73 protein-coding genes (2 of these 73 running past the window's edge) are annotated in these 115,343 nt (G+C 33.7%); 40 read left to right on the top strand and 33 right to left on the bottom strand.

Annotated features, from left to right (window positions below; translation table 11 throughout):
• From IPK88_07350 to IPK88_07340, 3 genes are all read right to left on the bottom strand, one after another.
• A protein-coding gene (locus IPK88_07350) for a T9SS type A sorting domain-containing protein (protein ID MBK8243224.1) crosses the window boundary here: on the bottom strand, nucleotides 1-2,868 show its 5' portion. Its footprint begins 549 nt before the window's first position; only the first 2,868 of its 3,417 coding nucleotides appear in the window; the start codon lies at nucleotides 2,866-2,868; its stop codon lies beyond the left edge, outside the window.
• A gap of 261 nt (nucleotides 2,869-3,129) precedes the next feature.
• Nucleotides 3,130-9,771, bottom strand: coding sequence for a T9SS type A sorting domain-containing protein (locus tag IPK88_07345; protein ID MBK8243223.1), 6,642 nt, complete (start codon nucleotides 9,769-9,771; stop codon nucleotides 3,130-3,132).
• 29 nt (nucleotides 9,772-9,800) lie between these two features.
• Complete coding sequence (locus IPK88_07340) at nucleotides 9,801-10,268, bottom strand: hypothetical protein (protein MBK8243222.1); 468 nt, start codon at nucleotides 10,266-10,268, stop codon at nucleotides 9,801-9,803.
• A 563-nt stretch (nucleotides 10,269-10,831) separates the two neighbouring features.
• On the opposite strand from IPK88_07340, the gene IPK88_07335 reads away from it, so the two are divergent.
• Nucleotides 10,832-11,731, top strand: coding sequence for an FKBP-type peptidyl-prolyl cis-trans isomerase (locus tag IPK88_07335; protein MBK8243221.1), 900 nt, complete (start codon nucleotides 10,832-10,834; stop codon nucleotides 11,729-11,731).
• Between the two features lie 20 nt (nucleotides 11,732-11,751).
• Here IPK88_07335 and IPK88_07330 read toward each other — a convergent pair whose 3' ends face one another.
• The 4 genes from IPK88_07330 to IPK88_07315 form a co-directional block, all read right to left on the bottom strand.
• Nucleotides 11,752-15,075 carry a VCBS repeat-containing protein gene (locus tag IPK88_07330; GenBank protein ID MBK8243220.1) on the bottom strand — a complete coding sequence of 1,108 codons (3,324 nt, stop codon included), beginning with the start codon at nucleotides 15,073-15,075 and terminating at the stop codon, nucleotides 11,752-11,754.
• A 155-nt stretch (nucleotides 15,076-15,230) separates the two neighbouring features.
• A complete protein-coding gene (locus IPK88_07325; GenBank protein ID MBK8243219.1) occupies nucleotides 15,231-23,519 on the bottom strand; it encodes a M36 family metallopeptidase in 8,289 nt (2,762 codons plus the stop codon).
• Nucleotides 23,520-23,913: 394 nt separating this feature from the next.
• Nucleotides 23,914-25,980: a T9SS type A sorting domain-containing protein gene (locus IPK88_07320; GenBank protein ID MBK8243218.1), complete on the bottom strand. Its 2,067-nt coding sequence runs from the start codon at nucleotides 25,978-25,980 to the stop codon at nucleotides 23,914-23,916.
• A gap of 10 nt (nucleotides 25,981-25,990) precedes the next feature.
• Nucleotides 25,991-28,069, bottom strand: coding sequence for a T9SS type A sorting domain-containing protein (locus IPK88_07315; GenBank protein MBK8243217.1), 2,079 nt, complete (start codon nucleotides 28,067-28,069; stop codon nucleotides 25,991-25,993).
• A gap of 469 nt (nucleotides 28,070-28,538) precedes the next feature.
• On the opposite strand from IPK88_07315, the gene IPK88_07310 reads away from it, so the two are divergent.
• From IPK88_07310 to IPK88_07270, 9 genes are all read left to right on the top strand, one after another.
• A complete protein-coding gene (locus tag IPK88_07310) occupies nucleotides 28,539-29,885 on the top strand; it encodes a sigma-54-dependent Fis family transcriptional regulator (GenBank protein MBK8243216.1) in 1,347 nt (448 codons plus the stop codon).
• Nucleotides 29,886-30,055: 170 nt separating this feature from the next.
• Entirely contained in the window at nucleotides 30,056-30,340 is a 285-nt protein-coding gene (locus tag IPK88_07305) for a hypothetical protein (GenBank protein MBK8243215.1), read from the top strand.
• A 166-nt stretch (nucleotides 30,341-30,506) separates the two neighbouring features.
• Nucleotides 30,507-30,584, top strand: a complete 78-nt coding sequence (gene kdpF / locus IPK88_07300; protein ID MBK8243214.1) for a K(+)-transporting ATPase subunit F — start codon at nucleotides 30,507-30,509, stop codon at nucleotides 30,582-30,584.
• Nucleotides 30,585-30,707: 123 nt separating this feature from the next.
• Nucleotides 30,708-32,411 carry a potassium-transporting ATPase subunit KdpA gene (gene kdpA / locus IPK88_07295; GenBank protein MBK8243213.1) on the top strand — a complete coding sequence of 568 codons (1,704 nt, stop codon included), beginning with the start codon at nucleotides 30,708-30,710 and terminating at the stop codon, nucleotides 32,409-32,411.
• Nucleotides 32,412-32,419: 8 nt separating this feature from the next.
• Nucleotides 32,420-34,456 carry a potassium-transporting ATPase subunit KdpB gene (gene kdpB, locus IPK88_07290; protein ID MBK8243212.1) on the top strand — a complete coding sequence of 679 codons (2,037 nt, stop codon included), beginning with the start codon at nucleotides 32,420-32,422 and terminating at the stop codon, nucleotides 34,454-34,456.
• An 11-nt stretch (nucleotides 34,457-34,467) separates the two neighbouring features.
• The gene (locus IPK88_07285) at nucleotides 34,468-35,028 is read left to right on the top strand and encodes a K(+)-transporting ATPase subunit C (protein MBK8243211.1); all 561 of its coding nucleotides are present in this window, start codon (nucleotides 34,468-34,470) and stop codon (nucleotides 35,026-35,028) included.
• A 20-nt stretch (nucleotides 35,029-35,048) separates the two neighbouring features.
• Nucleotides 35,049-36,125 (top strand): porin, encoded by a 1,077-nt coding sequence (locus tag IPK88_07280; protein MBK8243210.1) that lies wholly within the window; start codon nucleotides 35,049-35,051, stop codon nucleotides 36,123-36,125.
• Nucleotides 36,126-36,187: 62 nt separating this feature from the next.
• Nucleotides 36,188-37,312: a universal stress protein gene (locus IPK88_07275; protein MBK8243209.1), complete on the top strand. Its 1,125-nt coding sequence runs from the start codon at nucleotides 36,188-36,190 to the stop codon at nucleotides 37,310-37,312.
• On the top strand, nucleotides 37,313-39,034 hold the full coding sequence (locus IPK88_07270; protein MBK8243208.1) for a HAMP domain-containing protein: 1,722 nt from the start codon (nucleotides 37,313-37,315) through the stop codon (nucleotides 39,032-39,034).
• Between the two features lie 130 nt (nucleotides 39,035-39,164).
• Here IPK88_07270 and IPK88_07265 read toward each other — a convergent pair whose 3' ends face one another.
• The 4 genes from IPK88_07265 to IPK88_07250 all read right to left on the bottom strand — a co-directional run bounded on the left by IPK88_07265 (nucleotide 39,165) and on the right by IPK88_07250 (nucleotide 44,022).
• Entirely contained in the window at nucleotides 39,165-39,410 is a 246-nt protein-coding gene (locus IPK88_07265) for a 4a-hydroxytetrahydrobiopterin dehydratase (protein ID MBK8243207.1), read from the bottom strand.
• Between the two features lies 1 nt (nucleotide 39,411).
• A complete protein-coding gene (locus IPK88_07260; protein MBK8243206.1) occupies nucleotides 39,412-40,458 on the bottom strand; it encodes a M42 family metallopeptidase in 1,047 nt (348 codons plus the stop codon).
• A gap of 52 nt (nucleotides 40,459-40,510) precedes the next feature.
• Nucleotides 40,511-42,439 carry an AAA family ATPase gene (locus IPK88_07255; protein MBK8243205.1) on the bottom strand — a complete coding sequence of 643 codons (1,929 nt, stop codon included), beginning with the start codon at nucleotides 42,437-42,439 and terminating at the stop codon, nucleotides 40,511-40,513.
• Nucleotides 42,440-42,591: 152 nt separating this feature from the next.
• A complete protein-coding gene (locus IPK88_07250) occupies nucleotides 42,592-44,022 on the bottom strand; it encodes a M28 family peptidase (GenBank protein ID MBK8243204.1) in 1,431 nt (476 codons plus the stop codon).
• Between the two features lie 278 nt (nucleotides 44,023-44,300).
• On the opposite strand from IPK88_07250, the gene IPK88_07245 reads away from it, so the two are divergent.
• From IPK88_07245 to IPK88_07235, 3 genes are all read left to right on the top strand, one after another.
• The gene (locus IPK88_07245; protein MBK8243203.1) at nucleotides 44,301-45,365 is read left to right on the top strand and encodes a DUF3078 domain-containing protein; all 1,065 of its coding nucleotides are present in this window, start codon (nucleotides 44,301-44,303) and stop codon (nucleotides 45,363-45,365) included.
• Between the two features lie 110 nt (nucleotides 45,366-45,475).
• The gene (polA, locus tag IPK88_07240; protein ID MBK8243202.1) at nucleotides 45,476-48,250 is read left to right on the top strand and encodes a DNA polymerase I; all 2,775 of its coding nucleotides are present in this window, start codon (nucleotides 45,476-45,478) and stop codon (nucleotides 48,248-48,250) included.
• 17 nt (nucleotides 48,251-48,267) lie between these two features.
• A complete protein-coding gene (locus IPK88_07235; GenBank protein ID MBK8243201.1) occupies nucleotides 48,268-49,203 on the top strand; it encodes a UDP-3-O-(3-hydroxymyristoyl)glucosamine N-acyltransferase in 936 nt (311 codons plus the stop codon).
• A 21-nt stretch (nucleotides 49,204-49,224) separates the two neighbouring features.
• On the opposite strand, the gene IPK88_07230 is transcribed toward IPK88_07235, so the two are convergent.
• Complete coding sequence (locus IPK88_07230) at nucleotides 49,225-50,892, bottom strand: MFS transporter (GenBank protein MBK8243200.1); 1,668 nt, start codon at nucleotides 50,890-50,892, stop codon at nucleotides 49,225-49,227.
• A 257-nt stretch (nucleotides 50,893-51,149) separates the two neighbouring features.
• Between IPK88_07230 and IPK88_07225 the strand changes: the two genes are divergently transcribed.
• From IPK88_07225 to IPK88_07210, 4 genes are all read left to right on the top strand, one after another.
• Nucleotides 51,150-52,076 carry an isoaspartyl peptidase/L-asparaginase gene (locus tag IPK88_07225; protein MBK8243199.1) on the top strand — a complete coding sequence of 309 codons (927 nt, stop codon included), beginning with the start codon at nucleotides 51,150-51,152 and terminating at the stop codon, nucleotides 52,074-52,076.
• An 87-nt stretch (nucleotides 52,077-52,163) separates the two neighbouring features.
• Nucleotides 52,164-54,419: a UvrD-helicase domain-containing protein gene (locus IPK88_07220; protein ID MBK8243198.1), complete on the top strand. Its 2,256-nt coding sequence runs from the start codon at nucleotides 52,164-52,166 to the stop codon at nucleotides 54,417-54,419.
• Nucleotides 54,419-55,297, top strand: coding sequence for a hypothetical protein (locus IPK88_07215; GenBank protein MBK8243197.1), 879 nt, complete (start codon nucleotides 54,419-54,421; stop codon nucleotides 55,295-55,297). The genes IPK88_07220 and IPK88_07215 overlap by 1 nt, the downstream gene beginning before the upstream one ends.
• Nucleotides 55,298-55,362: 65 nt before the next feature.
• The gene (locus tag IPK88_07210; protein MBK8243196.1) at nucleotides 55,363-56,502 is read left to right on the top strand and encodes a HAMP domain-containing histidine kinase; all 1,140 of its coding nucleotides are present in this window, start codon (nucleotides 55,363-55,365) and stop codon (nucleotides 56,500-56,502) included.
• Nucleotides 56,503-56,628: 126 nt separating this feature from the next.
• On the opposite strand, the gene IPK88_07205 is transcribed toward IPK88_07210, so the two are convergent.
• On the bottom strand, nucleotides 56,629-57,159 hold the full coding sequence (locus tag IPK88_07205) for a hypothetical protein (GenBank protein ID MBK8243195.1): 531 nt from the start codon (nucleotides 57,157-57,159) through the stop codon (nucleotides 56,629-56,631).
• Nucleotides 57,160-57,242: 83 nt separating this feature from the next.
• Nucleotides 57,243-59,006, bottom strand: a complete 1,764-nt coding sequence (aspS, locus tag IPK88_07200; GenBank protein MBK8243194.1) for an aspartate--tRNA ligase — start codon at nucleotides 59,004-59,006, stop codon at nucleotides 57,243-57,245.
• Between the two features lie 343 nt (nucleotides 59,007-59,349).
• Between aspS and IPK88_07195 the strand changes: the two genes are divergently transcribed.
• From IPK88_07195 to IPK88_07170, 6 genes are all read left to right on the top strand, one after another.
• Entirely contained in the window at nucleotides 59,350-60,153 is an 804-nt protein-coding gene (locus tag IPK88_07195; protein MBK8243193.1) for a glycogen/starch synthase, read from the top strand.
• A gap of 34 nt (nucleotides 60,154-60,187) precedes the next feature.
• Nucleotides 60,188-61,534 carry a DUF4270 family protein gene (locus IPK88_07190; GenBank protein MBK8243192.1) on the top strand — a complete coding sequence of 449 codons (1,347 nt, stop codon included), beginning with the start codon at nucleotides 60,188-60,190 and terminating at the stop codon, nucleotides 61,532-61,534.
• 28 nt (nucleotides 61,535-61,562) lie between these two features.
• Entirely contained in the window at nucleotides 61,563-63,401 is a 1,839-nt protein-coding gene (gene glmS, locus IPK88_07185; GenBank protein MBK8243191.1) for a glutamine--fructose-6-phosphate transaminase (isomerizing), read from the top strand.
• A gap of 11 nt (nucleotides 63,402-63,412) precedes the next feature.
• Complete coding sequence (locus tag IPK88_07180) at nucleotides 63,413-64,099, top strand: DUF4290 domain-containing protein (GenBank protein ID MBK8243190.1); 687 nt, start codon at nucleotides 63,413-63,415, stop codon at nucleotides 64,097-64,099.
• 35 nt (nucleotides 64,100-64,134) lie between these two features.
• Nucleotides 64,135-64,881 carry a 3-oxoacyl-[acyl-carrier-protein] reductase gene (fabG, locus tag IPK88_07175; protein MBK8243189.1) on the top strand — a complete coding sequence of 249 codons (747 nt, stop codon included), beginning with the start codon at nucleotides 64,135-64,137 and terminating at the stop codon, nucleotides 64,879-64,881.
• Nucleotides 64,882-65,001: 120 nt separating this feature from the next.
• Nucleotides 65,002-65,847 carry a T9SS type A sorting domain-containing protein gene (locus IPK88_07170; protein ID MBK8243188.1) on the top strand — a complete coding sequence of 282 codons (846 nt, stop codon included), beginning with the start codon at nucleotides 65,002-65,004 and terminating at the stop codon, nucleotides 65,845-65,847.
• Nucleotides 65,848-65,901: 54 nt separating this feature from the next.
• Here the strand turns inward: IPK88_07170 and IPK88_07165 are convergent, their stop codons facing one another.
• The 4 genes from IPK88_07165 to IPK88_07150 form a co-directional block, all read right to left on the bottom strand.
• Entirely contained in the window at nucleotides 65,902-66,486 is a 585-nt protein-coding gene (locus IPK88_07165) for a peptidoglycan-binding protein (protein MBK8243187.1), read from the bottom strand.
• Nucleotides 66,487-66,582: 96 nt separating this feature from the next.
• Entirely contained in the window at nucleotides 66,583-69,297 is a 2,715-nt protein-coding gene (fdhF, locus tag IPK88_07160; GenBank protein ID MBK8243186.1) for a formate dehydrogenase subunit alpha, read from the bottom strand.
• Between the two features lie 92 nt (nucleotides 69,298-69,389).
• A complete protein-coding gene (locus IPK88_07155; GenBank protein ID MBK8243185.1) occupies nucleotides 69,390-71,045 on the bottom strand; it encodes an NAD(P)H-dependent oxidoreductase subunit E in 1,656 nt (551 codons plus the stop codon).
• A gap of 492 nt (nucleotides 71,046-71,537) precedes the next feature.
• On the bottom strand, nucleotides 71,538-72,554 hold the full coding sequence (locus tag IPK88_07150; protein MBK8243184.1) for an SPASM domain-containing protein: 1,017 nt from the start codon (nucleotides 72,552-72,554) through the stop codon (nucleotides 71,538-71,540).
• A gap of 105 nt (nucleotides 72,555-72,659) precedes the next feature.
• On the opposite strand from IPK88_07150, the gene IPK88_07145 reads away from it, so the two are divergent.
• From IPK88_07145 to IPK88_07135, 3 genes are all read left to right on the top strand, one after another.
• Nucleotides 72,660-73,232, top strand: coding sequence for an aminoacyl-tRNA hydrolase (locus IPK88_07145; GenBank protein MBK8243183.1), 573 nt, complete (start codon nucleotides 72,660-72,662; stop codon nucleotides 73,230-73,232).
• 347 nt (nucleotides 73,233-73,579) lie between these two features.
• Nucleotides 73,580-73,789, top strand: a complete 210-nt coding sequence (locus IPK88_07140) for a DUF2007 domain-containing protein (protein MBK8243182.1) — start codon at nucleotides 73,580-73,582, stop codon at nucleotides 73,787-73,789.
• 2,097 nt (nucleotides 73,790-75,886) lie between these two features.
• On the top strand, nucleotides 75,887-77,725 hold the full coding sequence (locus IPK88_07135) for a hypothetical protein (protein MBK8243181.1): 1,839 nt from the start codon (nucleotides 75,887-75,889) through the stop codon (nucleotides 77,723-77,725).
• Nucleotides 77,726-78,766: 1,041 nt separating this feature from the next.
• Here the strand turns inward: IPK88_07135 and IPK88_07130 are convergent.
• Together IPK88_07130 and IPK88_07125 are read right to left on the bottom strand one after the other, a co-directional pair.
• Complete coding sequence (locus IPK88_07130) at nucleotides 78,767-79,018, bottom strand: hypothetical protein (GenBank protein MBK8243180.1); 252 nt, start codon at nucleotides 79,016-79,018, stop codon at nucleotides 78,767-78,769.
• A 132-nt stretch (nucleotides 79,019-79,150) separates the two neighbouring features.
• The gene (locus IPK88_07125) at nucleotides 79,151-79,318 is read right to left on the bottom strand and encodes a hypothetical protein (protein MBK8243179.1); all 168 of its coding nucleotides are present in this window, start codon (nucleotides 79,316-79,318) and stop codon (nucleotides 79,151-79,153) included.
• A 140-nt stretch (nucleotides 79,319-79,458) separates the two neighbouring features.
• Between IPK88_07125 and IPK88_07120 the strand changes: the two genes are divergently transcribed.
• The 6 genes from IPK88_07120 (at nucleotide 79,459) to pdxH (ending at nucleotide 83,067) form a co-directional block, all read left to right on the top strand.
• A complete protein-coding gene (locus IPK88_07120; GenBank protein MBK8243178.1) occupies nucleotides 79,459-80,640 on the top strand; it encodes a class I SAM-dependent rRNA methyltransferase in 1,182 nt (393 codons plus the stop codon).
• Nucleotides 80,641-80,651: 11 nt separating this feature from the next.
• Nucleotides 80,652-80,966: a hypothetical protein gene (locus IPK88_07115; GenBank protein ID MBK8243177.1), complete on the top strand. Its 315-nt coding sequence runs from the start codon at nucleotides 80,652-80,654 to the stop codon at nucleotides 80,964-80,966.
• Nucleotides 80,967-81,099: 133 nt separating this feature from the next.
• The gene (gene rpsF, locus IPK88_07110; protein ID MBK8243176.1) at nucleotides 81,100-81,537 is read left to right on the top strand and encodes a 30S ribosomal protein S6; all 438 of its coding nucleotides are present in this window, start codon (nucleotides 81,100-81,102) and stop codon (nucleotides 81,535-81,537) included.
• A 32-nt stretch (nucleotides 81,538-81,569) separates the two neighbouring features.
• Nucleotides 81,570-81,836 (top strand): 30S ribosomal protein S18, encoded by a 267-nt coding sequence (locus IPK88_07105; GenBank protein MBK8243175.1) that lies wholly within the window; start codon nucleotides 81,570-81,572, stop codon nucleotides 81,834-81,836.
• 20 nt (nucleotides 81,837-81,856) lie between these two features.
• On the top strand, nucleotides 81,857-82,303 hold the full coding sequence (locus tag IPK88_07100) for a 50S ribosomal protein L9 (protein MBK8243174.1): 447 nt from the start codon (nucleotides 81,857-81,859) through the stop codon (nucleotides 82,301-82,303).
• Nucleotides 82,304-82,431: 128 nt separating this feature from the next.
• Nucleotides 82,432-83,067 (top strand): pyridoxamine 5'-phosphate oxidase, encoded by a 636-nt coding sequence (gene pdxH, locus IPK88_07095; GenBank protein ID MBK8243173.1) that lies wholly within the window; start codon nucleotides 82,432-82,434, stop codon nucleotides 83,065-83,067.
• Between the two features lie 17 nt (nucleotides 83,068-83,084).
• On the opposite strand, the gene arsM is transcribed toward pdxH, so the two are convergent.
• Together arsM and IPK88_07085 are read right to left on the bottom strand one after the other, a co-directional pair.
• The gene (gene arsM / locus IPK88_07090; GenBank protein MBK8243172.1) at nucleotides 83,085-84,053 is read right to left on the bottom strand and encodes an arsenosugar biosynthesis arsenite methyltransferase ArsM; all 969 of its coding nucleotides are present in this window, start codon (nucleotides 84,051-84,053) and stop codon (nucleotides 83,085-83,087) included.
• A gap of 38 nt (nucleotides 84,054-84,091) precedes the next feature.
• Nucleotides 84,092-85,171, bottom strand: coding sequence for a ferredoxin--NADP reductase (locus IPK88_07085; protein ID MBK8243171.1), 1,080 nt, complete (start codon nucleotides 85,169-85,171; stop codon nucleotides 84,092-84,094).
• A gap of 67 nt (nucleotides 85,172-85,238) precedes the next feature.
• Here IPK88_07085 and IPK88_07080 point away from each other — a divergent pair, with 67 nt between their 5' ends.
• Nucleotides 85,239-85,958 (top strand): glycosyltransferase family 2 protein, encoded by a 720-nt coding sequence (locus tag IPK88_07080; protein ID MBK8243170.1) that lies wholly within the window; start codon nucleotides 85,239-85,241, stop codon nucleotides 85,956-85,958.
• A 2-nt stretch (nucleotides 85,959-85,960) separates the two neighbouring features.
• On the opposite strand, the gene IPK88_07075 is transcribed toward IPK88_07080, so the two are convergent.
• Genes IPK88_07075 through IPK88_07060 form a run of 4 tightly spaced genes read right to left on the bottom strand, consistent with a single transcriptional unit; the run spans nucleotide 85,961 to nucleotide 88,709 of the window.
• Complete coding sequence (locus IPK88_07075; GenBank protein ID MBK8243169.1) at nucleotides 85,961-86,788, bottom strand: outer membrane beta-barrel protein; 828 nt, start codon at nucleotides 86,786-86,788, stop codon at nucleotides 85,961-85,963.
• A gap of 51 nt (nucleotides 86,789-86,839) precedes the next feature.
• Entirely contained in the window at nucleotides 86,840-87,868 is a 1,029-nt protein-coding gene (gene thiL, locus IPK88_07070) for a thiamine-phosphate kinase (GenBank protein MBK8243168.1), read from the bottom strand.
• Nucleotides 87,869-87,882: 14 nt separating this feature from the next.
• On the bottom strand, nucleotides 87,883-88,554 hold the full coding sequence (locus tag IPK88_07065; GenBank protein ID MBK8243167.1) for an RluA family pseudouridine synthase: 672 nt from the start codon (nucleotides 88,552-88,554) through the stop codon (nucleotides 87,883-87,885).
• Nucleotides 88,555-88,571: 17 nt separating this feature from the next.
• On the bottom strand, nucleotides 88,572-88,709 hold the full coding sequence (locus tag IPK88_07060; GenBank protein ID MBK8243166.1) for a hypothetical protein: 138 nt from the start codon (nucleotides 88,707-88,709) through the stop codon (nucleotides 88,572-88,574).
• 197 nt (nucleotides 88,710-88,906) lie between these two features.
• On the opposite strand from IPK88_07060, the gene IPK88_07055 reads away from it, so the two are divergent.
• The 6 genes from IPK88_07055 to IPK88_07030 all read left to right on the top strand — a co-directional run bounded on the left by IPK88_07055 (nucleotide 88,907) and on the right by IPK88_07030 (nucleotide 107,373).
• Nucleotides 88,907-91,954, top strand: coding sequence for a DUF2723 domain-containing protein (locus tag IPK88_07055; protein MBK8243165.1), 3,048 nt, complete (start codon nucleotides 88,907-88,909; stop codon nucleotides 91,952-91,954).
• Nucleotides 91,955-91,957: 3 nt separating this feature from the next.
• A complete protein-coding gene (gene rpiB, locus IPK88_07050; protein MBK8243164.1) occupies nucleotides 91,958-92,413 on the top strand; it encodes a ribose 5-phosphate isomerase B in 456 nt (151 codons plus the stop codon).
• A complete protein-coding gene (locus IPK88_07045) occupies nucleotides 92,413-94,020 on the top strand; it encodes a M28 family peptidase (protein ID MBK8243163.1) in 1,608 nt (535 codons plus the stop codon). Before rpiB ends, IPK88_07045 begins: the two co-directional genes overlap by 1 nt.
• 789 nt (nucleotides 94,021-94,809) lie before the next feature.
• Complete coding sequence (locus IPK88_07040; GenBank protein ID MBK8243162.1) at nucleotides 94,810-105,198, top strand: right-handed parallel beta-helix repeat-containing protein; 10,389 nt, start codon at nucleotides 94,810-94,812, stop codon at nucleotides 105,196-105,198.
• A 274-nt stretch (nucleotides 105,199-105,472) separates the two neighbouring features.
• Nucleotides 105,473-105,877 carry a response regulator gene (locus IPK88_07035; GenBank protein MBK8243161.1) on the top strand — a complete coding sequence of 135 codons (405 nt, stop codon included), beginning with the start codon at nucleotides 105,473-105,475 and terminating at the stop codon, nucleotides 105,875-105,877.
• Between the two features lie 167 nt (nucleotides 105,878-106,044).
• A complete protein-coding gene (locus IPK88_07030) occupies nucleotides 106,045-107,373 on the top strand; it encodes a glycosyltransferase family 39 protein (GenBank protein ID MBK8243160.1) in 1,329 nt (442 codons plus the stop codon).
• A 179-nt stretch (nucleotides 107,374-107,552) separates the two neighbouring features.
• Here the strand turns inward: IPK88_07030 and IPK88_07025 are convergent, their stop codons facing one another.
• Genes IPK88_07025 through IPK88_07000 form a run of 6 tightly spaced genes read right to left on the bottom strand, consistent with a single transcriptional unit; the run spans nucleotide 107,553 to nucleotide 112,050 of the window.
• Nucleotides 107,553-108,311 (bottom strand): hypothetical protein, encoded by a 759-nt coding sequence (locus IPK88_07025; GenBank protein ID MBK8243159.1) that lies wholly within the window; start codon nucleotides 108,309-108,311, stop codon nucleotides 107,553-107,555.
• A gap of 2 nt (nucleotides 108,312-108,313) precedes the next feature.
• A complete protein-coding gene (locus IPK88_07020; GenBank protein MBK8243158.1) occupies nucleotides 108,314-109,105 on the bottom strand; it encodes a Nif3-like dinuclear metal center hexameric protein in 792 nt (263 codons plus the stop codon).
• Nucleotides 109,102-110,175 (bottom strand): flippase-like domain-containing protein, encoded by a 1,074-nt coding sequence (locus IPK88_07015; GenBank protein MBK8243157.1) that lies wholly within the window; start codon nucleotides 110,173-110,175, stop codon nucleotides 109,102-109,104. The genes IPK88_07020 and IPK88_07015 overlap by 4 nt, the downstream gene beginning before the upstream one ends.
• On the bottom strand, nucleotides 110,147-110,500 hold the full coding sequence (locus IPK88_07010; protein ID MBK8243156.1) for an aspartate 1-decarboxylase: 354 nt from the start codon (nucleotides 110,498-110,500) through the stop codon (nucleotides 110,147-110,149). Before IPK88_07010 ends, IPK88_07015 begins: the two co-directional genes overlap by 29 nt.
• Nucleotides 110,501-110,555: 55 nt before the next feature.
• Nucleotides 110,556-111,419: a pantoate--beta-alanine ligase gene (locus IPK88_07005; GenBank protein ID MBK8243155.1), complete on the bottom strand. Its 864-nt coding sequence runs from the start codon at nucleotides 111,417-111,419 to the stop codon at nucleotides 110,556-110,558.
• Between the two features lie 25 nt (nucleotides 111,420-111,444).
• Entirely contained in the window at nucleotides 111,445-112,050 is a 606-nt protein-coding gene (locus tag IPK88_07000) for a hypothetical protein (GenBank protein MBK8243154.1), read from the bottom strand.
• Between the two features lie 212 nt (nucleotides 112,051-112,262).
• On the opposite strand from IPK88_07000, the gene IPK88_06995 reads away from it, so the two are divergent.
• Entirely contained in the window at nucleotides 112,263-114,500 is a 2,238-nt protein-coding gene (locus tag IPK88_06995) for a beta-N-acetylhexosaminidase (protein ID MBK8243153.1), read from the top strand.
• Between the two features lie 185 nt (nucleotides 114,501-114,685).
• Here IPK88_06995 and IPK88_06990 read toward each other — a convergent pair whose 3' ends face one another.
• Nucleotides 114,686-115,343: the final stretch of a tail fiber domain-containing protein gene (locus IPK88_06990; GenBank protein ID MBK8243152.1), read on the bottom strand. 1,601 nt of this gene lie beyond the right edge of the window; only the last 658 of its 2,259 coding nucleotides appear in the window; its start codon lies off the right edge, out of view; its stop codon occupies nucleotides 114,686-114,688.

Below are 115,343 nucleotides of genomic sequence, written 5' to 3'. Positions count from 1 at the left end.
GGAATAATAATTATCCGAACCAATATTATTTGTTTTTAATCGCAATTGTAATGGATCAGAAACAATATATTCCTTGGCAGGTGTAAAACTACTCGTTGCTAAATTATTTTCCAAATTATCATCTGCACTATTATTTACAGAAATTATTTGTACCTGAAATACTTTTTCAACATTGGAAGTCAACCAAAAACTACTTGACGCTAATGGGAAAACTATATCTATGGTCTCCATAGGTTTAATTGTTCCGGTCCAATTGTAATTTAGTGCATTACCTCCCAACACTTGATATTTAAACTCAAGACTTGTAATAGTGGTTGCACCAGTATTCCTAAGTACAATAGTAGGTGTATTGCAAGCAGGATTCAATCTTGCATATTCTACTGATTTATTATTAGGTCTCTTGATTACTTCAATAGAAGCATCCAAATTAAAACTCATTTTATCATAAGTGATTAATTGATTTGAAACTAAATAATTTGCATCAGATAAATACTCTCCATTTAAACCATAATCAATTTCTATTTCTTGTCCAGGAGTAACAAATGGTATCATTTCAAATTCATGAACATCACTGGCCATTCCAGGACACCAACCAGCTCTATCAAAAACCCATGTACCTCCTTGTGGATATATTGGATTTTTACCACAATATTTCCACACATCATATTTGAATTCTTGATTCCCACCATTGATATTAATAAAATGTTCCCGGGGAACAAACTCTCCATTTTGACCATGACCAGTTATAGCAGAACGCAATTTGTATGAAGATGCATTAGCGTTGAGGGTAAACTTACGTGGTTCAAAAACTGCATCAGATTGAATATCTCCAAACCAACCTCGATTCGGAGCCCATACATTTTGAATGTCCAAAACCTTTCTAGATGGTGTACCTTTAATAAATAAAAACTTTATATCTAATTCCTCTTGATTTTCACCACCATATTCAACAGACAAAAATTTTCTTCCTTTTAAAATTGGAGCAAAATCCGTTACATCAAAAGTAAAAAGCTTGCCATCGACTCCTAAATTCAATCCATTCCCATAAGGAGTTACTAAAGACAATAATTCGAATTTTGCAGGTTGTTTTTTATAATAGTTTAATTGCTTAATTGAAAAAGTGCCTTCAGGCATAACTTGACTAGAATCAATCTTATCCCCATTCTCATTATAGATATAATTAAAATCTGCTTTAAAAACATATTGCGTATCAATAATTACAAGATCTGTTCCAATAACTTTATAATTTATAACTTGATTTTGTGAATTAATAACAGAATCATATACTACATTCCATTTGTCATTAACCAAATAATTGCCAGTAGTAAAAACAATGTTAGGTCTAAGTCTATTTAATTGAAAATTTTTAAATAAATCAACACCTCGCAGTGATCTCCATGTTGGAATTAAAATATTATTTATTGCACCATTTGGTGCATTCGAAGCAGTAACTTTTCCCACTCCCTCATTGAAATTATAATTCGCAACTAATGAGTTATAATTAGGATGATTTTGCAATTCACTATGGTACATCCAATCCCTTATAGTTTGTTGGTCTAATGCCTTGTTCCAAATTTGAAAATCATCAATATTTCCGTAATAATTTAATGATGGTAACCCAGATGCAGCGATTACAAAAGAATTGATATCAATTGTCCGTTTCATTCCAGTCCCTGAATGCCATAAATTGCCATTCAAAAATATTTTCATCTCTCCTGTAATGGCATTTTTAGTAAACGCCCAATGATTCCATTTTCCAGAGTACTCATTGATATTAGCTGCCTTTGAAATTCGATCATAATTCCCTGAAGCATCAGCCCCACAATCAAAATAAACATTTCCGTCACTCCATGGAAGATGTACATTTATTTGTCGCCTCAATTTAGCATCTAAACCTTCAAACAAGACCGTATTAGCAGGTAAATTAGGAGCACCATAACACCATAGAGCAACAGTTACTTCATTAGAAACCGATGAAAACTGAATTCCATTAGTACTAACACTTCCTATGCCTTGAAAGTATAAATGGTTATCAGGTAGGTTAATAAAAAGACTTGCATCAAAGTCTGCTTCATGAGCTTTCAATGTTAACGGTAAAATTGGATTGCTTGTAAAGCTAAATTCAACAAGTATATTTGAAATTCCATCCCACCTAAATGGTTGATAAAAATGAAAATCATTTATCCCTGCATTAAATTTCGTATCTTTATAATAAACCTCTGTGAAACCTTCTAATTCAGGTGACTTCTCTTCTAGAAGATTGGAACTTACCTGCTTCATTCGAATTCTAAAAAAAGTCAATTCAGAATCAGTATTATCAATATCTAATTTAATATTAAAAATGTTGCCAGAGTTTAAGCCCGCTGCAAGCAGTTCATTTGACTTGTACAAGTATTGTGTTTTACTTATGCTAGGTTTTAGACCGCCTAATTCAATAATCTTATTATCTTTTCCAATGGATCCATTTGATAACATATTTCCAGATAAAGTGGCATTATGTTGGATCGTTTTAAATATTTGATATGTAGGATGGTTTGTATAATTGAAATCAGTGCCATTAAAATTGGAAATTACATAATCAGGATGAGCCGCTTTTGATGAATCTATTCTGCTTGGATCAGTAATAAAAGTATTACAACTGTAATCCCATTCATAACAACCTACATTCCCATTACCAACTGCTGCATTATGACATCTCATATTATAAAGCATTAGAATTTTGCGATATGAAGTATTATCATTCGGAAAATCAAAAGAATCCCGCCGTATAGTAGATTTCCAATCAAAAGTCTGAACTTTAATGGTGTCTTGTGAGTAACTAAAGAATCCTAACAAAAGGAACGTCAGTGTAACAAAAATGGCTTTCATATAAGGCTGTTTAAAAATTAAAATTTGGAATTCAAATAAAAATATTGTTAAATCTTATGTTATACTTTTCAATTAATTTCCACACAATTAAAATATTAGTGCAAATTCTAGATTAATCAATTGAGGTAACTTTAAAAATATTTTAATACAATTTCAAAGATAAATTAATTAGAGTTTATGTGGTATATAATTAAACTAAAAATGCCCTTCAACTTTCGTTGAAGGGCATTATAATAAAACTAAATGTCTAAGATCAATCGATTACTCGATTACGACCATTCTCTTTGTTGCTGTATGATCAGCTGCATCTAATTGATAGTACAATACGCCTGATACGCTTAACTCACTCTTCGTGATCTTATAGCTATTCAAGCCTTTTTGTCCTTTCAATTCGTATACTCTTACTACTTTTCCGGTTACATCGTATACAGTTAATTTAACTGCTGATGCTTCTGGTAAGCGGTAGCTGATTACGCTTTCTTTGCTGAACGGATTTGGTTCGTTTTGATACAATTCGAACACACCTGTTTCTACAATTCCTTTATCGGTGCGTACGCCTAATTTAACTTCTTTAACTTGATCTAAGTTGTCATAAGCTTCTGCTCTTGTTACATCACTTGTGATGCTGATCATCTTACTGATATTGCCGCTTCTTGTTGCTTTAAACACGATGCTGTACAATACTTCGTTTGATTTATAGCTTTCTCCCACGTTTGAGTTCCAGCTTGTTGTGATCACTCCACTTCTGATCGTTCCGATATTGCTTTCATTTACATTCAACACGCCTCTTTCTACTCCTTCGTATACCAAACTTTCGTTGTCATACTTCATTGTAAATTGATAACCTGCGATGCTTGCAAAGTCACTTGATTTAACATTCATCTTATACGTCTGTCCAGCTACTACTGTACCTTCTTCGATTTCTAAGTTCAATGTTCCTGTCGTACGGATTGATGTTCCTACTAAGCCTGCTTTCGCATTACCGTTCACATCTCCCATCTTGATTGCCATGAAGTTCTCTTTGTACTCCACTTTGTCATTTACACTTACTGTACTTGATCTTGGTGCATTCCATGGTTTGCTTGGATCTGCAAATACATATGAATTCGGTACAAATGTCCATGATGCTACTTTCGTAAATGTTGGTTGTACGCCTAAGATTAATTTTCTCATTTCTGAGATATCTGATGCTGTTATACTTCCACTTGCGTTTACGTCTGCTGCTATCAACTTGTATGGGCTCGTTATTGGTATTTGACCCAATATGTGTTTTTGGATCTTAACGATATCCGCTGTACTTACTCCGTTCAAGTGATCATCGTTGCGACTTGGTTTAACTGTATATACTATTGGGAATTTCAAATCTCCAAATGTATAAGGGCTTCCTGTCACTTCTTTCATCGCTGAATTCGCTGTCTCTAACTGCATTGTTACTGGTTTAGCTTCTTCACTTCCTTCTGTTTTAAGACTTCCCGTGATCTTACCAAATGATCCTGTATTTAAGCAGCTATCTAAGTTATCTTGTACAATTACTATTGTCTTGCAATAGTCTCTGTTTCCTTCTTCGTCTTGTACCCACATTTCAACTTCGATTCTTAACTCATCGTTTTGTCCAGCTGCTACGAAATCATCGCAACATACTCGGATACTTGGTTTGTTTTCATCTCCGTCAAAATAGAATTTCAAGCTGTCTTTTGGTGTACAGTTGTCATAACTTCCATGATCTAAATCCTTAGCCCATATATCCACACACTTAGATGATGGCATTGGTACTGTGATCACTCCTGTTAAGCAATATGGTGTTGGTGCTTTACAATCTTTGATTTCAAATAATGTTTCGCATACTCCTATATTTCCGCAACCATCCTCTACATTCCATCTGATTTTGTGGATACCGATTGGGTATGTTCCACTTGCATTGAATGGATTGTGATTGTCATCAGCGAATGGATTGTGGCTATACTCTACTGTATCGCCTGCATTATATTGACGTTGGGTCAATGTTCCTACTCGGAAGTCATAGCCTCCGTGTACTCCCTTGCCATCATTGTATGCATCAATCTTGTATTCCCAGAACAACCAATCTACTGGTGTACAGTTATCTGTTGCTGTTGCTGTTAAGCTGATATGACCTACACATACTTTTAATGTCGGATCTATCACTGCTGGCTCACATGGTCCAACTTCACATGTAACTACTGGTTTGTCTTGATCTCTTACTTTGATCACTTGTAATGCTTCCCATCTTCCGAAATCTGGATCGATGAATGGATCATATTGACACCAGTCAATCACTACCCATTTACGTAATACTTTGAAGCATGCATCTGGTTCTATTGTGAAGATCTCATCAAATTTTTCAATAGAGATTAATGCACAATTGTCATCTGCGTTATTCACCACTACTGGTTTACCCAATTGTGGATTCTCTGGGCTGATGTCTGCTCCACAACCATCGATTACGATTGGATTTTGGTTACATACACCATTTGGCCATTGGATATCTGAATATCTTGGATCATTACAGTTTAGTGGATCAATATAGAATGGATCACAATCTACTACCCAAATGGTTTGGATTGCATTCACTCGGCTATTGTTTGGTCCTGTTGCTGTGATGATACGTTGGATTTGTCCTTGTCCGCACTCTCTTAAGTCATTTACTACAATCGTTGGGTTCGTTCCGCATGCACTTAATGCATAACCGTCAAAGCCCCATACTAATTCATACTTGCGATCCCAGTGTGCTGTATCAAACAATTGGTTGTAATAGATACATGCTTGATTTGGTGCAGGTACCGGTACTTGATTTGTTTGTACATAGCCTGGATAGCCTGTGTATTGATTTCTTTCGCAGAATTTGTGACATACGATATCAGATGTTTTTACTTTTTCTCTATCTGATAAGCTCGTTACCACTCTACCGAATTGACGGTCGCTTGGATCATTTGCTTTTGTGATATCGAACCAGTACCAGCAGCTTACTACCATATTTGGTGGTGCTACTACTGTAGGTACACTCTTATCTTGTACTTCTACTTCTACCATACAATCGCTGAATCTTCCGAATAATGCACTGTTTGGATTGGTCATGTTGATTGGTGCTATCGGGCCTGCGCCTGGATTCACATCAAATACTCTAAACACTACCATGATCTTTTGTCCTACATCTGCACAACAGAATCTTGTAACATCATCAAAATATACTTGATTTCCTGCCAATACTGTGTTGTCATCTCCATTTAAGCCTGCACATGCTACTACGTTATTTGAATTACTTCCACTGTTGGTTCCCAACAATTCAGCCATTCTGATAACTTTGAACCAGATGTGTGGTTGGCAGTTGTCAAATGATCCTTCGTCAAATGATTCTGCAAATATTGAAGCATAATTTGTTCCAGGATTTTGATTTCCATTCAAGCTCACTACTGTAGCTGTTCTACATACTGCTTGTGGTGGCGTTCTGTCGATTACATTTAATTTAACTACTTTCTTAGTTATATTTCCACAACAGTCTGTTGCAATGATATAACCATTTTGTAATCCTTCTGGCATATTTACTACTACATATCCTGATACTTCATTTCCTAATACAGTTCCGTTTTCAACTTCTACTGTATAGTGTAATTCATTTGAACAGTTGTCCACGATCCAGGCTGGTGGTACGTCCCATCTTCCTGTACATGTCCATGTTTCCATGTTAACTCTTGTACTATCTGGATATAAAATATTCGGTCCTTCAGCGTCTACTACCTTGATAATTTGGTTGTGACCTCCTACTAAACTTGTACACCAATCTAATACTGTCCATTGACGTAATACTTTATAACATCCTATCGGACCTGCATCACAACCAGGTGTTGCTAAATCAAATATGATATCTTTGTATGTTACTGCTAAATTGATACAATCTGTTCCTCCTGGTTTTCCAGTTCCATGCCACATAATTCTTGTGTCAGGACCCCAACATAATGGATTGGTTTGTGACCACTGTCTGTGTGCTGGATAGTATACCGGATCAGGATTTGGATGTCCAAAATTTGGACTGTTTGGATTGTCGATACAGTTCCATCCCAATACTCTTGGTATTCTTCTGTTTGGATAGATGTTTGGTTGGTTAGGGTTTGCATACCAATAGGCTGAATCTAACAAGTATCCATCTACGCATTCAGGGAAGTCTGCCATGTGTGGACCTACATTCTTATTGCGATCTATTTTCTCATCACATAATAACATTGGTTCTTCGATATTGTCAAAGTTCAATGGAACGCTTACAATATTTAAATCTCCTAACGCTACTGTTATTGTTTGTGTACATACTGATCTGTTTCCACTAGCATCTACTGCTGTAAATGTACGTAAGATCAATTTTGAATATCTAGCTGCACAACCTCCTTGTGTTGCATTATCTCTATATGTTACACTTGCTCCTCCGCAATTCTCAAGTACTGTTGGTTGACCTGTGAATGATGGGGTCAATGGTGATTGACATGGAACGCATGTATCTCTTGGACATGTCATTACCGGTGGTAATTTATCCTCTACTGTAGCATGTCCCCAACATGAATTTCCTGTTTGTGGGTCACGTACTGTGATTCTCAATTCTCTTCCGATTTCATTTCCGTTAATCTGTACTCCCGGTTTTGTTAAGTTACGATCGATCAATCCTCCGTTTCCAGTTGTTGTCCATAATCTTACTTCAACGATATAGTCATCATAACATCCGTAAGGTCCTCCTTCTAATACCATATCAGCATTGATGGTAGCCTCACAGTTTTGATCCAATGAAATTTGTACTTCATCATTACATACTAATGCTAATGTTTGGTTTGCCCATTCGTTAACACATACCTGGAAGTTACATACTGTAACGTTTCCTGCAGCGTCTGTTGCTCTATAGCATAAATTAGTACATCCTATTGGGAAGTAACATCCAGGACCAAATGGTCTTCCGCATGTTTGACTTACAGGTACCATTCCTGCCATTCCACCATCTACAAATGCATAGAAGACATCTCCAGGGAAACCAAATGGTACGCATATCGTTCCAAAGTTCGCTCCTGCAGCGTTTACTGAGATACCTCCTATTCCACCTGCTGGTGTATTGTGTATTGGATTGATCACTAACTGACCGTCTCCATAATTTCCTGTAGCACATGTTCCAAATCCAGGTAAGTTCATACTGTATCCAGTATTTTGTGCTCCTAAGATCGCAATACCTCGGATTTCTCCAGGGCCTAAGGTTATTGGGCTGCTGTTTAATCCTCTTCTGAATGTTTGTGTTCCATCGCATGCTGTCGCTGTATCAAATACATTCGCCGGCTTACCGATCCATAATGTATCTTTTGTTAATCCAGCTGTTCCTGCTGTCCATGCTGATGTTCTTACTGAGTCTGCTGCTCCTGTAGTCTTAACTAAAGTCCAGTTCGCTCTTGGATTGGTATTTGGGCAAGATTGAGCGGTAGGTATAGTTCCTGCTCCAACTCTCCAACTCACAGGGGTATTTTTCATATATACTTCAAATACACCTGCTTGTGTTCCTGCTCCATTATCTGTAAATGTTGACACGAAACCACTGATGATCATTGGTTTTGTTGTATTGTTCTTTAAGTCGAAGAAATATCCACCTGAATCACCGCATGCGTTAATACCGCAGAAGCTTTGTGAATATTGGTTACATCCTCCTGAAAATCCCAATGCTCCAAATATTAATGTAGAAGGACAGTTATCTATTGCCATAAATGCTGGAGCATCCCAGAATGCACCGCATTCTCCAGGACCAGCATTAAGATTTACTCTGTTTCCTTTAGGGCATGCCGGTACAAATGTTGGTGGTTCCAAATCTGCTATATTAATAGCTTGGTATGAAGTATCAAATGATCCACATCCTGTAGATGATCTCCATAAGATATGTTTTAATCCTGATGATGTAAATTGTATTCCTGCTGGTGGACATGGTAAAAATCCTGCTTGGTTTATACAACTTAAAGTCGCAGCAGTTGGTGGGCCTGTTAATATTGCATAACTAACTTGTACTGCTGGTACATTTGTTGTTACATTATATCCTGCATAAAACGGTGCTGCTGTTGATGGCGCAACACTTCCAGGTGCAGTACATGAAGCAAATGCTCCAGCCGCAACACATGGTATTGGTGCTGCTGCACATGAACCTGGCGCTAATGGCAATGTAGTTACTCCTGTAAAATTAGGTAACGTAGCTTGTGGTTCGAACGTCAATGCCCAGCTGGTCATTTGACCAGTCTCGCCACTCCATCCGTTTTGGAATACTAAGGACCATTGTCCTCCTATTCCCGTTCCTGCTGGAACCACATCGTTCAAACTGCAATAGCTGTTGATTGGTGGAGTAGCATTACATGATTGTCCACATGCTGATGTTCCTCCAGTTCCTACTGCAGGTGATAGTTGTTTATAGATACCTGGTGTTGGTGTAGCCGGATACACTACATTCGATGTATCACAGATATTGATACCGTTGAAAGTACCGCCTGCTGATGATAAACCTACCGTTTGCATCAAGGTTACATAATTGTTTAGTGGATTACGCATGTGTAATCCAAAATCACAACCCCAAGAGTTAATGACAAAATTTAAATTAACATTCGTTAATTTATAAGTCGTATTACATAATGCAGGTAAAAGCATAGAAAACTGCGTTGCTTGGCCAGTTGCTATGGTTAAACCATTACATGTAACTATACCTCCAGCTGGTGGCAATATACAACCTCCACTGGATTGGTTTATATTCGGAGCTATATTGTCTCCGCATATATTCTGCGATGATGCAGAGTTAAAAGTGATTGCTTGTGCATACACTCCAGTCGTATATACGACTGCAAGCATCACTGCGAACACCATTTTTAATTTGTTTACTGTTTTTTTCATGAGATATTGAGTTTGAGATTTAGCTATTCCTATTGTTTAATTACGTCGATGATATTAAAAAATTCAACATTCCATGCACTCAAACTAACACCCTGGGGTACTATTTCATTTAATGCATTTGGATTTGAACTCACTCGACCAAAATTTGCTGCTGCATAAGCCAAGTATGCTACATCGTTCATCGTATTGCCTCGCTCCATATTCACTGCCATATACATATATATATTATGTGCTGACAACAAATTAGAAATTCTTGGATCACTCTTATTTGTTCCTCCAACTTGTGCAATTTGATCTGCTAGTATTTGTACCTGTTGATCAATGATTGCTCTAACTTCTTGTTTAGATTTCAACAATGGAATGGAAGATGGCCCTAATTGGGCTGATAGGTTTTGGAATTGACTTAACGAAAAGAACATGACTAATGCTATTGTCATGAACCTGGTCCGGCCATCTCCTAGAAAAAGTAAAAAACGCTTAAAATTCGTCCTTTTCATAAGATTTGAGTTTTGGTTAATTTAAGTTAAAATAAAATATGTTCATTTCTCTTTATTCCACCCTTCCGATTCATAGCTTTTAGTTATTATTCTTTAGCTATACTCTCTTCTGAGTTTCCTATTACACAGCGAATATTATTTCGATGTGCTTGCATTTATAATATATTAAAACAAACTAACGTCTTGTCATGAACATGACAGACACAAAACATTGATACTTTTCTGGTTTTCTAAAACAGAAAAGCACTCACAGATCCGTTGAACTTAGTTCAATGATCTGGTTTTCAATAAATTGAGGCTCTTTTCTTTTGGATTGCTTCGTCCAGTGGAGTTAAGCCTTGAGTTTGGTTTAATTCAATTATACCACCCCTAACAGGTGACGTTATTGAACCTTCAAAGGTAAAATTTTAATCCTTGACAGTATTACTTAATTTTTGGTATTTATTATATATAAATAATATTTAATGTATATAATAACAACATTAAATTTATTTAACATATAATATAAACAGATATGATTTGAATACTCAGATAAATATTAATTTTGGCAAAATTTTAACGTCATGTATCGATTTATAATCCTAATTTTTATTTTCATAACCTTTTGTAAAAATAAAAATTCAGTACATAGAATTTCGTCGAATGGACATCCTTTTGAATTCTTAGTTGATAAACCAGGTCAGGTCATAAAACTTGGGCAAATAGCGCATTGTGCAATGCAAATGTGGGTTGGAGATAGTCTTGTATTAAGTTCAGCATTCAATGGCAATTTGGCCCCAATAAGATGCATACCCAAAGAAAACATTGCAATAGATGATTTACAACATGATATAATTGTTGAATTATCATTAGGAGATAGTATTACCTGTAAGCAGCCAATGGACAGCATGTCCTTATTAAAATATAAATATACAGGAGTGACTGAGTTCACCGTTGTAATGAAAGTTGAAAAGATAGTTAATGAGGAAGATAATGAAGCTTATATGCAAGATGTAAGAAAAACCAAAAGCGACTCATTAGTAGCAGGAAGAGATTATACCGAAAAACTCAAATCAGTAATTCAAAAAATTAATTTAAATAAAATTAATAATCAGTTAGACAATTTAATTAACAAACCATCAGGGCTCAGTTATCATATTTTAGAAAACGGGAATGGAGAGCCTTTAAAGCCAGGTTATAGGATTCATTTTCATTTATTTTCAATGTTATCTGATGGTTCCTATCTCAATAGTTCGTGGATCTCGGAAACCCAGAATTATGTCATATTAGGAAGTCACGGTACCATTGACGGTCTTGAAGAAGCACTTAAATATTTGAAGGTTGGAGATAAAGCCGTGTTGTTTATTCCATATCCTTTAGCCTATGGTGAAGATGGATCAGGTTATGTTCCTCCCAAAAGTGATATGGTAGTGTATGTAGAAATTCAAAAAATGATTCCTATAAAATTAGGTGATTTGAAATAAGATCTTGATTATTTAAAGTTTTATTTTATCATATTCAATTGTATAGGACTATTATTGTTAGCTGATAAAATACAATCATTATTTGCAACTTTAATTAATTTCATTTTTCTTAGGTCACGGTTTAGCTTAAGTCCTGTCAAACTTGAATGAACGGGTACAAAATTTAATTTTCCATCCCCAAGAAGAATCCCCCCAATTCCCGCATCACTTCGCGTTGTTTCCACTTCCCGATTAAAATAATTTCCTCCATAAGCTAAATCCATCTTACCGTCTTTATTAAAATCATAAACGACAAAGTCATAAATTGGTGCTATTTGAGCTTCCATAGGAAAAGGTTTAAATATAAATCCATTAATACCTTCATTAATAAAAAATCCATTTTTAAATTCAGTTACTTTTTTAACTACCGTATTTTCCATTTTTCCTTCAAGTATATTGTCTAAGGTTGCTTTTGCAAAACTTTCATAATTGGCAAATTTTTCTTTTATAAATGGCATTTGTTCTGAACTGCATTGTCGTCCACGAACAGGATAAATCTTACCATCAGCATCATACGCCCCTAAATAAGAATCCCATGTACCATTATGATCAAAATCATTTAAATAAATACTGAATGGCTTTACTAAAGACGCTTTGAATTTAGAATTTAAACCTAAATTACCAGCTAGCAAATCCAAATCACCATCGGCATCAATATCAGTAGCAACAATAGAATTCCACCAACCAAATGTGCTATCCGTTTTCCACTTGACACTTTGATCAGAAAAATTACCATGTCCATTATTTTCTAAAACTTTAATGTTCATCCATTCTCCACCTAGCACCAAGTCCTGATCTGCATCACCATCAATATCCAACCAACTTCCACAACTCACATTACCAAAATCACTACACATTAAAGGACATAATTCTTTGGTTTTATCTATAAAGGTTCCATCGTCATTTATCAAAATATAACTTTGAACTGATAATCCATATTTACCGGGTATTTGTCTACCGCCAAAAAACAAATCTAAATCCTTATCTCCATCCACGTCAAAAGCTTTTACCAAACCTTTACTTGTAGAAAGCTTAGGCAATTTCTTTGAGCCATCTGTAAATTGACCCTGTCCATTATTAATATATAATCGATCTTGGTATAAGGGTGAATTTACAGGAAATACATTACTTCCTGAACATACTATCAAATCTAAATCTCCATCTTGATCTGCATCAAAAAATAATGCATCACCATCTTCATTTGCTTTATAAGTACTCCATGGCCCTGAAGTTTGCAAAATAAAACTACCATCTGTATTTTGCAAATAAAGTTGTCCAGCAAAACCTGCTGCCCCTCCTAGATAAAAATCTTCCAATCCATCACTATTTATATCAGCAATTGCTAAACTTGGTCCTAAAGTAGACATTTTATGAGGTATTAATATTTCACGTTTGAAATCATCATAATTATTCTGGATATAGCTTATTTTATTCAGGTTTTCACTATTCAATTCTTGAGTATATTGTAATGTACTTGTTTCTAAAAACTGACTTCTTGATTCTATAGCATCAGCTTCATTAAGTTCTAATAATTGATTTGATTTAACTTTCAATTTTTTAATTAATTTGCCTGAAGGCCATCTTACAATTACAGAATCAATAATTTGAGAATTTCCTACACCAAAATGTAAATAAGGCTCTGATGTTGACATATACCCTCTTACATTAGTTAATTCCTGAACTTGTATGCTTCCATTAATATATATTACAGCCCGTGCTCCAAAACTTCTTGTATTCAATTTTTCTCCTTTCAATTTTAATCTAATATAATGACCATCTGTATTTGTATTTCGATAAATAAAAGCAGGATCATTCATATTATTTACAACAAGATCAATATTTCCATCATTATCTAAATCACCAAAAGCAGCACCATGAGAAAAAGAAGGATCATTTAATTTCCAGGCTGAAGTTTTATTTTCAAAATTCAAAGACCCTTTGTTTTGAAACATGTAATTGCTAATTTTTACAGACGGTGCTTTATTTAAAAGTTCAACTGCAGAATTAAAACGTTCACCTTGATAACTAGGATTATTTTTATTCATCAAAAATTCACTTCGTAAATGATCAAAATCCTTGTTTCTTACATCCCGCATTAACCCATTTGTAATATATAAATCCTTCCATCCATCATTATCAAAATCACTAAAAAATGCAGACCAACTCCAATCTGTTTTGGACATCCCTAACATCTGTGCTATCTCACTAAAATGGCCGTTACCTTGATTTAATTGCATGGTATTAAACATATATTGATACTGAAATCCCAAATTAACAAATTTCCAAAACTGTGCAGGGTTCATACCACTCATGTTCACTTTATTCCTATATCGATTTTCAGATACCATATCTGCAACAAAAATATCTAACCAACCGTCATTATTCATATCAGACATATCACATCCCATACTAAAATTACTCATGTGGTTTAATGCATTAGCTGTGATATTTTGAAATGTTCCATTTCGCAAATTTAAATAAACTGCATCTGGAACATTATAATCATTTGCTACATAAATATCAGGATATCCATCATTAGAAAAGTCACCAACTGAGGTACTTAAACAATACCCAACCTGAAATAATCCACTTTCATTTGTAACATCGGTAAACGTATTATTACCATTGTTTTTATAAAAATGGTTGCTATATATATATTCTGGTTTAAGAATTTCTTGTCTAGTTTTATTATTATTTGGTGGTTGATTCGCAACCAATAAATCAAGGTCTCCATCCAAATCATAATCAAAAAAATTAGCATGTATAGAATACCCCTTATCATCTATACCAAATTTTGAAGCTTGCTCTGTAAAAGTATTATTTTTATTATTTATATAAAGTTTGTTGCCTCTTTTTTCTTCGTTTTCCAATAAATGACAACAAACATAAATATCATCATACCCATCCCCATTAACATCAGCAACACAAACACCAGCAGTCCATTCATCAGCTCCTTGTATACCGGCGGATTCTGAAATGTCATCAAATTTAAAATCACCCTTATTTAAATAAAGTTTTTCCTTATCCTGATTAGATACAAAAAATAAATCTTGTAAACCATCATTGTTGACGTCTAATAAAGCAACACCAGCTCCATTATAAATGGCCTCATAATTTAAATAATTATATTGATTATCCTCAGTTAATGTATTAGAAAAATGAATATTAGTATGACTTGAATTCATCAATTCAAAACCAGAAGTTTTTTTTTCATTTGAAACTGTTTGTTCTTGTTTAGCTTGATTACAGGAAAAGTAAAAAATACAAGACCAAACATAAAAAAAAACATATGAAGACTTCAACATACAAAATAAATTTATGCAAAGGTAAACAATTAAATAACGCAATATTGAATCACCTAAATCCTTATTAAGTTAAATAAAAAACCTCTCCCCATTGTAATGAAGAGAGGTCATTCATATTCTATTTAAAACTTAAATAAAGTCTTATGCTTAACAAATTAATCTATTACGACCATCCGCTTGGTAGCTGTATGATCTGCAGCATCTAATTGGTAATACAAGACACCAGAAGTGTTTAATTCACTCTTCGTAATCTTATATGTATTCAAGCCTTTTTGTCCTGCCAATTCGTATACTCTTACTACTTTTCCTGTTACATCATACACCGTTAATTTAACTGATGATGCTTCCGGTAAGCGGTAGCTGATTACGCATTCTTTGCTGAACGGATTTGGCTCGTTTTGATACAATTCGAACACTCCTGTTTCTACAATTCCTTTATCTGTGCGTACGCCTAATTTAACCTCTTTAACTTGATCCAGGTTGTCATATGCTTCTGCTCTTGTTACATCGCTCGTGATGCTGATCATCTTACTGATATTGCCACTTCTTGTTGCTTTAAACACGATGCTGTACAATACTTCATTTGATTTATAGCTTTCTCCCACGTTTGAGTTCCAGCTTGTTGTGATTACTCCACTTCTGATGGTTCCAATATTGCTTTCATTGATGTTTAAGCTACCTCGTTCTACTCCTTCGTATACCAAACTTTCGTTGTCATACTTCATCGTAAATTGGTAGCCTGCGATGTTTGCAAAGTCACTTGATTTAACATTCATTCTGTACGTCTGACCTTCAACAACACTTCCTTCTTCGATTACAAAATTCAAGGTTCCTGTCGTACGGATTGCCGTTCCTACTAAGCCCGCCTTCGCATTGCCATTCACATCTCCCATCTTGATTGCCATGAAGTTCTCTTTGTACTCTATTGGTGATGTTGGTATAACTATGGATGAACGCGGTGCTGTCCATGGTTTTGTTGGATCAAAGAATGTATAACTACTTGGTACAAATGTCCATGATTGCACTTTTGCAAATGATGGGCTTACGCCTAAGATTAACTTTCTGATTTCAGATATATCTGATGCTGTTATACTTCCGCTCGCATTTACGTCCGCTGCTATCAATTTGTATGGGCTCGTTATAACGGTCTGACCCAAGATGTGTTTTTGGATCTTAACGATATCCGCTGTACTTACTCCATTCAAATGATCATCATTCCGTGTTGGTTTAATTGTGTACTCGTCATTTACCACTAAATTACCGAATGAATATGGACTTCCGGTCATCTCACGCATCATCCTTGCATTGCGGTCTAATTGTACATTGACCGGTCTCGCTTCTTCATTTCCTTCGGTCATTATATTTCCGGTAATCTTAGCAAACGATCCTACGTTCAAGCATATACTATCATTGTCTTGCACCACAATTATGGTCTTACAATAATCCTTATTGCCTTCTTCATCTTCCACCCACATTTCCACATTGATGATTAACTCATCATTCACCTTAGCATTCACAAAATCATCGCAACAGATGGTCAAACTTGGTTTGTTCGCATCACCATCAAAATAGATCTTCAATTTATCTTTTGGTGTACAGTTATCGTAACTTCCATGATCTAAATCTTTAGCCCATATATCCACACATCCTGATGATGGCATAGGGACAGTGATCACCCCTGTTAAGCAATATGGTGTTGGTGCTTTACAATCTTTGATTTCAAATAATGTCTCGCATACTCCCGTATTTCCGCAACCATCCTCTACATTCCATCGAATCTTATGTATTCCTATTGGATAAGTACCACTTGCATTGAATGGATTGTGTCTGTCATCTGCAAATGGATTATGGCTGTACTCTACTGTATCTCCTGCATTGTATTGACGTTGGGTCAACGTTCCTACTCTGTAGTCCCAACCTCCATGGATTCCTTTTCCATCATTGTATGCATCGATCTTATATTCCCAGAACAACCAATCAACTGGTGTACAATTATCAGTTGCTGTTGCTGTTAAGCTGATATGACCTACGCACACTTTTAATGTTGGATCTAATACTGCTGGTTCGCATGGTCCTACACTGCATGTTACTACTGGTTTATCTTGATCTCTTACTTTAATCACTTGTAATGCTTCCCATCTTCCGAAGTTTGGATCAATAAACGGATCATATTGACACCAGTCAATCACTACCCATTTACGTAATACTTTGAAGCATGCATCTGGTTCTATTGTGAAGATCTCATCAAATTTTTCAATCGAGATTAATGCACAATTGTCATCTGCATTATTCACCACTACTGGTTTACCCAATTGTGGATTCTCTGGGCTGATGTCTGCACCGCAACCATCGATTACGATTGGATTTTGGTTACATACACCATTTGGCCATTGGATATCGGAATATCTTGGATCATTACAATTCAATGGATCTATAAAGAATGGATCGCAATCCACCACCCAAATGGTTTGGATGGCATTCACACGGCTATTGTTCGGTCCTGTTGCTGTAATGATACGTTGGATTTGTCCTTGACCGCACTCTCTTAAGTCATTAACTACAATCGTTGCTGAGGTTCCACAGGCATTGATAGCATAACCATCAAATCCCCACACTAACTCATACTTACGATCCCAATGTGCGGTATCGAACAATTGGTTGTAATAGTTGCACGCCAAATTCGGTGCCGGTATTGGCAATTGATTTGTTTGTACATAGCCTGGATATCCTGTATATTGATTTCTTTCGCAGAACTTATGACATACGATATCTGATGTTTTCACTTTTGCTCTATTCGATAAGCTGGTTACTACTCGACCAAAGGTTGGATCATTTGGATCTGTTGCTTTGTTGATATCAAACCAATACCAACAGCTTACAACCATATTTGGTGGTGCTACTACTGTTGGTACACTCTTATCCTGTACTTCTACTTCAACCATACAATCACTGAACCTTCCAAACAATACACTATTTGGATTCGTCATCGATACCGGTGTCAGTGGACCTGCTCCTGGATCTACATCAAATACACGCAATACAACCATGATTTTCTGTCCTACATCTGCACAACAGAATTGGGTATAATCATCAAAGTATACTTGGTTTCCAGCTAATACTAAGTTATCATCGCCATTTAAACCTGCGCATGCTACCGTATTATTTGAATTACTTCCACTGTTGGTTCCCAACAATTCAGCCATTCTGATCGTCTTAAACCACACATGTGGTTGGCAGTTGTCGAATGACCCCTCATTAAGATCTTTTGCATATAATCTGGCGTAGTTGGTACCCGGTTCTTGATTTCCATTAAGACTCACCACAGTTCTGGTTCTACATACTGCTTGTGGTGGTGTTCTGTCCAATACGTTTAATACAACGCGTTTCTTCGTTATATTTCCACAGCAATCCACTGCGATAATGTAACCATATTGTATGCCTTCCGGTAAATCTATCACTACAAATCCTGCTATTTCATCGCCCAATACCGTTCCATTTTCTACCTCAACGCTATAGTGTAATTCTTCTGAGCAATTATCTAATAACCATGGTTTTGGTACTTCCCATCTTCCCGTACATGTCCATGTTTCCATATTCACACGGGTGCTATCCGGATACAATACCTGTGGACCTTCTTGATCCATTACCTTGATGATTTGGTTGTGTCCGCCTACTTGTGAAGTACACCAATCCAATACCGTCCATTGACGCAATACTTTATAGCAACCTATTGGGCCTGCATTACAGTTTGGTGTTGCTAAATCAAATATGATATCCTGGAAGGTTATAGCTAAGTTTGCACAGTTCGATCCACTTGGGCGACCTGTTCCATGCCACATCACTCTTGTATCAGGACCCCAACACAATGGATTGGTTTGTGACCACTGTCTGTGTGCAGGATAATACACCACATCAGGACTTGGATGTCCGTAATTTGGACTATTTGGGTTATCTATACAGTTCCAGCCCAATACTCTTGGGATTCTTCTGTTTGGATAGATGTTCGGTTGATTTGGATTAGCGCGCCAGTAGGCTGAGTCTAATAAATATCCGTCTACACATTCAGGGAAGTCTGACATATGTGGACCAACATTCTTATTCGGATCGATTTTTTCGTTACAATTCAATGCCGGTTCTTCGATATTATCATAATTTCTTGGTACCGATACCGTTGCTAAGGTTCCTAGGCTTACTGTGATTTTTTGAACACAGGTCGATTTATTCCCTGATGCATCCTCTGCTGTCCAGGTTCTAACAATAATCAATTCATAACCTGCAGCACAGCCTCCTTGGGTTTCATTATCTCTATAACTCACACTAGCTCCTCCACAATTCTCGATCACTGTTGGCACTCCTGTTATTGATGGTGTGGTTGCTGATGAACATGGCAAGCACGTATCTCTTGGACAAGTCAACAATGGCGCTAATTTATCTTCCACTGTAGCATGACCCCAACAGCTATTGCCTGTCTCAGGATCTATTATCGTTATTTTTAATTCCCTTCCTATTTCGTTTCCATTGATTTGAATTCCCGGCTTTGTCAGATTACGATCGATTAATCCACCGTTTCCAGTAGTTGTCCAGTATCTTACTTGAACTATATAATCATCATAACAGCCGTATGGACCTCCTTCCAAAACCATATCAGCACCAATGGTAGCTTCACAGTTTTGGTCCAATGAAATCTGTACTTCGTCATTACATACTAATTCTCGAATTGGGTTGGCGTATTCTAAGACCGTGATACAATATTGACAAGTTACCGAATTTCCTCCGGCATCTGTAGCTCTAAAGGTCAGACATGATACCCCTCTTGGAAAATCACTTCCACTCACCAATCCTCCTGTTTGAACTACTGTAGGTGGAGGTGTACAATTATCTGTTGCGTCAGGTAATGCGAAGTTTATGATTCTACTACATTCTCCTGGATCCAAATGTACCGTATAATCCTTAGAACAATTGATAACTGGTAATATGTTGTCTTGAACGGTAACCAAAGCAATACATGTAGACATTAATCCACATGCATCTGTAGCTCTAACTGTAATGGATTTAACACCTAAATCTGCACAGGTAAACGAAGTTTGGCTTGCACTAAGTGTAACTCCAGCTGCCCCACCACAATTATCACTAGCACTGACGATCATATCTGTTGGAGCCAATATTAATGTGCCACCGAGTGGAATACTGACGGTTATATTTTTACATGCGATAACTGGGGCTATTTGATCATTCACAGTTATTGTTTGAGCACAAGTACCAGAATTACCGCAAACATCTGTTGCTCTATAGGTTCTAGTGATGGTATATCGATTAGCGCATGTTTGGTTTGTAATCACATCACTAACGAATTCTTTAATAATACCAACATTACCGCATAAATCTGCAGCAATAACCAAATTAACATCTGGTGCCGGAACTAAAGAAGCGCAAGCCACAGAAGCTGCGGCTGGGCATATTATGGAAGGATGAGTTATATCATTTACAGTAATAATTTGAGTACATTCTGCAGTAGCTTGACAAGCATCAGTAACTCTATAAGTTCTGGTAACTGTATATCGGTTAGCACAAGTTTGATTTGTGATTACATCACCTCTGTGAGTAACAACTAATGGAGGGCAACCTCCAGATTTAGTTGGTGCGTTAATATCTGGTGCTGGTACACTTGTTGCACAACCTACTGTTACCGGAGCCGGGCAAGTTATAGTTAAAGGTGCGGCTGCAAACGAAATACAAATATTTCCATTACCAGTTCTTAGTCCTGGAGTTGTACTTCCAGATGTAACACCACCTATATAGGAAGAACCTCCACCAGCTGAACCATCTGTGGCACCTCCACCGCCACCATAATAACCACCACCGCCACCAGCAGCATGTTGTGTACCGGCTCCTTGCGGTGCGTTTCCTCCTAAGCCTAAAGATCCATTTCCACCAGATAATGCCGGGAATCCACAATTACCAAAAACACCTCCATTCCCACCAGCAGCTTGTGTTCCACCTTTTCCATCGCTTCCTGAAGGATTACAATCCCCGCCTAAAGCATCAGCTCCGGTTAAACCACCCCCAGCTCCACCACCTTGTCCGCCACAAGAGAATTCAGCACCTCCTCCTCCTCCTGCAACTATCCTTCTATTTGCTAAAGCACTTCCGCCTTGTCTAACGTCTGAAGCGCCTCCTCCACCTGAGCAGGTGTTGGGATCAGCACATGGAGCTCCACCACCATTAAAAGCACCAGCACCACTATTTTGTCCTGCTCCTCCGACAAAAATATTCAATGTCTCTCCAGGGGTTACCGTTAAAGTTCCTTTAGCATAACCTCCCAATCCACCTCTATCTGGACTTCCACCGCACACGTTTACACTATTTAGAGCAGTTGCTCCAGCAGCACCATAAGCATCTATAGTAATAGAAGTAATACCAGCAGGTACCACCCAAGTCTGCATTCCTCCTGTATAATCAAAACAAACCATCGTTGGTGGGGCCGCCTGACAAGCCACCGGAACATCAAATGCTTCAGTACCGTCAGTTACGCTATTAGTACTACCTTGAGTAGCACTTAATCCTAATCCACGTTTAGCAAATGCCCTCCAAATAGCGCATTGATTCGCTCCATTATATATATTTCTGTCTGCTAATAATATAGCATCCCTTCCGTCTACAAAACCTGGTGAACAAGGTTGTAATTTCATAGCTTCTGTAATTAATCGAAGCGCTCTATTATTACCTCCATTTCCAGTATAAAAATTGGCATCATAGCCATATGTATTGATCAGTTCCCAGGTAACTTCCCATAACATGGCACACCATACCGATCCAACACCATGAGGGATGGCAGATGTCTTAATGGTATTATAAGTTCTAGGATCTATAGCTAAACTTGTAGAGTAAGGGAATGCTCTAATTCCAGCACCCGTTGGTGGCTGTCCAAATAACCAGGTACCAATAGGTCTTCTATCTGGTCCCATATCACCTGGTTCAATAGTCATTACAATGGCATACCAGTCACTCCAACCTTCTCCCATTTGTTCAGCGTTATTCAAACAATTGACATTAGATGGGCCGCCCGTTAAACGATTAGATATTCCGTGGCCATATTCATGAAGTATAACCCCATTATCAATATCACCATCTCTCGTACCACAGATATACATTTGCATGGTTGGTCTACTTCCATCCGGAGGTGTTCCAAAATTAGCATTACAGGTACCTGAACCATCTTGTGCTTCAGCTCTGCAATCATCATTTCCTAGACCGCCTCTTCCGTAATTATTAACTTGAAAATTACCGGCTGCTTCAGTAAAACCATATTGGTAGGTTACATCATGTATAATATTTGTCCAATAAAATAAATTGGTAATAATAGCTGGTTCAGACTCATCAACTCCAACCATATATGTTGTATTTATTGGAAAATCAAAAACCAAAGCTGCCAATCCATCTGGGCTAAATCCAGGGTTGTTTCCATCTTCATAAGCATGGGTATTATTACCTCGAGTAATGGTGAACTCCGGACCTACGGCTCCATTGGTATCATGCCAACCATATGGTGAAGCAAGTGCATTATCTGGGTTATTAATTAAGCTTCTGGCTCCGTGACCCGGACTTTCAATTGGCATTGGATAAACTCTATATCCACCTACCATCATAGAAGAACCTGCCACATTAACATTGAATGCTCGGGAAGTTTCTGAACTTTCTTCATTCAATTGTGGATGATCATGATGTGCATGATTGGCTTCATCAAAACCACAGCTAACAACTAAATTGTTCTTGTATAAAATATTACCACTAAAAGCATCCACAATCAGGTACCAATAGTTGTTTTGATTAGCCTCGTAGATATACATTTCCCATGCAAGGTCTATAACATATGGACTTTTAGTTTCTTTACTATCGGTAGTAAATAAACTATTAGTTCTTGGAAAAAAGATCAATTTTACCGGGATATTTTCTAAGGAAATACCACCATCACTGATAACAGCTTTTTGCTCTTCATTTCCAATATTACTAATAATCTGAAGTGGAGATTTAATAGACAAGGATAAAGCTGATGCAACTTTTTCTATGGCTTCTATACTTGACAATTGGGGTGCTGGAATTTTATTAGTTATGCCATTTTCCAAATTTGGAATAAAAGCATTATTAATGTGAATGAATTCACCTTTGGAGTTATAGTGCTGAGAAGAATAAGTGCCATAAACACTAACCCCTTTGAATTTCTGGGTATAATAAATGTGCTTAATTCCTGAGGCACTACTTACATGGCTGGCAGAAACTTCAATGTCTGAAATATCATCGCCGTTTAAGCCAAATTTTAGGGAATTAGCTTTTAAATATGCTTGAGCATCTTCAAGAGGAGTCTGGGCAAATAAGCTAAAACTTGTAAATATCGAGAAACCGATACAAGTTAGAAAAATTTTAATTTTGGTCATTTTCAAGTTCATGAGAATCATTTTTGGTCTTGTTAACTGAAAACCGATCTAATCTCCTGAACCCATTTAAGCTTGAAAATATCAAAACATCCAAAAATTTACCCTTTGATATTATCAAAAAATAATTTCAGACATTCCAATTAATCCAAATATAATTTGGAATTAATTCTAATTAACACACTAAAATATGACTAATTTAAGGAATTTGCTTCGCCTTTAATTATGTCACGATTCAAGAAATCTTTAAAAAATCAGATTTCCAAATGCAAAGCTATAAAAAAGGCCGGAAATGTACTAATCTGTAGGCAGTATTTTTTAAATTATACATAATTCAAATATGTTTAATAAAAATGTGTAGTTCATTAATATTGAATTAATAATAAGTAAAACGATCGTTTATTTTACTTTAATTTTGTATCATTCGTCGGGTTTGTTCACCGTAGGAATTTACCAATTTATAAAACAAAACTCCAGGTTTAACCTCCTTAGGAATATTGATCATCCATTCGTTCATTCCCTTCTTACCAAAAGAGCTTTGTTGGCTAATGGTTTTGCCCATTAGGTCATAAATAATTAAATGGCAATTTGCGTCATCAGGGAGTTGAAAGCGAATACTCGTGATGCCCTTAAATGGATTGGGTTCATTCTGAAAAAGTATATAATCATACTTTATCTCATTTTGCTCTATTTCTGTAAAGTTCAAATGAATATCTTTGGTTGATTCATCTGATCCGTAAGCTTCAGAACTAATAATATCGTTGGATATATCTAGTAAAGCTTGTAGATTTCCATCCTTCGAAACATTGAAAATGAGATAGAACAATACTTCGTCAGCTTCATGATTCACAGCATAATCTGAATTCCAACTGGAGGTCAAAACACCTGGTTCCAGATCACCAAAATGGCTATCATTTATGGACAAAACACCTGGCTCAACGCCTTGATAAACCAAATTCTGTGCATCATACTTCAGGGTAAATTGGAATCCATCTACATCGTCAAAACGGTCTGCTCTGATGGGAATTTTGTAAGTTTGATTGGCTAAGAGAAATTGATTTTCTATTAATAGATTTATTTTACCTGTTGTTCTGTGATCCATTTTGGTTAAACCTGGTTTCACATTGCCTGTGACATCTCCAAATTTTATTCCAATAAAATCTGAATTATATTCTTTGGGTTCTATTATTTGTAGTAATTTTTTTCTAGGCGCTGAAAAGGGCTTGGTAGGATTTGGAAAGATATAATCGCCCGGAACAAAGGTCCATGAAGCTACTTTGGTAAAAGTAGGTTGTACACCAAGGATTAACTTTCTCAATTCAGAAATATCCGAAGCTGTTATTGACCCTGAATTATTAACATCTGCCGCAATCAAACTATATGGTCCAGAAATTAACGATTGACCTAAAATATGTTTCTGGATTTTTACTATATCAGCGGTACTAACGCCATTCAATGGTTCGTCATTTCGGGATGGTATAATGGTATATTCCTTTGGCCATGTCAGATCCCCAAATTCATATGGGCTTCCTACCGTTTCACGTAGCGTGTTATTCATTGATTCAATTTGAACTTTAACTTTCTTAAGTTCTTCATTATGCTGTGTAACAATTTTACCACTTATTTTAGATGATGCTGGTAAATTTTGGCAATAATCTAAATTATCCATAACATATATCGTCACATTACAATAATTAATATTTCCTACTTCATCTTCAACTGAAATTTCCTGCATAATTCTCAACTCATCAGATTGATTTGCAGCTTCAAAATCATTGCAACAAACAGTAATTTTTGATTTACTTCGGTCTCTTTCAAAATAGAATTTTAATCCCTCAGGAGTCGTGCAGTTGTCATAACTGCCTTGATCAAGATCTTTTGCAATTATATCTACACATTGTGATAATGGAATTGCCAATGAAAAGAAATTAGCCTTACATTTAGCTGTTGGCGCGACACAATCTTTGATTTCAAAAATCTTTTCGCATTCTCCAATATTTCCACTTTGATCTTTAACAATCCATCGGATGCGATCCAGACCTATTGGATAATTACCACTAGCCTTGAATGGGGTAATACTGTCGGAATAAGAATTGAATTGAAATTCGAGTAATTCACCATTTTTGATTTGGTTGGTACTTTTTGCTCCAACATAAATATCGAAACCGCCATAAGCCCCTTGACTATTATTAAATAGATCTATTTTATAGGACCACACCAAATCATCAGATAAAGTCTCGTTATCTGTTGCAGAAGCCGTTAGATCAATATGTGCAAAACACAACTTCTCCGCTGCTTTAAATATGGCTGCTTCACAAGAACCTATTTCACATTTGATTTCGGGGTTTAAAATATCTAAATCATATTCATTAATCAATGATTTATCTAAGAATAAATTAACATGATCATTTGCTTTCAAGTTAACACTTAGGATGAAAGCAATAAGTGTAAAATAGAATGGTAATGTAATATTCATCTCATTGAATTTAAGGGTTTAAAATCATACTTTTAGTGGCAATATATTTAAATGTTTGTAAATGGTAATAATAATGTCCGGCAAAATTTAATTCTTTCTTGGTGACAAGGAAAGTATTCATTCCTTGTGCTGCATTTCCTGAATATTGGTATATCGACCGCCCGGTAATGTCACAAATTTTCAATGTTACATAAGCTTCATTGTCTAAAAAATAACTAATTGTGGAATGGTCACTAAATGGATTGGGAACATTTTGAAATAATATTATTTCATCCTTTTTGGGTTTATCAAAGACATCTGCGAAGTGCAATTGAATAGTTCTTAATGATTCATCTGACGTATATGCTTCTGATGTTATAACATCGTTATTAATATTTAATGATGTACTTAATGCTCCATCTTCAACCACTTTAAAATTCAGATAAAATAAGACTTCATCGTTAGTATGTGTTTCTGCATGGTCTGAATTCCAACTAGACGTTAATTTGCCATTTTCTAAATCCCCAAAATGACTTTCATTAATTAGTATTACTCCAGCTTCGACACCTTGATAAACCAAGTGCTGGGGATCATAATTCAAAGTAAACTGGAATCCCTCAATATCTTGAAAATGTTCTGCTCTGATGGGTATTTTATAGATTTGATTGGCCTTGCAATATTCATTGTTGACAATGAAATTTAATGGCATTTGAGAACGAATTTGGGTGCTTGACACACTATCTAATGGACTCCACACTTTACCCATTTTTATAGCAATGAAATCGGAATTGTATGTATGCCAATGATCAATTTTAAATTCTGCAAATCGAGGTGCATTCCAAGGGTTAGATGGTTTAGGAAAAATATATGATGCTGGAACAAAAGTCCATGAATTTACTTTTCTGAAACTTGGAATAATGCCTAATATTAACTTTCTCATTTCTACAATATCAGCAGCTGTAATAGAATTAGAAGCATTAACATCTGCTGCAATCATTCGATATGGAGTGGAGATAAGTTTTTTACCAAGAACATGGTTTTGAATTCTTAATATATCTCTTGTGGATATTCCATTCAAAGGATCATCATTGCGAATTGGTAGTACTTTATAAGTAGAAGGAGTATATAAACAATTAAAACGAAAATTACTTTTTGTAACCTCTCGTATGGGCTGATTCTTTGTTTCCAATTGAATTGTGGAAATTACTCTGGTCGTTTTATTCTCTTCAGTCACAATTCCTGATATAGTTGCCCCATCCCCATTAATACATGCATCTAAACTATCCAAAACTATTATCAATGCTTTACAATAATCCCTGTTCTCTTCTTCATCTTCAACCCACATTTCTACTTCAAATCTTAGTTGATCGCATTGTCCACTCGCAATAAAATCATCGCAAGTAACCATTATACTTGTTTTGTTTATATCTCCATCAAAGTAGAATTTTAACTTATCTTTAGAGGAACAATTATCAAAACTTCCAAAATCAAGATCATTGGCAAGTATGGTTACTTTGCCGGTTGATGGTATTGCCCAGGTCAACAATCCAGTTTTACATTTTGGAATGGGAGCCAAGCAATCTTTAATTTCAAACAGCGTTTCACAAACACCAACATTCCCACTCGAGTCACAAACATTCCATCGGATTCTGTGAATACCTATAGGATAAGTTCCACTTGCCTTAAAAGGGTTATAATAGTCGTCAGCAAAAGGATTAGGTCCATACTCCACGGTATCCCCCGTATTATGTTGATGTTTTGACAATTTTCCAACTCGGAAGTCATAGCCTCCATGAACACCTCTGCCATCATTGTATAAATCAAACTTGTATTCAAACATTAAATCATCTTCTCGCGTAATATTATCAGTTGCAGAAGCGGTTAGCTGAATATGGCCAACACAAACCTTAATATTTGAATCTATTTTAGCCGGTTCACACGGCCCTACCAGGCAAGAAACCACTGGTTTGTCCAGATCATCGAATACATTTTGTCGCACATTATTATCTGTGAATTTTTGGTTTTCTTGGAGCTGTTGACCGATTATAGCATTTACTAAAAACCAAAATAAAACCACTGTAAATGGTTTCATATAATAAAAAATTCTCATATAGTATGTATTTAGGTAAAGTGAAGATAATATAATTCACTCCATTTATAACATAAAAAAATAAATTTATATAAATAAATCATCAATCAAGACATGTCAGGAATAACAAGAACAATACTTCACCGGTATAAATGTATCATATTCTACCCATCACCAAAAATACCATTTACACTATTTATTCCACAACTTTTGAAAATCATATATGGGATGTATTCGAATTAGCTAATCTATAACTAAATTTGAACCAAAATTAAATACTCTTGAAATTGCAAATTTTTGATATTTGGGCTTATGGACGGATTTTGAATATTCTTTTATTGGTTCATAATAAACTAACTACTTATAAATTATTTAATTCATTAAAATCAATGTTAATGGACTAATAAGCTTTAATAATAGCTTACATAGCGTAGAATATTGATTCATTAAAAGTGTTTTGATTTTTGACAAAACGAAATAAACGAAGAGATTGAAAAAAATATTAATCATAGATGACGAAGAAAAACTGAGAACCTTATTGACAAGGATAATCAGTCTAGAAGGATTTGAAGTGGTGCAAGCAGGTGATTGTAAAACTGCTTTGAAAAAATTAGAACAGAACGAAATCGATCTTGTCCTTTGTGATGTAAAATTACCTGATGGAAATGGTGTTGAGTTGTCAAAATTAATAAAAGAAAAATATTCCCACATAGAAATCATTTTATTAACTGCTTATGGAAATATTCCTGATAGCGTACAAGCTATTAAAAATGGAGCGTTTGACTATATTACTAAAGGTGATGATAACAACAAAATTATTCCATTATTATATCGCGCTCTTGAAAAAGTAAGCTTATCGAAACGTGTATTAGTATTAGAAAAACAACTAGGTGACAAACATTCATTTGACAGCATAATAGGCAAATCAAAACCTATCCAAAAAGCAATTGATTTAGCACAAAAAGTTGCAAGAACTGATACTACCGTTTTATTGACGGGAGAAACTGGAACCGGAAAAGAAGTATTTGCCCAAGCTATACATCAAGAAAGTCTAAGAAGTAAATATAATTTTGTAGCCATAAACTGTTCTGCTTTTAGTAAAGAATTATTAGAAAGTGAAATGTTTGGACATAAAGCCGGGGCATTTACTGGAGCTGTAAAAGATCAGAAAGGACTTTTTGAAGAGGCCAACAACGGCACCATTTTTTTAGATGAAATTGGAGAAATGGCCTTGGACTTACAAGCCAAATTATTACGTGTTTTGGAAACCGGAGAATTTATTCGTGTTGGTGATAATAAGTCTACCAAAGTAAATGTTCGCATTATAGCTGCAACGAATAGAGATCTTCAAAAAGAAATTGAGTCGGGACACTTTAGACAAGATTTATTTTATCGCATTTCTGTTTTCCAAATTCCATTACCACCTTTAAGAGAACGAGTCATTGATATTGAAATATTAGCCATTCACTTTTTAAACATCTATGCACTCAAAAGCAATAAAAAGATAAAATTGATTTCTAAGGAATTTATAGAAGCTTTAAAACAGCATCAATGGAATGGCAACATTCGTGAGCTTAAAAATGTCATTGAACGAAGTGTCATTCTTTGCGATTCAGAGGAATTGGTCATTGAAAACTTACCCATTGAAATGCAACACACAACAAATCTTTCAAAGAATGACAAAACCTTTTCAGCATTCGAGTTGGCCAGTGCTGAAAAAATTCACATCCAAAAAGTGCTGAATTACGCTAATGGAAATAAAACTAAAACTGCTGAATTGCTGAATATTGCATTAACTACCCTTTACAGAAAACTTTCCGAATACGGAATAGAATAAATGGATCCTTTCAAAACGCTAGTATCGACCCTTTCATTTTGAAAGGGTTTTTGATTTATTATTTTGTGTTCATTTTATTTAATAAACTACAGATCAATTAATTAGCATCAATTAATTACAACTGGACTAAAACTTGACTTGATATTGGCATGATCAATATCATATCAACAATGAATGTTAAAGCAATTCCGAGCATATATCAACAAGTCCAGCAATTGGCAAACCTTACAAAAGAACATATTTTGGCTGGTAATATTGCAATGGCAAAGTCCTGTTTGCAAAGAGCCGAAGGTATTTTTAAAATAGGCTCTACTGAAATGAAAAATGCAATTGTAAATGGTTATATATTTTCTGTGACGCTATTTATGGAAATGCATCAATACAATATTAAACAATTTCTACCAAAATCATTGCATTCAGAATATCAAAAACAGATTTATTCGTCAGGGTTATAATACCAATTATTAAACTCAAAGAAAGATATCAATGGAAAGATATGAACAATAAAATACATTCTCTAAATATTTAAATCATGATCACAGGAATTCTAACCATCGTTGGAGCATTAGGCTTCTTATTATTTTTTAAAACCATTAACTTCTTTGAAAAAATTTAAAAATTATGATAGCATTATTTATTATCGCACTAGGGGTCTTCGCATACATGTGTTATGTTTTGCTAAAGCCTGAAAAATTTTAAAACGAAATGGGACCAATTAAAACATTTTACAGTATTTATAATAGCAATGCTTGTTGCAATTTCTTTACTATACATCGTTTATTGGAAAATCAAAATTTTGTTTAATATCAATTAATTAAAGAAATGAACTCAGAAATTCTTGGAGTAATCCTTATGTTTTTACTGGTAGTATTGTTCGCAATACCCTTAGGAAGTTACATCGGTAAAGTTTTTAGTTATGAAAAAACATGGCTGGATAAAGTTTTCAATCCGCTTGACCATTTGTTTTTCAAGTTAAGCGGCATTGACCCTAAAATTGAAATGAATTGGAAGCAACATTTAGTAGCCTTGCTTACTATTAATTTTATTTGGTTTCTCATCTGCATGTTTGTATTGACCAATATGAGTTGGTTACCTCTCAATCCTGATGCCAATCCCTCAATGACTGGCGATCTGGCATTTAATACATCTGTAAGTTTTGTTACCAATACCAATTTGCAACATTATTCGGGAGAAAGTGGCTTATCTTATTTAGGGCAATTAATTTTAATGCTTTGGCAATTTATTAGTGCAGGAACAGGCATTGCAATTTGTGCCGTAGTTTTTAATGCGATGAGAGAACGAACCACGACAACACTAGGAAATTTTTATAGTTTGTTTGTTCGTAGTTGTACTAGAATTTTATTCCCTTTAGCATTTATTGTTGCCATAATTTTAGTATTTAATGGAACTCCAATGACCTTTGAAGGTAAAGACACTATTATAAGCTTACAAGGCGACACTGTACAAGTTAGCCGAGGTCCTGTTGCTGGTTTTGTTGCAATAAAACAATTAGGAACTAATGGTGGCGGTTTTTATGGCCCTAATTCAACTCACCCTCTAGAAAATCCAAATTATCTCACCAACATCGTAGAAACTATTTCCATTGTTCTAATTCCAATTGCAATGGTATTTGCAATGGGTTTTGTTTTGAAAAGAAGAAAGTTAGCCTGGATCATTTTTGCAGTAATGACTTTCGGATTTTTATGCTTCGTCTTTCCTGCAATTTATTATGAAATGCAAGGAAATCCTGCAATTCAGAAGATGGGTATTGCACAAAACATAGGAAGTATGGAAGGCAAAGAAGTACGCTTTGGTTCAGGAGCTTCAGCGTATTGGGCCATAAACACTACGGTTACAAGCAATGGTTCTGTAAATGCAATGCATGATAGTATGACACCTCTCACTGGAATGTTTACTTTACTTGGAATGATGGTCAATTGCTTTTATGGTGGAGTTGGTGTTGGTTTCTTAAACTTCTACATTTTCATCATTCTGGCGGTTTTTATAAGCGGCTTAATGGTGGGAAGAACACCTGAATTTTTAGGTAAAAAAATAGAAGCTAAAGAAATGAAAATTGCAATGATGATAGCATTACTTCATCCTTTTTTGATTTTAGTCAGCACTGCTATTTCCAGTTATTTGTTTGCACAAAATCCAACTGAATATGCTTCTTGGTTAGCTAACCCAGGTTATCATGGGTTTAGTGAAATGCTATATGAATTTACTTCTTCCAGTGCCAATAATGGTAGTGGTTTTGAAGGACTCGGTGACAATACACCATTTTGGAATATAGCCTGTGGTATAGTGATGCTATTGGCTCGATATCTTCCAATAATTGGTCCTGTGGCCATAGCAGGTATTTTAGCAAGTAAAAAGTACATACCTGAAAGTAATGGAACCCTAAAAACAGACACTGCCACTTTTGGCCTTATGGTATTTGCAGTTATAGTGATATTAGCTGCCTTAGCTTTTTTTCCAGCCCTAACACTTGGTCCTATTGCCGAATATTTCTCAATGCTTAAATAATAAACAAAATGACAAAAGATAAATCCTTATTTCAAAAAGACTTAATGTCAGAAGCATTAAAACAGTCTTTTGTGAAACTTAATCCAAAAATCATGTTCCGTAATCCTGTAATGTTTACGGTAGAAGTAGGAACGGCAGTTATGTTTTTTGTTTGCTTGTGGATATTAGCAGGTGAACAATCGCAAGGAAGTTTTATGTACAATTTTATTGTGTTTCTTGTTTTACTTCTCACATTACTCTTTGCCAACTTTGCAGAAGCAATAGCCGAAGCAAGAGGAAAAGCACAAGCCGACAGTCTTAGGAAAACAAGAGAAGAAACACCTGCAAAGAAAATTACTGCAATAGGTAAATTTCATTCTGGTGAAGTACAACTGATTCCTTCTTCCATGTTAAAAAAAGATGACTTGTTCTTTTGTGAAGCAGGAGACATTATTCCAATGGACGGTGAAATCGTAGAAGGGCTAGCAACTATTGACGAAAGTGCCATAACCGGTGAAAGTGCTCCAGTAATTCGTGAAGCAGGTGGTGATAAAAGTTCTGTTACGGGTGGAACCAAAGTGCTCAGTGACAGAATTCAAGTTAGAGTGACGACCGAAGCGGGTGAAAGTTTTTTGGATAAAATGATAGCGTTAGTAGAAGGTGCATCGCGACAAAAAACACCTAATGAAATTGCATTAACTATTTTGCTAGCAGGTTTTACTTTGGTGTTCATCATTGTAACCATAACACTAAAACCTTTTGCAGATTATGCCAATACTCCCATTACAATTTCAGCATTCATATCCTTGTTCGTTTGTTTAATTCCCACAACAATTGGTGGATTACTTTCTGCCATTGGTATAGCAGGTATGGATAGAGCTTTACGAGCTAATGTTATTACTAAAAGTGGTAAAGCGGTAGAAACTGCTGGTGATATTGATGTATTACTTCTAGACAAAACAGGAACGATTACTATTGGAAACAGAAAAGCAACAAACTTTTATCCTGCGAATGGAATTGACGAAAAGCATTTTATAAAGTGTGTGGTTTTAAGTTCAATGAGTGATGATACTCCTGAAGGTAAATCCATTATTGAATTAGCTAAAATAAATCCATCTAGTTTAAAAATGGAAAATCCTAGATTTATAAAATTCACTGCGGAAACACGAAGTAGTGGAATTGATTTTGAACATTTTAGAATTCGAAAAGGCGCATCAGATGCAATTAAAATCCTCTCAGAAGCCGCAGGAAATACGTTTCCTTCAGAAACAACTGAGAGGGTTAAAATAATATCTAGTAACGGTGGAACGCCATTAGTAGTTTCTGAAAATGAACATGTGATTGGAGTGATAGAATTACAAGACATTATCAAACCTGGAATCAAAGAACGTTTTGAAAGGTTACGAAAAATGGGAATAAAAACAGTTATGGTTACTGGTGATAATCCATTAACAGCAAAATTTATAGCTCAAAAAGCTGGTGTAGATGATTTTATTGCAGAAGCTAAACCAGAAGATAAAATGAATTACATCAAAAAAGAACAAGCTGAAGGAAGATTAGTAGCCATGATGGGTGATGGAACGAATGATGCTCCAGCTTTGGCACAGGCAGATGTTGGTGTGGCTATGAATAGCGGAACCCAAGCCGCAAAAGAAGCGGGCAACATGGTTGATTTAGATAATGATCCAACCAAATTAATTGAAATTGTCGAAATTGGAAAGCAATTATTAATGACCAGAGGAACGCTAACTACATTCAGTATTGCCAATGATGTAGCAAAATATTTTGCCATCATTCCGGCCTTATTCATTGTAGCCATTCCATCACTTCAAGGACTAAATATAATGAATTTGTACAGCCCAGAAAGTGCCATATTATCTGCTGTCATATTCAATGCTATTATCATTCCCATGCTCATTCCGTTAGCTCTAAAAGGAGTTGCTTACAAACCCATTGGTGCTAGTGCGTTACTTCGCAGAAACCTATTCATTTATGGTTTAGGCGGTGTGATTATTCCATTTATTGGCATCAAATTAATTGATCTACTTGTTTCAATATTTATATAAAAAAAAATCTAATGAAAACAAATATATTTCCAGCAATAAAACTAACACTAGTATGTCTGGTGTTCTTTATGGGTATCTATACACTTGCAGTTTATGGTATAGCACAATTTACAACAAATAAGGGTAAAGGTCAAATCATAACTCAGAATGGTAAAACCTATTATACCAATATTGGACAGTCTTTTACTGATGTCAAATATTTCTATTCGCGACCATCTGCTGTCGGGTACAATGCAGCAGGAAGTGGCGGAAGTAATAAAGGGCCAAGTAATCCAGATTATTTAGCTGAAGTTCAGGCACGAATTGATACTTTTTTGGTTCATAATCCAGAAGTTAAAAAATCAGAAATTCCTTCCGACTTAGTTACCGCAAGCGGCAGTGGATTAGATCCTAACATTTCTTTGGCTGCTGCCAATGTACAAGTGAAACGCTTAGCTAAAATCAGAAATATTACGGAACAAAACCTTATACAACTTATCGAACAAAATACCGAAAAGCCTATATTTGGTATATTTGGTCCTGAAAAAATAAATGTATTAAAACTGAATCTTGCATTAGATCAATTAAAATAAAATCATAAAAAATAATTAAAATGAAAAAAATACTTTTTGCCACTTTAGCTTTAGGTTTATTTAACATAAAAGCACAAGAATTAACTAAAACCAATCCTCTGACATTTTCAGGCTATGTAGAAACTTATTACAGTTATGATTTTAGCCAGCCCGAAAGTCATGAACGACCATCCTTCTTTTACTCTTTTAACAGACACAACGAAGTCAATTTAAATTTGGGGTTTGTTAAAGCAAATTACACAACAGAAAAAGTTAGAGGGAATTTTGCTCTTATGGGAGGAACCTATGCTCAATATAATTTAGCAGCAGAACAAGGTTTGTTGAAAAACATTTTTGAGGCCAATGTAGGTGTCAAAATTTCGAACAAGAAAAATATCTGGATAGATGCAGGGATAATGCCTTCACACATTGGTTTTGAAAGTGCTATTGGAAAGGATTGTTGGAACCTAACTCGAAGTATATTAGCAGAAAACTCACCTTACTATGAGTCAGGAATTAAACTTAGTTATACTTCAACAAATGAAAAACTATATCTAGCAGCAATGTACTTGAATGGTTGGCAACGAATACAACGTGTTATCGGAAATCAATCACCTGCTTTTGGAACACAGCTAATTTACAAGCCGAATTCAAAAATAACATGCAATTGGAGTACATTTGCTGGTAATGATTTACCTGATAGTTTATCTCAAAAGCGCTTCTTTAATAATTTTTATGGACAAATTCAATTAACCGAAAAATTTGGTATAACTGCGGGTTTTGATATTGGCATGCAACAAGTAACTAAAGATACAAGTGAATATAATACCTGGTATTCACCTGTTTTAATTCTGCAATATAAACCAACTTCAAAAATAAGAATTGCTGCACGGGGAGAGTATTATTCAGATAAAAATGGTGTAATAATAGCAACAAACACTGCCAATGGATTTCAAACATTTGGATATTCCATTAACTTTGATTATTTGCCGACGGATCATGTGATGTTTAGAATTGAAGGCAGAGGATTAAGCAGTAAAGATCAAATTTTCCTCTTGGACAGTAAATCAAACAAAGCCAACTATTTTCTAACATCGTCATTAGGCATTACGTTCTAAAAAAATAATAAAATTAATGAGCATTAACCATCTGGCTTTTTTTTGACTTAAATTAAAATTCTATGGAAGAAACCAGAAAATCAGCACAAGAATTTCTCGATTTAATTAAAAAGTCAAGAAAAGGTAAATTTAAAGTTTACATTGGTATGAGTGCTGGTGTAGGCAAGTCGTATCGGATGTTACAAGAAGCACACACGTTGCTCAAAAACGGTATTGACGTAAAAATTGGATATATCGAGACTCATCATCGAAAAGAAACTCATGATTTATTAACCGGATTGCCAGTTATTCCCAGACGGAAGCTGTTTTACAAAGGTAAGGAATTAGAAGAAATGGATGTTCAAGCAGTAATCAGTTTACGACCTGAAGTAGTTATTGTAGATGAACTAGCTCATACTAATATTGAAGGAAGTAAAAATGAAAAACGTTGGCAAGATGTTATTGAAATTCTAGACGCAGGGATAAATGTAATTTCCGCTGTTAATATTCAGCATATTGAAAGTTTAAACGAAGAAATAAAAAACATTACAGGAATTGATGTTAAAGAACGTATACCAGATAGTGTTTTAGCTTTAGCTGATGAAGTGGTCAATATTGATTTAACGGCAGATGAATTAATCTTGCGTTTAAAAGAAGGTAAAATTTATCAAGCTGAAAAAATCGAAACAGCACTAAACAACTTTTTTAAAAGTGATCATATCTTACAACTCAGAGAATTGGCACTAAAGGAAGTGGCTTCTCAAGTGGAACGCAAAGTAGAAAATGAAGTTACTAAAACAAATTCCATCAAACACGAACGATTTTTAGCTTGCATCAGCAGTAATGATAAAACAGCTAAAAATGTAATTCGTAAAACAGCTCGATTAGCTAATTACTATCATAGTAAATGGTATGTACTGTATGTACAAACGCCAAAAGAAAATTCAGATAAAATTGCATTGGACAAACAAAGACATCTTATTAATAATTTCAAATTAGCAACTGAATTAGGTGCAGAAATAATAAAAGTTGAAAGTACTTCTGTTTCAAAAGCAATAATAGACCAAGCTAGTGAACGAAAAATCACAACGATATGTGTCGGTAAACCTCACTTAAATTTATTCAAAATTATTTTAGCAACAAATGTGTTTAATGAACTTTTGAAAAAATTATCAACAAATAATATTGACCTTGTAATACTATCCTAAATGAAAATTAAAACTAAATTAACACTTGGAGTTGGTCTACTTTTCCTATTAATTATATTACTTAGTGTTGTAGGGGCAACGTATTCAAATAAATTAAAACAAGATACTGAAAATATCCTAGTGGCTAACTACAATACCTTAGAGTATAGTAGACTTATGTTGGTTTCACTAGAAGATAGATCAGAAAAAGCTTATCAAAAATTTGAAATTAACCTTCAATATCAAGAAAATAATATATCAGAAATTGGAGAAAAAGAAACTACAGAAGATTTAAGAAACAATTTTGAAGTCTTTAAACAAAAAAAATCGGACTCCTTGATACTGGGAGAAATTCGCAAAAATATTTTCACACTGATGGATTTAAATATGCAAGCCATCCAACGCAAAAGTGAAGTGGCAAAAGAAACAGCTGATAAAGCTGTTTTTTGGATTGCATTAAGTGGTACAATGTGTTTTTTAATAGCCTTTATTCTACTGGTTAATTTACCTTCTAATATTGCCAATCCTATTAAACAGCTGTCAGAAAGTATCAAGCAAATTGCCTCAAAAAACTATTCTGAAAGAGTACATTTAGAAAGCCATAGTGAATTTGGACAATTAGCAAAATCATTTAACACCATGGCTGAAAAACTTGAAGAATATAATAATAGTAATCTGGCCAAATTAATGATGGAGAAAAAACGAATTGAAACGTTAATAAACAACATGCATGACCCAGTAATTGGATTGGACGAAAACTTGAAAGTAATTTTTGCGAATGAAGAAGCTATTAAAATTATCGGTTTTAGTTTAGCAGAAATGATTGGGCATAATACACATGAATTAGCTCTCACAAATGACTTAGTCAGATCTCTTATCCAAGATTTAAAGATGGTAGATAATGGAAAAGAAACAAAACGTAAACCCATAAAAATTTATACCAATAACAAAGAAGGATATTTTGAAAAAGAGACCTTGCACATATCCATTACACCCACAGGAGAGCAATTATCTCAACTTATTGGTCACGTCATTATTTTGAGAAATATAACTGAATATAAAGAATTAGATTTTGCTAAAACCAATTTTATTGCTACGGTTTCACACGAATTTAAAACACCCATTTCATCCATTAAAATGAGCGCGCAATTATTGGAGAACGAGCAAATTGGTCCACTCAATGAGGAACAAACAAATCTATTAAACAGTATAAAAGAAGATGCAAACCGATTATTAAAAATTACGGGAGAATTGTTAAATATGACCCAAATAGAAAGCGGTAATATTCAACTCTCAATTTTGCCTTCTGACCCAAAAGAAATATTATTATTTGCTATTCATGCCACCCAAACTCAAGCAGATCAAAAACATATTCAATTTGAAATCAACTGCCCTGAAAATAATATTGCAGTTCTCGCTGATACCGAAAAAACCACCTGGGTATTAACCAATCTAATTTCCAATGCAATTCGATACTCTTATGAAAATTCTGTGATTTTTTTATCTGTAAAGCAAAACGATAATAAAGTTGAAATATCTGTTCGCGATACAGGACAAGGCATCGCCCCACAATACAAAAACAAAATATTTGACCGCTATTTTAAAGTTCCGGGAACAAAAATGGAAGGCACAGGATTGGGCTTAGCCATCAGTAAGGAATTCATAGAAGCACAAGGAGGAAATATTATGGTCGAGTCTGAATATGGGTTGGGAAGTACTTTTACAATATCTTTGAATAGCTAACAGAATGTATGTTTTTAGGAAGTTGAACTTACTCCATTGTTTATAAATTCAATTACTATTTGGCAAAATTTTGCAATTAATTAATACATAAATGTTTGAAATACAATTGGTTACTCAAATTGATTTTAAGCTATTGTAAATATTTTTTTACGATTTTATCAATCCCTTTTGCCAATTTATGGTCTTTTTCAGTAATGGTATTTCCAGCATCATGGGTACATAAGACAAAATCAACTTTATTCCATGAATTGGTCCATGTAGGATGGTGATCCATACGCTCTGCTAACAAACTTACTTCAAAAATAAAAGCCATTGCAGTTCCAAAATCCTGAAATTTAAATTGCCCATGAAGCTCATTATTTTTTTCAGTCCACATGTTAAAAGCTCCAATTGAACTGATGAATTGAATGAGCTAAAATTTTAATCAATTTTATGGTTTCCATTACATCTTTTTGGTGTACCATTTCAATTACTTGGTGGATATGTCGTGTAGGAATAGAAAGTGCTCCTGTGATAGCCCCATTTCCGGCTGTCTGAACTGATGCCGTATCCGTTCCACCTGCTGGCAATAATTCTGCTTGCCAGACGATATTAGCTAAAGCAGCTTGTTCTTTTATAAATTTCACCATTCTATAATCACAGATTACACTACTGTCCATAATTTTTATGGCTACGCCCTGGCCTAGTTTGGTTATCACTTCATGGGCTTGTGCTCCTGGTACATCGAAGGCTATCGTTGTATCTACATTGATAGCATAATCCGGGGCTATATAATGAGCGGCTGTTTTAGCACCTCTTAATCCAATTTCCTCTTGAACTGTAAATACTGCATAAACATCTACTTCAGGTCTGTGATCATGTATCAATTTAAAAGCTTCCAGCAAACTATAAACTGAAATTCGATTGTCCAATGATTTAGCATTTATACATTGCCCCATTTGAATTAACTCCCGTTCTCTTGTAATCGAATTACCAATTTCAATATGTTCAATGAGTTCACTTTTTGACAATCCTGTGTCAATAAAATAATCTTTTATGGTCGAATTTTTAGTGCGTTCCTCAGGACTCATTAAATGTATGGGTTTTGAGCCCATAACTCCAATAATATCTTTCTTTCCATGAATAATTACCCTTTGTGCGGTCAAGGTCTTAGGATCAAATCCTCCCAACGGCAAGAATCTTACAAAACCTTCTTCATCAATATGCGACACGATAAAGCTGATTTCATCCATATGTGCTGAGAACATAAGCTTTTTCTGGGATGATTTTCCTTTACAAAAAGCTATTATATTTCCCATAGAATCCAGTTCTATACGATCCGCAAAAGGCTCTAATTCATGTACCAGAAAGCTTCTGATAGCATGTTCAAAACCAGGAGCTCCCGGCGTTTTACAAATAGTGCTTAATAATTCAATATTAATCATATCTTAAAAATACGGACAAAGTTAATAGAAACATTGATTTAGCATCTATCAATTATAATTTTACCATCCATTCCCATGCAGAATGATACACTCCCAATTCCTGACAGTAATCTATAAATTGGCTATAAAATACATCTTGTCCTAAAGTGGCAGAATCTCCAATGACGACTAGCTTTAATTTTGCTCGGGTAATAGCTACATTCATACGTCTGTAATCATTGAGGAAACCTATATCACTCATTGGGTTACTTCGAACCAGTGAAATATAGATAATATCACCTTCTTGTCCTTGGAACCCATCAATAGTACTAACTTTAATGGGCATGACTTTAGATAATAATTCATCCTTAATTAATTCATTTCGAATATATTCAATTTGTTCCTTATACGGTGAAATAATGGATACTGATGGAATTGGATGATCACCAAAAGATTCAATCAATTGATAAATATGTTCCCTTAAAATAAAATACTCACCACTATTAAACCGGCTTGATGTACCATCCAAACTTTCTTCTTCAAATCCACAACCTGCCGTATCTATAAAAACGAGTGGTTCATCACCAAAAAAAGCCAATGTTCTATGAGCTACTTGAGGAGCAGCAATTAATTGATTATTATAAAAATATGCGTTACTAAATCCCATTATCATGGTATTCATCCGATATTGAATATTTAATAATTCAGAAATGGGTGATCTGCTCATATATTTTTCCAAAAGACTTATTCCAAGACCTTGCTGAGCTGCTTCTATACTCTTTACAGTTGGGGGGAGTTGTAAAGGATCACCTGACAAAACAACATGATGAGCCTTTCTTATAGCAATCCAAATGGCTCCTTCAAGTGCTTGTCCTGATTCATCAATAAAGACGTAATCGAAAAACCGATCCTGAATATAACTTGAAGTCGATCCCATCAAAGTACAACAAATGATTTGGGAAGAATCTAATATTTGGTTGACAAGCTTATCTTCCAATTCTTTTGCCCAATTGCCAAGAATTTTAGCTTCCTGTTTCATCATATTTCTTTCGGCTCTTTTAAATTGATCCATAGTTCTATGATGTTTTTGGGCTTCTCGTCTTGCTTGAGCGGCTTCTATTCGTACTTTTTTAATTTGTTTATGATCCGGGTGATTTGATATTTGTCCGTCCAAGGTATGATTCATTAAATCTTCATCAATTCTTGACAAATTACCGATACGCGTGACATGTAAATGATGCCTCGATAATCTTGTAGTAAGTAAATCCGTTGCTGTATTACTTGGCGCACAAACTAATATTTTGAGCAATCGATTTTGATCTAACAAATATTTAATAGCATGCACTAATGTTGTAGTTTTTCCGGTACCTGGAGGTCCATGTATTACTGTGACATCACTTGAACAATTGACTTTTTGGATAGCATTAATTTGAGCTTGATTCAGGCCCTGCAACTGACCAGGATGAAAAATAGTGTTTATATTCGATTGAGCTTCTTTGTACCCCATAAGAACATTTCTCAAATGGGCTAATCTGGATTTTGGATCGGCATTCATAACTTGCTTTGTACTGAATTCCATCTCTCGAAAAGTCCTTTCATCAATTAATAGATCAACTCCAATTCCTCCGTCTGAGATCCATTCAGGAAGGTCTTTGGAATATAAAATGATTTTCATTTTATTTTTATGAATATAATCTATAACCCCTTTGATTGTGTCTTTTTTGGAACCCATTTTCCAAATTCCAACTGAAACGACATTTCCGGCTTTGAATTGGTGTACCTTATCAATGTCCTTAGTACGTTCCACAATAAGATAGGCATAATCACCTATAGAAAATCCCTGATCCTTCACAACAACAGGATGCCAGCAAACCCCAAGATCTCTCTTTTCATTAAGGGATTTAGAAGCAATATTAATTTCAAAAAATTTAATTTCTGCTTCGTGTTCTAAATGTAATAAACGAATATGATCTAGTAATTCAGCTTGTATCTTATCTTCCACAAATGAAATAATTCAATTGTGATAAATTATTGAGCCTAAAAATCATATAGTAAGTGTTTTATTTATTGAAAAAATAGATTCAACTTAGTGTTGAACAATGCAAAGTCAATGTTGAATTAGAAATTCTTTAGAAATTTATTATTCAAAATTAATTAAGGAATCAAATCTAATAAATATACAAGACTTGCCATTGCAGAAGATCCCAATGCAAGTTCACGTGGATGTACAGCATTAATTCGATCAGCAGCAGTATGGTGATAATCAAAATATCTTTGAGAATCCGGTTTTAAACCGAATAAAATACCTTTTTGACTTCTTAATGGTCCAATGTCAGCTCCAGATCCTCCTTTATCAAAATGTATATCGTATGGTGACAATAATTCATCCCATGTTTTAAAAAAGGGCAAGTAATTCTTTAATGCGCTGGAATCACTATCAAAACTAAAACCCTGTGGAGTAAATCCTCCTGCATCACTTTCTATAGCAGCAAAATGGAACTCTTTGTTTTTATTGGAAACTTTAGCGTATTCTGTTCCACCTGCCAGACCATTTTCTTCATTTTGAAAAAGAACACATCGGATTGTTCTTCGTGGTTTATACCCAATTTTTTTTAATAAATAGATCACATCCATGGATTGAACACAACCTGCACCATCATCATGAGCTCCACCGCCTACATCCCAAGAATCCAAATGTCCCCCTACCAAAATGATCTCATTAGGCTTTTCAGTACCTTTTATTTCGCCAATAACACTATAACTTTGTTTTGGGCCTCTGTTTTCACAACTCGTTTTTACATATATTTGAACAGGCCCCTTTTGAGTTAGTTGACTAAGCATCTCTGCATCATTTGTACAAACAGCTATTGCAGGAATTGGTGTGATTCCATCTTCAAATATAGTAACACCGGTATGTGGAAAGTCATCTAATCGTCCAGTCATGGATCTTACAATACATGCTTTAGCGCCAAATTTAGAAGCTACATTTGGTCCAAACACCCTTTGATCAACCGCACCACCATATGCATTAAAAGTGCGAACATGTTTATTATCAAAAGCTCTTGAGAAATAAACAATTTTATCTTTTAATTTAAATCCTAATGCCTTTGCCTCATCTAATGATTTAACCTCAATAATTTCACCACTTATCCCTGTTGTAGGCGTTGCACCAGAACCTCCTAAAGCCAACACTTTGAGCTCCACAGTCCCAATTAATGGATGATTAATGATCCGGGCTACTTCCTCTTTCCCACGATACCAATAATTGACCTGGCATGGTTGATTCCAGACTGTATCAGTACCTATTGTATCTAAAATTTGATGCGTAAATTCAATAGCAGCATAATTCTGTGGCGAACCAGCAATTCGACCTCCTATTTTTTCTGATAAATAATAAAGCCATTTATAGGCCATTTGGTCTGTCAATGCTTTTTCATATATGCTTTTAATTAAATACGAATGTTCTTCAGTGGATTGTGCTTTTAAACCATTTAAATTCATAATAGATAAGGTAAATAAAAAAAAGCCAAATCTTATAAATTGAGAATTAGAAATGTATTTTTGCACTAAGTTTATATTATTCATGTTTTTGTATATTAATTAAATATTGAATTTGTTACTTTATTAAACTATTGTCTCCTTAAATAAACAACAAAGCTAACTATAAATTGACTTCAGCCCATCTATCCATAAAGAGTTTTGTAATAATAAATAGAATTGCCTGTTTAATGAAAATTAATAGTCAATAATCAAAATAATAAAATGGACAAATCTTCATTTTATTTATCTTTTTAATACCATTTACTAATTAACAAATCAAACAATTAAATTCACAATCACAAAATGTTATAAAAATTCAAATTATGAAAAAATTACTTGTATTTCTAGTATTGATATCATGGACCTGCTCACTATTTGGACAAACAGAAGCAGAAAAAAACAGAGCCGCTCAAGAAGCTGAACGCATGAAAAAAATGGAGGCTTCCTTGAAAATGGACATTAAAGATGGTTGGACCCGAAAAGCGGCAATTGGATTAGATTTAGGACAATTGATTAATATTAATCCCTATGTAGGGGCCGGCTCTAATAGAATTGGTTTGGGAGGGGCAATAGGATACACGGCTAATCTTAAAAAAGGTCAATTGGGATGGAAAAATGGATTATTAATTAATTTATCTACCCAACGTATTGGATCTGGCGTTTTAATTGCAGGCAATACTGAAAAACCACCTTTTGAAAAAGCTTTAGATGTATTAACTTTAGGATCTAATATAGCATACCAGTTTAAATCAGGATCTCCTTGGTCTTTTTCATTGGATTTTGTCTTAAATTCACAATTACTTGCTTCACATTTAGACAGTATCTCAAAGAAAACTTATTTAAGAAATACTCAAATAGCGCCTTACAAAACAGGCTTGGTTTCTAAATTTTTATCACCGGCTACTATAACACTAGCACCAGGTATAAAATATGAAAAAAGTAAACATTGGTATGCCTTTTTATCACCCGCAGCAATGAAAATGATCTATATAAATGATAAAAATATTGCTAACCTCGGGGTGCATGGAACTGATTTAAAAGATAAAAATAATGTTTCACTTGGTTATGAACAATCTAAAATTGGTTTAGGTGCTTTAGGTAAATTAGGATATAATAATACTTTTTTAAAGAAACTTAACGTGAATAGTGAATTGACTTTATTTACAGATTATTTGGATAATCCACAAAATATTGATGTGAATTGGTTAAATTCTATAGGCGTAGAAATTTTGAAAGGATTGAATCTTAACTTTAGAATTGATGGTTTTTATGATGATAATAAAAACAATAGTATTACGAATAATGATGCTGTAGGAGGTGTTTTGGGCACAGGAAAGCGCACTAATATCATAGAACAATTATTGATAACATATAATAGAAATTTCTAAATACGCTAGGGTTTGTATAAAATACTATGACCTGATTCTATAATCAGTCTCGTTTTTTTTATTTAAATATCTATACTTAGCTTATATTTCGGCTTTTAGAAGATAAGTCCATGAAAAAATTATTTCTTATAGATGGTCATGCCATATTATACCGTTCTCATTATGCTTTTATAGCAAGACCTTTAATTAATTCCAAAGGACTTAATACTTCTGCTATATCAGGATTTATTAGAACGCTTTGGGATATTATAAATAAAGAGAAACCCACGCATTTGGCAGTAGCATTTGACTTGAGTGGTCCAACCTTTAGACATATTGCTTTTCCAGAATATAAAGCAAACCGTGAAGCTCAGCCGGAAGATATTACTATTGCTTTACCTATAGTCAAAAAAATCATTCAAGCATTTAACATTCCCATTGTAACATTAGAAGGTTTTGAAGCAGATGATATCATTGGTACCTTGGCAAAACAAGCAGCAAAAGAAGGTTTCACAGTGTTTATGGTTACCCCTGACAAAGATTATGGACAATTGGTGGAAGAACATATCTTTATGTACAAGCCATCGAGACAAGGTAATGGAATTGATATTCTAGGACCAAAAGAAATAATTGCTAGTTGGGGAATTAATAGGGTTGACCAAGTTATTGATATGTTAGGCTTACAAGGTGATTCTGTTGATAATATTCCAGGTGTTCCTGGAGTTGGTGAAAAAACAGCAGCCAAATTATTATTAGAATTCGATAATATTGAAAATCTAATTCAAAATGCTGATCAAGTTGCGGGAAAAATCAAAGAAAAAATAATCACCTTCGCTGACCAAGCTATTCTTTCTAAAAAATTGGCAACAATTGATATTGAAGTCCCAGTCCAATTTGATGAAAAAGCATATCGACTCGAAGGATTTGATAAAGTCCAGATTGCAGAAATATTTAAAGATCTTGAATTTAAATCTTTAGCTCAATCCGTTTTAGGTGTTTCAGAAAAACCTAACAGTTTGTTTTCAGAATCAGAATACAATATTCCTCAGGAACAAGCTTCCGCTGAACCCAAACCTTATTCTGTGGCTGACCGAAATATTGATAATACTGAACATCATTATCAATTAGTTCAAACCAATACCGAAATTGAAGAGCTGTTAAACTTACTTAATCAACACGAATCCATTTCATTTGATACTGAAACAACCGGACTCAATGCTACTCAAGTTGAACTTGTAGGAATGTCATTTTGTTTGGCCGAATCAAAAGCCTACTATGTCCCAGTTCCTGATCAACAGATCGAAGCGCAAAATCTGGTAAATCGATTTAAAAATATTTTAGAAGATCCTTCAAAAAAATTCATAGGACAGAATATTAAATATGATATGTTGATGATGCGGCAATATGGTGTGCAAATACCAAAACCTGCATTTGATACTATGATTGCACACTATTTATTAGAACCTGATGCCAGACATAAATTGGATTATCTGGCACAAGCCTATTTGAATTATCGAATGGTGCCTATCGAAGAACTAATCGGGAAAAGAGGCAATGATCAAGGAAACATGAGACAGGTAAGTCTTGACAAAATAAAAGAATATGCTGGTGAAGATGCTGACATGACGCTTCAATTAAAACCAATACTTGAACAAGATTTAATTAAAAATAATTTAGATAAAATCAATGTTGAAATTGAATTACCATTGGTTAAAGTATTATGTGATGTAGAACATGAAGGGGTAAGAATTGATGCTGATTTTTTAAATAATTACAGTGTTGTTCTTGGAGCTCAAATATTGGATGCTGAAAAATTAATTTACCAAAAAGCAGGAACAAGATTTAATATTGCAAGTCCAAAACAAGTTGGTGATGTATTATTTGATAAATTAAAAATTCCCTATAAGTGGAAAAAAACGGCTACTAATCAATATTCTACAGATGAAGATAAATTATCTGAATTAAGTGAAGAACACGAAATTGTTAGAGATATTTTAGAACACAGAAAATTATCAAAATTAAAGTCAACTTATGTTGATACGCTTCCATTATTGATAAATCCAAAAACAGGTCGGGTTCATAGTTCCTTTAATCAAGCAAGGGCTGCAACAGGTAGGTTGTCTTCTGAAAATCCAAATCTTCAAAACATTCCTATAAAGGGAGAAGCCGGGAAAGAAATTAGAAAAGCATTTATTCCTCGTAATTCAGAATATATTTTGTTGTCGGCAGACTACAGTCAGATTGAACTCAGACTCATTGCTGAAATCAGCAAAGAGGAAGCCATGATGGATGCATTTATCAAAGAACAAGATATACATAGAGCAACAGCAGCAAAGGTGTATGGTGTGCCTTATGATGAGGTAACTTCAGACCAACGTAGAAATGCAAAAACTGTAAATTTTTCAATTCTTTATGGCGCTGGGTCAACTAATATTTCAAGACAATTGGGTATTCCAAGAAATGAGGCAAAAGAATTAATTGATCAGTATTTCAAAACTTATAATGGCTTGAAGACTTATATGGGTTCAGTAGTTGAGGCCGCTAGAAAAGATGGTTTTGTTCAGACCATGTTGGGTCGAAAAAGAGTACTTAGAGATATCAATTCCAAAAATGCATTAGCGAGATCAGTAGCTGAACGAGTTGCGATCAACACTCCCATTCAAGGAACAGCAGCTGACCTAATTAAACTAGCTATGATTCATATTCATCAAAAATTTGGTGAATTAAACTGTAAGTCAAAAATGATATTACAAGTACATGATGAATTGGTATTTGATGTACATCGTGATGAACTTATAATGGTAAAAGAAATCGTAGAATATGAAATGAAACATGCAATTCCAAATTTAACCGTACCTATTGAAGTAGGTATGGGTACAGGCGAAAATTGGCTCGAAGCCCATTAATCATTAATCTAGAACATATGAAATTTGACAATCCTAAAAGTGTTATTGAATTAGCTCAAAAATATCAACTGAAAGTAATCGGTAATAAGGAACAATTAGCTTTTGGAATTAATGAAATTCACAAAGTGACCTTGGGTGATATTACCTTTGTTGATGTTGAAAAATATTATAATAAATCGCTTCATTCATTAGCTTCAATTATTATCATTAACAACGAAGTCGATTGCCCACCAGGTAAAACTTTACTCATATGTGAAAAACCCTTTGACGTCTATAATGATATTGTAGCCACTGAACGTCCACTCATTCCATTAACTTCCCAAATTAGTTCTTCTGCATTAATTCACCCGGAAGCAATCATCGAACCCGGCGTTGTGATTGGTCATCATGTTGTAATTGGTGCAGGGTCTCATATTCAGGCTAATGTTTACATTGGCGAATATACTGTTATAGGTAATCAAGTTAATATTCAAGCCGGTACAATCATTGGAACTGATGCTTTTTATTATAAAAAAACAGATGGAGTTTATAATAAATGGAGATCTTGTGGACGTGTCATTATACATAATGATGTAGAGGTAGGGGCGGGTTGTACAATTAATAAAGGGGTTTCTGGAGATACAATAATAGGACAAGGAACTAAAATTGATTGTCAGGTCCATATTGGTCATGGTGTGGTAGTGGGAAAACATTGTTTGTTCGCGGCTCAGGTGGGCATTGCAGGAAAGACCATAATTGGAGATCATGTTACATTATATGGTCAGGTGGGTGTTGCACAAAATTTACATATTGGATCTAATGTTGTAGTATATGCTGCTTCAGGAATTGGAAAAGATTTGGAAACAGGCAAAACTTATTTTGGCAGTCCAGCAGATGAAGCGTTAATAAAATTTAAGGAAATTGCAGCGCTCAAGCAATTACCAGAAATGATTAAGCGAAAATTAGGAAATTAAAATAAAATTACACTTTTTTATTTAATGTGAAGAACCTACTTGTTTATCATAATCAATTCCTTGTCTTTTAAGAATAGATTTAACTATAAATGCAAAAATAGCCAAGTATAAAAAGCAAATTACTGTAATCCAATAGGATTGATGAATTCCAATCGATGGAATATCTGCCAGTTTTCCTTGTATTGGAGGAATAATACCGCCACCCAATATCATCATGACTAAAAAGGCTGAACCTTGTGTTTCATATTTACCAAGTCCGGCCAAAGAAAGAGAAAATATACACGGCCACATGATAGAACAAAATAATCCACCACTTAAAAAAGCATAAATGGAAATTTGTCCAACAGTAAAAAGACCAATCAACATAGCAACAACACTTAACAAACTAAATAACATTAAAGTGAGAACAGGTTTATCTTGTGTCATGAAAAATGCTACAATTAAAACAAAAACACAAAATACATAAAAGTATAATGGACTCATATCTTTTTGCGCTATGATGTTTAATAACAAAACAACACCAAATGCAATTAATGGTATAACAATTAATAATACATTTTTTATTCTCTTGGATGGATTAAATACCGGTATAGCTCCAGTCCATCTTCCAATCATTAAACTACCCCAATACATTGAAATGTATGGTGCAATATCAGAAGCTTGCATGGAACCAAATTCTTGAAGTTTTAACAATTGACCTAAATTACTTTGAATAGAAACTTCAACTCCTACATAAATGAAAATGGCGATCATTCCTAAAATAAGTTGTGGATACTGCAATGCCCCCCAACCTACTGCCGATTTTCGGGATGAGACATAAGCGAAACTCAAGCCACCAATAACAGAAAATAATGCCCCTAAAAGCCATAAAAATCGATAATGTTCCAAATTTAAAAGTGCCTCATTCGATAAATTTGAAATATCATTTTTATAACTATTGAATACTGGGATAAAACACGCAACTAATAAAATAGTAATCGTAATCAATGCCCACATTGCTTTATTTGCTGGTGCTAAAGTTGCATCAAAATAACCTGCAGGAACTTTTTTTGACAATCCAAATAATAATGCAGCCAGAAGAAATAACAAACCTACGCATAAATATAAAACAGTCACTTTATCAAGACTTAGAGATTGTAATAAATCATCACTAAATGAGGTGGTCCCAAACAACACTAACGCAACTACAATGGGACCAATTGTGGTACCAAAAGAATTAACTCCACCTCCTAAGTTAATTCGATGTGATCCTGTAGCTGGGTCACCTAATAACATTGCAAATGGATTTGCAGCTGTTTGTTGTAATGAAAATCCTAAAGCTAAAATAAAAAACGCAAACAAGAAAAAACTAAAACCATGTTCTCTTGATCCTGTTTGAACTGCAATGATCATAGCTATAGAACCGATTAAGGAAAACAACAAACCATAAACTATACTTCGTTTATATCCCCATGATGAAACAAGGTCTTTGGACCGTTTATTACTAATCACAAATAAAATCAAAGCACCAATGTAATAAGCACCATAAAAGGCGAAATCAACCAACTGACTTTGAAATTGGTCTAAATTAAAATAATGTTTGCAAAAAGGGATAAAAACACCATTACCAGCTGCAATAAAACCCCAAAAGAAAAATACAGTTATTAAAATTGATAAAGCACTGTAATTTGTTGTTGTTTTTTGTTCCATGTTCGATTTTATTTGATCGCAAGATAAACAATATTCAAATATGGTCTAATATTAGATTTTATTTAATTTGGTTTAAGGATTTAATTCAATCATTTAACAAATGAAATGCAAGTTTTTAATTAATTTTGAGGTCTAAACAGGATTTCATAAAGTCCTGTTCAATGAACTGTTTCAAAATAATTTTTGATAAAAAATTACAATAATTATTTACAAGGACTTTAAAAATAACTATTGTATTTAATTTAAATAAATCTAATATGAATTATTCTATTGCCATACATGGAGGAGCTGGCACTATATTAAAATCTGAAATGACAAACAAGCAGGAAGCAGATTACCAAGACGCTTTAAATGAAGCATTAACAGCTGGATACGAAATTTTGGATAAAGGTGGGTCAAGTCTTGATGCAGTTGAAATAGCAGTAACTTATCTTGAAAATTGTCCTTTATTTAATGCAGGTAAAGGTTCTGTATTTACAAATCAAGGAACTCACGAAATGGATGCCTCAATTATGAATGGGGCGGATCAAAGTGCTGGAGCTGTCGCTATGCTACATGCTGTCAAAAATCCTATAAACTTAGCCAGATTAGTTATGGAAAAAACTTCACATGTTTTATTAGCTGGTCAAGGGGCAATGGATTTTGCAAACCAAATGAAAGTAGAAATGAAAAATGATGATTATTTTTTTAATGAATATAGATATCAACAATGGCTAAGTGTTAAAGAAAGTCCAGACATGATTTTAGATCACACAAGTTCGAAAAATAAAAAATTAGGAACAGTAGGCGCAGTTGCTCTAGATCAATTTGGAAATATGGCTGCAGCAACTTCCACAGGAGGAATGACGAATAAAAAATTTGGAAGAATTGGTGATACTCCTATAATCGGATCAGGAACATATGCTAACAATAAAACTTGTGCCATTTCATGTACGGGTTCTGGTGAATATTTTATTCGTTGTAATGCAGCATTTCATGTTCATAGTTTAATGAAATATGCAAATTTTAATTTAACTGATGCTTGTGATGAGGTAGTACATAATATCTTAATGGAATTAGGTGGTGATGGCGGCCTCATTGGTATCGATTACCAAGGTAATGTATGTTTATCTTTTAATACCGAAGGAATGTATAGGGCATTCAAAAAATCTAATGGAGAACATTTTGTAGGAATTTACAAATGATTAGATGTTTTAAAGAATTCTACAATAGTTTGATTCTATTAGTTATTGAAAAAGAAATATCTTGCGGACTGAATATTTAATACTATTATGAGCCAGTATCTTGATGAACTTAATGACATTCAACGCCAAGCAGCAAGTCAAATAGAAGGACCTGTAATGGTTATAGCTGGTCCCGGGTCTGGAAAAACAAGAGTTTTGACCTATCGATTAGCTCATATGATTCACTCTGGGATCAAGCCTTGGAATATTTTGTCTCTAACATTTACAAATAAAGCTGCACGTGAGATGACAGAGCGCATTGAACATGTAGTTGGAAATGAAGCAAAAAAAGTATGGTGTGGAACATTTCATGCCATTTTTGCACGAATATTGCGGGTGGAAGCGCCTAAAATAGGCTATCCAGCTAATTTTTCAATCTATGATACGGATAATACTAAAAGTTTAATAACAGAGATCATCAAAGAACTTAATTTAAATCCTAAGGATTATAATGCTAATACCGTTCGCTCTAGAATTTCAAATGCAAAATCTAACTTAATTACTCCAACCTTATACGAAAGAGATGAAGAACTTTTGGCGCAGGACCAAATGAATAAAATGCCTCAAACAGTAACTATTTATAAGAGGTATTTTCAAAAATGCATTCAAGCCGGAGCCATGGATTTTGATGATTTATTGTTACAATTATTCCGATTATTTCAAGAAAATCCGGAAGATGTTCTTACTAAATATAGAAATCAATTTCAATATGTAATGGTAGATGAATTTCAAGATACTAATTACTTACAATATGCAATTCTAAAAAAATTGGTATTCTATCCAGGAAGTAAAAGAAATATTTGTATAGTTGGTGATGATGCACAAAGTATCTATTCATTTAGAGGTGCAACAATAAAAAATATTCTTGATTTTCAAAGTGATTTACCAGATGTAAAAGTTTTAAAATTAGAGCAGAATTACAGAAGTTCGGATCATATCGTTCAGGCAGCAAATGATGTCATTACAAATAATTCAAGACAAATAAAGAAGGAAATCTGGACTTCTAAAAAAGACGGATATAAAATTAAATTAGTTAAAGCAGCTTCTGATAATGAGGAAGGGCGCAAAATTGCAGATCATATTATTGAATTAAAAAATAGATATCATTTAAAAAATACCGAAATAGCCATTTTGTATAGAACGAATTCTCAATCAAGAATATTCGAAGAAAATTTAAGACGAGTAAATATTCCTTATAAAGTTTTTGGAGGAATGTCCTTTTATCAAAGAAAAGAAATAAAAGATTTGATTTCTTATATTCGCTTGGTTATTAATCCTAAGGATAACGAAGCTTTTAAAAGAATTATTAATTATCCTAAAAGAGGTATTGGAGATTCAACCATCGAAAAATTTTCTGCTTATTCTGATGCAAACAATACATCACTCCTTGAAAGCACTCAGCATGTAAATATAGGAGGAAAAGTTGGTCAAACTATACAAATGTTCAATTTGCAAATTAAAGAAATGCAAGACCAAGCTGCAAAAAATAATGCCTACGATGCAGCAATGTATATATATAAAATATCTGGATTATCAACAGAACTCAAACAAGATATTACAAATGAAGGTATCTCCAGATTAGAGAATGTAATGGCACTATTAGATGGGATAAAAGATTTTTCAGAACAAGATGAATATAATGAAGAATTAAGTAACGACCGATCTTTGGCAGCTTATTTGCAAACTATCGCATTGATAACCTCATTAGATGAAGAAAAAGAAGGATCTGATTATGTAACTTTAATGTCCATCCATTCTGCAAAGGGCTTAGAATTTGACGCAGTAATTGTTGGAGGGTTGGAGGAAAATTTATTTCCAAGTTATATGTCCATGTCATCGCCTGAACAATTAGATGAAGAACGACGATTATTTTATGTTGCGATAACCCGGGCGAAACAATTTTTAACCTTAAGTTACGCAAGGACTAGATACTTTTTTGGAAATCTAAAAACAAATGATCCCAGTCGTTTTATTGAAGAAATCAATTCAGATCGTTTTGAGGTTGATACGACAGCCAGAAATACTGTTTTTTCATTTACAGATGATGAGCCAAAATCAAAAAGTGTATTTGTGGAACGTAAACCGACTATGGTTCCTGCTGATTTGTATAAAAATTTTAATGCAAGCAATCCTAATAATATTCAAACAGGAATGATCGTTTTGCATCAAAAATTTGGAAAAGGTAAAGTGCTGAATATCGAAGGAAGTGCTGATAATAAATTAGCTACCATTTTTTTTCAAGAGGTGGAAAATCCATCAAGAAAAATAATGCTAAAATTTGCAAAATTAGAAATAGTACTTTAATGACATTGAAGCATTCAAATTTTTATCATACTTTATTTTTATTCTTATCCTTTTTACAAATTCTAAGTTCCCAAAATATAACTTGCATTCAAACCGAAATACTCCCAGAAGCATTAGATGAAACTTCTGGTATTATTAGTCTAAATCAAGGTCTTAGTTATTGGACTATTAATGACGGTGGTAATGATCCAATTCTATATGAAATAAATACCAAAAGTGAAATACTTCGGAGAGTCGTATTAAAAAATGCTTCTAACATAGATTGGGAGGATTTAACTACAGATTTTAAACAATATGTCTATATTGCCGATTGTGGCAATAATACAAATCGATCTGATAAACATGCTATTTATCAAATTCTTATTTCGGATCTTATTACAAAGGATAGTATTTCTGGTAGACGTATAGAAATTACTTTTGATCCAATAAAAGCCTTAAAAAAATACCATTTAGACATAGAGGCGATGTGTTGGGCAGATCATAAATTATATTTATTTACGAAAAATTGGTCCTCCTGGATCAAAAATAAATCAATTGTGTATTGTTATGATACTCAAATTGAATCGGATCATTTGAACGTACACTCAATAATAAACTTGGGTTGGCACTTTTTTGCAGAACAACAAATTACCGGCGCATGTTATGATAATGAATCAGAACATATATTTTTAATTTCTTCTACTTCAATATATAAACTTCCAAAAATTCAATTAAATAAAGAAAAAATCAAAATAAAGAAAAGATATGGAACGTTTAGCTTTTTAAGCCAAAAAGAAGCCATTTGTTCTATTGGGCAGGACCGTTTTGTGATAACCCAGGAAAAAAATAAACAATTAAGACAAAAAGCGACTATTTTTGAAGTTTTAGTTAATCAATAGTAAGTTACATTATTTATATTAATTAATCAAATGAAAGGCATCAAGTTAAATTCGAAATCTAAATAATGGATGTTTATACACGTACCGGTAGATTGAAATTATATTTGGCCATACTAGGCATTTTTTTTCTGATCATTCCCCTTTTTTATGCCAATTATTTAGCCCAAAATTTAGCCATCAGAGAGAAGACTCATGTTGAAATTTTAGTTAAAACATTGCAATTTATTTCAAATAATTCTAATAATGACGATGACTTAACCTACCAAAGTGAGATTTTGGAGAAATTAAATGATTCACGTGTAGTGACAATAAATCAATCTGACGAAATACAATTACACAATTATAGTGAACCCGCAGATACAGCCGCAATTTTAGCCAGAGTAAAACGATCCAATATTACTCCTTTAACAAGTCCCGATTACAAAGCCATTTATTTCGAATATCCTAAAATTTTAACCCTAATCTCTTACTTTCCGTTACTTCAATTATTACTATTATTATTTTACATTACTATAGCGTATGCAGTCTTTAATTTGTCTCGAAAGGAAGAGCAGAATAGAGTTTGGGTTGGTATGGCAAAAGAAACTGCACATCAATTGGGAACACCTATATCCGGTATCATGGGTTGGTTGGATAATTTACGAGAATCCGGTATCAGTGATGATGAGCAAAGGGAGATCATGAATCATATGGAAATGGATATCACAAAATTGCAACAAGTTTCGGATCGGTTTTCAAAGATTGGTTCAATTCCTGAATTGCAAAAAAAATCATTGCCAGAAGAACTTCAAAGATCGCTTATCTACATGAAAGCGCGCGCATCAAGTAAAATAGATTTTAAACTTATATTCAATGAAGATCAATTTTATTTTGCAATGATCAATTCTAATTTGTTTTCGTGGGTTATAGAAAATGTAATTAGAAATGCCTTGGACGCTATGGATGGTCAAGGGTTCATTACGATTCGCTTGTTTTCAATTCATAATGTTAATCATATTGAAATAGAAGACAATGGAAAAGGAATTCCAAGTTCAAAATTCAATACCATTTTTCGTCCAGGGTATTCTACAAAATCAAGAGGATGGGGACTAGGATTGTCCTTGGCAAAACGAATTATTGAAAATTATCATAATGGAAAAATATATGTTAAATCGTCTGTAGAAGGCGAAGGAACAACCATAACAATTCAATTGCCCACAGTATGATCATTAAATGAATGGTATGATAAATTGATTTCTAGCTATTCCATTGGAAATTTCCTAAAAAAGGAATAAATCTTGTAATTATTACTATTCTCGTCCTATTGCTAATCTTCAATTATTAAAGCTTGATTACATTTTATCTGTTGAAAATACACCTTCAGTAATTTGTAATTTCTTTCCATCCTTATCTTCCAAAACACCATCAAAAGTTCCCGATAGTAAGATCATGGTTGAGTCACCTTTAGTATTAGTAACATTAAAATTTAAAAAATTTTCTCCCTTTTCTCCTTTTGTAAAATAAGTATGTCCATTTACAGTGAAATGTACCGTCCCTTTATCATCACCATCTAGTTTATAGCTTCCCGCACCTGTCATATTTTTAATTTGCATGGAAACGAATAATCCATTTTTATTACTAGCTATAATAATTCCAATTGGGAATTGTGTTGTTGTCCATGATTTAACTTTGTCAGACTCAGCAGTAATCAGTTCTCCATTGGCTTTGAATGAAAAAACACCTGTAAATATAGTTGATCCGGATTTTGATCCAGCTAAACTCTTGGTTCCATTATTTAATGCATCTGATTTTTCATTTTGACTTTTAAATTTACAAGCAGTCAAAAGTGTTAGAATTAAAATTAGAATATTAAAATATTTCATATGAATGTTGTTTATGGACTAAGTTAAAATTAAATATGTAAATGAACTTTTATTTTATAAATATATTAAAGAATAAACTTTGATCATTCAGTCAATTGAACTTTTATTTGAAGTTCAGATAGCTGATCATCTGTTAAAAAAGAAGGTGCATCTATCATGACATCCCTTCCTTGATTGTTCTTTGGAAATGCTATAAAGTCTCTAATTGTCGAAGTCCCTTGCATGATAGAACACACTCGATCCAAACCAAATGCAATTCCCCCATGTGGTGGGGCTCCATATTCAAATGCTCCTAACAAAAACCCAAATTGTTCCTCTGCTTCTTCTGGTGTAAATCCCAACAATCCAAAATTAATGGATTGCAATTGTCGATTATGAATTCTTATTGAACCTCCGCCTAACTCAGCTCCGTTTACTACTAAATCATATGCATCTGCTCGGATACTTGAAAGCACATTTTTATCCTTGGAATGCATTTTTTCAATATCGTTTGGCAGCGGACTTGTGAATGGATGATGCATTGCAAAAAATCTGTTTTTATCTTCGTCCCATTCAAGTAAAGGAAAATCAAGAACCCATAATGGCTTAAAATCATTTGCTTTAATTAAATCCATTCTTCGACCAATCTCTAACCGAAGTTCTCCTAATTGTTTTAATGTTTTTTCGCGATTTCCGGACAATATGAACATTATATCTCCTGAGGCTAGATGAATGTTTTCTGCTATCGCTTTTATTTGGTCCTCTGTATAGAATTTTGCTATTGTTGATTTAATGGTTCCATCTGAATTCATTTTTATATAAGCAAGTCCTTTGGCTCCAATTTGTGGTCGCTTAACCCATTCCGTAAGTTCATTAAGCTCTTTGTTAGAAAATCTACTTTCTAATCCTTTTACAATAAATCCTGTGACCAATTCTGCTTCATCGAATACTGGAAACCCATAACCTTTAAGTAAGTTAAGATCAATAAATTTTAAATCAAAACGCAAATCTGGTTTATCCGAACCATAATATTTTATTGCATCGTCATAACTCATTCTTGGTAAAGCTTCCAATTCAAAATCTAAACACACTTTAAATAAATGTCTCATTAATCCTTCGAACATATTTAATATATCTTCCCGCTCAACAAACGACATTTCACAATCTATTTGAGTGAATTCAGGTTGACGATCTGCTCTCAAATCTTCATCTCTAAAGCAACGGACTATCTGAAAATATTTATCCATACCTGCTACCATCAACAATTGTTTAAATGTTTGGGGTGATTGAGGTAGAGCATAAAATTGACCACCATTCATTCTGCTTGGTACAACAAAATCACGGGCGCCCTCAGGCGTACTCTTTATTAAATACGGCGTTTCAATTTCTATAAATGCATTTTGACTTAGGTATTTTCTAGTTTCTAGTGCAATCTGATGCCGAAACATCAATTTCTCTTTTACAGCACTTCGCCTGATATCAAGATACCTGTACTTCATTCGAATATCATCGCCACCGTCGGTTTGATCTTCAATAGTAAATGGAGGAACTTGAGAGGTATTTAGAATTTTAAATTCGTTTACCTGAATTTCAATTTCACCAGTAGGCCGATTCAGATTCTTATTACTTCGTTCACGCACGATACCAGTGATCTGTATAACATATTCCCTTCCTGCTTTACGGGCTTGTTGGCACAACTCCTCATTCTCCTCCATATTAAAAGCTAATTGAGTAATTCCATAGCGATCCCTTAAATCAATAAAGGTCATCCCACCCAAATTTCGGGCTATCTGAACCCATCCGGCTAGACTTATTTGTTCGCCGATATGGGCAGCTCTTAGTTCTCCACAGTTATGACTTCTATACATATTTTCATTTTATTGGGCAAAATTACATTTTAAATAAGTCTTTTTGATTTGATATTGATTGATATCCGATACAATCTTTCATATTGTTAATTTCTGGAATGATAAAAATTTGCAACCTATTGAGGTCTATAATTCTAAAATCGAATAAAAAGTACCATTTAGATGACAAATAATCAGAATTAAGACTTGTAGTACTGCAAGCTCGAAAGATCTAAGATCCAAATGATTATATTATTGGCTTACAAACATTTATACGCCATGTTTCTTGGTTTTTATCACTTTTTTAATTTATAATCCTTATCTTTGCGTCCCTTTTGAGGAAAAGACCACTTGATTTTAGAATATGACTAAAAATAGAATTTTATACATTACCCAGGAAATAGATCCTTATTTAGATTTAGATGGCATTGGTAAATTAATTCAGAAATTACCGTCTTTTGCCCAAGATAATGGGATGGAAATCAGAATATTAATGCCTAGATTCGGGACCATTAATGAAAGAAGACACAGGTTGCACGAGGTGGTTAGGCTATCAGGTATGAATATCATCATTGATGATGATGATTATGCTTTAATCATCAAGGTAGCTTCTTTACCAGGTTCGAGAATTCAGGTTTATTTTTTAGATAATGATGAGTTTTTTAAACGCAAACAGGTTTTTGAAGACGAAGAAGGTGTAGCTTATCCTGATAATCAGGATCGTATGATTTTCTTTTGCAAAGGCGCTTTAGAGACCGTTAAAAAATTTGGTTGGCCACCAGATGTAGTTCATTGCCATGGCTGGATGACCAGTTTAATACCTTTTTATTTAAAAACGGTCTATAAAAATGATCCAGTTTTTAAAAACTCAAAAGTTATTTTTTCTATATATGATAAGGTTTTAGATAGTAGTTTTAGTGATGATTTTTTCAAAAAAGCAGCTATAAACAGTCTTAAATCCGATCAATTAAGTGCTTTTAAAAATGGTGATGGCATTTCTTTACATAAAGGTGCTATTCAATTTGCAGATGGGTTAATCCAAGGTAGTCCAACTATTGATCAAAATTTGATGTTAGCTATTGAAGCTTTGAAAAAACCATTTATTCAAACTCCGGAAGAAGACTTTCTTCAAACATACATTGATTTTTATAAGACTATTTTAGCTTAACTTGCGTTATCTATCGATGATTAATAGATATAATATGAAATTTCAATCCATAGGAGTGGTTAGCCTAATTTTGGCTGTCTTTTTTCTTAATTCTTGCAATACATTTGAAGATTTTGGCGCTGACCAGCTTTCTAATGAATGGATCAATGCCAAAGGGATAGATACTTTTAATTTTTCGGTTATTCCTTTTCAACAAGACAGTGTGGTTTCAGCCTATAGCGGAATACCCTCCACTTTTTTACTTGGTAATATCTCAGAGCCTATATTAGGTAAAATGGAAGCAGGATTTTGCACACAATTGCGATTTGTTCCAGAAAAGGAAAGACTTTTTCTAAAAAACACCATTGATTCGATTGTTTTGAGTCTAAGGTATGATACCTCAGAATTTTATGGAAACTATAAAACTCCAATGACCGTTGAAGTGTACCCTTTAACTACTCAGCTGTCAATCGGAACCAGATATTATTCCAAAGATAAATTTCAATATGGCACCACCAAATTAGGGTCTTTGGATCAATTTGTTCCAAATCTTGACTCGGTTAAAATTACTACAAATAAAATAGAATATAGCTTTGCCCCTCAAATGAGGATCCCAATAGATACTGGCCTTTTTATGAATATTCTTAGAACAGCGCCTGATACAGTTTTTACAGCAATTGATAGTTTTTTAAATTATTTTCCTGGTTTAGCTATAGTTGCAAAACAAGCCAATTCTATGGTTTCTGTTTTTCCAGCAAGCAGTGATAGCAGATTGACCATTTATTATAAGGGTGATACTTCACAACTGCAATTTACGTTTACCATGTCAAGTTCAGCGGCAAAGGCTCCTTTTATGTCAGTTGATCCTGTGGGTACTCCATGTCAAGATTTTATTTCTAAAACATTATCTGGAGATAGTCTAATATTTATACAAGGTCTTAATGGAACTGACGCAAGGATCACCATGCCCTATGACTCAAATTGGTCTAATCGATTAATTAATTATGCTGTTTTGGAGTTTTATGTAGCGAAATTACCAGGTGACCAATTAGACATTTATGCTCCATGTGATATTTTATTTCCTCAAGATCTAAGTTCTGGAAAACCGGTCAACACCAGAGACTTTGAAATTGCCAGAAATGCTTCACAAGATTTATTAGATTTAAACCGATACACCCAGGTGATTGGTGGTGATCCTGTTTTAGTACAGGTGAACGGCCAAGATGTTTATAGATATAAAATGAATATTACTGCTCATTTTAAACAACTCCAAAAAACAAAAAAATCTTTGGATTTATTACTTAGTCCTTTATTTAAAACAGAGTCAGCTAATCGAGTCGTTTTATATGGAAATAAACATTCTCAATATAGGGCGAAATTAAATGTGATTTACTCAGAATAATTAATAACATATTATATTTACACGTAATATGTGTGGAATAGTTGCTTATATCGGAAATAAAAATGCTTATCCTATCTTAATTGAAGGATTGCAGCGCCTTGAATATAGGGGTTATGATAGTGCAGGAATTGCACTCATGACCAATAAAATAGATGTATTCAAGAAAAAGGGTAAAGTTCAGGAACTGGTTGATTTTACAGAGCAAAAACATTTATCAGCTCATGTAGGAATGGGTCATACCCGTTGGGCAACCCATGGTAAACCAGATGACATTAATGCTCATCCTCACTATTCAGGATCTGAGCGGTTAGCCATTATACATAATGGTATTATTGAAAACTATGCCACCATTGCAGAAGCTCTAATTCGACTGGGACACCAATTTATTAGTGAAACAGACACTGAGATCTTAGTCCATCTGATTGAAGAAGTACAACAACGTGAGCAATTGACATTGGTCGAAGCCGTTCGCAAAGCTTTATCCAGAGTAATTGGAGCCTACGCGATAGTTGTTATGGATAGAGAACAGCCAGATGTAATCGTTGGGGCCCGAAAATCAAGCCCTTTAGTAGTAGGAATTGGTGATGATGAATATTTTATTGCTTCTGATGCCACACCAATTATACAATATACGAATAAAGTGATCTATCTAAATGATGAAGAAATCGTAGAAATATCACTCAAAAATGGCGTTGAAATAACCACAATCAGCAATGAAATTCAGGAGCCCATTATTCATGAATTGGATATGAGCCTTGATCAATTAGAAAAAAGTGGTTTTGCTCATTTCATGATGAAAGAAATCTATCAACAGCCCCAGACCATCTCAGATTGCATGAGAGGTCGCCTCAATGATGTAGAAGGTTGGGTAAGATTGGGAGGATTGGAAGAGCACAGCAACAGAATAGCAAATGCTAAAAGAATCATTATCGCTGCATGTGGAACCAGTTGGCATTCAGCTCTAATTGGTGAATATATTATCGAAGAACTCGCTAGAATTCCGGTAGAAGTTGAGTATGCTTCTGAGTTTAGATATCGAAATCCAATTCTTGGACCTCAAGATGTGGTCTTAGTTATCTCTCAGTCCGGTGAAACAGCAGACACGCGAGCGGCAGCAGAATTGGCTAAAGAACGAGGAGCTTTGGTTTATGGCATAGTCAATGTAGTCGGTTCATCCATAGCTAGATTAACGGATGCAGGATCATATATACATTGTGGTCCAGAAATAGGCGTTGCTTCTACCAAAGCCTTTACTGGTCAGGTTACCTTGTTATCTCTAATGGCTATGGTTCTTGGGCATAAAAATGGTTCATTGAGTAATTCCTATTATCATCAGCTCATTGCAGAATTAGCAAAGATCCCATCAAAAGTAGAACAAGTCCTTGCTACTAATGACCAAATTACTTTTTTAGCTGGAGAAATTAAACACACAAATAATGCCTTGTATTTAGGAAGAGGATATAACTTTCCAGTTGCACTTGAAGGGGCACTTAAACTAAAAGAAATATCCTATATTCATGCAGAAGGTTATCCGGCTGCTGAAATGAAACACGGCCCCATTGCCTTAATTGATGAAAATATGCCGGTCATTGTAATCGCAACTAATAAAAGCGCTTACGAAAAAATTGCTTCAAATGTCCAGGAAGTAAAAGCCCGTAAAGGAATGGTGATTGCCATAGTTGCGGAAGGCGATCAGGAAATTAAAAAAGTAGCGGATTATTGCATTGAGATCCCTAATACCATAGAACCTTTGACTCCTTTATTGTCTGTAATTCCATTACAATTGTTATCTTATCATATTGCAGTTATGCGCAATTGCGATGTAGATCAACCTAGAAATTTAGCCAAATCAGTAACAGTAGAATAAATTATTAAGCCATGCGAGACGTACAATTTGTTTATAATACACAATTGGAAGAACTTATCATTCCTGAATATGGAAGAAATGTTCAGGAATTGGTGCGTCATTGTAAGACTATTGAAGATAATGAATACAGACATGCTTTTGCTGAATCTATTTTAGATCTCATGCAAATCATGACCCCATACAATCGAAATCTTGAAGAACACCGTAAAAAATTATGGCACCATTTTTTTAGAATTGCCAAGTATGATATCAATATTACGCCACCACCTGGAGTAACCCCAAGTCCCGATTTAGATTTTGTTAAACCTGAAAAAATTCCATATCCTGGACGCGCAGAACGCTATCGTCATTATGGCAATTATGTCAATGCTATGATTTTAAAAGCGATCGAACTTGAAGATCCAGCAAAGAGAGAAGCTTTTTCAGTACTTATTGCTAGTTACATGAAAACGGCTTATAAAAACTGGAATAAAGAACATTATGTAAATGATGATATCATTAAAGAAGATTTACATAATATGTCCAAAGGAAAGTTGGTCTTACCTGATGATGTTACACTTGATTCTAATGTTTCGTTTACTAGACATCAACGAAAGCCAAATTTCAAACCTCGAAATCAAAGCAATAATAACAACAATAGAAATTTCAATAAAAATCGATTTAAATCAAATTCTAATAACAACAGAAGACCACAATAGCGAACAATAGCATTTTATAATATTAATTAAATATCATGTCTAATATCTCCGGTAAAATCGCATTGGTAACAGGTGGAAGCCGAGGAATCGGTGCTTCTATAGTGGAACATTTAGTTAAGGAAGGTGCAGATGTTGCATTCACTTATTTGTCCTCTCCTGATCGAGCAACAGCATTAGTAGATCAATTACAAAGCCATGGCGTTCGGGTCAAAGCATACCAATCCAATGCTTCTGATCATACCCAATGTAAAGACCTTATTGCTCAAGTTATTCAAGACTTTGGGAAAATAGATATTCTGGTTAATAATGCAGGAATCACTAGAGATAATTTGCTGGTGAGAATGACTGAAGAACAATGGGATGAAGTGTTAGATAGCAATCTCAAGTCTGCCTTCAATTTATGCAAATATGTCCTGACACCTATGATGCGTCAGCGCTCAGGATCCATCATTAATATAAGTTCAGTAGTCGGTGTATTTGGAAATGCAGGCCAAGCCAATTATGCTGCTTCTAAGGCAGGTATGATTGGATTCACTAAATCTATTGCTAAGGAAGTTGCTTCAAGAAATATCCGATGCAATGCTATTGCTCCGGGATTTATTGAAACAGAAATGACGCATGTATTGGATGAAAAAACCAAAGAAAATTTTCTGAAAAGTATTCCACTTGGTAGACTCGCTCAGGCATCTGAAGTGGCTAATGTAGTCTCTTTTCTCGCATCGGATCAATCGAGTTATGTCACAGGTCAAGTGATTAGTGTGTGTGGTGGGTTGAATATGTAGTAATTTTTAACAGAGTCATAGAGGTTTCATTTATTTTATTCTATATTTGGTGAATAATATCCAAGGTGTATTTGGATTTTCACTGACCCTATTAAATTCACTATGATAAAATTTAGAACTATGAAATATACATTCAATCTATTATTAATTCTAGTATTCAATCATTTACAAGCTCAAAATGAAGACTGCATCTCAGCTTTGCGTCTATGTAATAAAAATCAAATTGTTATCAATTCAATTATTGGTGTTGGCAATGATGACCAAGAAAGTGTTGGTAGTTGTTTGGATGTAGGTTTAGGAATATTTAAAGATGCACCAACCAATTGGTTCTACTGGCTTGCTGAAAATGATGGAACATTAACATTCACTATAACCCCTTATGATACAACTGATGATATTGACTTTGCATTATATGAGTTACCAAATGGGATTCATAACTGTAACGATAAGTTGGTTTTGCGCTGTAATGCAACTTCGCCACCTTGTGCCTGGAAAACAGGTTTGAATCTAATATCTCAAGACTCTATGGAAAATTTTAATTGTGATTTTGGTGAAGATGGATTTTGCAAATTCATAGAAATGCAAAAAGGGCATTTTTATGGCTTAATGATCACTGAATTTTCAAGTATTCAGGGTGGAATGACAATAGATTGGGGAGGAGATGGATTGTTTTCTAATTTTGGGTGTAATTCTTCAAGTGTAGAAAATCCCACATTAGATTTAAATTTTATTATGAATCCTAATCCTGTTGACGATCAATTATTAATTTCATTAATCAATAATTCAAACGATGATGAATTAACATTCTCTATTTCAAATCTGGATGGTAAATTGATCAGTTCGTATAAAGTAAATAATAGAAATGATTTCAAAATTGACGTGAGTCAGCTTAAACCTGGAATTTATATTGGTGAATGTTCTAATAAAAAAAATGCGGTATTAAAGAAATTGTTTATAAAAAATTGATGGTGGACTTTTTTTACATTGAATAACTTTTACAAAATAATATCATTCCAATTTTTAATCGTTAATCCCTAAGACTGCTAAAGTCTTTTTATTTAAAAATCCAATAGGAAGATTTCTTGATTCTTGAAAAGCTTTCAACGCCTTTTTTGTTGAAATATCAAATAACTCATTTCTTTCATCTAAAGGATAGCCTAAATTGATTAAAGCTAGTTTTAATTGTTTAATTATTGTAGAATTTACCTTGTTGTCACATACTACCTCTTCCCATTCAGTAAATCCTAATTTATATGGACAAGTTAACACTTCCATTTTTTCAATCCTAAAACTTTTTATAATATTGGTATCTAATACGATATCAATTTCAAAGGGATAATTAGGGATAAAAATAGCCGAATCCTTAAATCTTTTGTAAAAATTGAATTCTTTATCTGGTGAGATATTTAAGATAAATAAACTTTTATTGGATTTACCGAATAATAATGGAACTGGCATTTCAGAGAGAACACAATTATCCCCATAATCTATTATTTGTCGTTTGCATTTCTCATAGCAACATCCTGCCTTGGCGTCAGGTATGTCAAAACTTTGACTAAATAACATTAAACTCGAGCAAATGAAAAGCAAAAAGATTAATTTCAAAATAAACTATTTGTTGATCTAATAATAAACTAGCATATAAATTTTACCAAAGGTGATCAATTCTATTAATTTGCAACAAATAACTTAACGATAAAATTATATTGTAGATAATATACTTTCTCCCTTCCTAATCCTTACACACACTACTTTAAATTCAGGGCACTTCGCAATAGTATCACTAACATCTGAAGTAACTATATTCACAAACAATTCTGGAAAATGAAAGGTCGTGCTAATGACGCCTTGTTTCACTTCATCCGTTATGTGCGCTTTGATTTCTATTTGACCTCGTGCGGATTCAATGATCACTGGATCGCCTTCTTCGAGATGATAAGTTGCGGCATCTTCTGGATTGATAAGGACCAAATCTTCGGTAATGATTTCAACATTTCCTGTACGTCGTGTCATAGTCCCTGCATTGTAATGTTCAAGGACTCTATTAGTTGTTAATATTATTGGAAAATCTTCACTGTTTTCTAGGATTTCAGGTGATTCTGCAAAGGCGCTGAATTCAAATTTTCCTTTACCTCGTTTGAAGGTATCTATGTGCAAAATTTTAGTATCAGAACCATCCGGTAGTACAGGCCATTGTTTTCCATTTTCTCCAAGTTCATCCCATTTGACTCCGGCAAAAAATGGAACGATTTGAGAAATTTCTTCAAGCATGGTTTTAGCAGAATAATCGGCTTGTTTATAACCCATCCTATTCATGATATCTACCATGATCTGACCATCTATTTTGGAATCACCAATGGGTTTTACCACTTGATTGACTCTTTGAATTCGTCGTTCTCCATTGGTAAATGTCCCTTCTTTTTCCAGAAATGAAGCCCCAGGCAACACAACATGAGCTAGTTTAGCGGTTTCAGTTAGGAAAATTTCCTGGACGATTAACAAATCCAGAGATTTAATGGCTTTAATTACTTTATTCGTATTTGGATCTGATTGAACCAAGTCATCTCCCATGATCCAAAGTGCTTTAAACTGACCAGCTATGGCAGCATTGTACATTTCAGGGATTTTTAAGCCAACTTCAGAAGGCACTTCCACACCGTAAAAAGTACTGAATTTGGCCTTGATTTCCGGTAAAGTAACATCATAATACCCTGCAGCCTGGTAGGGTTGTGCACCCATATCAGCCATACCCTGAACATTATTTTGACCTCTTAATGGATTGACCCCACAACCAGGTTTTCCAATATTTCCGGTAATCATAGCAAGATCCGCAATCAGCATTACGGTATACGTCCCTTGAAAATGTTCTGTTACTCCCAGTCCATGGAAGGACATTGCTAATGGTGCAGAAGCATAAGCTAATGCTGCTGCTTTAGCTTGCTCACGAGGAACACCTGATACCGATTCCAATTCTTCGATATTCAGGCTTAATATATTGGCTTTAAAATCTTCAAATCCTTCCGTTCTATCCTGTATAAAGGATTGATCTAATTTATTCTCTGTGACGATGTAATACAACATCATACTTAATACGGCTACATTGGTACCGGGCCTCAATTGTAAATGGTGGGTTGCTAATTTAGCTATTTCGGTTCGTCGGGGGTCAATAACTATGGTGGTCTTGCCTTTCATAGCATGTTGACGCAATTTCGCACCTGTTACTGGGTGACCTTCAGTAGGATTCGCTCCAATGATTAATACAGCTGACGTTAATTTTAAATCTTCAATTGAATTTGTTGCAGCACCTGTGCCAAATGTTCGTTGCATTCCAAGGGCTGTAGGTGAATGACAGACTCTTGCACATCCATCTATATTGTTAGTTCCAATAACGGCTCTAATAAATTTCTGCATCAAGTAATTCTCCTCATTGGTACAACGCGAAGATGAAATTCCACCGATGGCATTTGGTCCAAATGTTTTTTTAATATCAGTCAATCTTTTCGCAATGTAATCATATACCTCATCCCAGGTAACACGTTCTAATACCCCTTCAGCATTGCGTATCATAGGATATTGTAATCGTTCCGGGTGATTGTAAAATCGAAACGCATATCGACCTTTTAAACAAGTATGTCCTTGGTTTACATCTGCATTATAAGGTGCTTGAATACTTAATATGTTGCCACTTTTAACACTTACTTCAAGATTACACCCAACACCACAATAGGTGCAAATTGTTCTAACTTTATCCTGTCCAACTAATGCCTTAGATTGAAATACATCTGAAATAGCTGAGGTAGGGCATGCCTGTGCACAAGCTCCACAACTTACACATTCAGACTCCATAAAAGATTGGTTCATGCCTTTAATAATACTTGCATCAAATCCACGGCCCATAACACTTAATACCAATTGGCCTTGAACTTCATCACAAGCACGTACACATCTGTAACACATAATGCACTTTGACATGTCTGAAGTCATATAAGGATGACTATTGTCTTTCTGACGATCCAAATGGTTTTTTCCTTCGGGGTATCTAACTTTCCGTATACCAACCCGAGCGGCTGTATCCTGTAATTCACAGTTCCCATTAACCTCACAGGTTAGACAATCCAAGGGGTGGTCTGTTAAGACGAGTTCCATGATATTTTTGCGCAACTTTTGAATGGATTCCGTCTCAGTAAAAACCATCATGTTCTCTTCAATTGGTGTATGACATGAAGCCACAGCTTTTAGACCACCATTTCCAGGACGGGTTACTTCCACACTACATACTCTACAAGCCCCAAATGGTTCTAAATTGGGTGCGTCGCAGAGCGTAGGAATATAATCTTTCCCAAAATGGCGTTTTACGAAAGCTAAAATGGTTTCTCCATCCTTTATTTCATAATCTTGACCATTTATTTGGGCCATTTTCAATTTATTGGCAGTCGAGGTGGTTTTTGAAAGTACCGAAACATCAGATTGCATATAGATAGTTTATAAGTTTGTACAATAGCGTTTAATCATTTGAAATAAGGTGCTAGTTCGTCTTTAAAATATTGAAGTGCATTATATACAGGTAATGGAATTCCACCACCTAAAGCACATAATGAACCTCTTTTCATCGTATCCAAAAGATCATTCATCAATTGGATATCAATTTTGTACTGAATGTCTTGTTGGGCTTTTTGTATCAATTCTTTACCTCGGGTAGAACCCAATCGACAAGGAAAACACTTACCACAACTTTCATGAGCTGTAAAAGCAAATAAATGTTCCAAATATTCTATCATGGGATAAGATTCTGGAATGCTTACAATGGATGCGTGACCTAACATAAATCCAGCCTGTGCAAAACCTTCAAAATCTAATGTCAATTCGTCTATTTGTGAAATCGGGACTAAGCCACCTAATGGACCACCAATATGAAGCGCTTTTGTTGGCCTTGAAAAACCACCGCCTAAAGTTTCAATGGCTTGTCTTAGCGGAGTTCCCATGTCAACTTCATAAATACCTGGATGTTTAAATCCACTATCCAAGGAAATCAATTTTGTTCCAGTTGATTTTGCAGTACCAATTTCTGAATATGCTTTGCCACCTTGAGTCATTATATAAAATAAATTAGCAAGCGTTTCTACATTATTAACTACCGTCGGCTTTCTAAAAAGGCCTTCATGAACTGGAAAAGGAGGTCGTACTCTAACCTCAGGTCTTTGGCCCTCAATAGAAGAAAGTAAAGCTGTTTCTTCACCACATATATAAGCACCCTGTGCTTTGATAACTTTGAATTCAAAATTGAATGGACTTCCAAAAATACCTTCTCCTAAGATGCCAGATTCTCTAAGTTCTAGAACGGCTTCATTAATTTTATCTATGGATTCAGGATATTCTGCTCTGATGTAGACTACACCTCGATCAGCGCCGGTCATATAACCCGCAATCCACATTCCAATGAGCACAAGCATTGGTTGGCTTTCAAGTAAGTATCGATCCGAATAGGATCCTGGATCCCCTTCGTCTGCATTACATACAATAAACTTTCGCGGTCCTTTTGATTTCGAACATGCATCTAGCTTAAAGGCCATGGGAAATCCAGCCCCACCGCGACCACGTAATCCAGAGGTTTTAAGTTCTACAAGTAATTCTTCCGGAGATTTAGACAATAAGACTCGTAAATCAGGTAAAATATCCTGAAGATTTTTAGGTGTTGCAGTTAACACCTGTTGACCCAAAGCTTTTACTTGATAATGGTCTACTCCATTTTTCTGTGTACCATTAAATATTGAATCCAATTGATCGGATTGATCCCCTGAATAATTAACGCCATCAAAATGAAATGCGCTATTCTCATGACACCGACCCAAACAACACATTTCTCCAATTTCGGAATCATTAAAATATTGACTTAAATTCTTTTTGACTTGATCTTGAGTGCCTGCAACTAAGCAAGCCGAACCATTGCAGGTATAGACTTTTTTGCCTTTGTTTTCTGGTCTTGTAAAATCATAAAAGGATGCTGTACCAAAAACATTGGCAGTGCCCATTAGAAATTCTTCTGCCACTTTTGCAGCATCTTCTGAAGATAGACTTCCATCTTTTTCAGCCAAAAGACCGATATATTCAAACAGATTATCTGTAAGTTCCTTCCGACCTGATAGGTGACTTAAGTTTTTTGACATAATTTAGATCAATGAATTATGGGTGAAAATACGCCGATTCAAAGACAGATGAATACAAAATCAATAATTTTTGATAATAAAATCTTTTTATTATAAAAATTATTATATAACATTTTTAGATGTCAACAACAAATTCGCTAATGTGAGGTGTGCCTCGAATGAAAAGAAATCTCTTTTAGAGTCTAAGTTGTAGTAACGTATTTTCTTAATTCAGACGGAGACAAGACAAGGACAAAACAAACAATTAGGATGACCCGAGGATAAGCCGTGGATAAGACGTGGATAAGTCCAGGATACTTGCTGGAGAGTTGTACTTTTGAAAAAGCATTCCTTTATTAAATCCAACACCTAAAAACACAGTAAAACCTATATTGCCAAATTTAGCAGTGATTGGTATGGGCCCAAATATCATTTTTCGATTCCTCCCGAGGGAAATGGTATGCACGAATCATTCCTATGACATTTTAATGAGAAATGGGTTTTAATTAAAATCTAGAGAAAACCACCTTCAGTACAATTTTTACAAATTTCGATTTGATCTCTTCCGGACAAAATTTGATTTCTAAACTTATTATAAGGCGCCCCATGCCAAATGCTTTGGAAGTTTTGCTCCGGCATTTTACCCAATTGATGCTCCGCGTCTTTATCAAAACAGCAAGGGACCACCCGACCATCCCAGGTTATAACACAGCCTTGCCACATACGCCAACATTCATTGAGAAACCTATTTTTTACTCTGTAAGACCCGTCAGTTTCTTTTTGATATCTGCTATATATAGATTGTTCTGGAATCAGATTTGATCCATTGGTATAGTCATAAATTTGTGCGGTTTTCAATACCAATTGATTTGCACCCAGTGATTTAGTCAAAGCTTGGATTTCTGGTATTTGATGTTCATTTGGTTTGACCACAAGAAATTGAATAACCACAAGTGGTCTTTTACTTTTTAACTTTTTCTTGGCCTCTACTATATTTTTGATTCCTGAAATCACTTTTTCAAGTTTGCCCTCAATTCGATATTTCTCATATGTTTCCTGGGTGGTTCCATCCAAAGATATGATTAAACGATCCAATCCACTTTCAACCGTTTTTATACAATTCTCGGGGGTAAGAAAATGACCATTTGTGGAAGTCATCGTGTATATATTACGATCATTGGCGTATCGAACCATGTCTAAAAATTCTGGGTGTATATAAGGCTCACCTTGAAAGTAGAATGTTAAGGCAGTAAGATGATGATAGACCTCATCAATATAATTTTTAAAAAATGACGACTTTAGATTTCCGGTTGGTCTGGTAAATGAACGAAGTCCAGATGGGCATTCGGGACATTTTAAATTACAAGCCGTAGTTGGCTCAATGGATACCGTGATGGGCATACCCCAATGATGTGATTTGCCTAATAATTTAGAATAATAATAAGAAAGGAAAACTTTAAGGGCATTCAAAATTCGAGTGTAACTTAATTTTTTAAGTATGAATTGAGTTTCTAATGATAGGAGTGCCATATAGATGCAAAGATGTAAATAGATTTGATTTTAGTTTGCCGCTTTTGCCATCTATATTTTAAATCAGAAACTTTGAATGTGAATATCTTTGTCCAAATTTCGTGAATGAAGTATTTAATCATTGGCTTGGGTAATATGGATAAAGAGTATTTTGGTACCAGGCATAATATGGGTTTTGAAGTAGTTGATGCCCTGGCTATGGAAAAAGGGGCTACATGGAGTTCAGATTCTTTGTGCCACAGAACCACTATTCGTCATAAAGGACATCAGTTGATTTTGATCAAACCCACCACATTTATGAATTTAAGCGGAAAGGCGGTAAAATATTGGATGCAGAAGGATCATGTAGATGTAGATCAAATATTGGTTGTGTTAGATGATCTCAATCTTAATTATGGTACGATCAGAATGAGGTCCGGAGGAAATGATGGTGGCCACAATGGTTTGAAAGATATTGACCTACAATTAAATACGAATCTATATCCTAGATTAAGAGTCGGAATTGGCAATCAATACGCCAAAGGTCATCAAATCAATTATGTTCTTGGAAAGTGGAACAAAGAAGAGATAGAAATTCTACCTAAGATAACTGCATTATGTGGCGAGGCCATACTTAGTTTTTGTGCATCTGGCTTAAATGTTACCATGAATCAATACAATTCAAAAAAAATAGAATAATGAGCTTAATTAATAGCCTTCCAGGACCCATCTGTTAATCCTATTTGGAATAAAATTAATGCGTTGATCATTGATTTTAGTTTTGAAAATATCAAAATTGCATCATTTTTATATCATGGGTCCAAATAAGTTCAAAATATTTAGTGAAATTTTATAAACAAAATACTTAACTCATTTTTACTAATTTTATATTATTTTATTAAAATACAATTATTTATATATATATAATATTGATAATATTACAAATAATGATGCATTATTATTTTTTTCAAAATTTTTTTGTGAAATAATATTACATATTAGTTAAAAAATATATATAATTTTGTTTTTATATAAAATACACTGTTATGCAAGGTTGGAAGAAAGTTATGACAATTCGTGACCATTACTTGGCAGAGCTTAAACGGCTCCAATTAACTAAAAATGGAATTGAGGCTATGGTCATGCCCAAAGAAAAAGGATCTATACAACTATCCATGAATGTCATTGACCTTTATGTAAAAGAAGGCCAATACGAAATTGCTTCTATTCTATTGTTTGAAAATGAAGAGGATTAGCTCTTAACTTAGCTCAATATGATGCTAATCTAACGGCTAAAAGGTAAGAACAGAATTCTTGCTGTATATCCATACCCATAAGGCAAGGAAAAGAAACAAGAAAACGAGGAAGAAAATGAAACATCTACCCTTACTGCCTTTTTTTAATTCTTTGACTTCCATGAAGTGATTTTATTCCGCAAAATAAACCTAAAAAGCTATTTTAACCAAAAATACTTGGGCTTTTCTTTAAAATAATATTTAATTGCCCTAAAATCTTAAATATTCTGTATAATTGAATTTGTATGATAATGTCATTTTTACTGATACATAGCCAGTAACTTTCTCTGAATTATTATAATTCCATACATTTTTTTTAAGCTAAGTAATGGTCAAGGTCTAATAAGTAGAACTAATTCGTATTTTTCTTTCATTATTTGGGGAATAAACTTATTAAAATTGTTTTTCTGGGGAGTAATCTATCCTAGTCACATAATTTTTTAATATATAGAGGAATAATTCAATATCAGTTACATCTCATAAATTAGCTCTATAGCCCTATATTTAAACGTTAATGTTTCAGCATTGGCATTTATATTACTTTTATCAAAGAAGTACAGTATATTATCATGGTGATATTCAAGAATATTTAGTACGGTATTAAATTTACCTAATTTCAAATCTAATCCTCTCCCCAGTGCCCTCACTTGGTTAAATTTCATGAAATATGGAATTGGATGTACTGCATTGTTCATCAAGACGAAGTTAATATCTATATATACATGTCCAATTGCATAGTTCTAGGCTAATTCATATATACTCCATGTTCTTCGCCAGGAGACTACTCCTTATTCTGGCATTGTGATGATTTTGTTGGTCACTTCCTTAAATGAGGTAAAGCTTTTTGAAATAATAGTACTTCAAGAAGATTTAAATTCCTCTTTCATGTCAAAATTTTAATATGGATTAGAATTTGAATTAAAGAGTGCCTCAATCCGCGAAGGAATAATAACCAGAATTGGGTATTATTATTAGATAGTCAAACATTGGAAATCCAACAACTTACAAGTGACTTGAAACCTTTTAGTAAGTTTAATATCAATTTAAATAGGTTTAAATTTTTCGGTTTGGTAAATATTGGCAAATATTAAAGCAAGAGCCTTTCCGATAAACAGCAGTAAAAGTATACTGATATCGATGTAGTTATATGTTACTCCACCCCTGTATAAATATAAGTATCAATTTACCCGATATTATCTGCTTAAAAATAGGGCAGTGAATTCTTCGAATAATTTCATATCAACACTCCAATGTTGACGTAGAATCAATTCTTCAACTTTCGAATTGTTGATTTTTGGATAATAAGTTGATTCGTATGGCAAAAGGTAAAATCTTGTGTTAGATTAATTGTTCCCTAGGTTAGTATGAAAGTCCTAACCAAATTCAAGCTAATCTTTGATCTTTGACATAATTTATTAAAAAACCTGAGATAAAAGAGAAAATCGATTCTTTGATGTTTATTAAATTTTAAATAGCTTAAAAATGAAATCCAAAAAAATGGCTAATAAACTAATAATGCGTTTAAAGTTAAAATATAAATTTACATACAAATTATTGAATTAATTTCAAGAAATAGATAGAATTTAAAAATTAGTTATCGGTATTCTCTGAATTCCATAGGTGTTTACTCTCAATTTTGTCAATAAATTTGAAAAATACAAATATATAATTTATATTTGTAAACTTAATTTAATGTTATCAAAATAACTAGCAAAATTTAATATTTTCAATCTTAATATAACTATTATGAGAACTTAATTATTTTTTCATCTATAACTTTAGAATTATGTTGTATTGAAAAATCAGAATGGTATTTAAAGCCTGAAATTAATTCAAATTATGAAACAAAAAAAATAAATTGGATGCTTAAAAATTATTTTGAAATTGAATGATTAGAAATACGATTATTTGAATAGTATCTTCTCACCGTTTATTTTTAGGATGATAAGTAAACTTCTTTTTTTAACTTATTTGCGAGCAAAAATTAAATAAGTATATTTTTTTATTAATCAAGATTCAAGAAAAAGCGTTATCTATTTTAAATATTAAATAATTTGTATGAAATTTAAAGGACTTATTTTAATTATTGGAATTTATAGTATTACGTATTTACTTGAAAATAAAAATTATCAAATAAGCTATGACAGTTTTGGTTATTATGCTTATTTACCTGCGTTTGTCCATTTAAAAGATATCAAATTAAAAAATACACAAATACTTGACTCATTAAACAAATTGGCTGATCCCAATTTAGCGCTATACCAAATCTATAAAGTAAAAAATTCTGATAACTCCGTTATTCGTTATCCAATTGGTTTGGCTGTAGCTTATTCTCCTGCTTATTTTATAGGTTATTTTATTAGTAGTTGTCTTGGAATAGATCACGAATTCGGTTTTAACTTAATTTTTAAGAAATCTGTATTTTATTGGTCATTTCTAATATCCTTAATTGGAATATTTTTTTTATTTAATTTTATCAGATTTTATTATAATGAATTGATTACATCATTATGTGTTGGACTGATAGTTTTTGGAACTAATTATTTCTTTCATTCCTTCATGCATGGTCATGGTTTAATGAGTCATAATTATCTATTTACTTTATATTCGATACTGCTTTATGTTACCCATCAATATTATATAAAGAATTCGTATAAATATCTTCTGTTTATAATTCTTGCGTGTGCTCTAATATTAATTGTTAGAAATTCGGAAATATTTTGTTTTCTAATACCATTATTGTATGGAGTTAATTCTTGGGAAAAGATTTGGAAGAACATAAATCGATTAATTGAAAAACCTATAAAATTGATTCTAGCAATATTACCTGGACTGGGTGTTGTCTTTATACAACTCTTGTATTGGAAAATTGTAACTGGTCAATGGATCTATTATTCCTACCAAGATAATCAAGGTCAAGTCCTTGAAATTACTAAGCCCTATATCCTGGAAGTATTTCTTAGCGCAAGAAAAGGATTATTTATATTTACCCCATTGTCAATATTAATGATAATTGGAATATTTTATTTAAAAAAAGTACATACAGAATGGCTATTTCCAATTTTAATTTTTTCCATAATAAATTTGTATCTCATTTCCAGTTGGACTTGTTGGTGGTATGCAGAGTCATTCGGGCAAAGAACTATAATTCCGATGTATTCAATATTTGCTCTTGGATTTGCTGCATTTTTATCGAACCTAATTCAAAGAAAAATTACCTATAAGGTAATAGCTTTTTTAGTGATCATTGCAATAGTTATTTTGAATTTATTTCAAACATGGCAAATTCGACAAGGTATTCTTACATCAAATTATATTAGTAAAGATTATTATCTAAGCGTTTTTGGTCAAACAACACCTGTTACAGAATCACAGAAAGAATTACTCCTCCAAAAACCGATAGATGGATTTATACCTAATGATAAAGGACCTAATCTTGAATTATTTAATAAGGAATTTACCTACTCCATTGGAATTACAGATAGTATTACGCTAAATTCTAATAAGATAAGTGGTGTATTGTTAAATTCAAATAACCCATATTCAGCGGGATTAAATATTCCAAATAAGTATTTAAATAATTCAGAGTTTAAGTATATGCATATCACTGGGTGTATTGGATTAACTAGAAGTAAAATTCCAAAATTTGGGATTGTTTCAAATATGGAACGAAAGGGTAATCAATATAATTGGTTTATGAGTCAACCTCTAGTAAAAGAGGAAGTTAATAGAGATACTCAGTTTTTATCCTATTGGCTGATGTGTCCGAAAATTGATCGTGATAAAGATTTATTTAAGGTATTTATATGGAATCCAAGCACTGATAGTTTATTATTCTATGGACTTAAGGTTGATGTTTATTCCCCAAAAATTAAGAAAAATATTTTTTTCTGGTAGGAATTAGTATTTTTATTGTACATTCGTAATAAAGTAAATAAATTTATGGCAAAAATTGTAAAAGCGTAATTTAATTTTTGACATTATTTTATAATTTATCTTGTTGGGAGTTAGTGAATATAATTATTGTATGAATGTAAGAAGTAATATGTTTATAGTTAAGTTTAATATAATATGTCATTCACTGATTAGTAACTTAGTTAAATTTGTTTTGTAACTATTTTTAATCATGTTAGGGATAGAATATTAAAATTGGATCATGATAGTTATATTGTGTTTGTTATTTGTACTTGTTGTTTTGAATATAATTCTAATTCAGCGCAATGATAAAATATTTATTAATATTAAAACTAAGTACAATATGATATTAACAGAACATGAATTGAATACTTACTTATTTGAGTTACGAAATTTTAAAAAAATTTGTTATTACTCATATTACTTATCAATTTTGTTTACAACTATTGTTGGTTTTATATCGTTAGTAAAAGTATTGTCACAGTTTAATTTTAATATGAATCTATTGAAATATATTTTATTAATTTTGGTAGGAATATATTTAACGTCTTCTTTAAAGGAATTATACAAAGTAGCTAGTCAGGAACTTGAAATAATTTATAATAGACTATCACAAGTTAAAAAATTAATGCAATTCAACCAAATTCAAAATAATATTACACAAAATCGTTTGGTATAATTAATAATGCCATAATCACACAGTACTTTTGATATTAAACTAAAATCAAATATTAAATTTGAGCTCAAATATAATAAATCTATTGATTGTTTAAAGTGCAATTTAAAATTTGCTGCTTTAGTTTGAAATTTGTTAATGCACTAAAAGATCAATTTAGCGTCCATCAATCATAAATTTTAAATAAATCTTGTAATTCGGAAGATTAATTAATTCTTGAACATCATATTTAGAAATATTTCTTTTGTCATATTCTTTGCATCTTCAGTCTCAATCCTGAAGGAAATAATTATCCCTATATTTCCAAGCACAGCTAGCCTAATATCATCATGCAGATGTTGTATGGATTAATATACTAGTACAAAACCTACTTTGAACTTAAGAAGTTCAGAAAACATATTAACCAAAGACAAAGTAGTAAAATTATGGATTTCATCCATGTAAACCATAAATGGATTTCTGTCTCCTTCATCAACATCAACACGACTAAATGCAACCGAAGTTATAGAAGTAATAAATATAGCACCGAGTATATGAGCAACATCAGCACCTACATGACCTTTGGATAAATTAACTAAAATAATCTTTTTTTCATCCATAGCTTTGCGGAGAGATGCTTCCTATATATTTTCAATCATTACTATTTTAATAACTGGATGAATTAATATATCACCTATCTTTTTCATCACTGTTAATAAGTCGTATTTTTGATATTCATAAAATTCTCTTTTCTAGAACTTCTTAACACGTTCACTTTTAACATACTTAAGTGCATTTCTTCTAAATTCCTTATCAAACAATAATACAAAACTACCTAAAATGGTAGCTTCTGGCTGTTCCAGTAAAGTTAGGATTGCATGTCTTATCCCCATCCCCAATTGTTCAGCCTCTATACTCATTTATTAATATTCAGCTCCACAAATTGGTTTACTTTAGTCTATTGTCTATAATTAGCTGATCGAATTGCACAAATTAATTGGCGTAATACTTTACTTTGTGCCCAGTAAGCTATTGTTAAATCACTTGAACTATATATGGAATGAAAAAGGTAATCCTCAGAAATAATAAGACGATATCCATAATTAGACAACACCCATGGATATTTTCAGGTGCAATACACAAAAAAGATGAAGGAATTCAAGAAGGTGATTTGGTTTATGTCTATGATAGTTCTGATGTACAACTAGGTTTTGGCCAATACCATAATGCCAGTATTGCTGTAAGAATATTATCGTTTGGACCTGGTGAATTTGTACCTACTTTTTGGCATTCAAAATTTGAAGCTGCGCTTCATTTGCGTAAATCCCTTGGATTAGGCCGGGAATCCGAAACAAATGCCTACCGTTTAATTCATGGTGAAGGGGATGGATTATCGGGACTAATCGTTGACATCTATGACGATGTTGCTGTAATTCAGACCCATACCGTTGGAATGAATCGCTGTATCAACCAAATATCAAATGCCATAACATCACTTTATGGAGAAGAAATCAAACACATATATAATAAAAGCAAAGAATCATTACCCAAAGCTTACAGCCAAAATATAAACAACAGTTTCCTTTTGGGTAATAAGGAAGAAGTAATCATTAAAGAAAATTATATACTATTTAACATTAATATAGTTACTGGACAAAAGACGGGTTTCTTTTTAGATCAAAGGGAAAATAGAGCCTTACTGACCCGTCTGGCCCGATCTAAAACTGTATTAAACACCTTTTGTTACACAGGAGGATTTAGTCTTTATGCACTTTTAGGTGGTGCTAAAAAAGTAGTTTCAGTTGATTCATCAAAAAAGGCTCTTGAAGAATTACAAAAAAATATTGCACTAAATGAATTGGAAAATGCCAACCACGAGGCTTTAGAAGCGGATGTTATCCCGTTTCTTAAAGACCTGACTTCAGATGAATTTGACATTATAATATTAGATCCACCCGCTTTTGCAAAAAGCTTAGAAAAGCGTCATAACGCCATACAAGCCTACAAACGCATTAATGTGTTGGCCATGCAAAAGATCAATTCAGGAGGATTTTTATTGACTTTTTCTTGTTCGCAGGTGGTGACCGAAGAATTGTTTTACCACACGATTGTTGCTGCCGGAATTGAAAGTCAACGAACTATACGTGTTATTAGAAAATTATCCCAAGGTCCGGATCATCCTGTTAGTTTATTTCATCCTGAAGGATCTTATTTAAAAGGATTGGTGTTGGAAGTTATATAACAAAGTCCTCAATGAATCAAGAGCTATTTCCATTTTTAACTTTACAGCAATTAGATCATACCGATCAAGGCGAGCAAGTTTATATAGATATGATTCAGGGAAGGGTTGAAGAACTATTATCTCAGGATCCAAATCTTTTATTTAGTTATTTATATCGGCTTGATATTGATGAAAGTATCCTTCAGCATATATTAAAAACCAGTGGTCCTGATTTTATAGCTTACAATCTTGCCCATGAAATTTGGCGTCGCCAGAAAACGAGGCTTCAACACAAAGCGAGCATTTCCATAAACAAAATCAAGGAACCGGGTTGGGAAAATTGGTAAAAAGTCTTTACTATAGTATTAACAATCAATATTTTATATCATTTTACTTGATTTTTTAATACAGTCTATTTGGTTATTTGAAAAGGAAAGTTTATCTTTGCATCCCTTTTTGAAAATAAATATTATATAAATAATGCGTCATTTAGAAGTAACCTTCATCGTGGATCCTGTTCTGTCGGGCGATGAAGTTAAATCGACAGCTCAGACGTACGTGGAAATGCTCCAAAATGAAGGAGCTACTATTGTCCATGTGAATGAGATTGGATTGCGTCCATTGGCCTATCCAATAAACAAACGCTCCACTGGAGTATACTACTGCATTGAGTTCGCTGCCGAAACTGGAACATTTATCGGTAAGCTTGAGCTTGCATTGAAACGTGATGAGCGCATCATGCGCTTTCTGACTGTAAAACTTGACAAATTTGGAGTTAAGTACAACGAGGACAAGAGAAATGGAAAGATTGGTAAAAAGGTACACAAAGCGCCAAAAGAGCCGGCACCTGTGTATACTCCTAAAGCAGCATATGTACCACCGGTAGATATTATTGCAGAAGATTTAGAAATCATTTAATTCATTAGTCACACAAATTAATTTAAAACAAAATGGCAACTAAAGACGAAATAAAGTTTTTAAGTAATCCAAATATCGGAAAACAGCAAAAGAAATATTGCCGTTTCAAAAAATTTGGACTCAAACATATAGATTATAAAGATGCAGATTTTTTGATCCAATTCATTAACGAACAAGGGAAATTACTACCTAGACGTTTGACTGGAAACTCATTAAAATATCAACGAAGAGTAGCATCTTCAGTTAAAAGAGCACGCCACTTAGCCATTCTTCCATTTGTTGCGGACTTACTTAAATAATTCACCTAAAAACTTAGTTTATGCAAGTAATTTTATTGAAAGATGTCGATAAATTAGGAGACAAACACCAAGTGGTGAATGTTCGTCCAGGCTACGGCCGTAATTTTTTAATTCCACAAGGATCTGCACTACTTGCTAATGATAGCAACATGCGCAGATTAAATGAGCTAACTCGACAAGATGAAGCTAAGGAAAATAAAAAAATAAATGTTTATAAAGAGATGGCTGATCAACTTAAAGATGCCACTCTGAAAGTAGGAGCAAAAACTGGAACCAGTGGTAAGATTTTTGGTAGTGTTACCAATGTTCAAATTGCTGCTGCACTCAAGGACCAATTTAATATTGAAATAGAACGTAAAAAAATCCACATTCTTGAAGAAGTAAAAGAATTGGGAACCTATGTAGCTCAACTTGATCTACACAAACAAGTTATCGTTAAAGTCAATTTTGAAGTGGTTTCTGAATAGAAATAATATTAAAAAATTTTAATATAAAAACCCGTTGTATGAACATATGACGGGTTTTTTTTTTTGAATAATTACTTAGTACTATTCATGAGTTGTCCTAACTTTGAATAAAATTGAATTTTAAAGATATGTTGAATCTTACCGAACTTAGAAAAGACTATAACAAAGAAACTATAGACGTAGATACTTTCAATGCAAATCCCATGTACCAATTTAATACATGGTTTCAACAAGCTATTGATGTCGAAATAGAAGAGCCGAACGCTATGGTATTATCCACTGTAAATTCCTTAGGAAAACCATCTTCCAGAGTGGTTCTCTTAAAGCATACTGAAGCTGAAGGATTTATATTTTTTACCAACTATTTAAGTCGAAAAGGTCAGGACATTGAAAAAAATACTTCAGCATCGCTTTTGTTTTTTTGGAAGGAACTAGAACGACAAGTTAGAATTGAAGGTCATGTTGAAAAAAAATCACCCGAATTAGCCTCAGAATATTTTAAAAGTCGCCCTTATAAAAGCCAGATAGCAGCTGTTATTTCGCCACAAAGTCAAGAAATTCCTAACAGGGCCTTTCTTGATCAAAAAATGAGTGAAATGGAAAACCAAACAGAACCCATTACCTGTCCTGAACATTGGGGAGGATATATCATTAAACCTGAGTATATGGAATTCTGGCAAGGTAGAGCCAATAGACTCCACGATCGTATCGCTTATATTAAAAATCCAGATTTGTCCTGGAGAATAACGAGATTGGCTCCCTAGTTTGTTTTATAACAATTTCAACAGCAACCACCTCCATCATAAAACCAGGTTGATTCTGAAATATAAATATTGTCTGGACTAAAGGTTTTTAATGCTTTTGCCGTTTTATCGCATACTGCCAAAGGTTGGTTTTGATATAACACATGCCCTTTTTGATCATCTATGAAATCATGCGCTCCATAATAAATAGCCGTTTTACCTGTAAATACACAAGGCCCATCAGGAGGCATGGGATCTTTAATGGCGCAAACTTCAACCGACTCTATTACAATTAACTCATCCGTATCATAATGTTTAGGATCTAACACTCTATATGCTCGCTTGGCTCTGATTTCGACCGTACCAAATCCTATTTCAGTTATCAAATCAATATAATCTTTGAGTGGAATCGCACCACTAAGGCAAAGTGCTCTTAACCGATTGTCTTGCTTTAGATTCTCAGGCATACTTTGTTCACAAATAGGGTCCGATAATATCAGTCTTCCATATGGTTTTAATACCCTATACATTTCTTGTAAAGCAGTTTTTAAATCTGCTTTAGTAAAAATATTGAACAAACAATTTTGTGCCGCAATATCTACCGTTTGGTTGTCAATTGGCAATTTTAATGCGGAACCCTTGCGAATATCAATGAAAGAAGAAGAAAACCACTCATTTTCTTTTTCAGCTTGGACCAAATTTTCTCTACAAGCAGTAATCATTTCATCAACGACGTCGATCCCAATAATGGCATTATTTTTTCTACTGAAATAAGCAAATTGAAGTAATTCCATTCCACCGCCAATGCCAACATATAGTACGGTTGGATTATTAGCTAAATCTCTCGGATTTACAGTACTTCCACAACCGTAATTCATTTCCAACATTTTTTTAGGAATACTAAGGTCTGGCAATTGCCATACCGGTGTGGTTGTGCAACATAATCCAACATCAGGCTTTAATGCAGCTTCTTTATAGACATCAACAGTAGTTTCTAAGTAAGACATTTGATCAAGGATTTAAAAATAATTGAATAAATTAAAGCTTATAAGTCATAATTAATTTCAACCTCGGCAGTTAAAGGTTTTGCTTGACATGTTAGAATATAGCCTGCTTCAATTTCTGATTGATCTAATGCCATACTAACATCCATGTGAACCTTTCCTGAAACAAGTTTTGCAATACATGTAGCACAAGCACCACTTGAACATGAATAAGGTGGATTTAATTTTTCTCTAAGAAGTCCATCTAGGATTTTTTCATTGGGTTTTAATAGAATATCAAATGCTTTACCTTGGTATGTTCCTGAAACTCTAGAGGCCAGGTTCGTTGAAATGGAATCTATTTGGACCGGTTCAATGCTAAAATATTCTTTGTGAATATCTTTAATGGGCACCATCAAATCCTTCAAAGTTGATTCAATGTTTTGAATAAATAAACCTGGACCACAGATGTAGTATTGAGCTGGCACATTTAATGTCGAGTACTTTTGTAGAAATATTTTTAGTTGTTGTTCATTTATTCTTCCAACCAACCCAGTCCATTTCTCCTTTGATGCGGTCAGGAAACCAAACATTGATTTCTTACCAGCTTTGGATAGAATGTGTTCTACAAAAAACTGCCCTTCAAACTTATTTTGTAATTCAGCTAATTTTTCTTTAAATATGATATCTTCTTCTGAACGATTTCCATATAATAAATAAATGGATGATTTAGGTTCATTTTCCAATAATGTTTGAATCATTGAATAGATGGGTGTAATACCACTACCTGCCGCGATAAAATAATGTGCACGTCGAACTTCATCATTTGGAGCTAATGCAAAATGACCTTGAGGACCAGAAACCTCCAAAACATCATTTACCTTGAGTTGATTAACAAGAAAATTAGATACAATTCCACCCTTAACCGCCTTCACTGTAATTTGCAAATTGGAGTTATTTGGAATGGATGAAATCGAATAACATCTTTGTAGAACCTCGTTCTTATGGTGTATTTGAATATTTAGAAATTGCCCTGCTTTAAATTGAAGTAGCGGATGATCTGCGGGTACATCCAAAATTATGCTTCTCGCATCTTCAGATTCCTTAATTATTTGTTTTACAATAAGTGAGTAAAATATCATTTACCTAACGTATTTTTGCCGAATTATGAACAATGAAATCTGCATTTAGTTTAATTAAAATTCTATTATGACTACTCAAAAATTATCTATCGTCATCCCAGTTTATAATGAGGAGAAAACGATACATCATATATTAAACAAAATACTAGCGGTTTCATTAATTAACCAAATTTCAAAGGAAATCATATTAGTCAATGACTGTTCTACCGATCAATCAGAATTTGTATTATTAAACTACATCAAAGAACATTCAGAAATTAATTTTATCTATCATAAACACGATTATAATCAAGGTAAAGGAGCTGCATTGCACAACGGAATTCGATTAGCGACTGGCGATTTTATCATTATCCAGGATGCAGATTTAGAATATGATCCTCGTGAATACAATGATTTATTAAAACCCATTATTGAAGGTTTTGCAGATGTTGTTTATGGTTCCAGGTTTATTGGCGGACATCCACACAGAATTTTATTTTTTTGGCATTCTATAGGAAATAAAATTCTCACATTTTTATCTAATATGTTTACTAATTTGAATTTAACAGATATGGAAACCTGTTATAAATTATTCAAATCAGAAGTAATTAAATCATTGGAATTAAATGAAAAAAGATTTGGTTTTGAACCAGAAGTAACTTCAAAAATTTCACGAATAAAAAATATACGAATTTATGAAATTGGTATATCCTACTATGGTCGCACCTATTTAGAAGGAAAAAAAATAAATTGGAAAGATGGTTTTAGAGCCATTTATTGTATCTTAAAATACAATTTATTTAAATGATGTTATTCATTAAATCTCGAAATCTGTGGACATTCTAATCCTCCAAAATAATATACCAGACTGATCCCAAAACTCATAAAGATATCTTTATCATTACCATCTCCACGTTGCGTTCCAGATCGATTTGCAGGAATATCACCACCTAAATTTAATGATGGATCAGACAATAATACAGCATTATTTCCACGAGTCGTTCTTAAGGTGCTAAAGTTCGGATAGACCGTACTTACATCATCTAAATAGTCTGTCCAAGTAATGCGTGAACTAAGGTCAACGTTGATACTCCAACGATAATTTATTTTAACTTTAGTACCTAATCCCAATAACCAACCGCCGCTGATTCGGCTATATTCTTGCCCAACAATTTGTCCCTCAGTTCCATTGGATTGTAGATGTTCAATATGTCCCAATCGTTTGGTTTTCGGATCATGATAAAAAAGACTTAGACCTGTAACAACATAAGGTGAAAAATTAGTGTCATCATTGCCATGAATATAGGGAATGAAATTGAAGGCTATTGCCGGAGTGATTTCAAAAACATCTGAATAGAATGATAAATTTCGATTTTGATCAAACAAATTGGAAGAGTTTGCATCATTGGCGCGCAATCTCGAATAATTAATTTGACATTGCGGGCTCAAACGACTGTTAACATTGTATCGAAACAATAAACCACCTGATATGCCAGGTTCAGTCAATCTGTATAAATTATTTAAGTCTCCAAAATAAAATGAATTTCCCACCCAGGCTCCAACTTCAGCACCTTTTTGGGCTTTTATATTTACAATTGAAATAAATAAAAACAGTAATAAAATAAACAATCGATTCATGGTACAAATTACAAAATTAGAAACGTAGGAAAAGCTACACTTATTATTTAATTAAAAATGTTTCCACCCTTGTGCTTTTAAGGGATGTATTTTTCCACCTGTTGTTTTTAACTTAATCCCTTCTTCTTGTGGTCGAATTTCTCCGATATAATAGAATCCTGGGAGGAACTTAATTAATTCCAAATCTTCTTTTTTAATTGAAAACAGCAATTCATAATCTTCACCACCATTGAGTGCACATGTAATAGGATCAAGTTTGAAATCAAGTGCCATCAATTGCGCTTCATGATGCATTGGAATCGATGCTTCTTCAATTAAAGCACCTACTTTGGATTGACTACATATGTGCATTAAATCAGAAGATAATCCATCGGATAAATCAATCATTGAGGTGGGTATTACATTTACTTGATTTAACAATAAAATGGCTTCTTTTTTTGCTTCTGGTTTGAGAAAACGACCAACAATTTCTTTCTTATTTTCTAAATCAGGTTGAATTTTGGGATCTGAAAGAAATATTTGTTTTTCTCTTTCTAATAATTGTAATCCCAAAAAAGCCCCTCCTAAATCACCCGTAACAAAAAGGTAATCACCGACCTGTGCACCGGACCTATAAACAATTTTTTCTTTTTGTTGGCGCCCCAAAGCAGTAACAGATAGGGTAAGTCCTTTAGGAGAAGAAGTGGTGTCTCCACCTACTAAATCTATCTTATATAATTCACATGCTAACTTAATGCCGGCATATAATTCTTCAATTGCTTCTACAGAAAATCTATTGGAAATGGCTAATGACACAGTTATTTGGTAAGGGATAGCATTCATGGCGTAGATATCTGATAAATTAACCACTACTGCTTTGTAACCCAGATGCTTTAAAGGACAATACATAAGATCAAAATGTATCTCTTCAACTAGTATATCTGTAGTTATCAATAAGGATTCTTTCCCAAAATCAATTACTGCTGCATCATCACCTATGCCTTTTACAGTTGATTTATAGAATTGTGGAAATGACTCTGTTAGTAGTTCAATTAATTTAAATTCACCAAGATCACTGATTTCAGTTCGGGCAATTTCCATAATTATTAAATTTATTATTCCTCAGTTAATTGAAAATGTGGCCAAATGTCATTTTCCGGTAAATCTGCAACAAAGTTGACGGCTCGATTAGAACTTGGATGATAGAACGATATTTTCCATGCATGTAAACCTATTGTTCGGTCTTTATTACTTCTTCTAGCTCCATATTTTACATCGCCTTTTATCGGCATGTTTTCATGTGCTAACTGCGCTCTAATTTGATGAAATCGACCTGTTTGTGTTTTAATTTCTAAAAGTCTATATTGATCAAGATCCTTCTTGATAACATAACTTAATGTTGCTTTTTTAGCTTGCTCATCGTCACCTGAAGGACTAATTCGGCCTTTATTATGTTTAGTATCGTGGATGATAAAATGTTCTAATATTCCTTGGTCTGGAATATCTATTTTAGGCACTATGGCCAGATATGTTTTTTCAAATTTCTGGCTTTGGATCTGATTTTGGATTATGATCTGATCCTTACTATTTTTGACCAACACGATAAGACCTGAAACGGGTCTATCTATTCTATGGACCAGGAATAAATCTCTTTTGCAATAGGCTTGAAGTAATCTCAGCAGACTAGGGTCTTTAGTTTTGTCTTCTTGCGCTGGTACACCACCTGGTTTATTGGCAATGATCAAATGGTGATCTTGAAATAGAATGTATGAAGATAATTTATTCAATGACAAATATTTAGATATTACAATTCTTCATAATCTGTGTAATCATTCGTCTTTTTTGGAGGCTTTTTATCCTGAATGCTGATGGTTTTGTTTTTGAAAAACAAGGTATAAACACCATACAGGGCTAAAGCATAAATAATTAATTTGAAATACATGATTATTGAGGCCTAGTTCTAATGAAACAAAGTAACAGCTTAAACACTTTATTGTTGAATTGATTCGTTAATTAAGGCTAAATAGCCTAAAATAAAGATGTTTTTGGTAAGCTACTTTCTTTTTTATATTTTTACACAAATTTTAATCAAATATAATATTTATTAATTTATAACAAATTGATATTCCAATGGATTTAATGAAGAACAAAGTCAATGTGACAGGTTGGTTGGTATTTTTAATAACCTTTATCGTTTACTACTTTTCAGTAGAACGAACGGGAAGCTTGTGGGATTGTGGTGAATTCGTCCTAGGCGCTTATAAACTTCAGGTAGTGCATCCACCTGGGGCACCATTATTTTTGCTGGTTGGTAGAATGTTTGCCTGGATTGCAACAGTTTTTTCTTCAGAACCTTCCAATATAGCCTTTGCAGTTAATTTAATGTCTGGTATCTGTTCTGCATTCGCAGCCATGTTCGTTTGTTGGATTACCATAATTTTTGGAAAAATAGCCATTTACGGAAGGGATAATGAAGAAGTTGCATCACATGATATTTCTATATTAGGAGCTGGTTTGGTTGCGGGATTGGCAACTGCATTTTGTTCTTCCATCTGGTTTTCAGCCGTAGAAGGTGAGGTTTATTCAATGTCCACTATGTTTACTTGTCTGACACTCTGGGCTGCGGTTAAGTGGCATTATCTACCAGATAAACCAAGCAATGACAGTTGGTTGATTTTTTCATTTTATGCTGCTGGGCTGTCTATTGGAGTCCATTTGTTAAGCTTATTGGCATTTCCTACTATGGCCGTGCTCTATTATCATAAGAAATATAAAAATCACACTTTCTTAGGTTTTTGTATTGCTGCACTTATTGGAGTAATAAGTATAGTTCTATTCCAGGGAATCGTCATTTCAGGTATTCCACAATTGTGGAGTATGTATGAAATGTTTTGTGTTAATACTTTGGGATTGCCATTCCATTCCGGCTTAATTCCTACTCTTATCACATTGTTTGCATTATTTTATTTTGGATTTAAATATACGCGAAACAGAGGCTTAGACCTTGCACATAAATTGGTTTTTACGTGTATGCTTTTAGCCATCTCATACTCCACTGTAGGTGTAGTAATTCTTAGAGCTATGGCAAATCCACCGATTAATATGAATGCACCTGATGATGTAGTTCGATTATTGCCTTATTTAAACAGGGAACAATATGGAGATCGATCCTTACTTAAAGGGCCACATTTTGATGCTAAACCCATTGATACCAAATCTACAGATCGATATGGTAGAGTTGGAAATGAGTATAAAATAGTGGATCGAAAGTTCGATTATGTATTTGCAAAAAAAGACCAAATATTATTGCCAAGGATTGGATCCAATGATCAGGGTCGTGTTCAATTACACCGTATGTGGATGGATTATTTAATTGGACGAAAAGAAGGGACTCCAACTGAAGAGTACAATCTTAAGTTTTTAATGACTTACCAATTTGGGTGGATGTATTGGCGCTATTTTTTCTGGAATTTTGTAGGAAAAGAAAATGGAGAACAAGGCTACTATCCTTGGGATAAAAAGGATGGTCATTGGTTATCCGGTATTTCCAGTATCGATAGTAAACGGCTGTACAATCAGGATCAGTTGCCTAGAGTAATTAAAACAGACCATTCGAGAAACAGGTACTTTTTCTTACCATTAATTTTTGGAATATTAGGTACCATTTTTCATTTGAGAAAGAGCAAACAAGATTTTATGGCCTTGGGCTTTCTGTGGCTTATTACCGGGTTAGGTCTTTGTTTTTTCACAAATTCGCCACCGAATGAACCCCGCGAAAGAGATTATATTTTAGCGGGATCCATGTTTACTTTTTGCATTTGGATCGGAATGGGTGTTTTGTTTCTGGTAGATCTGTTTAAAAGTAGATTGAAATTGTCAAGTTCTGTTTCTGGAATCATCGCTACATTAATAGTACTTTCTGCGCCAATAATTATGGGATTTCAAAATTTTGATGATCATTCCAGAAATGGGATTACTGCAGCCCGGGATTATGCCATCAATATTTTAGAATCATGTCAACCTAATGCCATTATTTTCACATATGGAGATAATGATACCTATCCGGTTTGGTATGCCCAGGAAGTAGAAAATATAAGAAGAGATGTGCGTGTAATCAATTTGAGCTTAATTGCTGTAGATTGGTACATAGATGCACAACGAAGAAAAATAAATGAATCCCCGGCAATTAAAATGTCCATTCCATCAGATAAATTACGTGGTTCTTTAAGAAATCAGGTGTTCTATTATAATCCTGCTGGGGATAATGCTGACGTTGATATGACGGCCTCACAATTTTTAAAATTTATAGGTGAAGACCACAAAATTTCAGCAGGTTCCGGACGTGATTTTGAAACCTATATGCCAACAAGGAAAGTTTCCATTGAATTTAATCAACATCGGGCTATTGAAATGGGATTGGTAAAACCTGATGACACTACTTTTGTTAGTCGTGTACCTGTGGTATTAAACGGAAATTATATTACGAAAGATGATATAGCGGTATTGGATATTATTAATTCAAATATAAACGATAGACCTGTATATTTTTCAGTAACCTGTCAGGGTGAAAAATTAATGGGTTTAGATGACTATGTAAGTGTCGAAGGACTTGCATTACGTATAGTTCCTACAAAAACCGCAAGTGAAAAAAATATGTATATCTATGGTTCAGGAAAAATGGATATAGAGAAATCATATGATGCTATAATGAATAAATATCGATGGGGAAATTTTGATAAAAAAGAGCTTTTTGTAGATCATTCCTATGCACCAAGTATTCAAGGTCTTAGAATGACCATGATGCGTCTTTGTGCAGGACTTGAAGCTCAAGGAGATAAAGAAAGAGCTGGAAATGTCGCGGCTAAATTTTTTGAAAGTTTTCCAAATATGAATTTTCAATATGATGTTCGAGTAATGCCTTTCATACAAACGTTAATGGCAGCAGGTAGAAAAGATGAAGCTAAAAAACATCTTAAAATTTTGGCCATTGAGACAGAAGACATGATGAATTTTTATAATTCACTTTCTCCTGAAGATTTAGCATCCAGTTTTGCTTCAGATAAAAACTATACTGCATCTGCAGTTCGGGAAATACTACAAAGATCTAAAGAATTACAGGATCCGGAATTTGAAAAAGAGATGCAAACATTACTCAGTAAATTTCAATCGACACCTGTAAATAATTAATGAATGCACTCGACACATAAAAAATTGAATGGAAGTATATCCATTGGATCAGATCATGCAGGATACGAATATAAAACGATTATTGTAAGCTACTTACGTGAACACGGTTATGATGTTGTAGATCATGGTTGTCATAATATTCATTCTGTAGATTATCCAGATTTTATTCATCCCGTTGGTAAGGATATTGATGACCAAAGATCCATGTTTGGTGTGGTTATTTGCGGAAGTGGAAATGGTGCAGCAATCGTTGCAAATAAACATTTAGGTGTTAGGTGTGCGTTGTGTTGGAATGTTGAATTGGCCCAATTATCAAGACAACATAATGATGCTAATGTAATTAGTATTCCGGCAAGATTTGTAACACCAGAAATGGCCATTGAAATGATTCATGCCTTTTTAACTAGTTCATTTGAAGGGGGTAGACATCAACGTCGTGTTGAAAAAATAAATTTGTAATGAAAGTTTATCTCTTTCTGAGTGGTCTATTTTTGAATCTATGCCTTTTTGGTCAGAACAAGTATATTAGTAGTGTTAGTATTCCCGATAGTACTAAAAAAATTAGCAAGGATTCAGCAACCCAGTTTGCTGAAATAATTCAAGCATCTGAAATGAAACGTATGGTGTATTATCTTGCTTCAGATTCTTGTGAAGGTCGTGAACTTGGAACAAAAGGTAATGATCGAGCAGCTGATTACATTGCTCATGAAATAGAACAAAACGGTATTCCAAAATTTGGATTGAATCAGAGTTATTTCCAACCTGTTAATTTTAAATGGATTTCATGGGATAATATTAAACTTTCCATCAATGATTTTGAGTATAAACACATGTGGGATTATTTAAGTATCCCGAGAGAAAATAAAAATTTAAATGTTAATACTGATGAAATCGTGTTTTTGGGCTATGGAATTGAAACTTCAAAATATAATGATTATAAAAATCTAAACTTAAAGGATAAAGTAATAATAATTTATAATGGTGAGCCCACCACCAAGGAAGGTAAAAGTTATCTAACTGGTTCTTCAATACCTTCTTCATGGTCACTTAATTTGGATTTAAAATTAGATGCTGCTAAACGACATGGTGTAAAATGTATTTTAATTATAGAAGATAAATTTAAAGAACTTGTTGACCTGAACAGATTAAAAGTTTTATCTCCAACAGTTGTTTTGGATATTGATGAAAAACCTGAAAATGAAATTGTCAATGTGATACACTTGTCACCATGGGTGACCACAAAATTATTGGGATCATCATTAAAAAAATTAATTAAAAATAGAGATAAAATTAAACGAACCGGACGTCCGCAATCTCTTGTAATAAAAACTAAATTAGGGATTGAACAACATAAATTAGAACAACAGGTAATTGGAAGAAATATTCTGGCTTACATTGAGGGTACTGACAAAAAAGATGAGGTATTAATCATCTCTGCACATTATGATCACATAGGAATGAGGGGTAAAGATGTGTTTAATGGTGCCGATGACAATGCATCCGGAACAACTACAGTAACACAGATCGCCAAAGCAATGCAATATGCGAAAAGCATTGGAAAAGGACCGCGAAGGTCTGTATTATGTCTTTTGGTAACGGGTGAAGAAAAAGGATTATTAGGTAGCATGTATTATGTCAATAATCCGGTATTGCCTTTGTCATCTACCATTGCTGATATTAATATTGATATGGTGGGGCGAATCGATGATAAGTACAAGCCAAATGGAAATTATGTTTACGTTATAGGTTCAGATCGATTAAGTAGTAAACTACATGAATATAATGAATCCATAAACGATCAGTATAGTCATATCATAATGGATTACACCTACAATGCTGAAAATGATATCAATAGATATTATTATCGGTCTGATCATTATAATTTTGCTGAAAAATTAATACCTGCAATATTTTTCTTTAACGGAACTCATGAAGATTATCATAGAATAGGTGATGATCCGGAAAAAATTGATTTTAATAAAATGGAAAAAATAGGTCGGCATATTTTTTTATTAGCCTGGAAATTGGCTAACTCAGAAAAACGGATTTCAGTAGATAGAAAATAACACATCTTAGAATCAGGGAACATCGTTTCAAATCATACAAAAGAATAATAATTAGGATTCCAATTTCATATCTTAAAAAAACATATTACCAAGCTCTAATGAGTACTATATCCTAATTTCAATTCTTCTAATTTTCATTTTTTTTCTAAAATTCATGGTAAAGCATCAACTCATTTATGGGTTATACAGATAAGATATTACTCAAACTTTATATTCTAATTATTCCAATGTATTTAAAAAATGGACTATTTTTTTCATAAAAGTTATATTAACTTTAGTTTGAATATTATTTTTTCCAGTATAATGATTACTAAAGATTAACATAATAAAAATTACAGAATAATGTAATGTGTTTTTTTTATTTTTTTTTTATTGAAAAGAATAATTTTATTGAAATAATTAAATACCTTCACACTCTAAGAAATGAGCTAATGATAAATTCCTTTATATTTATCATATTTTGTTTTTTGGTTATATCTTTAATGATCGGAACCCCAAGCTTTCTTTATATAATAACATATTACTCAAAACGACGTATTACTTGTGAATTTTACAAGAGCATATATTACGCTAAAACGTTAATACACCTTAACTCATTATTCGTTGGAATTTACTGCTACGACAATGTTAATTAAAATGTATATATAACATTTTAATATCATTAGAATAGATTTTAAAATAATTTAATTATTAAAATTTAAAACTCGAAAATAATTCATCTTGTATTTAGATGAATTATAAATTTTAGAATTAAAAACTATTTAATTTATTATTTTAATAATTTATATTATGATTTATTTTCCCTCCAAATTAAAACGATTTGCGCAAATTTTTTATCGTTTTTTTGAATTATTTCGTCCAAATTTATTTGTTGCTTTTAAGGTAATCGTGACTTTTTTTGTAGTATCTATTTCATTCGAAAAAGCTTACTCAGGAGCTATTATCAATTCAAAAAATAATTTAGATGTACGTTCATGTAAAACGGTTAATCCATTTTATGAATTTACATATTTTAATTGTGAACGAAATGAACTTAGTTCAAAACATTCAAACAACAAACATTTGGTTATGGGTACAGTACATAATCAAACACAAAATTTATTTTATGTCTTACTTCAGGATGCTATCAATGCTGCCAACAATAATGACTTTATTGAATTAACTGCTGATATAACAGAAGGATTGGTAATTGTGAATAAGAGCATTTCCGTTAATGGTAATGGCTTTATTCTGAATTCTACTTCTCCAACTTATGGGCTACAAATTGCTGTTCCAGGAATTTCTGTTTCAAATATCGAAATCAAGAATGCAGGATCATTTGGAATTCAAACTGATTGTGGTGCAGATAATTTAATACTAACCAATGTAATAGTGGATAATTGTACCGGTACAGGAATCTCAATTTATGGTATTAATAATGCAATTTTAACGAATATAACGAGTAAAGACAATGGAGGTAATGGAATCAATTTTACAAATTGTAATAATACGCTATTAACTGGTTTAACAACTTTAGGAAATAATTTTCCTGGTGGTTTTGAAGCCGGGATTGGCATTTTTACAAGTAATATTTATTGTCTTCCTGGGGGAATCAATGGTCTTACTATAAATGGTCCCGTTTCAATTGCAGAATCTACCAAAGCCTATTCACAAAAAGCCCTAACATCACATGCTATTCTAGGTCTTTCAAGTAATGTAAACTTATTTGATTGGGCCGTTGGAATTGGAGCCTTAGATAGAAATTATTGGACCACAAAAGCTATTGCATACACTGTTGTAGATGCTCTTTTTGAAGCTCCTTTTTTCTATCCAAATTCACTTATTTATGTTGTTAAAATTGCTACTGAAGATTATTATGTAGACGATAACCCAGCTGGAGACCCAACACCACCCATGCTCATTCAGACAGCAATAAATTTTCTTTCACCTGGAAGAATAATTAATATTGAAGATGGTACCTATGCTGAACGTTTAGTTATTGATAAATCTTTAACTTTAGATGGAACTTCAGAAATAGGTACAATCTTGGATGGCAGTAGTTTAGTTGGCCTTGGTAGTGGAATAATTATCAATTCAGCTATCACAAATGTGACAATACAAGATTTGACGATAAAAAACTTTGCAGGAAATTTACCAAATGCTTATGCTGGAATTTATGCTATGAATGGTAATAATAATCTCACTGTTAAAAATTGTACTATAAAAGACAATGTTGGTGGTTGTGGTTTTTATGCAAATGGAGCTGTGAATCTTGTTACATTAGACAATTTAGATGTATCAGGACATACTGCAGCATTTGGTGCTGCTCGCGGTATAGTAATATGGAATGGTTTCAAAGAAAAAATTAGCATTACCAACTGTGATGTTTATAATAATAATTGCTGTGGTATTGAATTGCAGGATGGAACGGCATCAGGAATTACGATGTCTAACAATAATGTTCACAATAATGGGGATAATGGATTCGGTCTATCTGGTCTTAAAGGAGGTGCAGGAGCTAATGTAATTTCTAATAATATTGTTGCCGATAATGGACGTTTTGGAATTGAAATTAAAAATCCAAATGGAAATGGTTTGACTAGTGGTGATGGTAGTATTTATTTGGATAATAATATGGTGACCTTCACACCTTCAGTAGGGATGAACATTAGAGACCATGCTGGTATCGCCATATTTAGACGTGCTTTTCAGCCTGGAAATACTGATGGATACCCAAACATTCCGTCAGGTGTAGTTGTAAAAAATAATACAATTGATGGATATAAGCATTTAAATCCTGTAAGAATTGAAAGTGAAGGATTTGGTATCGTTGTAGAAGGAATAAATAATGAAGTTAGTGCCAACATCATTAAAAACAGTGATATTGGAATTCAACAACAAGGTGGTGGTCATCCTAATCCGAATTATACTCCTAATAATTCAGGTGATGGGGATCAAAGTGATAATAAATCCGCTTCTTATTTTGGAAGAGGTAATTCTCCGGTGGCATGTGGAAATGATATTTCGGGTAATACTTTTATTACTAATGGCCTAAATCAAAGAACGGCCGCTCCAGGAAGCGGAGGGAGTGGATTTGTAACGAATACTTCAACCCTAGAGGTATTCTGTTCTATACAAGCTGCAATTGATGATCCAAATACATTGAACGGTCATACTTTAATTGTTAACCCAGGAACTTATGTTGAAAACTTACTGATAACTAAAGAATTAACGCTACTTGGGCCTAATGCTAACATTGATCCTTGTAATGACTTAAGAGCACCTGAAGCAGTAATTGTACCTGCTATTGCAGATTTTAATGGAATTTCTGCTTATTCTATTATTGATGTACAAGCATCCAACGTTACGATTAAGGGATTTACGATTAATGGTGATAATCCTGCTATTAATACTGGTTTTTCAAGTACGAATGGTGCAGATATTGATATTGCGGTTGGAATAACAAGATATGTAACCGGAGATAATATTAATATTTCAAATAATATCGTTCAGAATCTATCTTATTTCGGATTAGAGCTTTATGATTATCCAGCAGGAATACCATCTTCTAGTAATATTATTAGTAATAATAAGATCTCAGATTTGGGATCTTATGATAATACTCCAGGTGGACTAGCATTTTGGGGAGGCGGAGTACTACTTTACAACAACCAGTATGCATCAGTCTCTAACAATTGTATGACAAATGTTAGAATAGGTATACAAACTGGAAATTTCTTTCAAGCCAATCCAGGTGGTAGTACTTATCAATTATTGGATGGAAATACCATTCAAGCTAGGCGAAGAGGAATTTTCCATAATCTCCACTATGCTACTGCTTCACCATTTACATTAATTAATAATAATATTACTGGACTAAGTGATGCCAATGAAACAAATTGGGATGGTATTCTTTTAGCTTCATTATCAGTTGGATCCTTATCACAAGATAATATCATTGATGGAACAAATCTAAACCCAAGTGAAGGGTACGAAGTATGGAATGTAAAAAATACTACACCTACCGTCATAAATGGAGGAAGTGTAAGAGGTGTTAAGTATGGTTTATCAGTTAACAATTTTGCCGGGTATAACTCGGATGCTACTGATGGTGCACATGCTATCGTATCTAAACTAAGTGTAAATAATTGCCAAAATGGTATTTTAATTCAGGATGATCCAATGAGTTCACACGCTCTTGTTCATGCTTTGATTCAAGATGATTGTGAAATGATTAACGCTGGAACAGGAACTGGCCTTTTGATTACAGGAGCTAATTCATCAGTTAACCTTAATGAAAACGATGCTTCAATTCATGGATTTACTATTGGCGTAGATGTTGATGGAGGAACCGCAACAATAACAAATAATCACATTTATGAAAATGGTACAGGGATTCGGGTTTCCAATGGTGGAATACTTAATTCAACATTTGGAAATTTGATTAATTCAAATTCCACAGATGGAATTAGAATAGAAGGTAGTGCTGGGAGTATTGGCGTAATAAACAACAACGATCTTTCCGGTAATAGCGTTTACGCCATCAACAATCTTTCAAATCAATTAATAGATGGGACTTGTAATTGGTTCGGAACGACTAACAGTCTCCTGGTTGCAAATCAGATCAATGGAAATGTTGATTTCACACCTTTTTTAAAATTAGGAATTGATTTTGATCCATTAAGCCCCGGATTTCAACCCGTTCCAAATATTTGTGATGCAATAGCACCTGCTTTAACAACAACAATTAATACCGTAACTATAAATTCCAACAATGATGGAATTGATGATATTGGATCATTTTCAGTTTGTAATATTCCAAATAATATTGTTTTCAATTCATTTTCTGATCAAAATGGATTGTCTGATCCTTTACTCAAGGTTTTTCAAACTTATACTACAAGTAATGTAACAGTACCTTTTTGCAATAATTGTGCTGCACCAATGGCTGCATTTACAGGAGTTACAGGTACAGCAGCATTAATTAATCCAGCACTTTCGGGAACATTAACTTTAAATTTCAAATCCTGGATCGATACGAATAATGATCAACTAATAGATCCAACAGAAGTAGCCAGTGATTGGATTGTTTACACTATTACGATCAATGCCTCACCTATTTGCAATATATCTGGAACCAATAGTCCTGTATGTCCATCTTCAACGAATCAGTTTGATGCTCCAACAGGAATGGTTTCCTATTTATGGACCATTTCAGGAAATGGAATGATAAATGGTTTTGATAATACTGAAACAGTGGAAGTTATTTCTGGCGTTGGTTGTAACTCGAATTATACTTTGAATTTGGAAATTGTTGACGATAATGGTTGTGTATCATCTTGTGAAAAACTTGTAATTATCCAAGATATCACACCTCCTTCATTAACAGGTGCGGCATATCCTGGAATTTCGGGTATAAATTCTTGTATTACGAATGCTGTAGTCTCTGCACCATTCAATTCAACAAATGCAATCCAAGGTTATACAGATAATTGTAATGGAGCCGTAACAGCCGCATTAACAAATACATCGGTTACTGGTACTGATTGTAATTGGACAGTGACCTATACTTTCACAGTAATAGATTCTTGTAACAATCCCCTTGCCGGCCAAACCTATTCCAACACTGGTAGTAATCAAAATGTATTTGCAATATCATGCCCAACTAATCTAAATCTTCCTTGCGCAACTGATATTCCATCTGGTTTGCCATTCACTGGTACATTTTCAAACAATTGTGGTAGTATACCGACTTATAAATTTGTGGATAACATTTCCAACCAAACATGTAGAGATAGATTCACTTTAACAAGAACTTATACTGCAACAAATTTGTGCGGAAATACGACAACATGCAATCAGACCATTACTGTTAATGATATTATTCATCCAAGTATTCTTTGTCCAAATGGAGTTACTGTTTCTTGCGTTTCAGATATACCTGCTGTTGATATTTCTAAAGTAATTTCCGCAGATCATTGTGGTAATTCAGGTATTGTGGTTACACATGTTTCAGACCAAATAACGAATCAAATTTGTGCAAATAAATATCAAATTCATAGAACATATAGGTCCACAGATACATGTGGTAATTCAGGTACATGCGAACAATTAATCATTGTAAATGATGTCATTCCTCCAGTCGCAATTTGTAAAAATATTACAGTTGAATTAGGTGCTAATGGATCTTATGTAATGGCAAGTAAAGATATTGATAATGGAAGTAGTGATAATTGTAATAATGCCGGTTTAATTTTTATTGCCAGTGATTCGGTGTTTAATTGTGCAAAAATTGGAGTTAATCAAATTACTTTAACCGTAAAAGATATATGCGGTAATTCATCAACATGTTCCTCAAGTGTAACTGTTAGAGAAAACATCAATCCACGATTAGTTTGTCCTACGATTCCAGATATTCATTTGAATCCAGGAGAATGTGGACGAATTGTAAATTTTACAGAACCATTTGCAATTGATAATTGTACATCAAATCAAGTAGTTATTCAAACGGATACAACAAAATTGAATAGTGGATCTTATTTTCCTCGAGGATTAACTTGTTTAAGCTATAGTGCTACGGATCTTTCAGGCAACGTTAGTGTCTGTACTTTTTGTATAAATATCATTGAATTTGATCAACCTAGAAATGATATAGCTTGTAATGATCATGTACAAATCAGTCTGGATGATAGTTGCCGAGCAACTGTAGGTGCAGAACTTGTCTTAGTAGGTGGTCCATATTCATGCTATGATGATTATAAAGTTGAGGTAAGATGGTGGTCTGGTGGTGGTTTAATCGATCGTAATCCAAATTTACCTGGAACTCAAATTGATAGTAGAGATATAGGCAAAGAATTAAAAATTACAGTGATTGACCCAAGAACAGGGAATAGCTGTTGGGGCAAAGCCTTTGTAGAGGACAAATTGGCTCCAATCATGATTTGCGCAAGAGATACTGTACTGCCATGTTCTTCTAGCACTAGTCCATTGACAACTGGAACTCCTCAAGTTTACGAAAGTTGCAGTAGCTTTAGTTTGAGTTATTTAGACCAAATAACTAAGGGTGGATGTGCTATTGGATACGAAGTATTGATTTTCAGAACCTGGACTGCAATAGATGAAGCTGGAAATAAATCATCATGTGTTCAAAGGATCTTGGTTAATTTAGGTAATATCATTGATATTGTTCCACCACTTGACTATGATAACATACAAGCTCCAATGCTTAATTGCAATCAAAAAATAGATCCAAACCTTTTAGTTGGGCCACACATGTTGGATTATCCAGAATGTGTTGATGGTTATTTATTAGATTCCGTTTTTTGGAATGCCAATTCAGCTCAACCAAATATATATCCTGATAGAAGAATTCCTAAAATCCTAGGTTGGAATAGTATCGACAACCCAAATGACCCTAATTTCGGTCATCCTAATCCCGATCCTGTATATTATCCAGAACACAGAGCATGGTTAGCAACAAATCCACTGTGTTGGGGACCGAATACGCATATTATGTGGCAAGGTACAGGCAGACCAAGTGGATCAAATTGTGCCAATTTTGCAATGACTTATTCAGATCTTGTATTTGATTTAGCTACGCCTGGCTGCAACGCCGGTCCAATAGGTTGTTATAAAATATTGCGAAAATGGATCGTACTAGATTGGTGTACATCAACCATTGCAAATTATAATCAAATAATAAAAGTTATAGATCAGGAAGGTCCTCAAATATTATATCCGGATTTCATAGATTTAAATACCGAGGTATGGTCATGTTATGGAAAGTGGGAGGTCCCTAAACCATGGATATTGGATAACTGTTCTGAAGAAGTTCACTATTCCATTGAAGTAGAAGATGGAACAGTAATAGGTGATGAGATAACTGGATTTATTGTTTTGAATTTACCAGTTGGAACACAGAACGCTTATTTAGTTGCTTCAGATTGTTGTGGTAATATTTCCAAGAGAAGTATTATTCTCAATGTGTATGATAAAGTACCTCCTCAGGCTGTTTGCATTTCAAAAACTGTTGTTAGTCTTAGTGGAAATCAAGATCCAGTGAATAATTATACCAAAGTTTTTGCTGGTGATTTGGATGATGGTTCATTTGATAATTGCTCATCACATGTATGGTTTAAAGTGATTCGAATGACAGACTTATTAGGTACTAATGATGGTAGTGACGCTATTAATTTATTATCTTGCAATGGGTTAAACGGAGATGACAATTCAACAATTCAGGGTAACCAAGTTTATTTCGATGACGATGTTAAATTTTGTTGTGCTGACGTTGGACAACGAGTTATGGTTGTTTTAAGAGTTTTTGATGTATATCCTGGAGTTGGTCCTGTGGCACCCCATTTAATGTCAAATGGTCTAAATAATCCACTTTATGGTCATTTTAGTGATTGTATGGTAGAAATTGAAGTCCAAGATAAGAGTGTTCCTACGGTTGTTGCACCACCAAATATAGTTGTTAGTTGTTGGTATTGGTTTGATATCAATAACTTAACTGATCCTAACGATTCAACTTTTGGAAAAGTAGTTTCAAGTTTAAGTAATCGGTCTAAAGTAAAGACTAAGGATATCGTTTGCCAAAAATTTTGTGAAAAAAATCCTTATACTGGTTATCCTGGTTTTATCCAAACAAATCAATATCCGATTCCAGCTCCAAATCAAGCTTGCATCTATTATCAAGAATTGTTTGATACAGCGCATTGGGATCGCAAATATGATCTTGTTTGGGGCTTTGATGGCTATGCCACCAGTGCTTGTGGAATTAAACCAACTATTACTGTCAAAGACCTGCGTACATGTGGACAAGGTCAAATTCAAAGGATCATTTCAGCAGTTGGACCAAACAATATTTTAGTTAGTGCTGTACAAACCATTTGGGTTGTGGATTGTGATCCATTTTATATAGATCCTTTACATTGTAATGATCCAAGGTATTCTGATATTCAATGGCCAAATGGGGTGTGTGAGTTGACTCCTGTTAGTATTGAAGGTTGTGGCGCTGATCTGGATCCTAATAATCCATTATTAGGCAAACCAATAATTGTTAACAATGCAAACGACAATTGTGCACTCATTGCGATAGAAAAATTTGATCAGACCTATACTATTGGTGTGGATGCATGTTATAAAATATTAAGAACATGGGTTGTCATTGATTGGTGTCAATATGATCCTAAAATAGATCCTAATCATGGCCGTTGGGAAGGAATTCAATGGATAGATGTTAGGGATCTTGAAAAACCCGTTGTCACTTGTGAAGTAGGGTCTTGTGAACCTGCGGTGATTGATTCATCTTTACAAGTTTGTGTAGGTCACATTAAGTTAACTGCAGCTGCTACGGATCATTGTACTGAAATCAATTCATTATATTGGGAATACAAAATCGACGCTTATAATGATGGTAAGGGAATTCATGGAGGCTATGATTATCGAGTAGGATCTTTGACTCGAAATCAATATAAATCAGGAGACACAGTCCAATACAGTCATAACCCTTTTGCAGATGATAGGCACAATCCATTTAATGCAAGTGGAACTTACCCAATTGGAATTCACAGAATTATTTGGTTTGTAGAGGATGGATGTGGGAATATTGGATCTTGTGAGACTTTATTTGAAATTAAAGATTGTAAAGCTCCTACTCCGTATTGTTTGCCAGGTATTATTACTGTTCCAATGCCTTCAACAAAATGTGTTGATATATGGGCCAAGGATCTAAATTTTGGTAGCTATGACAATTGTACACCAAAAGATAAATTGAAATTTTATTTTAATGGTGATCAAAACAAACCAAGCATTCGAGTATGTTGTGATGATTTTGTGAAGGCCGGACAAAACGATGAATTAATTATTGACATCGAAATGTGGGTAGAAGATGAAGAAGGAAACAAAGATTATTGCAAATCAAAAATTATAGTTCAAGATAATTTGGATAGCTGTTTGAATAAGGGATCTTTAGCCAAAATTATGGGTAATCTAATGACTGAGGGTGGCGAAGAAACGAAATTAGCTAATGTTCAATTAGAACAAAATTCAATAATAATGCGAGAAGTAAGTGCCAGTCCTTATCGTTTTTCTGATCTTCCACTTAATGAATTTTTCACCATTAGGCCTCTTAGAAATGACAACCACTTAAATGGTATAAGTACTGCAGATATTGTTAAAATTCAAAAACACATACTTGGCCAATCGTATATAACAAGTCCATATAAACTAATTGCTGCTGATGTTAATGCAAGTAATAGTATAACCTCTTCTGATATTGTTGAATTACGAAAATTAATATTAGGTGTTATCCCAACATTCAATAAAGTTTCGTCCTGGACATTTGTACCCACAAATTATGAATTTACCGAACCTAGTTTTCCATGGAATGCTCCAAGAGTTGCACATGTAACCACTTCCTTAGCCAAAGAGTATAATGAACAATTTGTTGCTATTAAAATGGGAGATTTAACTGGTAATGCTCAGGCTGGATTAAAAGGAACAACTAGTAGGACCTCCGGTGTGATCAATTTTGAAATTGAAGCCAGCAATGTTCAAGTAGGTGAAATATATAGAATGGATATTCGGTCTAGTGATTTTGTAGATATTACAGGATTTCAGTTTACCATGAATTATGATTCCAAAAGTTTATCTTTCGAAGACGTAGAAGCTGGAATATTGAACTTAAATAAATCAAATATTGGTAATATAGAAGATGGTATACTTACTACCAGTTGGAATTCCAATATAGGTGAGCACCATGATGCCAATGATATTTTGTACACCCTTGTATTCAAAGTTCTTCAAAGTGGTCCTATATCGCATATGTTTGCCATAACAAGTGACGTAACAAAAGCAGAAGCTTACGATAATTTAGACCAAGTAAAAGAAGTTCGATTAGGTGTTCGAACCCAAAAGGAAATTGCTGAAACAGGCTTATTTGAGTTGTATCAGAATGAGCCCAATCCATTTCATAAAGATTGTATCATTAAATACAGATTACCAGAAACTTCTGTTGTCAAATTGACAATATATGATGTGACTGGCAAAGTCATTAGAATTTATGAATTACAAGGTCAAAAAGGAATGAATAGTATCAAATTGTTGCAACAAGAACTGAACACAACGGGTGTCTTGTACTACCAACTTGATGCATCTAATCATACGGCCACTAAACGTATGGTTGTGATAGAATAGAACAATTTAAGAAATCAAATAAGTTCGTCTCAGTAATGGGACGAACCTTTTTTTTGCGATATCGATAATATTAACTACAGGTTGATTGTCATCATAACAGAAGATTTTTGTTATCTTTAGAATCAATTCATCGAATATTATCGATACTTCAAAATCCAAATTGCATGAGCCCATTTTACAAAACAAATTATGGGTGCACAAAAAATATCCAGATATTGAATAGTTCAATTTTTCCAAATGATGTAGCATTAAATTTTGACACAAATAAATTTTAATGTTAACTTTACGAAAAAAACAAATGGACCAAGCTAAAAAAATCTTTATTGTTGATGATGATCTGGATCTTACGGATTCATTAAAGAATAGATTACTAAAAGAGGTTTCTTCTGATGTTCAAATATTTTATACAGGAGAAGAATGTATTACGCATTTAGAAGAATCACCTGATGTAATCATTCTAGCTTATTTTTTGAATTCAGTACATAAAGATGCAGCAAATGGAATGGACATATTACAAATCATAAAAAAGTTAAAGCCTGCAACCCATGTCATCATGCTATCCAGTCAGGAACATTACGGGATTGCTTTAAAAACCATTATCAATGGCGCGGATCAATATGTCATGAAAGGAGAAGATGCTTTTGATCAAATTATTGGAATGATAAATTCAATGGAATAGACAACAGATAGTTTACTGTTTTTTTATTAAGTAAACATCTCATGACTAATCCATTTCAATACTTATTACCTGCTCAATAAAATTAGCTCGTCATACCAAGGAATCATTATTAATAATCTTTTAATGAAACTAGCTATAGTTTAAAATATACATGATTTATATATTTCATGAATAAGAACCTTATTTTAAAATCACAATCAACACCAACCATTAAGGTTTACTTATATATTTTTATCTATTTCATGTTTGTTCGACTGATCTATGTTTTCATTCAAGGTTTTTTTAATAATTATGCTTTGTTGATGGATAGTGTTGGTCTGGTTCATTTCGCTGATCAAGCATTATTGGGTGATTTTAATTTTGATTGGGGGCGTTTTATTGCTTCGCCGTTGATGTCGCTTTTTATTGCCGGACACAAATTATTGTTTGGTTCGTATTGGAATGTTGTATTAATTATAAGCCAACTGATACTTTCAAGTCTAAGCGGTATTTATATATATAAAATAACAAGATTGCTTTTTGAAAAACAGGAAATTGCAATGATTGCGACAATAATCTATGGGCTTTTTCCTATGACTTTATATTGGGTGCATACTTTTAGTCAGGAAACTTTATTTCAATCCTTATTAATTTTTAGTATCTATCATTTAATACAATACTGCTCCAATGAAAAATTAACATCATTGATTTACAGTGCCGTTTTGTTTGCTTTGTCTTTTTTAACTAAATCGCATATACTTATATTTAGTTTATTTATTCCTGTTATTCTATTTTTGAATATCAATTCTAAGAAAAAAAGTTTATTTTCAATTCTAGGATTTACTTTAATCTGTATCCTATCTACTCTGCCTTATGGGCTTTATCATTTAAAATATAATCAGACCTATATCCTATCATCGAATGGATATGGGTATCAATTTTATTTTGGAAATTCGTGGCCAGGATATAGAAATATAGTAGAACCACTACCTCAAGATACGATACTTCAACATTATAAAAACGGTGTAGATAATACGCCGTATTATTATGGCAGTGAACAAGCAAACATTGACAGCATGTTTCAACTGCCACAACACACTAAACAATTTGCTTTTTTAAAATCGGGTTTAAATTGGATCATTACTCATCCATGGTTAACCTTAAAATTAAAATGTTTCGATTTTTTCTATTTTCTAATTCCTGGCGTTAATCCTAAATTATATACTTTTTGGAATTGGTTCATAAGCTTTATCATATCCATTCCAATATATATATTTGGATATTGGGGAATGTGGTTAGCTATAAAAAAAGATTATAAAAAACATTTCTTCATGGTGGCGCTTTTTTTAACCATGATACTTTTTAGTGTGGTATGGTATGTTCAGAATCGATTTAGAACAATAACTATTGAACCCTTTTATATTATTTATGCAAGTAGCATAATATACATGATAATTTCAAAAACGAGATGCTTGAATTTCATTATTCCAGACAATAACTTGCAAAATAATTCATGAATTGGATCGAATATCCAAAGATTTTACAAAGTTGTATTAAAAATTAGAATTCAGGCGGTATAAATTTCTATACCACTATTCATTGGATGATTCAAATGAGTAGTACAAAAACCTATTTAGAATGCTAGCTAATTCTAAAGTCAAAGGATCTAATAAGTGAGAGAAATCTGAAAAAATTCTTATGCCTCTACTTCCTGAATGAGATCATCTACTAAAACGCGACCACAATGTTCACAAGCTATTATTTTCTTATGCATTGCAATTTCTAGTTGCACTTGAGGGGGGATTTGATTAAAGCAACCACCGCAGGCAGAACGTTTAACCATGACAATTGCTAAACCATTGCGATACCTTTTGCGTATGGTATCATAAGCGTGTAATAGCCTAGTCTCAATTTTTTTACGACATTTATCGGACTTAATTGTCAATGTTGACTCATCCTTATCAGTTTTTTCAATAATTTTAGCCAATTCTAGTTTTTTCTCTTCCAATTCTGCTTGTTTTGCAACCTGACGTTCTTTAACAGAATCTAAAGTGACTTTTTTAGCTTTTACTTGATCTACAAATTCTCGCATTTTCTTTTCAGAAAGCTGAATTTCAAGGCGTTGAAGATTAATTTCTTTATTTAAGGCATCATACTCCCTATTGTTTTTAACACCATCAAGTTGTTTTTCATACTTCTTAATAGCATCTTCAGATTGCTTGATGTTGATTTTATGGACACTTGATTCCTTTTCCATCTCCGTGATGGTGTCTTGTAGTTTTGAAACACGAGTATTTAAACCCATAATTTCATCCTCTAAATCGCTAACAATCATGGGTAGTTCCCCCTTTACAACTTTGATCTGATCTATCTCAGAATCAATCATTTGTAACTCGTAAAGTTGTTTAAGTCGCACTCCAATTGGAATATCTGAAACGGTCGTAGTCTTTGCCATAATTAAAAGTATTGTACGGGGTTTGTAATAATTTTTGTACAATGGGACGCAAAATTAGTGAATTTTTTTGAAATCAAGTCAAAAATTAGTCCAATTGTGTGTTGTTCACTTTCAAAATGACCAATGTCTAGTATAATAGTTTGGTCATTTGCTTCAAAAAAGTCATGGTACTTAAAATCTGCACTTATAAATGCATCAGCGTTTTGAAGCATAGCTTCTGGCAATAAAAAAGAACCTGATCCTCCACATAGTGCTACTTTGTTTATTTCACCATTGAAGGATTTGGTATATTTAATGATATTTGTATTCAATGAATATTTTACGAGTGCAAGAAATTCATTCACATTTAGCTTGTTTGGTAAATAACCTACTAATCCAGAACCCAAATTAAGGTTTGTATTTGATTTAGGCTTCAGTATCTGAATATCAGACAAACCTAATCTGGAGGCTATTTTTTCATTAACTCCGTGAACCAGAACATTATCTAAATTGGTATGAATAGCATAAATAGCAATATCGTTTTTAATAGCTTTAATAAGTCCCCGGTCTAAATGATTCTGATCACTAATTCGTTTCAAACCCTTAAAAATTAATGGATGATGGCTAACTATAACGTTACAACCCAATTCTATGGCTTCATCAATTACAGCTTCTGTAACATCCAAAGCCACTAATACGTTTTTTATTATCCAATTGGTATTACCAATAATCAATCCTGAATTATCATAGGATTCCTGTAAGTCAAGGGGTGCAATTTGCTCCAAATAATCAGCTAAGTCTTGGATGATATTCATATGTGTTTAGGCTGATAGTTTTTGTTAAAAAAATACATGGAAATCAAGCCGATAATACCCAAAATTATATTGTTAGCAAATTGTGCTGTGAAAAATGAAATATTTGCAAATGAAAATGCATCACCAGGTGGAATATTATAATAAGCCAGAGCAAGAATAACAAGATAATGGTAACTTCCCATACCACCAGGTGTGGGAACAATCATGCCTAAAGAGCCAAAAACATAAATTACCAAACTAGAAGCTAAAGAAATATGGGATGTGGGTTCGAATGATTTAAGTGCGCAAACTAACATGACATAGAACCAAAACCAAATACTAATGGTGTAGAAAAAGAATGCCCGAGGTTGTTTTATTTTCTTTATGACCATAAGTCCCTCGTAAAATCCTTGAATTTTTGATTTTACAGTTCTTACAATGGGATATTTTCTCCATGTATTGCGAGTAAACCACAAGATCAATATTATAAGAATTAATAATCCTGGAATAATCAGTTTTTGAACAAGAGGCAATTGGGCTAATTGATCATTATAAAATTTACTAAACGTTGGCAATTGTAATAAAATGGTAAAACAAATAATTATAAACATCGAAATCATATCTACCAATCGATCGAGCACTACAGTCCCGAATGCCTTGTCTAATGGAATTTTTTCATACTTAGACAAAACGGCTGCACGTACAAATTCGCCACTTCGCGGTATTCCTAAATTAACTAAATAAGACACGAGCACCGCTCCTAAGCTATTAATCCAATGTGGTTTGTATCCCAATGGATCTAACAATAGATACCACCTCAATGATCTAAAATAGTTACTTAGAAAAAAAGCTATAAATATAAAAACGATGTAAATCCATTTTACACTTAAAAAATCTTTAAGCATTTTTTTCCATAATATACAATCCTCAGGGGCTATTTGATGGGTGGAGCAATAGGCTTGGTATGAAATATCTTGTGATCTAAATACCCAATACAAAAGGCCTACGCCTAAAAGCAGGAAAACAATAAACTTAATAATTGACTTTAAAAGACCTGGCACACTATAGTTCTTTGATCTGATTCTTTTCATCCACAAAGATGGAAATAGGATGAAATGATTTAGCTTCTTCTGGTGTCATTAAGGCATAAGATATGACTATAATAATATCTCCAATTTCTGCTTTTCGGGCAGCCGCACCATTCAGACAAACCATACCTGAGTTTTTCTCTCCTTTAATAACGTAAGTTTCGAATCGTTCACCGTTATTATTATTTACAATCTGAACTTTTTCTCCTTCATAAAGATTAGCAGCTTCCATTAGAACTTCATCAATGGTTATACTTCCTACATAATGGAGATTGGCTTGAGTAACAGTGGCCCGATGGATTTTTGATTTAAAAAATTGAAGTAACATATTTGCAAAATTAAGACTTTAAATCGATTACAGGATAAAGGACTTTTCAGTATATTTAGTTCATTTGTAACTCGCCTTTTAGTATTAAATTATCAATTAGGCGTACTTTTCCGGCCCAAGTTGCTACACACGCGACTATATAATCGTGGTTTGCAGGGTTTTCAATTGGTTTTAATGTATTTCCATCTACTATTTCCAAATACTCGGTTTGTAAGCCTAACTTATCTAATTCAACCTTACATGTTGTAACAATATGATCTATGGATTCCAATCCTACCATGGTTTTGGCCTTATTCAATGTCTTGTATATAGCTGGCGCTATATGTCTCATTTCTGGTGTAAGTCTTACATTCCTTGAACTCATTGCTAAGCCATCAATTTCTCTAAGGGTAGGACCAATTATTAATTTCAAGGGCAACTTAAGTACATTGATCATATGAGCCACTAAACTAAATTGTTGGAAGTCCTTCTGACCCATTATTAAGAAGTTAGGTTGTGTTATATCTAATAATCGTTTGACTACTTCTAACATCCCTTTGAAATGGCCGGGTCTAAACTCTCCCTCCATAACTTTGTCCTTATCTTCCAGATCAATATTTAATTCAGATTGCCATTGTTTAGGATAAATTTCATTTACTTCCGGAACAAATAGTAAATCACATCCTATACTTTGTAACATTTGCTTATCGGCACTCAGTGTTTTTGGATACTTTTTTAAATCTTCCAAATCGTTAAACTGACTGGGATTAACAAAAATGCTTACAATTACGGTATCCGCATAATTTTGAGCAACCTTAACTAAACTCAGATGCCCAGAATGCAATGCTCCCATAGTCGGAATAAAAGCTATTTTATGTCCTGATTTTTTTGCTTTATCTATTGACTTTTGGAGTCCTAGGATCGTTTTATAAGATTTCATTTGAGAGCTTAAATCTTCAAATAAATTATCTCATTCTAGGTGTTCTTCGCTTGCCTCCAGGTCGAAACATCATTCGTTGATCCATTTGGCCCATGGTTTTCATTTTTCCCTGTTGCTTAAGCACATCATCTATCATTTTTATTTGATCTTTAAACATATCACCGGTAAGTTTCAATTTTTTTAATTCCCGGTAAGCATTATTAGCTTGAGTCCACCGATTTTTTGAAACATGGATATTAATCATTTGAATAAAAATCATCGCCTTTTCGTTGTCGGTCGGTAATTTTAAAGCTTGAGCTTTATTAAACCATTCTTCCGCTTCATTATGTTTCCCTCTTTGTACGTCGATCGATCCCTTGATTAAAAAATAATAAGCTCTATTCGTAACATATAGCCAATTAGGTTTGAAGGTTAAATTTAAGCGTTTTTCACAAGCATCAAAATCCTGGGATTGCATAAATTGTGCAGCCGATTGAATGGTCCCAAGAAATATATAACTCGCTAAAAAAATCAATCCAACTAATAATAATGGAAATGCATACCAAAAACCAACGGTAAATGCCAAAAGAGTGCCCCCTATTAACAATACTGCGATAATCGCAAACTTTAAATATATATTAATAACAAACATAATGTATCGATTAATGTGCGGTCAAAGTTAATCAAATTTCTAAATTCCATTTTTTATAAGTTCCGAACCTTAAAACAATTTTCATCAATTTTCGTTTTACTTCACTTAAATCGCTGTACCTTAACCCATATTATACTACTTAATATATGATGAAAAATTTATTTGTATTTTGTTTAATTTGTAATGGCTTCATACTCTACAGTCAAAACAAAATGAATCACCAAATCATTCCAAATCCAGTTTCTGTTAAAAGCGCTGGTGGTCGATTGAATCTCAATGATGTTAAACAAATCATTATTCCAGAAAAAAATAAAGGTGTAAAAAAAATAGCTGAATTTTATATTCGCGCTTTGAACCAGTCGGATATAAAAATAATTGAAACTAAAAGTCCTCATACTTCATCCAAAAAATCAATTATTCTTCAATTGCTAAGTGGAGAAAATTCATCTGATTATTATACACTTAATTCTTCTAAAAATGGTATTAAAATAACTGCCTCTCAAGAAAGAGGTTTATTTTATGCATTACAAAGTTTGATACAAATTATCGAAAAATCTGAAGGGCAAAATAACATAACAAATCTTTCTATACCGTATATTAATATTGAAGATGATTCAAGATTTAAATATAGAGGGTTACATTTAGATGTAAGTCGTCATTTTTTTCCAGTATCTTTTATAAAAAATTATATTGATATGATGGCTAAATATAAATATAATTATTTCCATTGGCATCTTACTGATGATCAAGGTTGGCGTATTGAAATCAAACAATTTCCTGAATTAACACAAACTGGTGGCTATCGTAAATCTACATTAATCGGGCATCATAGTGACAGCCCAATAAAATATGATTCAACTGAATATGGAGGATATTACACACAAGATGAAATTAGAGAAGTGATTATTTATGCTGCAGACCGTTATATCGAAATTATTCCTGAAATAGAAATGCCTGGACATTCTTCAGCTGCACTTGCTGCATATCCGATTTTTGGTTGTACTGGAGGTCCTTATGAGGTAGCCAATACATGGGGCGTTTTTGATGATGTATTCTGTACTAAAGACACAACCATTTGGTTTTTGAAAGAAATTCTTAAAGAAGTTTGCGATTTGTTTCCTGGAGAATATATTCATATTGGTGGCGATGAATGTCCTAAGGAAAGATGGAAATCTTGTCCTAATTGTCAGGCTATAAAACGACGAAGAAATATTAAAACAGAAGAAGAATTACAGAGTTATTTTATTTCTCAAATAGGTATTTTTTTAACATCCAAAGGTAAAAAATTAATTGGCTGGGATGAAATTCTTGAAGGCGGTATTCCAACCAATGCTATCATCATGTCCTGGAGAGGAGAAGAAGGTGGAATTCTCGCTGCAAAAGCCAAACATCAGGTAATTATGACTCCGGGCTCGCATTGTTATTTTGATCATTATCAATCTACTTATGCTAAAGAACCCCTTGCAATAGGAAGTTATTTGCCTTTAGAACGCGTTTATTCTTATAACCCAATACCTCCAGTACTCACCAAACAACAAAGTTCATATATTCTAGGAGCTCAAGGCAATGTTTGGACTGAATACATGTCTGATGAAAATAAAGTATTTTATATGGCATACCCAAGAGCACTTGCATTGGCTGAAGTAAACTGGACTCAAGAAAAAAACAAATCATATTCTGATTTTATTAAACGATTACATCAACATTCCAAATGGTTTAAAGAAAATAATATTTCGTTTTCATTAAGTTATTTGGATTTAAATTATAAAACAAAAAATAATAATAATCATGTTGAACTTATCATTAATAAACCTGCACTGGACGGCAGTATTTTATTAGAAACTATTAAAGATGGAGATGCTAAACAAGAATATACTACAGCAGATACTTTTATTCTCGATAAAACACTTAACTGTAAAGCTTGGTATCAACTTAAAGATAAAACACTTAGTAGACCAATCACAATAGATTTCGTCTCACATTTAGGAGCAGGAAAAAATATCACTTTGATCAATAGCCCTGCTGAAAAATATTTTCAAGGAGGTTCATCATCATTATTGAATGGTATTCAAGCTCCACAAAATAAATATGGAGGTCAGGAATGGATTGGAATGGAAGGAAAAAATTTTGAAGCAATTATCGATTATAAAGATACTCATGCAATCAGCACAATAAATTTTCAATTTTTTAATGCCCCTGGATCTTGGATCCATTTACCAACTGAAGTGGTTATAAGTACTTCTTCTGATGGTAAGAATTTTGAAATAATTAAACAACAAAATATCGAATCCACTAATCTTAAATATATAGAACCCAAAATCCTATTGGATAAAAAAATAATTCCTCAATATTTAAAAATACTGGTGAAAAATCATGGTGAAATAGAAGAGCATTTACCTGGTGCTGGACACGGATCGTGGTTGTTTATAGGTGAAATAAAAATAGAATAAAAAAATCACCTTCAAGCTATTTTTTCATTAGAAATAATGTTCTCTTCTATCCTGAAAATTGACATGGTACAATTATAAATTCATCATTGATTACAAGTCATTATTTATTTCCAATTTATCTAACAAAAAGAAAGCATCGAATATTTATTCAACATTCAATGCTTTCCACTTATTCTGTAATATCCTTATTTCTTATTAATCGATGCAGTGGTTTTGTTTTGTAATTGATCTACATCTTGTTGCAATTTAACAATAGCTTCTTGCATATTTTCTAATATTGACACTCTGGCTTTTAATTGATCCATTTCTTTTTTCATAGATATTATTTGTTGATCTTTTTCTTTTATGGCGCCAATTAAATCTGGTATAAGACCCATATAACTTACGGACTTTATTCCCTCTTCATTGGTATTGACCAATTTAGGATAAACCAATTCGACTTCTTGGGCAATCAAGCCTGATTGATCTAACCGATCACTTTCATTTTTATCCATTCTTCCTTTGTAAAAAAATTCTTTTTTGAGATCATAAAGTACTGGATTCAATTGCGTCAAGCGATGCATTGATCCATTCAATGGTTTAATATTTTCTTTAAGTTTTTGATCAGAATACGCAAATATATTTGCTACGTTATTCAAAAATAAACTATTAGAATAAACAGCTTTAAAGGGTTTTCCTAAAGTTCCAACAAAACCAAATTCAAATTCTTCAGGTTCAAAAATGGGATCAAGAATTCCTCTTTCACTTCTAATTTTAAGACCCTTTACGGTTGATAAGGTACCACCTTGAAAGGTAATATCAATATCATCATTGTTCATCGTATTTAAATAGAAATCCACTTTG

The organism is Candidatus Defluviibacterium haderslevense, assembly GCA_016712225.1.
Classification (GTDB): domain Bacteria; phylum Bacteroidota; class Bacteroidia; order Chitinophagales; family Saprospiraceae; genus Vicinibacter; species Vicinibacter haderslevensis.
Note: the sequence above shows the minus strand (reverse complement) of the source record. Positions and strands in the feature narration are given on the sequence as shown.

Bases quoted from the DNA above. Each gene is read 5' to 3' on its own strand.
- IPK88_07080 (MBK8243170.1), top strand. From the start codon at position 85,239: ATGACTACTCAAAAATTATCTATCGTCATCCCAGTTTATAATGAGGAG.
- IPK88_07105 (MBK8243175.1), top strand. From the start codon at position 81,570: ATGGCAACTAAAGACGAAATAAAGTTTTTAAGTAATCCAAATATCGGA.
- IPK88_07215 (MBK8243197.1), top strand. From the start codon at position 54,419: ATGACATTGAAGCATTCAAATTTTTATCATACTTTATTTTTATTCTTA.
- IPK88_07250 (MBK8243204.1), bottom strand. From the start codon at position 44,022: ATGAATAATATAAACTTAGTGCAAAAATACATTTCTAATTCTCAATTT.
- IPK88_07035 (MBK8243161.1), top strand. From the start codon at position 105,473: ATGTTAACTTTACGAAAAAAACAAATGGACCAAGCTAAAAAAATCTTT.
- IPK88_07285 (MBK8243211.1), top strand. From the start codon at position 34,468: ATGAAAACAAATATATTTCCAGCAATAAAACTAACACTAGTATGTCTG.
- IPK88_07040 (MBK8243162.1), top strand. From the start codon at position 94,810: ATGATTTATTTTCCCTCCAAATTAAAACGATTTGCGCAAATTTTTTAT.
- fdhF (MBK8243186.1), bottom strand. From the start codon at position 69,297: ATGGCCCAAATAAATGGTCAAGATTATGAAATAAAGGATGGAGAAACC.
- glmS (MBK8243191.1), top strand. From the start codon at position 61,563: ATGTGTGGAATAGTTGCTTATATCGGAAATAAAAATGCTTATCCTATC.
- rpsF (MBK8243176.1), top strand. From the start codon at position 81,100: ATGCGTCATTTAGAAGTAACCTTCATCGTGGATCCTGTTCTGTCGGGC.
- IPK88_07060 (MBK8243166.1), bottom strand. From the start codon at position 88,709: ATGTATTTCAAATTAATTATTTATGCTTTAGCCCTGTATGGTGTTTAT.
- polA (MBK8243202.1), top strand. From the start codon at position 45,476: ATGAAAAAATTATTTCTTATAGATGGTCATGCCATATTATACCGTTCT.
- IPK88_07180 (MBK8243190.1), top strand. From the start codon at position 63,413: ATGCGAGACGTACAATTTGTTTATAATACACAATTGGAAGAACTTATC.
- IPK88_07340 (MBK8243222.1), bottom strand. From the start codon at position 10,268: ATGAAAAGGACGAATTTTAAGCGTTTTTTACTTTTTCTAGGAGATGGC.
- rpiB (MBK8243164.1), top strand. From the start codon at position 91,958: ATGCACTCGACACATAAAAAATTGAATGGAAGTATATCCATTGGATCA.
- IPK88_07015 (MBK8243157.1), bottom strand. From the start codon at position 110,175: ATGAAAAGAATCAGATCAAAGAACTATAGTGTGCCAGGTCTTTTAAAG.
- IPK88_07155 (MBK8243185.1), bottom strand. From the start codon at position 71,045: ATGTCAAAAAACTTAAGTCACCTATCAGGTCGGAAGGAACTTACAGAT.
- IPK88_07195 (MBK8243193.1), top strand. From the start codon at position 59,350: ATGACTAAAAATAGAATTTTATACATTACCCAGGAAATAGATCCTTAT.
- IPK88_07270 (MBK8243208.1), top strand. From the start codon at position 37,313: ATGAAAATTAAAACTAAATTAACACTTGGAGTTGGTCTACTTTTCCTA.
- IPK88_07345 (MBK8243223.1), bottom strand. From the start codon at position 9,771: ATGAAAAAAACAGTAAACAAATTAAAAATGGTGTTCGCAGTGATGCTT.
- IPK88_07205 (MBK8243195.1), bottom strand. From the start codon at position 57,159: ATGAAATATTTTAATATTCTAATTTTAATTCTAACACTTTTGACTGCT.
- IPK88_07320 (MBK8243218.1), bottom strand. From the start codon at position 25,980: ATGAATATTACATTACCATTCTATTTTACACTTATTGCTTTCATCCTA.
- IPK88_07075 (MBK8243169.1), bottom strand. From the start codon at position 86,788: ATGAATCGATTGTTTATTTTATTACTGTTTTTATTTATTTCAATTGTA.
- IPK88_07000 (MBK8243154.1), bottom strand. From the start codon at position 112,050: ATGTTTGTTATTAATATATATTTAAAGTTTGCGATTATCGCAGTATTG.
- pdxH (MBK8243173.1), top strand. From the start codon at position 82,432: ATGTTGAATCTTACCGAACTTAGAAAAGACTATAACAAAGAAACTATA.
- kdpF (MBK8243214.1), top strand. From the start codon at position 30,507: ATGATAGCATTATTTATTATCGCACTAGGGGTCTTCGCATACATGTGT.
- IPK88_07305 (MBK8243215.1), top strand. From the start codon at position 30,056: ATGAATGTTAAAGCAATTCCGAGCATATATCAACAAGTCCAGCAATTG.
- IPK88_07260 (MBK8243206.1), bottom strand. From the start codon at position 40,458: ATGATTAATATTGAATTATTAAGCACTATTTGTAAAACGCCGGGAGCT.
- IPK88_07245 (MBK8243203.1), top strand. From the start codon at position 44,301: ATGAAAAAATTACTTGTATTTCTAGTATTGATATCATGGACCTGCTCA.
- kdpA (MBK8243213.1), top strand. From the start codon at position 30,708: ATGAACTCAGAAATTCTTGGAGTAATCCTTATGTTTTTACTGGTAGTA.
- IPK88_07145 (MBK8243183.1), top strand. From the start codon at position 72,660: ATGAAGTATTTAATCATTGGCTTGGGTAATATGGATAAAGAGTATTTT.
- fabG (MBK8243189.1), top strand. From the start codon at position 64,135: ATGTCTAATATCTCCGGTAAAATCGCATTGGTAACAGGTGGAAGCCGA.
- IPK88_07170 (MBK8243188.1), top strand. From the start codon at position 65,002: ATGAAATATACATTCAATCTATTATTAATTCTAGTATTCAATCATTTA.
- IPK88_07100 (MBK8243174.1), top strand. From the start codon at position 81,857: ATGCAAGTAATTTTATTGAAAGATGTCGATAAATTAGGAGACAAACAC.
- IPK88_07335 (MBK8243221.1), top strand. From the start codon at position 10,832: ATGTATCGATTTATAATCCTAATTTTTATTTTCATAACCTTTTGTAAA.
- IPK88_07005 (MBK8243155.1), bottom strand. From the start codon at position 111,419: ATGAAATCTTATAAAACGATCCTAGGACTCCAAAAGTCAATAGATAAA.
- IPK88_07010 (MBK8243156.1), bottom strand. From the start codon at position 110,500: ATGTTACTTCAATTTTTTAAATCAAAAATCCATCGGGCCACTGTTACT.
- IPK88_07275 (MBK8243209.1), top strand. From the start codon at position 36,188: ATGGAAGAAACCAGAAAATCAGCACAAGAATTTCTCGATTTAATTAAA.
- IPK88_07045 (MBK8243163.1), top strand. From the start codon at position 92,413: ATGAAAGTTTATCTCTTTCTGAGTGGTCTATTTTTGAATCTATGCCTT.
- IPK88_07225 (MBK8243199.1), top strand. From the start codon at position 51,150: ATGAATTATTCTATTGCCATACATGGAGGAGCTGGCACTATATTAAAA.
- IPK88_07280 (MBK8243210.1), top strand. From the start codon at position 35,049: ATGAAAAAAATACTTTTTGCCACTTTAGCTTTAGGTTTATTTAACATA.
- arsM (MBK8243172.1), bottom strand. From the start codon at position 84,053: ATGTCTTACTTAGAAACTACTGTTGATGTCTATAAAGAAGCTGCATTA.
- IPK88_07135 (MBK8243181.1), top strand. From the start codon at position 75,887: ATGAAATTTAAAGGACTTATTTTAATTATTGGAATTTATAGTATTACG.
- IPK88_07325 (MBK8243219.1), bottom strand. From the start codon at position 23,519: ATGAACTTGAAAATGACCAAAATTAAAATTTTTCTAACTTGTATCGGT.
- IPK88_07130 (MBK8243180.1), bottom strand. From the start codon at position 79,018: ATGGATGAAAAAAAGATTATTTTAGTTAATTTATCCAAAGGTCATGTA.
- IPK88_07210 (MBK8243196.1), top strand. From the start codon at position 55,363: ATGGATGTTTATACACGTACCGGTAGATTGAAATTATATTTGGCCATA.
- IPK88_07150 (MBK8243184.1), bottom strand. From the start codon at position 72,554: ATGGCACTCCTATCATTAGAAACTCAATTCATACTTAAAAAATTAAGT.
- IPK88_07315 (MBK8243217.1), bottom strand. From the start codon at position 28,069: ATGAGAATTTTTTATTATATGAAACCATTTACAGTGGTTTTATTTTGG.
- kdpB (MBK8243212.1), top strand. From the start codon at position 32,420: ATGACAAAAGATAAATCCTTATTTCAAAAAGACTTAATGTCAGAAGCA.
- IPK88_07190 (MBK8243192.1), top strand. From the start codon at position 60,188: ATGAAATTTCAATCCATAGGAGTGGTTAGCCTAATTTTGGCTGTCTTT.
- IPK88_07220 (MBK8243198.1), top strand. From the start codon at position 52,164: ATGAGCCAGTATCTTGATGAACTTAATGACATTCAACGCCAAGCAGCA.
- aspS (MBK8243194.1), bottom strand. From the start codon at position 59,006: ATGTATAGAAGTCATAACTGTGGAGAACTAAGAGCTGCCCATATCGGC.
- IPK88_07140 (MBK8243182.1), top strand. From the start codon at position 73,580: ATGCAAGGTTGGAAGAAAGTTATGACAATTCGTGACCATTACTTGGCA.
- IPK88_07230 (MBK8243200.1), bottom strand. From the start codon at position 50,892: ATGGAACAAAAAACAACAACAAATTACAGTGCTTTATCAATTTTAATA.
- IPK88_07125 (MBK8243179.1), bottom strand. From the start codon at position 79,318: ATGAGTATAGAGGCTGAACAATTGGGGATGGGGATAAGACATGCAATC.
- IPK88_06995 (MBK8243153.1), top strand. From the start codon at position 112,263: ATGAATCACCAAATCATTCCAAATCCAGTTTCTGTTAAAAGCGCTGGT.
- IPK88_07030 (MBK8243160.1), top strand. From the start codon at position 106,045: ATGAATAAGAACCTTATTTTAAAATCACAATCAACACCAACCATTAAG.
- IPK88_07265 (MBK8243207.1), bottom strand. From the start codon at position 39,410: ATGTGGACTGAAAAAAATAATGAGCTTCATGGGCAATTTAAATTTCAG.
- IPK88_07025 (MBK8243159.1), bottom strand. From the start codon at position 108,311: ATGGCAAAGACTACGACCGTTTCAGATATTCCAATTGGAGTGCGACTT.
- IPK88_07085 (MBK8243171.1), bottom strand. From the start codon at position 85,171: ATGATATTTTACTCACTTATTGTAAAACAAATAATTAAGGAATCTGAA.
- IPK88_07120 (MBK8243178.1), top strand. From the start codon at position 79,459: ATGAAAAAGGTAATCCTCAGAAATAATAAGACGATATCCATAATTAGA.
- thiL (MBK8243168.1), bottom strand. From the start codon at position 87,868: ATGGAAATTGCCCGAACTGAAATCAGTGATCTTGGTGAATTTAAATTA.
- IPK88_07115 (MBK8243177.1), top strand. From the start codon at position 80,652: ATGAATCAAGAGCTATTTCCATTTTTAACTTTACAGCAATTAGATCAT.
- IPK88_07235 (MBK8243201.1), top strand. From the start codon at position 48,268: ATGAAATTTGACAATCCTAAAAGTGTTATTGAATTAGCTCAAAAATAT.
- IPK88_07330 (MBK8243220.1), bottom strand. From the start codon at position 15,075: ATGTTGAAGTCTTCATATGTTTTTTTTTATGTTTGGTCTTGTATTTTT.
- IPK88_07055 (MBK8243165.1), top strand. From the start codon at position 88,907: ATGAAGAACAAAGTCAATGTGACAGGTTGGTTGGTATTTTTAATAACC.
- IPK88_07020 (MBK8243158.1), bottom strand. From the start codon at position 109,105: ATGAATATCATCCAAGACTTAGCTGATTATTTGGAGCAAATTGCACCC.